The organism is Sphaerisporangium sp. NPDC051011, from assembly GCF_040653595.1.
GTDB lineage: Bacteria > Actinomycetota > Actinomycetes > Streptosporangiales > Streptosporangiaceae > Sphaerisporangium.
Window position 1 is genome coordinate 114,350 of sequence record NZ_JBFAGG010000003.1, and the last position, 115,019, is coordinate 229,368.

General features: G+C 70.7%; 99 protein-coding genes, 1 pseudogene and 1 riboswitch (2 of these 101 running past the window's edge). Of the genes and pseudogenes, 53 read left to right on the forward strand and 47 right to left on the reverse strand.

The window, feature by feature from the left end:
- On the reverse strand, positions 1–73 hold the start of the coding sequence (gene glnA, locus AB0H21_RS07795) for a type I glutamate--ammonia ligase (RefSeq protein ID WP_358513234.1). The gene continues 1,352 nt to the left of window position 1, outside the view; only the first 73 of its 1,425 coding nucleotides appear in the window; it begins with the start codon at positions 71–73; the stop codon falls past the left edge of the window.
- A gap of 143 nt (positions 74–216) precedes the next feature.
- Here glnA and AB0H21_RS07800 point away from each other — a divergent pair, with 143 nt between their 5' ends.
- Positions 217–678 (forward strand): RDD family protein, encoded by a 462-nt coding sequence (locus AB0H21_RS07800; protein WP_358513236.1) that lies wholly within the window; start codon positions 217–219, stop codon positions 676–678.
- Positions 679–778: 100 nt separating this feature from the next.
- On the opposite strand, the gene AB0H21_RS07805 is transcribed toward AB0H21_RS07800, so the two are convergent.
- The 11 genes from AB0H21_RS07805 to AB0H21_RS07855 all read right to left on the reverse strand — a co-directional run bounded on the left by AB0H21_RS07805 (position 779) and on the right by AB0H21_RS07855 (position 12,884).
- Positions 779–1,591, reverse strand: coding sequence for a class I SAM-dependent methyltransferase (locus tag AB0H21_RS07805; RefSeq protein WP_358513238.1), 813 nt, complete (start codon positions 1,589–1,591; stop codon positions 779–781).
- Positions 1,591–2,271 carry a DUF4191 domain-containing protein gene (locus AB0H21_RS07810; protein ID WP_358513240.1) on the reverse strand — a complete coding sequence of 227 codons (681 nt, stop codon included), beginning with the start codon at positions 2,269–2,271 and terminating at the stop codon, positions 1,591–1,593. Before AB0H21_RS07810 ends, AB0H21_RS07805 begins: the two co-directional genes overlap by 1 nt.
- Positions 2,272–2,499: 228 nt before the next feature.
- Positions 2,500–3,429 carry a lipoyl synthase gene (gene lipA / locus AB0H21_RS07815; protein WP_358513242.1) on the reverse strand — a complete coding sequence of 310 codons (930 nt, stop codon included), beginning with the start codon at positions 3,427–3,429 and terminating at the stop codon, positions 2,500–2,502.
- A 97-nt stretch (positions 3,430–3,526) separates the two neighbouring features.
- A complete protein-coding gene (gene lipB / locus AB0H21_RS07820; RefSeq protein ID WP_358514198.1) occupies positions 3,527–4,195 on the reverse strand; it encodes a lipoyl(octanoyl) transferase LipB in 669 nt (222 codons plus the stop codon).
- Positions 4,196–4,281: 86 nt separating this feature from the next.
- The gene (locus AB0H21_RS07825; protein WP_358513244.1) at positions 4,282–5,019 is read right to left on the reverse strand and encodes a peptidase E; all 738 of its coding nucleotides are present in this window, start codon (positions 5,017–5,019) and stop codon (positions 4,282–4,284) included.
- 94 nt (positions 5,020–5,113) lie between these two features.
- Positions 5,114–6,061, reverse strand: coding sequence for a DUF1731 domain-containing protein (locus tag AB0H21_RS07830; RefSeq protein ID WP_358513246.1), 948 nt, complete (start codon positions 6,059–6,061; stop codon positions 5,114–5,116).
- Between the two features lie 64 nt (positions 6,062–6,125).
- Complete coding sequence (gene sucB / locus AB0H21_RS07835; protein WP_358513248.1) at positions 6,126–7,589, reverse strand: 2-oxoglutarate dehydrogenase, E2 component, dihydrolipoamide succinyltransferase; 1,464 nt, start codon at positions 7,587–7,589, stop codon at positions 6,126–6,128.
- Positions 7,590–7,623: 34 nt separating this feature from the next.
- Positions 7,624–9,003, reverse strand: coding sequence for a dihydrolipoyl dehydrogenase (gene lpdA, locus AB0H21_RS07840; protein ID WP_358513250.1), 1,380 nt, complete (start codon positions 9,001–9,003; stop codon positions 7,624–7,626).
- 147 nt (positions 9,004–9,150) lie between these two features.
- Positions 9,151–10,689: a leucyl aminopeptidase gene (locus AB0H21_RS07845; protein ID WP_358513252.1), complete on the reverse strand. Its 1,539-nt coding sequence runs from the start codon at positions 10,687–10,689 to the stop codon at positions 9,151–9,153.
- Positions 10,690–10,845: 156 nt separating this feature from the next.
- On the reverse strand, positions 10,846–11,613 hold the full coding sequence (locus tag AB0H21_RS07850) for an adenosylcobinamide-GDP ribazoletransferase (RefSeq protein WP_358513254.1): 768 nt from the start codon (positions 11,611–11,613) through the stop codon (positions 10,846–10,848).
- 164 nt (positions 11,614–11,777) lie between these two features.
- A complete protein-coding gene (locus AB0H21_RS07855; protein ID WP_358513256.1) occupies positions 11,778–12,884 on the reverse strand; it encodes a bifunctional adenosylcobinamide kinase/adenosylcobinamide-phosphate guanylyltransferase in 1,107 nt (368 codons plus the stop codon).
- A 246-nt stretch (positions 12,885–13,130) separates the two neighbouring features.
- Between AB0H21_RS07855 and AB0H21_RS07860 the strand changes: the two genes are divergently transcribed.
- Positions 13,131–13,337, forward strand: a complete 207-nt coding sequence (locus AB0H21_RS07860) for a hypothetical protein (protein WP_358513258.1) — start codon at positions 13,131–13,133, stop codon at positions 13,335–13,337.
- Between the two features lie 96 nt (positions 13,338–13,433).
- On the opposite strand, the gene AB0H21_RS07865 is transcribed toward AB0H21_RS07860, so the two are convergent.
- Positions 13,434–14,432, reverse strand: coding sequence for an aldo/keto reductase family protein (locus AB0H21_RS07865; RefSeq protein WP_358513260.1), 999 nt, complete (start codon positions 14,430–14,432; stop codon positions 13,434–13,436).
- Positions 14,433–14,476: 44 nt separating this feature from the next.
- Positions 14,477–15,100 carry a DUF3043 domain-containing protein gene (locus AB0H21_RS07870; RefSeq protein ID WP_358513262.1) on the reverse strand — a complete coding sequence of 208 codons (624 nt, stop codon included), beginning with the start codon at positions 15,098–15,100 and terminating at the stop codon, positions 14,477–14,479.
- Positions 15,101–15,331: 231 nt separating this feature from the next.
- On the opposite strand from AB0H21_RS07870, the gene AB0H21_RS07875 reads away from it, so the two are divergent.
- From AB0H21_RS07875 to AB0H21_RS07900, 6 genes are all read left to right on the forward strand, one after another.
- A complete protein-coding gene (locus AB0H21_RS07875; RefSeq protein WP_358513264.1) occupies positions 15,332–16,153 on the forward strand; it encodes a PspA/IM30 family protein in 822 nt (273 codons plus the stop codon).
- Positions 16,150–16,428 (forward strand): hypothetical protein, encoded by a 279-nt coding sequence (locus tag AB0H21_RS07880; RefSeq protein WP_358513266.1) that lies wholly within the window; start codon positions 16,150–16,152, stop codon positions 16,426–16,428. The genes AB0H21_RS07875 and AB0H21_RS07880 overlap by 4 nt, the downstream gene beginning before the upstream one ends.
- Positions 16,429–16,437: 9 nt before the next feature.
- The gene (gene htpX, locus AB0H21_RS07885; RefSeq protein ID WP_358513268.1) at positions 16,438–17,349 is read left to right on the forward strand and encodes a zinc metalloprotease HtpX; all 912 of its coding nucleotides are present in this window, start codon (positions 16,438–16,440) and stop codon (positions 17,347–17,349) included.
- Between the two features lie 4 nt (positions 17,350–17,353).
- Positions 17,354–17,944 carry a hypothetical protein gene (locus AB0H21_RS07890; protein WP_358514200.1) on the forward strand — a complete coding sequence of 197 codons (591 nt, stop codon included), beginning with the start codon at positions 17,354–17,356 and terminating at the stop codon, positions 17,942–17,944.
- Between the two features lie 84 nt (positions 17,945–18,028).
- On the forward strand, positions 18,029–19,804 hold the full coding sequence (locus tag AB0H21_RS07895; RefSeq protein WP_358513270.1) for a phosphatidylglycerol lysyltransferase domain-containing protein: 1,776 nt from the start codon (positions 18,029–18,031) through the stop codon (positions 19,802–19,804).
- Positions 19,805–19,962: 158 nt separating this feature from the next.
- Positions 19,963–20,688: an SIMPL domain-containing protein gene (locus AB0H21_RS07900; protein ID WP_358513272.1), complete on the forward strand. Its 726-nt coding sequence runs from the start codon at positions 19,963–19,965 to the stop codon at positions 20,686–20,688.
- An 18-nt stretch (positions 20,689–20,706) separates the two neighbouring features.
- Here AB0H21_RS07900 and nadA read toward each other — a convergent pair whose 3' ends face one another.
- Positions 20,707–21,861: a quinolinate synthase NadA gene (nadA, locus tag AB0H21_RS07905; RefSeq protein WP_358513274.1), complete on the reverse strand. Its 1,155-nt coding sequence runs from the start codon at positions 21,859–21,861 to the stop codon at positions 20,707–20,709.
- A 207-nt stretch (positions 21,862–22,068) separates the two neighbouring features.
- Here nadA and erpA point away from each other — a divergent pair, with 207 nt between their 5' ends.
- On the forward strand, positions 22,069–22,422 hold the full coding sequence (erpA, locus tag AB0H21_RS07910; RefSeq protein ID WP_358513276.1) for an iron-sulfur cluster insertion protein ErpA: 354 nt from the start codon (positions 22,069–22,071) through the stop codon (positions 22,420–22,422).
- Between the two features lie 348 nt (positions 22,423–22,770).
- Positions 22,771–23,757 (forward strand): carbohydrate kinase family protein, encoded by a 987-nt coding sequence (locus AB0H21_RS07915; RefSeq protein WP_358513278.1) that lies wholly within the window; start codon positions 22,771–22,773, stop codon positions 23,755–23,757.
- Between the two features lie 166 nt (positions 23,758–23,923).
- On the opposite strand, the gene AB0H21_RS07920 is transcribed toward AB0H21_RS07915, so the two are convergent.
- Both AB0H21_RS07920 and AB0H21_RS07925 read right to left on the reverse strand, forming a co-directional pair.
- On the reverse strand, positions 23,924–24,211 hold the full coding sequence (locus AB0H21_RS07920) for a sulfurtransferase TusA family protein (RefSeq protein WP_358514202.1): 288 nt from the start codon (positions 24,209–24,211) through the stop codon (positions 23,924–23,926).
- A gap of 40 nt (positions 24,212–24,251) precedes the next feature.
- Positions 24,252–25,385 carry an aminotransferase class V-fold PLP-dependent enzyme gene (locus AB0H21_RS07925; protein WP_358513280.1) on the reverse strand — a complete coding sequence of 378 codons (1,134 nt, stop codon included), beginning with the start codon at positions 25,383–25,385 and terminating at the stop codon, positions 24,252–24,254.
- A gap of 284 nt (positions 25,386–25,669) precedes the next feature.
- Between AB0H21_RS07925 and coxB the strand changes: the two genes are divergently transcribed.
- The 4 genes from coxB (at position 25,670) to AB0H21_RS07945 (ending at position 29,953) form a co-directional block, all read left to right on the forward strand.
- Positions 25,670–26,422: a cytochrome c oxidase subunit II gene (gene coxB, locus AB0H21_RS07930; RefSeq protein ID WP_358513282.1), complete on the forward strand. Its 753-nt coding sequence runs from the start codon at positions 25,670–25,672 to the stop codon at positions 26,420–26,422.
- The gene (gene ctaD, locus AB0H21_RS07935; RefSeq protein ID WP_358513284.1) at positions 26,419–28,089 is read left to right on the forward strand and encodes a cytochrome c oxidase subunit I; all 1,671 of its coding nucleotides are present in this window, start codon (positions 26,419–26,421) and stop codon (positions 28,087–28,089) included. The genes coxB and ctaD overlap by 4 nt, the downstream gene beginning before the upstream one ends.
- Entirely contained in the window at positions 28,086–28,481 is a 396-nt protein-coding gene (locus tag AB0H21_RS07940) for a cytochrome c oxidase subunit 4 (protein WP_358513286.1), read from the forward strand. Before ctaD ends, AB0H21_RS07940 begins: the two co-directional genes overlap by 4 nt.
- Before the next feature lie 326 nt (positions 28,482–28,807).
- Complete coding sequence (locus AB0H21_RS07945; RefSeq protein ID WP_358513288.1) at positions 28,808–29,953, forward strand: Ig-like domain-containing protein; 1,146 nt, start codon at positions 28,808–28,810, stop codon at positions 29,951–29,953.
- 96 nt (positions 29,954–30,049) lie between these two features.
- Here AB0H21_RS07945 and AB0H21_RS07950 read toward each other — a convergent pair whose 3' ends face one another.
- From AB0H21_RS07950 to AB0H21_RS07965, 4 genes are read right to left on the reverse strand one after another with little or no spacing between them, the layout of a single operon-like run.
- Positions 30,050–31,696, reverse strand: coding sequence for a ubiquinol-cytochrome c reductase cytochrome b subunit (locus AB0H21_RS07950; protein WP_358513289.1), 1,647 nt, complete (start codon positions 31,694–31,696; stop codon positions 30,050–30,052).
- On the reverse strand, positions 31,693–32,853 hold the full coding sequence (locus AB0H21_RS07955) for a Rieske 2Fe-2S domain-containing protein (RefSeq protein WP_358513291.1): 1,161 nt from the start codon (positions 32,851–32,853) through the stop codon (positions 31,693–31,695). Before AB0H21_RS07955 ends, AB0H21_RS07950 begins: the two co-directional genes overlap by 4 nt.
- Complete coding sequence (locus tag AB0H21_RS07960) at positions 32,846–33,676, reverse strand: c-type cytochrome (protein ID WP_358513293.1); 831 nt, start codon at positions 33,674–33,676, stop codon at positions 32,846–32,848. Before AB0H21_RS07960 ends, AB0H21_RS07955 begins: the two co-directional genes overlap by 8 nt.
- A 17-nt stretch (positions 33,677–33,693) precedes the next feature.
- Positions 33,694–34,320, reverse strand: a complete 627-nt coding sequence (locus tag AB0H21_RS07965; RefSeq protein ID WP_358513295.1) for a heme-copper oxidase subunit III — start codon at positions 34,318–34,320, stop codon at positions 33,694–33,696.
- 181 nt (positions 34,321–34,501) lie between these two features.
- On the opposite strand from AB0H21_RS07965, the gene AB0H21_RS07970 reads away from it, so the two are divergent.
- From AB0H21_RS07970 to AB0H21_RS07995, 6 genes are all read left to right on the forward strand, one after another.
- Entirely contained in the window at positions 34,502–34,900 is a 399-nt protein-coding gene (locus AB0H21_RS07970; RefSeq protein ID WP_358514204.1) for a hypothetical protein, read from the forward strand.
- Between the two features lie 22 nt (positions 34,901–34,922).
- The gene (gene trpD / locus AB0H21_RS07975) at positions 34,923–35,996 is read left to right on the forward strand and encodes an anthranilate phosphoribosyltransferase (RefSeq protein WP_358513297.1); all 1,074 of its coding nucleotides are present in this window, start codon (positions 34,923–34,925) and stop codon (positions 35,994–35,996) included.
- Positions 35,997–36,822: 826 nt separating this feature from the next.
- Positions 36,823–46,377: an amino acid adenylation domain-containing protein gene (locus AB0H21_RS07980; protein ID WP_358513299.1), complete on the forward strand. Its 9,555-nt coding sequence runs from the start codon at positions 36,823–36,825 to the stop codon at positions 46,375–46,377.
- Positions 46,374–57,848, forward strand: a complete 11,475-nt coding sequence (locus tag AB0H21_RS07985) for an amino acid adenylation domain-containing protein (protein WP_358513301.1) — start codon at positions 46,374–46,376, stop codon at positions 57,846–57,848. Before AB0H21_RS07980 ends, AB0H21_RS07985 begins: the two co-directional genes overlap by 4 nt.
- A complete protein-coding gene (locus AB0H21_RS07990) occupies positions 57,845–59,182 on the forward strand; it encodes a serine hydrolase domain-containing protein (protein ID WP_358513303.1) in 1,338 nt (445 codons plus the stop codon). Before AB0H21_RS07985 ends, AB0H21_RS07990 begins: the two co-directional genes overlap by 4 nt.
- Complete coding sequence (locus AB0H21_RS07995) at positions 59,160–60,482, forward strand: MFS transporter (protein ID WP_358513305.1); 1,323 nt, start codon at positions 59,160–59,162, stop codon at positions 60,480–60,482. The genes AB0H21_RS07990 and AB0H21_RS07995 overlap by 23 nt, the downstream gene beginning before the upstream one ends.
- Positions 60,483–60,560: 78 nt before the next feature.
- On the opposite strand, the gene AB0H21_RS08000 is transcribed toward AB0H21_RS07995, so the two are convergent.
- From AB0H21_RS08000 to AB0H21_RS08015, 4 genes are read right to left on the reverse strand one after another with little or no spacing between them, the layout of a single operon-like run.
- Positions 60,561–60,737 (reverse strand): hypothetical protein, encoded by a 177-nt coding sequence (locus AB0H21_RS08000; protein ID WP_358513307.1) that lies wholly within the window; start codon positions 60,735–60,737, stop codon positions 60,561–60,563.
- A 48-nt stretch (positions 60,738–60,785) separates the two neighbouring features.
- The gene (locus AB0H21_RS08005) at positions 60,786–62,399 is read right to left on the reverse strand and encodes a hypothetical protein (RefSeq protein ID WP_358513309.1); all 1,614 of its coding nucleotides are present in this window, start codon (positions 62,397–62,399) and stop codon (positions 60,786–60,788) included.
- Positions 62,399–63,301 (reverse strand): ABC transporter ATP-binding protein, encoded by a 903-nt coding sequence (locus AB0H21_RS08010; protein WP_358513311.1) that lies wholly within the window; start codon positions 63,299–63,301, stop codon positions 62,399–62,401. Before AB0H21_RS08010 ends, AB0H21_RS08005 begins: the two co-directional genes overlap by 1 nt.
- A gap of 8 nt (positions 63,302–63,309) precedes the next feature.
- Positions 63,310–64,068, reverse strand: coding sequence for a hypothetical protein (locus AB0H21_RS08015; protein WP_358513313.1), 759 nt, complete (start codon positions 64,066–64,068; stop codon positions 63,310–63,312).
- Between the two features lie 425 nt (positions 64,069–64,493).
- Here AB0H21_RS08015 and gntD point away from each other — a divergent pair, with 425 nt between their 5' ends.
- The 7 genes from gntD to AB0H21_RS08050 all read left to right on the forward strand — a co-directional run bounded on the left by gntD (position 64,494) and on the right by AB0H21_RS08050 (position 72,139).
- On the forward strand, positions 64,494–65,525 hold the full coding sequence (gene gntD / locus AB0H21_RS08020) for a guanitoxin biosynthesis L-enduracididine beta-hydroxylase GntD (protein ID WP_358513315.1): 1,032 nt from the start codon (positions 64,494–64,496) through the stop codon (positions 65,523–65,525).
- A 77-nt stretch (positions 65,526–65,602) separates the two neighbouring features.
- Positions 65,603–66,754 (forward strand): enduracididine biosynthesis enzyme MppP, encoded by a 1,152-nt coding sequence (mppP, locus tag AB0H21_RS08025; RefSeq protein ID WP_358513317.1) that lies wholly within the window; start codon positions 65,603–65,605, stop codon positions 66,752–66,754.
- Positions 66,754–67,983, forward strand: a complete 1,230-nt coding sequence (mppQ, locus tag AB0H21_RS08030) for an enduracididine biosynthesis enzyme MppQ (protein ID WP_358513319.1) — start codon at positions 66,754–66,756, stop codon at positions 67,981–67,983. Before mppP ends, mppQ begins: the two co-directional genes overlap by 1 nt.
- On the forward strand, positions 67,964–68,779 hold the full coding sequence (mppR, locus tag AB0H21_RS08035) for an enduracididine biosynthesis enzyme MppR (RefSeq protein WP_358513321.1): 816 nt from the start codon (positions 67,964–67,966) through the stop codon (positions 68,777–68,779). Before mppQ ends, mppR begins: the two co-directional genes overlap by 20 nt.
- Positions 68,780–69,741: 962 nt before the next feature.
- Entirely contained in the window at positions 69,742–69,957 is a 216-nt protein-coding gene (locus AB0H21_RS08040; RefSeq protein ID WP_358514206.1) for an MbtH family protein, read from the forward strand.
- A 157-nt stretch (positions 69,958–70,114) separates the two neighbouring features.
- Positions 70,115–70,774 (forward strand): response regulator transcription factor, encoded by a 660-nt coding sequence (locus tag AB0H21_RS08045; protein ID WP_358513323.1) that lies wholly within the window; start codon positions 70,115–70,117, stop codon positions 70,772–70,774.
- 186 nt (positions 70,775–70,960) lie between these two features.
- Positions 70,961–72,139 carry a histidine kinase gene (locus AB0H21_RS08050; RefSeq protein ID WP_358513325.1) on the forward strand — a complete coding sequence of 393 codons (1,179 nt, stop codon included), beginning with the start codon at positions 70,961–70,963 and terminating at the stop codon, positions 72,137–72,139.
- Between the two features lie 19 nt (positions 72,140–72,158).
- On the opposite strand, the pseudogene AB0H21_RS08055 reads toward AB0H21_RS08050, so the two are convergent.
- The 7 genes and pseudogenes from AB0H21_RS08055 to AB0H21_RS08085 all read right to left on the reverse strand — a co-directional run.
- Positions 72,159–72,616, reverse strand: a pseudogene (locus AB0H21_RS08055) (IS5 family transposase); the annotation flags it as partial.
- Between the two features lie 227 nt (positions 72,617–72,843).
- Positions 72,844–73,578 carry an SDR family oxidoreductase gene (locus AB0H21_RS08060; protein WP_358513327.1) on the reverse strand — a complete coding sequence of 245 codons (735 nt, stop codon included), beginning with the start codon at positions 73,576–73,578 and terminating at the stop codon, positions 72,844–72,846.
- A 159-nt stretch (positions 73,579–73,737) separates the two neighbouring features.
- Entirely contained in the window at positions 73,738–74,334 is a 597-nt protein-coding gene (locus AB0H21_RS08065) for a TetR/AcrR family transcriptional regulator (protein WP_358513329.1), read from the reverse strand.
- Positions 74,335–74,849: 515 nt separating this feature from the next.
- Positions 74,850–75,632: an ABC transporter ATP-binding protein gene (locus AB0H21_RS08070; protein WP_358513331.1), complete on the reverse strand. Its 783-nt coding sequence runs from the start codon at positions 75,630–75,632 to the stop codon at positions 74,850–74,852.
- Positions 75,629–76,636, reverse strand: a complete 1,008-nt coding sequence (locus tag AB0H21_RS08075; RefSeq protein ID WP_358513332.1) for an iron ABC transporter permease — start codon at positions 76,634–76,636, stop codon at positions 75,629–75,631. The genes AB0H21_RS08070 and AB0H21_RS08075 overlap by 4 nt, the downstream gene beginning before the upstream one ends.
- A 68-nt stretch (positions 76,637–76,704) precedes the next feature.
- A complete protein-coding gene (locus AB0H21_RS08080) occupies positions 76,705–77,736 on the reverse strand; it encodes an ABC transporter substrate-binding protein (protein WP_358513334.1) in 1,032 nt (343 codons plus the stop codon).
- A complete protein-coding gene (locus tag AB0H21_RS08085) occupies positions 77,733–78,365 on the reverse strand; it encodes a DJ-1/PfpI family protein (protein WP_358513336.1) in 633 nt (210 codons plus the stop codon). The genes AB0H21_RS08080 and AB0H21_RS08085 overlap by 4 nt, the downstream gene beginning before the upstream one ends.
- Positions 78,366–78,485: 120 nt before the next feature.
- On the opposite strand from AB0H21_RS08085, the gene AB0H21_RS08090 reads away from it, so the two are divergent.
- Positions 78,486–79,454: a helix-turn-helix domain-containing protein gene (locus AB0H21_RS08090; RefSeq protein WP_358513338.1), complete on the forward strand. Its 969-nt coding sequence runs from the start codon at positions 78,486–78,488 to the stop codon at positions 79,452–79,454.
- Between the two features lie 133 nt (positions 79,455–79,587).
- On the opposite strand, the gene AB0H21_RS08095 is transcribed toward AB0H21_RS08090, so the two are convergent.
- Positions 79,588–79,875, reverse strand: a complete 288-nt coding sequence (locus AB0H21_RS08095) for an Lrp/AsnC ligand binding domain-containing protein (RefSeq protein ID WP_358513340.1) — start codon at positions 79,873–79,875, stop codon at positions 79,588–79,590.
- A 383-nt stretch (positions 79,876–80,258) separates the two neighbouring features.
- Here AB0H21_RS08095 and AB0H21_RS08100 point away from each other — a divergent pair, with 383 nt between their 5' ends.
- Together AB0H21_RS08100 and AB0H21_RS08105 are read left to right on the forward strand one after the other, a co-directional pair.
- Positions 80,259–80,537, forward strand: coding sequence for a ribbon-helix-helix domain-containing protein (locus AB0H21_RS08100; RefSeq protein WP_358513342.1), 279 nt, complete (start codon positions 80,259–80,261; stop codon positions 80,535–80,537).
- A complete protein-coding gene (locus AB0H21_RS08105) occupies positions 80,534–80,935 on the forward strand; it encodes a PIN domain-containing protein (RefSeq protein ID WP_358513344.1) in 402 nt (133 codons plus the stop codon). Before AB0H21_RS08100 ends, AB0H21_RS08105 begins: the two co-directional genes overlap by 4 nt.
- 40 nt (positions 80,936–80,975) lie before the next feature.
- Here the strand turns inward: AB0H21_RS08105 and AB0H21_RS08110 are convergent, their stop codons facing one another.
- From AB0H21_RS08110 to AB0H21_RS08125, 4 genes are all read right to left on the reverse strand, one after another.
- A complete protein-coding gene (locus AB0H21_RS08110) occupies positions 80,976–81,143 on the reverse strand; it encodes a hypothetical protein (protein WP_358513346.1) in 168 nt (55 codons plus the stop codon).
- A gap of 124 nt (positions 81,144–81,267) precedes the next feature.
- Positions 81,268–81,417 carry a hypothetical protein gene (locus tag AB0H21_RS08115; protein ID WP_358513348.1) on the reverse strand — a complete coding sequence of 50 codons (150 nt, stop codon included), beginning with the start codon at positions 81,415–81,417 and terminating at the stop codon, positions 81,268–81,270.
- On the reverse strand, positions 81,414–81,665 hold the full coding sequence (locus AB0H21_RS08120) for a type II toxin-antitoxin system prevent-host-death family antitoxin (protein ID WP_358513350.1): 252 nt from the start codon (positions 81,663–81,665) through the stop codon (positions 81,414–81,416). Before AB0H21_RS08120 ends, AB0H21_RS08115 begins: the two co-directional genes overlap by 4 nt.
- Positions 81,666–81,858: 193 nt before the next feature.
- Positions 81,859–83,592 (reverse strand): DEDD exonuclease domain-containing protein, encoded by a 1,734-nt coding sequence (locus AB0H21_RS08125; protein WP_358513352.1) that lies wholly within the window; start codon positions 83,590–83,592, stop codon positions 81,859–81,861.
- Between the two features lie 221 nt (positions 83,593–83,813).
- On the opposite strand from AB0H21_RS08125, the gene AB0H21_RS08130 reads away from it, so the two are divergent.
- From AB0H21_RS08130 to AB0H21_RS08145, 4 genes are all read left to right on the forward strand, one after another.
- Entirely contained in the window at positions 83,814–84,365 is a 552-nt protein-coding gene (locus AB0H21_RS08130) for a hypothetical protein (RefSeq protein ID WP_358513354.1), read from the forward strand.
- A gap of 241 nt (positions 84,366–84,606) precedes the next feature.
- Positions 84,607–85,929 carry an NYN domain-containing protein gene (locus tag AB0H21_RS08135; RefSeq protein ID WP_358513356.1) on the forward strand — a complete coding sequence of 441 codons (1,323 nt, stop codon included), beginning with the start codon at positions 84,607–84,609 and terminating at the stop codon, positions 85,927–85,929.
- A 223-nt stretch (positions 85,930–86,152) separates the two neighbouring features.
- On the forward strand, positions 86,153–87,100 hold the full coding sequence (locus AB0H21_RS08140; RefSeq protein ID WP_358513358.1) for an NlpC/P60 family protein: 948 nt from the start codon (positions 86,153–86,155) through the stop codon (positions 87,098–87,100).
- A 208-nt stretch (positions 87,101–87,308) separates the two neighbouring features.
- The gene (locus AB0H21_RS08145) at positions 87,309–87,785 is read left to right on the forward strand and encodes a hypothetical protein (RefSeq protein WP_358513360.1); all 477 of its coding nucleotides are present in this window, start codon (positions 87,309–87,311) and stop codon (positions 87,783–87,785) included.
- Between the two features lie 298 nt (positions 87,786–88,083).
- On the opposite strand, the gene AB0H21_RS08150 is transcribed toward AB0H21_RS08145, so the two are convergent.
- Together AB0H21_RS08150 and AB0H21_RS08155 are read right to left on the reverse strand one after the other, a co-directional pair.
- Positions 88,084–88,545 (reverse strand): hypothetical protein, encoded by a 462-nt coding sequence (locus AB0H21_RS08150; protein ID WP_358513362.1) that lies wholly within the window; start codon positions 88,543–88,545, stop codon positions 88,084–88,086.
- Positions 88,542–89,117: a metalloregulator ArsR/SmtB family transcription factor gene (locus AB0H21_RS08155; protein ID WP_358513364.1), complete on the reverse strand. Its 576-nt coding sequence runs from the start codon at positions 89,115–89,117 to the stop codon at positions 88,542–88,544. Before AB0H21_RS08155 ends, AB0H21_RS08150 begins: the two co-directional genes overlap by 4 nt.
- 418 nt (positions 89,118–89,535) lie before the next feature.
- A riboswitch (cyclic di-AMP (ydaO/yuaA leader) is annotated at positions 89,536–89,694 on the forward strand.
- An 82-nt stretch (positions 89,695–89,776) separates the two neighbouring features.
- Between AB0H21_RS08155 and AB0H21_RS08160 the strand changes: the two genes are divergently transcribed.
- The 4 genes from AB0H21_RS08160 to AB0H21_RS08175 all read left to right on the forward strand — a co-directional run bounded on the left by AB0H21_RS08160 (position 89,777) and on the right by AB0H21_RS08175 (position 93,909).
- On the forward strand, positions 89,777–90,307 hold the full coding sequence (locus AB0H21_RS08160) for a C40 family peptidase (RefSeq protein ID WP_358513366.1): 531 nt from the start codon (positions 89,777–89,779) through the stop codon (positions 90,305–90,307).
- Between the two features lie 235 nt (positions 90,308–90,542).
- Positions 90,543–91,469 (forward strand): hypothetical protein, encoded by a 927-nt coding sequence (locus AB0H21_RS08165; protein WP_358513368.1) that lies wholly within the window; start codon positions 90,543–90,545, stop codon positions 91,467–91,469.
- 23 nt (positions 91,470–91,492) lie between these two features.
- A complete protein-coding gene (locus AB0H21_RS08170) occupies positions 91,493–92,788 on the forward strand; it encodes a M48 family metallopeptidase (protein WP_358513370.1) in 1,296 nt (431 codons plus the stop codon).
- The gene (locus AB0H21_RS08175) at positions 92,785–93,909 is read left to right on the forward strand and encodes a glycosyltransferase family 4 protein (RefSeq protein ID WP_358513372.1); all 1,125 of its coding nucleotides are present in this window, start codon (positions 92,785–92,787) and stop codon (positions 93,907–93,909) included. Before AB0H21_RS08170 ends, AB0H21_RS08175 begins: the two co-directional genes overlap by 4 nt.
- Before the next feature lie 261 nt (positions 93,910–94,170).
- On the opposite strand, the gene AB0H21_RS08180 is transcribed toward AB0H21_RS08175, so the two are convergent.
- Positions 94,171–94,986 (reverse strand): IclR family transcriptional regulator, encoded by an 816-nt coding sequence (locus AB0H21_RS08180; protein ID WP_358513374.1) that lies wholly within the window; start codon positions 94,984–94,986, stop codon positions 94,171–94,173.
- 189 nt (positions 94,987–95,175) lie between these two features.
- Here AB0H21_RS08180 and AB0H21_RS08185 point away from each other — a divergent pair, with 189 nt between their 5' ends.
- From AB0H21_RS08185 to AB0H21_RS08195, 3 genes are all read left to right on the forward strand, one after another.
- Positions 95,176–96,432, forward strand: a complete 1,257-nt coding sequence (locus AB0H21_RS08185) for an extracellular solute-binding protein (RefSeq protein ID WP_358514208.1) — start codon at positions 95,176–95,178, stop codon at positions 96,430–96,432.
- Positions 96,429–97,340, forward strand: coding sequence for a sugar ABC transporter permease (locus tag AB0H21_RS08190; protein WP_358513376.1), 912 nt, complete (start codon positions 96,429–96,431; stop codon positions 97,338–97,340). Before AB0H21_RS08185 ends, AB0H21_RS08190 begins: the two co-directional genes overlap by 4 nt.
- A gap of 91 nt (positions 97,341–97,431) precedes the next feature.
- Positions 97,432–98,277, forward strand: a complete 846-nt coding sequence (locus tag AB0H21_RS08195; protein WP_358513378.1) for a carbohydrate ABC transporter permease — start codon at positions 97,432–97,434, stop codon at positions 98,275–98,277.
- 173 nt (positions 98,278–98,450) lie between these two features.
- On the opposite strand, the gene AB0H21_RS08200 is transcribed toward AB0H21_RS08195, so the two are convergent.
- Both AB0H21_RS08200 and AB0H21_RS08205 read right to left on the reverse strand, forming a co-directional pair.
- The gene (locus AB0H21_RS08200; protein WP_358513380.1) at positions 98,451–98,696 is read right to left on the reverse strand and encodes a hypothetical protein; all 246 of its coding nucleotides are present in this window, start codon (positions 98,694–98,696) and stop codon (positions 98,451–98,453) included.
- Complete coding sequence (locus AB0H21_RS08205) at positions 98,697–99,029, reverse strand: DUF6247 family protein (protein ID WP_358513382.1); 333 nt, start codon at positions 99,027–99,029, stop codon at positions 98,697–98,699. It abuts the gene before it with no gap.
- A gap of 186 nt (positions 99,030–99,215) precedes the next feature.
- On the opposite strand from AB0H21_RS08205, the gene AB0H21_RS08210 reads away from it, so the two are divergent.
- From AB0H21_RS08210 to AB0H21_RS08225, 4 genes are all read left to right on the forward strand, one after another.
- Positions 99,216–100,397 (forward strand): hypothetical protein, encoded by a 1,182-nt coding sequence (locus tag AB0H21_RS08210; RefSeq protein ID WP_358513384.1) that lies wholly within the window; start codon positions 99,216–99,218, stop codon positions 100,395–100,397.
- A 131-nt stretch (positions 100,398–100,528) separates the two neighbouring features.
- Positions 100,529–101,533 carry an alpha/beta hydrolase gene (locus tag AB0H21_RS08215; RefSeq protein ID WP_358513386.1) on the forward strand — a complete coding sequence of 335 codons (1,005 nt, stop codon included), beginning with the start codon at positions 100,529–100,531 and terminating at the stop codon, positions 101,531–101,533.
- A 218-nt stretch (positions 101,534–101,751) separates the two neighbouring features.
- On the forward strand, positions 101,752–101,982 hold the full coding sequence (locus tag AB0H21_RS08220; RefSeq protein WP_358513388.1) for a hypothetical protein: 231 nt from the start codon (positions 101,752–101,754) through the stop codon (positions 101,980–101,982).
- A 2-nt stretch (positions 101,983–101,984) separates the two neighbouring features.
- On the forward strand, positions 101,985–102,371 hold the full coding sequence (locus tag AB0H21_RS08225; protein ID WP_358513390.1) for a type II toxin-antitoxin system VapC family toxin: 387 nt from the start codon (positions 101,985–101,987) through the stop codon (positions 102,369–102,371).
- Between the two features lie 283 nt (positions 102,372–102,654).
- On the opposite strand, the gene AB0H21_RS08230 is transcribed toward AB0H21_RS08225, so the two are convergent.
- The 3 genes from AB0H21_RS08230 to AB0H21_RS08240 all read right to left on the reverse strand — a co-directional run bounded on the left by AB0H21_RS08230 (position 102,655) and on the right by AB0H21_RS08240 (position 105,149).
- Positions 102,655–103,188, reverse strand: coding sequence for a GNAT family N-acetyltransferase (locus AB0H21_RS08230; RefSeq protein ID WP_358513392.1), 534 nt, complete (start codon positions 103,186–103,188; stop codon positions 102,655–102,657).
- Positions 103,188–104,285: a hypothetical protein gene (locus AB0H21_RS08235; RefSeq protein WP_358513394.1), complete on the reverse strand. Its 1,098-nt coding sequence runs from the start codon at positions 104,283–104,285 to the stop codon at positions 103,188–103,190. The genes AB0H21_RS08230 and AB0H21_RS08235 overlap by 1 nt, the downstream gene beginning before the upstream one ends.
- Positions 104,286–104,675: 390 nt before the next feature.
- Positions 104,676–105,149 (reverse strand): hypothetical protein, encoded by a 474-nt coding sequence (locus AB0H21_RS08240; protein ID WP_358513396.1) that lies wholly within the window; start codon positions 105,147–105,149, stop codon positions 104,676–104,678.
- A 383-nt stretch (positions 105,150–105,532) separates the two neighbouring features.
- On the opposite strand from AB0H21_RS08240, the gene AB0H21_RS08245 reads away from it, so the two are divergent.
- Positions 105,533–106,531 (forward strand): helix-turn-helix domain-containing protein, encoded by a 999-nt coding sequence (locus AB0H21_RS08245; protein WP_358513398.1) that lies wholly within the window; start codon positions 105,533–105,535, stop codon positions 106,529–106,531.
- A gap of 102 nt (positions 106,532–106,633) precedes the next feature.
- On the opposite strand, the gene AB0H21_RS08250 is transcribed toward AB0H21_RS08245, so the two are convergent.
- Both AB0H21_RS08250 and AB0H21_RS08255 read right to left on the reverse strand, forming a co-directional pair.
- Complete coding sequence (locus AB0H21_RS08250; protein ID WP_358513400.1) at positions 106,634–107,374, reverse strand: 3-keto-5-aminohexanoate cleavage protein; 741 nt, start codon at positions 107,372–107,374, stop codon at positions 106,634–106,636.
- A gap of 79 nt (positions 107,375–107,453) precedes the next feature.
- Complete coding sequence (locus AB0H21_RS08255; protein ID WP_358513402.1) at positions 107,454–109,268, reverse strand: AMP-dependent synthetase/ligase; 1,815 nt, start codon at positions 109,266–109,268, stop codon at positions 107,454–107,456.
- Between the two features lie 176 nt (positions 109,269–109,444).
- Here AB0H21_RS08255 and AB0H21_RS08260 point away from each other — a divergent pair, with 176 nt between their 5' ends.
- The 7 genes from AB0H21_RS08260 to AB0H21_RS08290 all read left to right on the forward strand — a co-directional run.
- On the forward strand, positions 109,445–110,212 hold the full coding sequence (locus AB0H21_RS08260; RefSeq protein WP_358513404.1) for a metallophosphoesterase: 768 nt from the start codon (positions 109,445–109,447) through the stop codon (positions 110,210–110,212).
- A gap of 72 nt (positions 110,213–110,284) precedes the next feature.
- A complete protein-coding gene (locus AB0H21_RS08265; protein WP_358513406.1) occupies positions 110,285–110,719 on the forward strand; it encodes an SRPBCC family protein in 435 nt (144 codons plus the stop codon).
- Positions 110,716–111,903: an ArsA family ATPase gene (locus AB0H21_RS08270; protein ID WP_358513408.1), complete on the forward strand. Its 1,188-nt coding sequence runs from the start codon at positions 110,716–110,718 to the stop codon at positions 111,901–111,903. Before AB0H21_RS08265 ends, AB0H21_RS08270 begins: the two co-directional genes overlap by 4 nt.
- On the forward strand, positions 111,900–112,451 hold the full coding sequence (locus AB0H21_RS08275; RefSeq protein WP_358513410.1) for a hypothetical protein: 552 nt from the start codon (positions 111,900–111,902) through the stop codon (positions 112,449–112,451). Before AB0H21_RS08270 ends, AB0H21_RS08275 begins: the two co-directional genes overlap by 4 nt.
- A 36-nt stretch (positions 112,452–112,487) precedes the next feature.
- Positions 112,488–113,432 (forward strand): ROK family glucokinase, encoded by a 945-nt coding sequence (locus tag AB0H21_RS08280; RefSeq protein ID WP_358513412.1) that lies wholly within the window; start codon positions 112,488–112,490, stop codon positions 113,430–113,432.
- 34 nt (positions 113,433–113,466) lie between these two features.
- Positions 113,467–114,201 (forward strand): endonuclease/exonuclease/phosphatase family protein, encoded by a 735-nt coding sequence (locus AB0H21_RS08285; RefSeq protein WP_358513414.1) that lies wholly within the window; start codon positions 113,467–113,469, stop codon positions 114,199–114,201.
- Positions 114,202–114,273: 72 nt separating this feature from the next.
- Positions 114,274–115,019, forward strand: the 5' portion of a protein-coding gene (locus tag AB0H21_RS08290; RefSeq protein WP_358513416.1) for a hypothetical protein. The gene runs 463 nt beyond the window's last position; only the first 746 of its 1,209 coding nucleotides appear in the window; it begins with the start codon at positions 114,274–114,276; its stop codon lies beyond the right edge, outside the window.

The window sequence follows — 115,019 nt, forward strand, 5'->3', positions numbered from 1 at the left end:
TGAACCTGACATCGACGAACTGCACCCCTTCATCCCTGATGTACTTCAGGACATCGTCAGCGGAGCTGAACATCCAACCTCCCAAGGGCACGGGCTTACAGACTCGAACGTAGGCCTGTGCCGTTTCCACCCCGTGTCTCGTCTGTTTCACTGGTGTTAAGCGGAGGGGGGTGTACCGCCGAACGGACCATGGCGGTTCGCGGTTATCTTACCTGCATGGACAAGCAGCCCAGGTGGACCCAGACGTGGATCGGCGGGACCCGCGCGGCCGGTGTCGATCTCGGGTATCCGGGCGAGCGGCTCGGCCTGCCTCCCGAGGGCAGTGGCTCGGTCGCCAGGTTCGGCAGGCGCATCGGCGCGGTCCTGGTCGACTGGCTGATCTGCACCTGGGCCATCGCCCAGGGCCTGCTCCGCGCCGACCCGCGCACGGCCGGGTGGGTCGGACTCGGCGTTTTCGCCCTGGAGTACGTCGTGCTCGTCGGGTTCATGGGGATGACCTTCGGCATGAGGCTGTTCGGCATCCGCGTCGCCACCCTGGACGGAGGCGGCCGTCCGCCCTTCGGCGCCGTCCTGCTGCGCACGCTGCTGCTCTGCCTGGCCGTCCCCGCCCTGATCTGGGACCGCGACCAGCGCGGGCTGCACGACCGCGCCTCCCGGACCGTCGTCGTCCGCATCTGAGGACGGACTCCGGGGGACGGACGCCCCGCCCGGAAGGACCCCGGACGCCCCGCCCGCCGTAAGCGGGTACAGGGACCTGCCGGGGGCCTCCGGCGCGCTCTCAGCCCGCGCCGGGCCTCACACACGTGAAGATCGCGGTGCCGGGGAGGTGACGGCCGCGCAGCGGGCTCCAGCCACCCCACGTGCGGTCGTGGCCCGGCGGCCACTCCGGCTCCACCAGCGAGGTCAGCACCAGCCCCGCGCCGGTGATCGCCAACACCCAGTCGCCCAGCGTGCGGTGGTGCTCGACGTAGGACGCATCGCCGTGCGCGTCGCGCTCGACGTACGGCGCGCGGTCGAAGTAGGAGCGGTCGGCGGTCAGCCCGCGCGGCCCCGGATCGTCCGGGAACGCCCAGCGGATCGGGTGGGAGACCGAGAAGACCAGCCGCCCGCCGGGACGCAGCACCCTGCGCACCTCGGCCAGCACCGCTCCGGCGTCCGCCACGAACGGCAGCGCGCCGTACGCCGAGCAGGCGAGGTCGAAGGAGGCGCCGGCGAACGGGATCCGGCCCGCGTCGGCCTGCACGACCGGCAGGCGCACGCCGAACTCCTCGTCGATGCGGCGGGAGTGCTGGAGCTGGCGGCGGGACACGTCGAACGCGGCGACCTCGGCGCCCTGGCCGGCGAGCCACCGGCCGCACTGGCCCGCGCCGCACCCGATCTCCAGGACGCGACTGCCCCGGACGTCGCCGAGCAGGCGGGCGTCCGCCTCGTCCAGCCCCTCGGGGCACCAGACGAAGCCCGCGTCGCGCAGGAACTCGCCGTGCTCGGCCTGGTACTCGTCCGCCGCCGAATCCCACCAGCGGCGGCTGGCCAGCACACTGGACGGCTGGTCCAGCGGGCCGCGCGACACCGCCGAGAGGATCTCGGGCATCAGCGCATCTTGCCGCGCGGCATGCGCGCGCCCTTGGGCATGGGGCCCTTGGGCACGGGAAGCGTCTGCGGCAGCGCCCGGAGCCGGTAGTTGACCTCCGACACCGCCTGCTTCTTCAGGTTGCGCGGCAGCTTCATCAGGTGGCGCTGGAGCTTGTTGAGGGGCACCTGGCCCTCGCCCTCGCCGCACTGGATGTCGTACACCGGGACGTCGATCGCCACGCGCTGGACGCGCTTCTTCTCGGCGACCAGCATCTTCTGCACCCGGGCGCCGGGCCCCTCGGACACCAGCACGATGCCGGGGTAGCCGACGGCGCGGTGCACGACGTCCTGGTCGCGGGTGACGGCGACGGCCGGGGTGACCTCCCAGTTGCCGCGCATGCTCTGCAGGATCGCCGCGGCGGCGCCGGGCTGCCCGTCGAGCATGGAGTACTGGGCGCGCTGGGCGAGCTGGCCGAAGACCACCATGCCGACCGTCACGGCGACCATGACGCCGAGGACGATGAGCTGCCACACCAGACCCGTCACGAGCCCGAGGACGACGAATACGGCCAGCGTGGCGAGCGCCGACGCGTAGACGATCGGCATCCCCTTGGGGTTGGCCTTCTTGATGATCTGAGCGACCATGCGGAGCTGCTTGACGCGCCCCGGGCGGTCTGGGTCTGCGGGCTTGTTGGCCATGGTTAAAGGATACAAATGCTGGGCTGAAGAAAGGAAAACGTGATCTGACGCAGGTCGGACCGTGACCGTCCGCGTGGCGGTGAGTGCCCGACTGGATACGCCGCGTCCGGCGGGGGGGGGCGGTGATCGGCGGCCACGTTCCGGAGCCCGTGGGCGGGCGGACCTAGAGGTCCGGCCCGCGGACGGGTTCCTCGACGCCCAGGGAAGACGCCGCGGCGGCGGGAGCCGTCAGGCGGTCTGCCGGGCCTCGACGGCCTGCCGGTACAGGCGACCGGCGCGGTAGGACGAGCGGACCAGCGGGCCGGACATGACCCCGGCGAAGCCGATCGCCTCGGCCTCTTTCTGCAGCTCGGCGAACTCCTGCGGCTTGACCCAGCGGTCCACGGGGTGGTGGCGCGGCGTCGGGCGCAGGTACTGGGTGATCGTCAGCAGGTCGCATCCGGCGGCGCGCAGGTCGCGCATCGCCTCGACGATCTCTTCGCGCTCCTCGCCCATGCCGAGGATGAGGTTGGACTTGGTGACCAGCCCCGCCTCGTGCGCCATCGTGATGACCTGGAGCGAGCGGTCGTAGCGGAAGGCCGGGCGGATGCGCTTGAAGATGCGCGGCACGGTCTCGATGTTGTGGGCGAAGACCTCGGGACGGCTGGAGAACACCTCGTCGAGCTGGTCGCGGTGGCCGTTGAAGTCGGGCACCAGCAGCTCGACGCCGCAGCCGGGGACCTGCGCGTGGATCTGCCGCGCGGTCTCGGCGTACAGCCAGGCGCCGCCGTCGGGGAGGTCGTCACGGGCGACGCCGGTGACGGTGGCGTACCGCAGGCCCATCTGCACGACGGACTCGGCCACGCGGCGCGGCTCGTCCTTGTCGTACTCTTTGGGCTTGCCGGTGTCGATCTGGCAGAAGTCACAGCGCCGCGTGCACTGGTCGCCGCCGATGAGGAAGGTGGCCTCGCGGTCCTCCCAGCACTCGGAGATGTTCGGGCAGCCGGCCTCCTGGCAGACCGTGTGAAGACCCTGGTCCTTCACGAGGTTCTTGATCTCGTTGAAGTTCGGCCCGTTCCTGAGCCGGGTCTTGATCCACGGGGGCTTGCGCTCGATAGGGGTCTGGCTGTTGCGCACCTCCAGGCGGAGGAGCTTTCGGCCTTCAGGAGCAACGGTCACGCGTTCAAGCTTACGTCTCCGTTCCCGCTGGACCGCCCCCGGGACCGCCCCCGTGAACGCGCCCGCCGCGCCCGGCCGCCCCCTCGAAAGCGGCCGGTCAGAAGCGCCCGGACAGCAGGTCCTCCTCCTGGACGTCGAGGCCCTCGGCGCCGAGCGCCTCGGCCAGCCGCTTCTCGGCGAACGGCAGGACCTCGTCGACCGTGACGCGCCGGCCCGTCTCGGCCGACAGCGAGGTCACCCCGGCATCGCGGATGCCGCAGGGGACGATGCGATCGAACCAGGTGGGGTCGTTGGCGCAGTTGAGCGCGTAGCCGTGCATGGTGACGCCCCGGGCCACGCGGATGCCGATCGCGCCGAGCTTGCGGTCGGGCAGGCCGCGCGCCGGATCGCGCGCGACCCACACGCCGCTGCGGCCCTCGACCCGCCCCGCGGCCACGCCGAAGTCGGCGCAGACCTGGATCAGCGACTCCTCCAGCAGGCGGACGTAGGCGATCACGTCGAGCGACCCGGCGAGCCGGACGATCGGGTAGGCGACGAGCTGACCCGGACCGTGCCAGGTGATCTTGCCGCCGCGGTCGACGTCGATGACCGGAGTGCCGTCGGCGGGACGTTCCTCCGCGCTGGTGCGCTTGCCCGCGGTGTAGACCGGGGCGTGCTCCAGCAGGAGGCAGGTGTCGGGGAGAGTCCCCGCGACCCGCTGGGCATGCACGGCACGCTGGAGCTCCCACGCCTGCTCGTAGGGCACGTCGACCCCGAGGCGGACCAGCGCGAGCCTGCCGGCCCCGCTGACCGTCGCGCCCGGCTGGTTGGGCTGGTTGGCACGCTCGCTCACGGGGCCAGCCTAACGCGAGGTCACGTCGTCAGAAGGCGGGGTTCGATCCGGAACTCCTTCACATCGCCGTCGTCGCCGCGCTCGATCTTGTACGCGTACCCCTTCGGGTCGATCGTGACGGCCTGGATGAACTCGCCCTGGACGTAGTGCAGCGCGACGCCCTCGTCGGCGGCGTAACCGGTCGGCAGCTCGCCCGAGGCGATCGACTCGTGCAGCAGGGCCCGCCGCTGCGGGTCGGAGTTGTAGTGGACGCCGCACGAGTAGGGCAGGAGGGCGAGCCCTTCGGCCCACGGCCGCAGCACGGGCCCGAAGGAGTCGGTGTTCCCGCCCACGTGCCAGCACAGGGCCCCGGCGCTCTGCCCCGACAGCACCACGCCGGCCCGCCAGGCCTCCTCGAACGCATCGTCCAGGCCGTGCAGCCGCCACAGGGCCATCAGGTTCGCCACGCTCCCCCCGGAGACGTAGACGAGGTCCTGCTCGAGGATCCAGTCCTTGGGGCTCTCGACGTTGGGCATCGGGAACAGCGTGAGATGGCTCAACTCGACGTCCCACGCCCGGAACCCGCCGTACATCTTCAGCAGCCAGTCGGCGTCGTCACCGGTGGCCGTGGCGACCAGGCCGACCTTCGGGCGATCCTGCCCGGTCAGGTCCAGCGCGTAGCGGAGCAGCCCGGTGGCCTCGATGCAGCCGTAGCGCGGCGTCACCCGGAACGAGCCTCCGCCGATGGCGAGAATGTGGGACTGGCCGAGCCTGCTCATGTCGTCTCCTGTGCCTGTTGGGGGGTGGCGGCCTCAAGGCGGACGGCCTCGGGGCCGCGTCACGGCTTCCTTTCGCATTTACCGGGACGACACCCTAGGTTATGGCGGCCAACGCCTCGTCGAGGCGAGGATGCCGGAACCGGTAGCCCATCTCCAGCAGGCGTCGCGGCATCACCCGCTGGCCGATGAGCACCCCCTCGTCCGCCAGGCCGCCGAGCGCGGCCCGCAGCGCGAACGCGGGCACGGCGACCGGCATGGTGGGACGGCGCAGCGCGCGGCCGAGGGCCTTGGTGAACTCGGCGTTGGTGACCGGTGTGGGAGCGGTCAGGTTCACCGGCCCCGACACCGCGGGCTCGGCCATCAGATGCCTCGCCGCGCCGATCCAGTCGGCCATGGAGATCCACGAGGTGTACTGCCGCCCGGAGCCGAGGGGCGCCCCCAGCCCCGCCCGGAAAAGCGGGAGGATCCTGCCGAGGAACCCGCCCTCACGCGCCAGGACGTGCCCGGTGCGCAGGTGGACGACCCGGACGCCGGCCTCCTCGGCGGGCCCGGTCTCGGCCTCCCACGACCGGACCAGCCCGGCCAGCCACTGCCCCGCAGGGCCGTCGCCCGGCTCGCCCGGCGGCTCGGGGCGCGTCCCGGGACGGGACCTGGGCTCGGCGGACTCGTCCACGGGGTGGTCGCCTGTGTCCCCGTAGACGCCGATGGCCGACCCGGACAGCAGGACCGCGGGCGGCCGGTCCAGGGACGCGATCGCGGTGGCCAGCGTGCGCGTGCCGTCGACGCGGCTGGCGATCAGTTCGCGCCGGTAGGCGGGCGTCCACCGCTTGTCGGCGACCCCGGCCCCGGCCAGGTGGACGACGGCGTCCGCCGCCTCCAGCACCGCGGGGTCGAGCACCCCTTCCCGGGGGTTCCAGAACGCCTCGCCGGGGGCCGCGGGCGGGCGGCGCACGAGCCTGACGACGGAAAGGCCCTCGTCGCTCAGTGCGCGGACGAGGGCCTTCCCTATGAGCCCGGACGAGCCGGTGATCACGACTGCCATGCCGATCAGCCTATGCGGCGACCGCCCGGCGGACGCGGATCACCGGCGCGCCGTGCCGGACGCGTCAGGCCAGGCCGAGCTGGGCCTCGAAGCGGCCCTCCTCCAGACGGCGCTTGATCGTCGTCAGGAAGCGGGCGGCGTCGGCGCCGTCGACCAGGCGGTGGTCGTAGGTCAGCGCGAGGTACACCATCGAGCGGACCGCGATGACCTCGCCCTCGGGCGTGTCCACGACGACCGGGCGCTTGACGACCGCGCCGGTGCCGAGGATCGCGACCTGCGGCTGGTTGATGATCGGCGTGTCGAACAGCGCGCCGCGGCTGCCGGTGTTGGTCAGCGTGAACGTGCCGCCCGACAACTCGTCCGGGCTGACCTTGTTGGTGCGGGTGCGCTCGGCCAGGTCCGCGATCTTACGGGCGAGGCCGGCCAGGTTGAGGTCGCCGGCGTCCTTGATGACCGCGGAGGCGAGCCCGCGCTCGGCGTCGACGGCGAAGGCCAGGTGCTCGTGGTCGAAGTAGGTGACCTCGTTGGTCTCGCTGTTGATCACCGCGTTGAGCTTGGGGTGCTGCTTGAGCGCCTCGACCGTGGCCAGGGCGAAGAACGGCGTGAAGCTGAGCTTGACGCCCTCCCGCCGCTGGAAGTCGGCCTTGGCGCGATCGCGCAGCCGGGCGATCTTGGTGACGTCGACCTCGACGACCGAGGTCAGCTGCGCGGAGGTCTGCAGCGACTCCATCGTGCGCTTGGCGATGGTCTGCCGCATGCGCGACATCTTCTCGGTGCGCCCGCGCAGCGTCGTGTCGGCCTGGACCGGCTCGGGGGCCGGGGCGGCGGCCTGCGGTGCGACCGGGGCCGGGGCCTGCGCCGGGGCGGCCTGGGCCTGCTGCTGCGCGGCCTGGGCCTGGGCGGCCTGCTCGCGCTGCAGGCGCGCGGCCTCCAGGACGTCCTGCTTGCGGATGCGGCCGCCGACGCCGGTGCCGCCCAGCGAGTCCAGGTCGACGCCGTGCTCGGCGGCGAGCTTGCGCACCAGCGGCGTGACGTACGGGCTCTCGCCGGAGACCGGTGGCGCGGCCGGCGCGATCGGCGACGGGGCGGCGGTCGCCGGGGCCTGCTGGACCTGCGGCTTCGGCGCCTGCGGCGCGGGCTGCGGCGGCTGCGGGATCGAGGACGCCGGGGCGGGCGCCGGGGCCGGGGCGGGAGCGGGCTCGGGAGCCGCCGCCTGCACGGGCACGGGCTCCGGCTCGGGACGCGCCTCGGGCTCGGCCTGGGCGGGAGCCGCCGCGACGCCCGCCGCGCCGTTCTCGTCGATGACGGCCAGTTCGGCGCCGACCTCGACGGTCTCGTCCTCGGCTACGACGATCTTGGTCAGGACGCCCGCGGACGGGGAGGGGATCTCGGTGTCGACCTTGTCGGTGGAGACCTCGAGCAGCGGCTCGTCGGTCTCGACGTGGTCTCCCTCCTTCTTCAACCAGCGGGTGACGGTGCCCTCGGTCACGCTCTCGCCGAGCTGGGGCATGGTTACGGAAACCGGCATGGTGTCGTCTTCTCTCGCGTTCCCTGTGAGGGGCTTAGTTGTGTACGTGAAGGGGCTTGCCGGCCAGGGCGAGCATCGCCTCGCCGACAGCCTCGGACTGGGTCGGGTGCGCGTGGATGAGCTGCGCCACCTCGGAGGGCAGCGCCTCCCAGTTGTAGATGAGCTGCCCCTCGGTGACGAGCTCACCCATGCGCTTGCCCACCATGTGGACGCCGAGCACGGGGCCGTCCTTCTGGGATATGACCTTGACGGCGCCCTGCGTGCCGATGATCTGGCTCTTGGGGTTGCCGCCGAGGTCGTAGACCAGCTCGGTGATCTCGTAGCCGCGCTCCTTGGCGACGGCCGACGTGATGCCGACGGAGGCCACCTCGGGGTCGGAGTAGGTGATGCGGGGCACGCCTGCGTAGTCGATGGGCATCGGGGACAGGCCGGCGATGTGCTCGGCGACGAGGATGCCCTCGGCGAAGCCGGCGTGCGCGAGCTGGAGGGTCGGGATCAGGTCGCCGACCGCGTAGACGCCGGGCACGCTGGTGCGGCAGAACTCGTCGACGACGACGGTGCCGCGCTCGATGGCCACCCCGGACTCCTCGTACCCCAGGCCCGTGGCGACGGCGCCGCGCCCGACGGCGACGAGCAGCAGCTCGGCGTCCAGGGTCTTGCCGCCCTCCAGGGTGACGACCACGCCGGTGCCGGTGGTCTTGACGCTCTCGAAGCGCACGCCGAGCTCGTACTTGATGCCCCGGCGGCGGAAGGCGCGCTCCAGGAGCTTGGAGCTGGACTCCTCCTCCAGCGGGAGCAGGTGGGGCAGGGCCTCGACGATCGTGACCTCGGCGCCGAAGGAGCGCCAGACGGAGGCGAACTCGACGCCGATCACGCCACCGCCGAGGACGACCACCGACGACGGGACGCGGTCGAGCTTGAGCGCGTGGTCGCTGGTGATCACCCGGTCGCCGTCGATGTCGAGGCCGGGCAGCGACTTCGGCACCGAGCCGGTGGCCAGGACGATGTTGCGGCCCTCGACGGCCTGGCCGCCCACGATGACCCGGCCGGGGCCGGCGAGGCGGCCCTCGCCCTCGATGATCGTGATGCCCCGGCTCTTGAGCAGCCCCTGGACGCCCTTCCAGGCGCGGTTGACGATCTTGTCCTTGAAGGCGTGGACGCCGGGCATGTCGATGCCCTCGAACCTCGCCTTGACGCCCACGGTCGTGGCCTCGCGCGTCTCGTCGGCGACCTCGGCGGCGTGCAGCAGCGCCTTGGTCGGGATGCACCCCCGGTGCAGGCACGTGCCGCCGATCTTGTCCTTCTCGATCAGCGCGACGGACTTGCCGAGCTCGGCCGCCCGCAGGGCACAGGCGTAGCCGCCGCTACCGCCCCCCAGGACAACGATGTCGAAGGGGCCGCTGCCATCAGCCACTGGAAAGCTCCTTGTCGGATCGGTGGGCCCTCACGGCCGGGCCATGCCGCATCGACGGCGCGCCCCGGCCTGCCCAACAGCATCTTTTCACTTGTCCCGCGTGTTCGTGACGCCGCCGGTCTCCGTCGGCCGGTGCGCCCGCGTTCATCATGCCTCCCGCGCCGCCTGGTGACGCTCGGCCAGCGCGACGAGGGTGCGGGTCAGTATCCCCGTGCCGCCCTTGGGCGTGTACCCGTAGGGGGCTTCCTTGTTGAAGGCGGGCCCGGCGATGTCGACGTGCGCCCACCGCACGCCCTCGGGGACGAACTCGCGGAGGAAGATGCCGGCGGCGAGCATGCTGCCCGAACGCTCGGGGTTGAGGTTGGCGATGTCGGCGATCGGCGAGTCGAGGCCCTTGCGCAGGTCCTCGGGGAGGGGCATGCCCCAGGCGGCCTCGCCCTGGCCGACGGCGAGCTCGACGAGCTCCTCGCGCAGCGCGTCGTCGGAGGCCATGACGCCGGAGGTGCGCCAGCCCAGCGCGACGATCTGCCCGCCGGTCAGGGTGGCGACGTCGACGATGATGTCCGGGCCGTCCTCGCCGGCGCGGGCGATGCCGTCCACGAGGACCAGCCGCCCCTCGGCGTCGGTGTCGAGGACCTCGACGGTCTTGCCGGAGTAGGTGGTGAGCACGTCCGAGGGGCGCTGGGCGCTTCCGCTCGGCATGTTCTCGGCCAGGCACAGGTAGCCGACGGCGTTGACGCGCAGGCCGAGCCTGGCGATGGCGAGCAGCGCGCCGAGGACCGCCCCCGCGCCGCCCATGTCGGACTTCATCAAGGTCATGGAGGCGGACGGCTTGAGCGACAGGCCGCCGGAGTCGAAGGTGATGCCCTTGCCGACGAACGCCAGCGTGGTGGCCGCCTCGGGGTGGGTGTAGCCCAGGCGCACCAGGCGCGGGGGGTTCACCGAGCCCTGGCCGACGCCGACGATGCCGCCGTAGCCGCCTTCCTTCAGCGCGGTCTCGTCCAGCACCTCGACCGTGAGCCCGGCCTTGGCACCGGTCTGCTCGGCGATCTCGGCGAAGCGGGCGGGCGAGAGGTCGGACGGCGGGGTGTTGACCAGGTCACGGACGAGCGTGACGGACTCGGCCAGCGTCGCCGCCCTGGCGACGGCGTCCTCGCCGCCGGGCGCGCCGGTCAGGACGGTGATCTCGCCGACGGGCGGCTTGAGCTCCTCCGCGGTGCGGTACCTGGCGAAGTCGTAGGCGCCGAGCAGGCCACCGAGGGCCACGGCCTCGGCCTGCTCGGGCGTGGTGGCGGGCAGCGCGAGGGCGGCGCGGGGCGTCCCGGCCAGCGAGCGGACGGCCGCGCCGGCGGCGCGCCGCAGCACCTCGAGGTCGTAGTCGCCCTCGGCCCGGGGGGCCTCGCCCAGACCGGCGGCGACGACCACGGTCGCGGGCAGCGCGCCGAAGGTCGGGATCTTGGCGATCTCGCCGGGCTTGCCGGAGAAGCCGAGGGCGCCGAGCGTCGCGGCGAGGCCGCCGGAGAGCGCGGCGTCCACGTCGTGCGCGCCCGGTGCGGGGCGGGGACCTTCGGGGGAGGCGTTGATGCCGACTACGAGGGCTTCGGTCTCCACCGACCCCGAGTCAAGGGCGTTAAGTCGCACTGTCGTCACGAAGGCCGATGCTAGCCCTGGATGCCCCATACGCATAAACGAGGGTTCGTCCTATGAATTGGTTGACCTGCGCGGCGCCGACCGGCACGACGCCGGCTCCCTCGGCCGGCGTGTCCTTCTCGTCCCGGGCGCGGCGGTCGTACGGATCGGCTCCGTCACGCGCGTCGCGGCCGCCCCTGCCTCCGGCCGTGGTCAGGGGGAGGCGGCGCAGACGACGAGCGTGGCCGTGGCGGCGATCTCGACCAGTGCGCCGAGGACGTCGCCGGTGATCCCGCCGAGGCGCCGGGTCGCGTGCGCCCGGACCGCCCAGGCCGCGCCCAGCCCCGCCGCGGCGGCGACCGGGAAGACGACCGGGTGCCCCGCGATCAGGCCGCACACCAGGGCCACGACGCCGACGGCGGCCGTCACGTAGATCGCCGAGCTCTGCCGCACCGTGCCGGCGACCATCGCGCCGAGCCCGTCCGGGCGCGCGGAGGGCACGCCCGCCACGCAGGCCCACGTCAGCGCCGCCCGACCGGTCGCGCAGGCGAGGACCAGCGCCGCCGGGCCCGCCTCCGACGCCGCGGCCACCTGTGCCAGCAGGGTGAAGATCAACGTGACGACGCCGAACGGCCCGATGTCCGACTTTTTCATGATGTCCAGCGCCTGCGCGGCGGGCCTGCCGCTGCCGAGGCCGTCGGCGAGGTCGGCGAGGCCGTCCAGATGCAGCCCGCGCGTCAGCACCGCCGCCACGGCGAGGCCGGCCACGGCCGCGAGCAGCGGAGACACCAGGAACTGCGCGCCCGCCATCACGGCGCCCGCCGCGAGGCCGAGGAGCAGCCCGACCAGCGGCGCGAGCGTCATCGCCCACCCGGCCGTCTCGCGGTCGGCGCGCGGGAGCCCGACGGGCCAGACGCTCAGCGTGCCGACGGCCAGGCGCAGGCCCGCGACGACCGGCTCGGGAACGGTGGGTGCGGACATGACGACCAATCCTCCACGGGCGGGACGGGCGGGGACGGGGGGAAGCCGGTACGGCGGCGCCGCTCGGCGAAGGCCTGGTGCAGAGTATCCGGCGGCGGCCCGGATCGGATCGGGCCTCGGATGGGGCCTCAAACCGGGCCTCCGACCGGGCCTCGGATCGGCCTTCAGATCGGGAGGGGGACGACGCGGCCGGCGACGACCAGCGTGGCCTCCTCCGATTCGGCGGCCAGGTTCTGGTTGAGCCGGCCGAGCGCGTCGCGGAACACCCGCCCGCTGGCCGTCGCCGGGACCACGCTCAGCCCCACCTCGTCGCTGACCGCCACCACCTGGGCCCGGGTCTGCCGCCACGCCGCCACCAGGTCGTCGCACCGGGCCGCCACCGCGTCCAGGGCCGTGCCGAAACGGCCGGGGTTGCGCCCGCGCGGCCGGTCGTGCGCCGGGTCGTCCCAGGCGCCGCACGCGTCGAACACCGAGGCCAGCCAGGTGCCGATGCCGTCGATGAGCAGCGGCCCCGTCTCCGACCTGAGCAGCGCCTCCAGCTCGGTCGTCTCGATCGTCGTCCAGTACGGAGGCCGTCGCAGCTGGTGGGCGCGCACGCGGGCCAGCCAGTCGGCGTCGAGCCTGCCCGTCGGCCCGGTGGCCACGTAGGTGACGTCCGGCTCGGTGATCAGGCGCAGTTCGGCCTCCGCCGACTTGCCCGAGCGCGCGCCGCCGAGCAGCAGCACCCGCTTCGGCGCGGGCGGGCGGGCCGGAGCGGGCCGCCGCGTGTCGAGGACGGTGCCGTCGTCCACCGCCTCCGCGCCCCAGAACGCCAGCCGCCTCGCCAGCTCGGTCTCGGAGGGCACGCGGTGGTCAAGGTTCACCGCGACGACGCGCGTCCTGGCCGTGACCAGGCCGCGGCGGCGCAGGTCGCCGAGGCGCTGCGGCCGGTCGAGCAGGTCGATGAGCACCAGGTCGTAGTCGTCCTCGGCCCAGCACGGCGAGGGCGTGCCGCCCCGCTCGCCCGGCGGCACGGCGTGCAGGACGCGGCCGCGGTCGGGGCCGCTGACCGCGTAGCCGTCCGGCGTGACGGTCATGCGGTACCCCTTGGGAAGGGTGGCCGGGGGAGTGACGGGCAGCCCGGCGGGCGGCGCGAGCCGCAGCACGTCGTCCAGCACCACGGCCGTGGGCAGGCGGTGTCCGGCGGGGAGGCGGCCGCAGGAGGCGCAGCCGCAGGTGGGCTCGGGCCAGCCGTACGGGCCCGCCGTGCCGGACAGGAGGACCTTCACCACGCCCCGGCCGGGGACGAGGGGCCCGCCGCCGTCGCGAGTCCGGGTCCGGCCGGGTGCGCCGGGAGACGGAGCGTGGGCGGCATGGGATGGCCTCCATCCTCGAAGGGGCTCGGGTCCGGTCGGTTCCCGCGGTCCTCTTGGCCCGTCCCGGCGCCCGTCGGCAAGATCTGCGGCACACTCCAGGAGATAAGGTCTGCACAGCCGTCGTGAGGGCGTTGGGCGAACCCGCGAAAAGGAGCGTATGGCATGACTTGGCGCTGGCGATATGAAAACGCAAATGGTGGTGAGGTTACGGACGGCCCGCTTCCGCGCGAGATCTTTCCAAGCCAGGCCGACGCCGAGTCATGGCTCGGGGAAAATTGGCGGACGCTCCTGAGCGCGGGAGTCGAGCAGGTCACGCTGCTGGAGGACGACAAGGTGGAGTACGGCGGGATGTCCCTGCGCGCCGAGTGATACCGGTGGCCCGGCATTGTGCCCCTTGTCCATCCCCGGTACCGGTGTGACCGAAAATATTCCGGGCGACCGATAGGACAAGGGGCCCGAAATGCCTTACGGACGGGTTGCCGGGCTTTGCGTCAGGGCCGGATCCCGCTGCACCACGGAGCCGAGCACGTCGTCGATACGCGCCAGGACGTCCTCGCCGAGGCGCACCCCGGCCGCCTTGACGTTGTCGCGCACCTGCTCCGGCCGCGCCGCCCCGACGATGGCCGAGGAGACGTTGGGGTTCTGCAGCACCCACGCCACCGCGAGCTGCGCCATGGACAGGCCGAGGTCGGCGGCGATCGGCTTGAGCCCCTGCACGCGGGTCAGCAGGTCGTCGTTCATCATGCGGCCGATGAAGCTCCCGCCGGTCGGGTCGGTGGCCCGCGAGCCCTCGGGCGGGGGCTGCCCGGGCAGGTACTTGCCGGTCAGCACGCCCTGCGCGATGGGCGACCAGACGATCTGGCCGACCCCCTCCTTCTCGCACAGCGGCACGACCTCGGCCTCGATCACGCGCCACAGCATCGAGTACTGCGGCTGGTTGGAGATCAGCCGGTCGAAGCCCATCTCGTCGGCGACGCGCAGCGCGTCGGCGATCTGCGCGGCGTTCCACTCGCTGACGCCGACATAGAGCACCTTGCCCTGGCGCACCAGGTCGTCGAAGGTCTTCAACGTCTCTTCGATCGGGGTCGAGTGGTCGTACCGGTGCGCCTGGTAGAGGTCGACGTAGTCGGTGCCGAGCCGCCGCAGCGAGCCGTTGATGCTCTGGGTGATGTGCTTGCGGGACAGGCCGCGGTCGTTCTGCCCCGGGCCGGTCGGCCAGTAGACCTTCGTGAAGATCTCCAGCGATTCGCGGCGCGCGCCCTTGAGCGCGCGGCCGAGGACCTCCTCGGCCCGGGTGCCCGCGTAGACGTCGGCGGTGTCGAACGTGGTGATCCCCTCGTCCAGGGCCGCGTGGACGCACGCCTTGGCGGCGTCCTCCTCGACCTGGGAACCGTGGGTGATCCAGTTGCCGTAGCTGATCTCACTGACCTTCAGACCGCTGCGGCCGAGATGGCGAAAATGCATGTTCCGACCTTAACGATCCGGTGCCGGACCGCCGCCCCGCCAGGTCACTTCTTGGGCGGGGCCGGCTTGCCCCCGGGCAGCAGCATCGGCGGTGGGAAGCGCAGCCTGCGGATCTGCATGGCGCGCATCGCCGCGTAGAAGCCGACGCCCCGGAGGTTCTCGTCCGGATGCTTCTCGGCGACCTCCTTCTTCACCCGCCGCGCCACCCAGAACCCGCTGAACGCGACGACGACGATCATCGCCGGCCACAGGATGGTGATGGCGTAGGAGTACAGGAGCATGCCGGTCTGCCCGCCGAACATCGGGATCGTCCACAGGATGACGAGGAGGATCAGCGAGACGGGCAGGAAGTACTGGCTGATCGTGCGCCGCGAGTCGACCCAGTCGCGGGCGAACCTGCGCGCGGCGCCGCGGTCGCGGGCCTGAAGATAGCGGTCGTCACCGCGTAGCATGCCCTCGCGGGCGCGGGTGCGCTCGGCGGCCTGGCGTTCGCGGGCCTGCTTGTAGGCCTCTTTGCGGTTGCTGGGGGCGGTCACCGGCTGGCGGCGCCTGCCTTCGGCCTCGCGGCGCTTGGGAGTGGGGCGGCCCTTGCCCGCGGTCTTCGCGCCCGTCTCGGAAGACGGGGCGGGGGACTCGTCCACGGGAGCCTCAGTACGACGTCGGAACACGACGTCAGCCTACCGGCGGTGCAACTTAATGACGCCCTCGTGCGTTATGCGTAGGGTGGACCTAGGCGACTTTGCCGCGATAATCGGGGGCTGACGATGAGTAGGCAGCCCATGGATGCGAGTCGGCGCGAGGAAGCATGGATGCCTGCGCAGCGAGCATACGGCCGGCGAGCGTCGCAGCGAGCGGGAGCATAGGGCACAGCACAACCTAGAAGGGGACGGCCAACGCGCATGAGCGTGATGAAGAGACTTTCGATGATCTTCAAGTCCAAGGCCAACAAGGCCTTGGACAAGATGGAGGATCCGCGCGAGACCCTCGACTACTCCTATCAGCGGCAGCTTGAGCTTCTGCAGAAGGTGCGCCGGGGTGTGGCCGACGTCGCCACCTCGCGCAAGCGGGTGGAGTTGCAGATCAACCAGATCCAGCAGCAGGCGAACAAGCTGGAGGACCAGGGTCGCAAGGCCCTCAGCGTCGGCCGGGAGGACCTCGCGCGCGAGGCGCTGAGCCGCCGGTCCGCGCTGCAGGGCCAGATCGCCGACCTGCAGGTGCAGCACAACAACCTCCAGGGCGAGGAGGAGAAGCTCACCCTCGCCAGCCAGCGCCTGCAGACCAAGGTCGACTCCTTCCGCCACCGCAAGGAGACCATCAAGGCCACCTACACGGCGGCCGAGGCGCAGACGCGCATCAACGAGGCGTTCTCCGGCATCTCCGAAGAGATGGGCGACGTGGGTCTGGCGATCCAGCGCGCCGAGGACAAGACCGCCCAGATGCAGGCGCGCGCCGGCGCGATCGACGAGCTGCTCGCCAGCGGCGCGCTGGACGACTTCAGCGGCCAGCGCGGCGACGACATCCAGGCCGAGCTGGACCGCATGGGCGGCGGCCGCGACGTCGAGCTGGAGCTCGCCCGCATGAAGGCCGAGCTGGGCCAGGGCCCCGCGCCGCGTGACGCGATCGAGGCCGGTCAGCAGGGGCAGCAGCAGGCTCCCCAGCAACAGGCGCACCCCACCCAGCAGTCGACCCAGCAGTACCGCCAGCAGGGGGAGGGCCTGTGATCGTCCGCATCATGGGGGAGGGGCAGGTCCAGATCGCCGAGGGCGACATCGACGTGCTCAACTCCCTGGACAGCGAGCTCGAGGCGGCCATCGAGACCGGCGACGAGCCGCAGTTCCGGACCAGACTGCACGCGCTGCTCGACAAGGTGCGCCAGCTCGGCAAGCCGCTGCCGGATGACGCGCTGGAGCCGTCCGAGTTGATTTTGCCGCCGTCCGACGCTTCGATCGACGAAGTGAGGGGCATGCTTGGGGATTCTGGGCTTATTCCAGGATAGTTTGGACATATGACACAAACCCGGTACGCCCCCGACCGGGGCCTTACCGTGCGCATGGTCGTCACCATGTTCCTGCTCGGCCTGCTCTACGTCGCCTTCGTGGGTGTCCTGATCGCCTTGGGGGTCCAGGCGATCGTCGTGCTCGTCGTCGCCGGTGGCCTCCTGCTGGTGCAGTACTTCCTGTCCGACAAGATCGCGCTGTTCGCGATGCACGGCAGAGAGGTCTCCCCGCAGGAGGCGCCGGAGCTGCACGGGCTGATCGACCGGCTCAGCGCGATCTCCAACACCCCTAAGCCCAGGGTGGCCATCGCCGACAGCGACGTGCCCAACGCCTTCGCCACCGGCCGCGACCAGAAGCACTCCGTCGTCTGCGTCACCACCGGCCTGCTGCGACGGCTGGACCCGATCGAGCTCGAAGGCGTCGTCGCGCACGAGATGTCGCACGTCGCCCACCGCGACGTCGCGGTCATGACCATCGCCTCGTTCCTCGGCATCGTCGCCGGGCTGATGACGCGGTTCGCCCTGTACACCGGGCTCGGCCGCGACCGCGGCAACAACAACGGCCCGCCCATCGGGCTCATCATCATGCTGGTCTCGCTGGTGGTGTACGCGATCAGCTTCCTGCTCACCCGCGCGCTGTCGCGCTACCGCGAGCTGTCGGCCGACCGCGCCGGCGCGCTGCTCACCCAGCGTCCCTCGGCGCTCGCCAGCGCCCTGATCAAGGTCACCGGCGAGATGTCGCGCATCCCGACCCGCGACCTGCGCGAGGCGCAGCCGTTCAACGCCTTCTTCTTCGCCCCCGCCCTGTCGGCAAGGAACGCCGGGGCGAGCCTCGCCGCGCTGTTTGCCACGCACCCGCCGCTGGAGCGCCGGCTGGAGCAGCTCAGCGCCATCGCCGCCCAGCTCGGCCGGGGTGCCTGATCCGATGGGCTGGCTGGACGCGCTGCTCGGGCGCAGCAAGCCCGTCAAACCCGACCTCGACGCGCTGTTCGCCCTGCCCTCCGCGGCCGTGACGCTCCAGGCCGCCACCGGGGCCACGCCCACCGGCCTCGGCTCGGTCTGCTTCCGCGCGGCCGAGGGCGGGGCCTTCGCCACCCTCGAGCAGGACATCAGTGCGCTGCTCGGCGAGTCCGAGGTCGAGCGGTCCCAGGACTCCTACGGCTACACCTGGTTGCTCGCGCGCAGGCCGCCCGACGACCTCGCCGCCCTGGTGACCGACCTGCACGGCATCAACTCCTCGCTGGAGTCCGCCGGCTTCGGCCCCTCGCTGCTGTGCTCGATGGTCACCTTCACCATGCCCGACGGTCAGGGCTCCGACGGTCGGCGCCCCGACGGTCACGGCCTCGCGCTCGTCTACCTGTACAAGCAGGGCACCTTCTATCCCTTCGCCCCGCTCCCCGGCGAGCGCAGGGACAACGCCCTCGAACTCCAGGTCCGCGGCGCAATCTCCGGCGACCTCAAGATCGAGCCCGACCTGTCCCGCTGGTTCCCCCTCTGGGGCGCCCCCGGGTTCTAGCGGATCAGTCGATCCTTCTCGGCCTTAGATAGGCGGATCAAGGGGTATACCTGCGGCGATTCAGCCGTCGCCGGGAGGATACAGGTGGCAGTGACCGAGCAGGGCCGCGTCGGCGCGGCGGCAGATGCGAGTGCAAGGGGCGGGTTCCGGGGGCTGGTGCCACGGGTGCTGTCGGTGTGCATGGGCGTCGCCGCCCTGTACTCCGCGGCCATCGCGATCGCCGCCCCGTTGCGCAGCATGCTCGGGCCGGTCACCGGCCTCATCGAGACCGCGGTCTTCCCCGTGGAACCGAACCTCGGGTACGCGGTGTTCCTGGGGATCCTGGCCGGGGCCCTGGCCCGCCGCAAACGCGCCGCGTACGGCGTCGTCACCGTCATCTTCGTGCTGCTGGTGCTGGGCAACCTCGTGGTCGTGCTGTCCTCGTCGCTGACGCCCGACCTGGTCGACGAGTACTCCCTCACCGGCCAGGTCGTCGCCGCCGACGTCAACCTCGTGATCTCGGCCCTCGTCCTCGGCGTGCTCGCCGCGGCGCACGACGAGTTCTTCGCCCCCACCCGGCGCGCGTCCTTCAGGAAGGCCCTGCTCACGCTGGGGTCGCTGCTCGGCGTCTCTTTCGCGGTCGGGTACACGCTGGTCACGCTCTTCCCCGGCACGCTCAAGCCGGGCGACCACCTTCCCTGGACGGTGGAACACACCCTCGGCGGGGTCGTCACCCTCGACTTCTACCGCGCCGGGCGCCCGCCGTCGTGGGTCAACCTCGTGATCGGCCTGCTCAGCGCGGTCGCGGTGCTGGTCGCGTTCGCCGTGCTGTTCCGGTCCCAGCGGGCCCGCGCCGAGCTGCCCGCCGAGAGCGAGGAGCGCGTCAGGGCGCTGCTGCGGGCGTACGGCGCGCGCGACTCGCTCGGCTACTTCGCCACCCGCCGCGACCGCGCCGTCATCTTCTCGCCCAGCGGCAAGGCGGCGGTCTCCTACCGGGTGGTCGCCGGGGTGTGCCTGGCCGGGGGAGACCCGATCGGCGACGTCGAGGCATGGGGGCACGCGATCCGGGCCTGGATGGACGAGGCCCGCCGCTACGGCTGGGCGCCCGCGGCGATCGGCCCCAGCGAGGCCGCCGCCCACGCCTACGCCCGCGCCGGGCTGCGGGTGCTGGAAGTCGGCGACGAGGCCGTCATCGAGGTCGCGGCGTTCGGCCTGGAGGGCCGCGAGATGCGCGGGGTGCGCCAGGCTGTCAACCGGGTGCGGCGCGCGGGCTTCACGCTGCGGGTCCGCCGGCACGCCGACCTGACGCCCGAGGAGATGCGCCACGTCATCGACCGCGCCGCCGCCTGGCGCGACACCCGCGCCGAGCGGGGGTTCTCGATGGCCCTCGGACGGCTCGGCGACCCGGCGGACGGCGCGTGCGTGCTGGTGGAGGCCAGGGACGCCGAGGGAGGGCTCGCCGCGATCCTGTCGTTCGTGCCGTGGGGCGAGGACGGGCTGTCGCTGGACCTGATGCGCCGCGACCGCGGCTCCGACAACGGGCTCATGGAGTTCATGGTCGCCGGGCTGGTGGCCGAGGCCGGGTCGCTCGGCGTCAAGCAGATCTCCCTCAACTTCGCCATGTTCCGGTCGGTGTTCGAGGGCGGGGCGCGGCTCGGCGCCGGGCCGGTGCTGCGGCTGTGGCGGTGCACCCTGCTGTTCCTGTCACGGTGGTGGCAGCTCGAATCGCTCTACCGGGCCAACGCCAAGTACCGCCCGGTGTGGACGCCGCGGTTCATCGCCTTCGAGGACACCCGCGACCTGCCCAAGGTGGGGCTCGCCTCGGTGATCGCCGAGGGCTTCCTGGCCGTCCCGCGCGTCTTCGGCCCACGCCGCTCCTGAGGTCGGCGCCGCTCCTGAGATCCGCCGCTGTTGGGACCGGACGCGCGCGTCCCCCCGGCCCGTCCTGGGGCTGCGGCCGTCCTGGGATTGGTCAAGTTCCCGCCGCGTGCGGAGGCGGCTCGCCGGAGCGGCGCGCGCCCGGTGGTGGCATGTGCTTCATGACTGTGCTCATGATGCGCGTGACCGGATTGAGTGTCGTGCTGGCGGCCGCCGGCGTCGTCTTCGCGGGACCGCAGGCGGCGCACGCGTCTCCGGGGCCCGCCGATCCGACGGCCCCCGCGGTCTCGGCCGGTGAACCGGCGGAGCTCGGCGTAGTGGGCCGGGGGAGCGTCCGGGCCACGCCGGACGTGATGCGGCTCAGCGTCGGCGTGGAGGTGCGCAGGGACAAGGCAGGCGCGGCGTTCGCGGCCGTGAAGGAGGGCGCCGCCAGGCTGACCGACGCCCTCATCGCCGCCGGGGTGGCCCGGCAGGACCTGCGGACCAACGACCTGTCCCTCGGCACGGAGTACGAGAAGTACCCGAAGGTCGTCGGGTACCGCGCCTCGCAGGGCGTCGAGGCGCTGGTCCGTGACCTGTCGAAGGCCGACGCCGTCATCGACGCGGTGGCCGCGGCGGGCGACGAGGTGCGGCTGAGCGGCCTCTCCTTCGAGATCTCCCGGACCCACGCCCTGCTGAAGGAGGCCCGCGCGGCGGCGTACCGCGACGCGCGGGCCAAGGCCGAGCAGTACGCCGCCCTGGCCGGCCGGCAGGTCGGCCGGGTCATGAAGCTGGAGGAGGAGGGCGACAGCGCCCCTCCTCGCTTCGCGATGGCCGAGAAGGCCTCGGTCAGCCCGGGTCAGGGCACGATCACCATCATCGTGCGGGCGATCTACGAGCTGGTGTGACGGGGGCGCCCGCCCGGGTCAGGGGAGGGCGAGCATGCGGTCGAGGGCGAGCTTGGCCCAGGAGGTGGTCTCCGGGTCCACGGTGATCTGGTTGACGACCTGGCCCTCGACCAGGGACTCCAGCGCCCAGACCAGGTGCGGCAGGTCGATGCGGTTCATCGTCGAGCAGTAGCAGACCGTGCGGTCCAGGAAGGTCACGGTCTTGTCAGGGTGCGCGGCCGCGAGCCGCTTGACCAGGTTGAGCTCGGTGCCGACCGCCCACGCCGACCCGGCCGGGGCCGCTTCCAGCGTCTTGATGATGTACTCGGTCGACCCGACCTGGTCGGCCTTGGTGACCACGTCGTGCCGGCACTCGGGGTGGACCAGCACGTTGACCCCGGGGATGCGCGCCCGCACCTCGTCCACGCAGTCGGCGGTGAAGCGGCCGTGCACCGAGCAGTGGCCGCGCCACAGGATCATCTTGGCGTCCCTGAGCTGCTGGTCGGTGAGGCCGCCGTTCGGGCGGTGCGGGTTGTAGACCACGCAGTCGTCCAGGGAGAAGCCCATCTCCAGGACGGCCGTGTTGCGCCCGAGGTGCTGGTCGGGCAGGAAGAGCACCTTCTCGCCCTGCTCGAACGCCCAGGTCAGCGCGCGCCTGGCGTTGGAGGACGTGCAGACCGCGCCGCCGCCCCGCCCGCAGAACGCCTTGATGTCGGCCGAGGAGTTCATGTACGTGATCGGGACGGTGACGTCGGCGAGGCCGAGGTCGGTCAGGACGTCCCAGGCCTCTTCGACCTGGTCGAACGTCGCCATATCGGCCATGGAGCACCCGGCGGCCATGTCGGGGAGGATCACCCGCTGGTCATCGCCGGTCAGGATGTCGGCCGACTCGGCCATGAAGTGGACGCCGCAGAAGACGATGTACTCGGCCTCGGGACGGGCGGCCGCGTCCCTGGCCAGCTTGAAGGAGTCGCCGGTCACGTCGGCGAACTGGATGACCTCGTCGCGCTGGTAGTGGTGGCCGAGCACGAACAGCCTGTCGCCGAGGGTGGCCTTGGCCTTCACCGCGCGCGCCACGAGATCCGGATCGGACGCCGGGGGCAGTTCCCCGGGACAGTCGACGCCGCGCTCGCTGTGCGGGTCGGTGCCCTGGCCGAGGACGAAGAGAGGGATCCCGGTGTCGAGAGTGGTCACGGCTGTACACCTCTTGTGGGGACTTATCGTCTAGTTGACGACTAATCATGACACATGGCGGCGGCTCGATATTCCCGAGGGTGCGGAGTTCGGAGCGTGAGACAGGAATGTGTAGTGGTCCCCAGGTGTTGGTAGCGTCTAAGTGAGACCTCAGAACAAGGCCACCGTCCCCTCGTGGGGGCGTTGGGGCAGACGGGGAGTCAACAGATGACGGTTGAGAGCAGCGAGACCACGCAGCAGGGCTTGATGCTGACCGACGCGGCCGCGGCCAAGGTGCGCAGCCTGCTCGAGCAGCAGGGTGAGGAGGGCCTCCAGCTCCGTGTCGCGGTGCAGCCCGGCGGCTGCTCCGGCCTGCGCTACCAGCTCTTCTTCGACGACCGCTCGATGGACGGGGACGTCGTCTCCGACTTCGGCGGCGTCAGTGTCGTCACCGACCGCATGAGCGCTCCGTACCTCACGGGCGCCACGGTCGACTTCGTCGACACGATCGAGAAGCAGGGCTTCACGATCGACAACCCGAACGCCACGGGTTCCTGCGCCTGCGGCGACTCGTTCAACTAAAGAACGGGTCGCCACCGCCCCGCCCGGAGGGAGATCGCCGGGCGGGGTTCAGGCATGCCCGGAGGCGGTTCGGGTCTCGCCGGGCATGCCCGCCGGCCGGCCACCCCACCCGGGACGGTCCCGAGGTCGCTCCGCGCTCCTGGGAGCTCTAGGGGGTCTCCGCGTCCCCGCAGGTGACGAAAGCCACAATTTTGGCGCGAGCCGCCCGGACGGGCCGATCAAGATCGTCGGCGGCGCGGTCGTATCGCTATGGCCGGTGTTTCCGTGTCATATTCTTGGCGAGCTCAACGAGGCTGACCGACGCCGACCGTGGCCGACGGCCGTGGCTGAAAACGAGGAGAGCGACCCGTGCGCATCGCCGTCACCGGCTCCATCGCGACCGACAATCTGATGACGTTCCCGGGCAGCTTCGGGGAACAGCTCATCGCCGAGCAGCTCGACCGCGTCTCACTGTCCTTCCTCGTCGACGATCTGCAGATCCGGCGCGGGGGCGTGGCCGCCAACATCGCGTTCGGCATGGGCTGCCTGGGCTTGAAGCCGCTCCTGGTGGGCGCGGTCGGCGACGACTTCGCCGACTACCGCTCCTGGCTGGAGCGCCACGGCGTCGACTGCGACTCGGTGCACGTCTCCCGGACACGCCACACGGCCCGATTCCTGTGCACCACCGACGAGCACCACAACCAGATCGCGTCCTTCTACACCGGCGCGATGGCCGAGGCGCGCGAGATCGAGCTGCAGCCCGTCGCCGACCGCGTGAACGGCCTCGACCTGGTGCTGATCAGCCCGAACGACCCTGACGCGATGTTCCGCCACACCGACGAGTGCCGCCAGCGCGGCATCCCCTTCGCGGCCGACCCCTCCCAGCAGCTCGCCCGCATGGGCGGCGACGAGATCAAGTCGCTGGTCGAGGGCGCGGCCTACCTCTTCACCAACGACTACGAGAAGGCCCTGGTCGAGCAGAAGACCGGCTGGTCGGACGAAGAGGTTCTGGAGCGCGTCGGCGTGCGGGTGACCACCCTCGGCCCGAAGGGCGCGCGCATCGACCGCAAGGGCGAGCCGTCCATCCACGTCCCCCCGGCCCCCGAGCTGGGCAAGGTCGACCCGACCGGCGTCGGCGACGCCTTCCGCGCGGGCTTCCTGTCGGCCCTCGCCTGGGGCGCGTCGCTGGAGCGCTGCGGCCAGGTCGGCAACCTCATCGCCACCCACGTGCTCGAAGAGGTCGGCGGCCAGGAGTACAAGCTCGGCAAGCAGGGCTTCCTGGACCGTTTCTCGGCCTCGTACGGCCCCGAGGCCGCCGCCGAGATCGCCTCGCACCTGTCCTGCCACTACGCCTGACCCGCTGGGGCCTCCAAAGCGCCCCGAACCCGCCGTGCCGAAGGCGCGGCCATGAACAGAGTTCGGGGCGCGGCGGTGTTCTGGAGTCCTTGTCGGCAAGGGCGGATGAACGCCGCCAAAAGGGGAGCCCCGAACCGCCGCGCCGGAGGCGCGGCAACAGGCACAGTCAGTAGTTGCGCCGCACGTGGATGGCCCAGCCTCCCTGGGGCAGGTCGTAGCTGCCCATATGGTGGTGGGACTTCAGACGGCACCACGCCGGCACGTCGGTGAACGCCGCGGGATCGTCGGCGAGCACGGCGACGGTCGCGTTCATCGGCACGTCGTTGATCTGCTGCGCCAGCATGATGATCGGGATCGGGCACTTGCGCCCGAGCGCGTCGATCGTCAGCGCCACCTCGGGCGGCGCGGCCGCCTCCTGACGCGGAGCCTCCTCGGCGTCCCGCCGCCTGGCCATCACGACCGCGTCCTTTTCCCGGCGCGGGACACGTGGCCGCTCATGGCGACTCGACCCCGACGGCGGCGCGGACGCGCCGGACGATGTCCGGGAGGACGGCCAGGAAGCGGTCGACGTCCGCCTCGGACGCGTCCCGGGGCAGGGACACCCGGACGTTCCCGTGCGTGAGCACTCCCATGGCCTCCAATACGTGTGATGGTCGTAGCGTACTCGCCGTGCACGAACTACCGGACGATACGGCGAATCCGGACCTATCCAACTCTGTCAGTATCGCCTCACCGGCCACGTAAAGACACGAAAAGGTGACGATGTGCGGCGCCCGCTCGACCGGGTCGCCGACCACCTCGACGTCGGACACCAGCCGGGGCACGGCCTCGCGGATGCGGTCGACCAGCGCCGACAGCCGGGCGTTGTCCCGCTCGGCCTCGGCCACGCGCGCCTTGAGCGCCGCCACCGCCGCCACGACGGCCGGGACGTTCTCGAAGCCCGGCACCCGGCGCCGCTCCCGCTCGTCCTCCGGCAGCGGCGAGCGCCACCGCGTGCCCTTGCGCACCGCCAGCACTCCCACCCCGGCCGGGCCGCCCCACTTGTGCGCGCTGGCCGCCAGCACCGACCACCCGGGCGGGACGGGCAGCCGCCCGAGCGTCTGCGCCGCGTCCACGAGCAGCGGCACCCCGGCCGCCCGGCACGCCTCCGCCACCCGCGCCACCGGCTGGAGCGTGCCGACCTCATGGTTGGCCGTCTGCAGGCAGGCCAGAGCGGTGCCCTCCCGCGCCACGGCCGCCGCGAACTCCTCCGGGTCGACCCGGCCCGTCAGCCCGACCCCGACGACGTCCAGCTCGCCGCCCTCGCGCTGGTGGACGGCCCCCGCATGCAGCACGCTGGAATGCTCCACGGCGCCGGTGACCATGCGGCGGCCCGCGCGGCGGCGGCCGAGCAGCGTCCCGAGCACCCCGAGGTGGATCGCCTGGGTGCCGGATGAGGTGAAGGACACCTCGTCCGGCCGCGCGCCGATCACCTCGGCGGCCTCCTCACGCGCCCGCTCCAGCAGCATGCGCGAGCGCCGCGCCGCGCCGTATAGCCGGGCGGGGTCGGCCGCGTCGAGGGCGCCGATCAGCGCCTCGCGCGCGGCGGGATGCAGGGGTTCGGTGGAGGCCGCGTCGAAGTACGCCACGCGTTCATGGTCGCACCGGCGCCGGGTACGGGCGTCGGCGGGCCGGGGGAGCGGGGGCCGCGAGCGGGCAGGTCGCGACGTGCCCGGCACGTTCACGGGGGCTGAGAAGGAGGGCGGGCCCAGTGCGCGCTAATGTGTCCCCCAGCGTGACGTGAGACAACTTAGAACGCGAATCCCGTTTGAGATCGTGAATCTGGAAACGACCGCCCAGGAGGGGGACTCTTGGGCTTTAACTGTGGAGTAGGCGATCCGTGAGTCCGACCCGCCGTTCTACACGGCGCCCGTTGGCACGCAGGGTGCCGCGCGCCGCCGCTCTGGCGGTGCTGCTGGTGTCCCTGACGGCGTGTGGAGGGCCTGGCACGTGGTCTCGTGCCGGCATGCCCGAGGGTGTCACCAAGGAGGCCGACATTGCCCAGAATCTCTGGAACGGTGCCTGGATCGCCTCCCTCGCCGTAGGTGTCGTCGTCTGGGGCCTGATCATCTGGGCCTGCGTGTTCCACCGCAAGCGGAAGAACTCGCCCGACGCGCTGCCGCCCCAGGTGCGCTACAACCTGCCGATCGAGATCCTCTACACGACGGTCCCGATCATCATGGTGGCGGTGTTCTTCTACTTCACCGCGCGTGACGAGAACGCGATCGTCGCGGTGTCGAAGAATCCCGACGTCAAGGTCAAGGTCGAGGGCTTCCAGTGGAGCTGGCGCTTCACCAGCGAGTACAACGGCAAGACCGTCAGCGTCGTCGGCACACCCGCCAAGAAGCCCGAGCTGGTGCTCCCGGTGAACAAGAAGGTCCAGTTCGACCTCGTCTCGCCGGACGTGAACCACTCGTTCTGGGTTCCCGCGTTCCTGTTCAAGCGTGACGTCATTCCCGGGGTCAAGAACGTCTTCGAGATCCAGACGCTCGACAAGACCGGCACCTTCGCCGGGCGCTGCGCCGAGCTCTGTGGCGTCGACCACAGCCGCATGCTCTTCTCGGTGAAGCTCGTGCCCCAGGAGCAATACGACACGTACGTCAACCAGGCTGGGAGTGCCCAGTGACCGCCGCTAGCGAACCGCTCCACGGAGGCGTCCCCGCGAGGCGCGCCCGCAAGGGGAACGTCATCGTCCGGTGGATGTCCTCCACCGACCACAAGGTGATCGGGCACCTGTACCTGATCACGTCTTTCGTGTTCTTCCTGATCGGCGGCGTCATGGCGCTGATCATGCGCGCCGAGCTCGCGCAGCCGGGCCTCGAGTTCGTGAGCAACGAGCAGTTCAACCAGTTGTTCACGATGCACGGCACGATCATGCTGCTGATGTTCGCGACCCCGCTGTTCGCGGGCTTCGCCAACGAGCTGATGCCGCTGCAGATCGGCGCCCCCGACGTCGCGTTCCCGCGCCTCAACATGGTGAGCTACTGGCTCTACCTGTTCGGCAGCACGATCGCCGTCTCGGGCTTCTTCACCCCCGACGGCGCCGCCTCCTTCGGCTGGACGGCCTACACGCCGCTGTCGGACGCCGTGTCCTCGCCCGGCCTCGGCGGCGACCTGTGGATCATGGGTCTGTCGATGTCCGGCATCGGAACCATCCTCGGCGCGGTGAACTTCATCACGACGATCGTCACCATGCGCGCGCCCGGCATGACGATGTTCCGCATGCCGATCTTCACCTGGAACATCCTGCTCACCAGCATCCTGGTGCTGCTGGCCTTCCCGGTGCTGGCCGCCGCCCTGCTCGCCCTCGAGGCGGACCGTCATCTCGGGGCGCACATCTTCGACTCGACGACCGGCGGTGCGATGCTCTTTCAGCACCTGTTCTGGTTCTTCGGTCACCCCGAGGTGTACATCATCGCGCTGCCGTTCTTCGGCATCATCACCGAAGTGCTCCCGGTCTTCAGCCGCAAGCCGGTCTTCGGCTACATCAGCCTCATCGGCGCGACCATCTCCATCGCGGGCCTGTCCGTGGCGGTGTGGGCGCACCACATGTTCGTGACCGGCCAGGTCCTGCTGCCGTTCTTCTCGTTCATGACCTTCCTCATCGCCGTCCCGACCGGGGTGAAGTTCTTCAACTGGATCGGCACGATGTGGCGGGGCCACCTGTCGTTCGAGTCGCCGATGCTCTTCGCGGTCGGCTTCCTGGTGACGTTCCTGTTCGGCGGCCTGACCGGTGTCATCCTGGCCTCGCCCCCGCTGGACTTCCAGGTCAGCGACTCCTACTTCGTCGTCGCGCACTTCCACTACGTGGTCTTCGGCACCGTCGTGTTCGCGATGTTCTCCGGGTTCTACTTCTGGTGGCCGAAGTTCACCGGCAAGATGCTCAACGACACGCTCGGCAAGTTCCACTTCTGGACGTTGTTCATCGGCTTCCACACGACGTTCCTGGTGCAGCACTGGCTCGGCGCCGAAGGCTTCCCGCGCCGCTACGCCGACTACTCGGCGGCGGACGGCTTCACCGACCTGAACGTCGTGTCCTCGGTCGGCGCGTTCATCCTGGGCGCCTCGACGCTGCCGTTCCTGTACAACGTGTGGCGCACCGCGCGCACGGCGCCCAAGGTGCTCGTCGACGACCCGTGGGGCTTCGGCAACTCCCTGGAGTGGGCCACGTCCTGCCCGCCGCCCCGGCACAACTTCACGTCGCTGCCGCGGATCCGGTCGGAGCGCCCCGCCTTCGACCTGCACAACCCGCCCGCGCCCGTCCCTGACAAGGAACTGGAGGAGGCCCGATGAAGGTTCAGGGGTGGATGTTCGTCCTGTGCGGCATCTTCTTCGCCGCCGTGGACCTCGTGTACTGGTTCTGGTCCAAGGAGCCGACGGGCACGACCGCGCTGGCCATCTCGGTCGGCCTGGCGCTCATGATCGGCTACTACCTGCTCTACACGGCCCGCCGTATCGGCGCCCAGCCCGAGGACAGGAAGGACGCCGAGATCAGCGACGGCGCCGGCGAGCTCGGGTTCTTCAGCCCGTCGAGCTGGTGGCCGCTGTTCGTCTGCCTCGCCGCCGCCCTGATGACCGTCGGGTTCATCATCGGCTGGTGGATGTTCATCATCGGCGCGTTCGCGGTGATCATGACCAGCATCGGCTTCGTCTTCCAGTACTACCGGGGCCACTTCTCGCACTGATCGCCCTCTGATCTACGCGCCCGCCCCGGCGCCAGGCCACATGTCGCGGGCGGCGGGCGGTTCCCCCAAGGGACCGCCCGCCGCCCGCGATTCTTTTTTGGCGTGTCGTACCCGCCTTTCTCCCATCGGGCGCGGTACGCGACCGGGTGTAACCGGGTAATAACTCCCAAGGAGTGATCCATCGGAGACGGGGGAGACGTCACGTGGGACACGTCGAAATCCGGGTGGTCGCCCTTGGCACGGGGGCGCTGGCCCTGCTTCTGGCAAGTGCTTGTGCGAGTTCCGGCACCCAGAAGGGCGCCGAAGGTTCACGTCAGGACGTGGCTGTGAGCGTCTCTCCGGGCAACGGGGCCACCCAGGTGGCCCCTGAGCTGCCCGTCACGGTCGGAGCCGTCAACGGCGCGCTCAGGAGCGTCAGCGTGCGCACGGCGTCGGGGAACACGCCGGTCGAGGGCGTGCTGAGCGCGGACCGCACCCAGTGGCGCAGCAAGCGCGCCATGTCCCCGGGCGAGACCTACAAGATCACGGCTGTGGCCGTGGGGCCCGGCGGCACCAAGGAGGTGACCAGCGAGTTCTCCACGCTCAAGGCCACCAAGGTGTTCGCCGTCCACAAGATCCTTCCCAACAAGGACATCACCGGCCTCACCGTCGGCATCGGCATGCCGATCATGCTGACCTTCGACCAGCCCATCACCGACCGCGTGTCGGTCGAGCGCAACCTCATGGTGCAGGCGTCCAAGCCGGTCGAGGGGGCGTGGCACTGGTTCGACGACAAGTCGGTGTCCTTCCGTCCCAAGCAGTGGTGGCCGGCGCACACCAAGGTCAAGCTCATCGCCCACCTGGCCGGCGTCCGCGGCGGGCCCGGGATGTACGGCGGGCAGGACTACGTCCGCGAGTTCGAGATCGGGCGCGCGCAGATCAGCCATGCCGACACCACGAGCCACCAGATGACGATCAGGCGCGACGGCAATGTCGTCAGGTCGGTGCCCCTCAGCGCCGGTCAGGGCGGCTCCTGGAAGTACTACACGACCAACGGCGTCCACCTGGCGATGTCGCGGGAGGACGTCACCACGATGACCTCCCCGGACGCCGGTCCCGGCCAGCCGGGGTACTACAGCCAGACCGTGTACGACACCGTGCGGATCTCCGACACCGGCGAGTACGTCCACGGCGCGCCCTGGTCGGTGGGCTCCCAGGGCAACTCCAACGTCAGCCACGGCTGCATCAACATCAGCCCGTCCAACGCCAAGTGGTTCAAGGAGACGACGCTCATCGGCGACCCGATCATCGTGAGCGGCTCCCCGCGCCAGCTCGACCCGGGCAACGGATGGGGGCACTGGCAGGAGCCCTGGCAGCAGTGGCTCCGGTGGAGCGGCCTGCGCTCCGGTTTCACCACCGAGGCCCTGACCGCCCACCACGAACCCAGCACCGGCATCCCCGCGAGCGAGTCGAAGAAGAAGGTGACGTCCTGACGGCCGCTCCTCGGCACGGCGCACACAGAAAGAGGGGGCCTGGGCGATGCCGCCCGGGCCCCCTCTGTACGTCCAGCTCTGCAGGTCCCAGCGACCTCAGTGGCCGATGGACTTGGACTCGTTCCCCGCGCCCACGCCGGCGTGGCCGTGGCCCTCGCCGTGGTGACCGTCGGTCTCCAGCGAGATCGACTCGGCGTCGGCCGAGTAGGTCTGGCTGAGCTTGGCCCTGAGCCGCCCGAGCGGGTTGCGCATGCCCTTGGGGGGCACGCCCTCGCCGTCCGGGGACGCCTCGACGGAGGGGATGTGCTTCTTGCCCTGGACGTGGGCCGCCAGGTCCGCGGCCGGGGGAACGTGCACCTCGATGTACTCGCCGTGGGGCAGGCGCTTGATGACGCCGGACTCCACGCCGTGCAGCAGCGTCTCCTGGTCCCTGCGCTGCAGGCCGATGCAGAAGCGGTACGTCACGAAGTACGCGATGGCCGGCCCGACGAAGATGGCGATGCGGCCGACCTCGGTCGTGGTGTACAGCGGGATGTGGAACGTCGAGGAGATCTCGTCGTTGGCGCCCAGCAGCCACAGGATGCCGTAGAACGCGATCGCCGAGATGCCGATCGAGGTGCGGTGCGGGTTGTTGCGCGGCCGGTCGGCGATGTGGTGCTCACGGTCGTCCCCGGTGATCCACCGTTCGGCGAACGGGTAGAGCGCCAGGCCGGTCATGATGATGCCCATGGGCACCAGGGCCGGGATGAGCACGCTCAGCGGCAGCGTGTGCCCGAGGAAGTTGATCTCCCAGGCGGGCATCAACCGCAGCGCGCCCTCCAGGAAGCCCATGTAGAAGTCGGGCTGCGACCCCGCCGAGATGTCCGCCGGGGTGTACGGGCCGAACAGCCAGATCGGGTTGATCTGGGCGAACGTTCCGAGCAGCGCCAGGGCGCCGAACGTGAACAGGAAGTACGCGCCCGCCTTGATCATGAAGGTCGGGTAGAACGGCGCGCCGACCACGTTGGTCTCGGCGCGGCCCTTGCCCGGCATCTGCGTGTGCTTCTGCACCCACATGAGGATCATGTGCGCGGAGATCAGCGCCAGCAGGATGCCCGGGATCAGCAGGATGTGCAGGCTGTAGAACCGGGAGATCACGTCCTCGCCGGGGTACTCCCCGCCGAACAGGAAGAACGTGATGTAGGTGCCCACCAGCGGGATCGAGATCGCGACGCCCTCGGTGATCCGCAGGCCCGCGCCGGACAGCAGGTCGTCCGGCAGGGAGTAGCCGGTGAGGCCCTCCGCGAGCGCCAGCGTGAGCAGCAGCACGCCGATGATCCAGTTGAGCTCACGCGGCTTGCGGTACGCCCCGGTGAAGAACACGCGGAGCATGTGCACCATCATGCCCGCCACGAACAGCAGCGCCGCCCAGTGGTGGATCTGACGGATCAGCAGGCCGCCGCGCACGTCGAAGCTGATGTGCAGCGCCGACGCGTAGGCCTCGGACATGTGGACGCCCACGAGCTGCTCGTACGCGCCGTTGTAGACGACCTCGCCCATGCTCGGCTTGAACCAGAACGTCAGGAACGTACCGGTCAGGAGCAGGATGATGAACGAGTAGAGCGCGATCTCACCGAGCAGGAACGACCAGTGGTCCGGGAAGACCTTGCGAAGGTTGCGCTTGAGGAAGTTCCCGGCGCCGAGGCGATCGTCGAGGAAGGTCGACGCGCCGGCGATGGGCTTCGGAACGGTGTCCAGGCTCATGCCTGCCCCCTAGCTTCCGCCTCCGCGTCCCCGCGCTCCCAGAAGCTCGGGCCCACCGGGACGTTGAAGTCGCTCTGTGCGATCAGGTACCCCTCGTTGTCGACACCGATCGGCAACTGGGGCAGAGGACGGGCCGCAGGGCCGAAAATGACCTTGGCACCGTCGGCCGCGTCGAAGGTGGACTGGTGGCACGGGCAGAGGATGTGGTGCGTCGTCTGCTCGTACAACGCCGCCGGACAACCCACGTGGGTGCAGATCTTGGAGTAGGCGACGATGCTGTCATGCGTCCAGTTCAGGTTGACGCCGGGCTTGAGGTCCTCGGGCCTGAACTTGATGAGGATCAGCGTGGCCTTCGCCAGGGCGTTGAGGTCGTCCTCGTGCCCTTCCGGCACCACCGACAGGATGCCGCCGGGGGAGTTGAAGTCCGCCGCGCGGATCGGCTGGCGGGTCCCCTCGACCATCAGGCGAAGGCCCTTCTTCCACACCGTGTGCCGCAGCGAGGTGCCGGGCAGCGGGCCGAGGTCCTTGAGCAGCACCAGCGGCAGCAGGCCGAGCGGCGCCGACGCCAGCAGGAGCGTGCGGCGCAGCATCTTGTGCCGCAGCAGCCCGCTCTCGTTCGCGCCCTCGAGGAAGGTCTTGGCGACCTCCTCGCGCGTCGCGGAGCCGGAGGCCATCGGGTGGCGCTGCTGGACCAGCGTGTACTTCGGCATGATCTGACGGGCCCAGACCACCAGCCCCGCCGCCAGCGACAGCAGCGCGACGGCCAGCGAGCCGCCGAGCGCGAGGTTGGAGGTCGCCGTCTTCTCGACCGAGCCGACCTGGAAGATCACGTAGGACGCCACGAAGCCGACCGCGGCGACGAACGTCAGCAGGAACAGCAGCGAGGCCCGGCGCTCGCCCTTGCGGGCGTCCGCCGGGTCGGGGTACTTGACCTCGCCTACCACCGGCTCGTCGGCCGTGTGCTCGTCGTGCTCGTCGTGCTCGCCGTGCGCGACGGCCGCGGCGTGCCCGTTGCCCTGGGGACGCGCGCCCGCGTCGGGGCCGAGCAGGGAGTCGCCGCCGCGCGGCGGGGGCGTGCCGATGACGCGCCGCGGAACCCGCGGGCTCTCGCCCGGCTCGATCCCACCCGGCTCGATCTCATTCGGATTGTCAGTCATGGTTGACCTGCCGCTTCTTCGCGGTGATCCAGATGGCGGCGATGATCAGCAGGCTCAGGCCGCCGACCCACGCCACGAGGCCCTCGGTGACCGGGCCGATGCGGCCGAGGCCGTTACCGCCCGGGTTCGGCTCGTGACGGACGCCCACGATGTAGGCGATCATGTCGCGCTTCTGCTCGGGGGTGATCGTGCTGTCGTTGAACACCGGCATCGCCTGCGGGCCCGTGGCCATCGCCTCGTAGATCTGCGTCGGCGAGGCGGGCTCCAGGGACGGCGCGTACTTGCCGTAGGTCAGCGCGCCGCCGGCGCCCACGAAGTTGTGGCACTGGATGCAGTTCGCCCGGAACAGCTCGCCGCCCTTGGCCGGGTCGCCCTTGGAGGGGTCGACGGCCTCCAGGGAGGGCTTGGTGGGGCCGCCGCCCAGCGACTGCACGTACGCCGCGAGTTGCCTGACGGTGTCGGGGTTCACCCACTCCGGGGGACGCTTGCGCGGGGCCTGGGGGCCGGGGTTCGCGAACGGCATGCGGCCGCTGGAGACCTGGAAGTCCACCGCGGCGGCGCCGACGCCGATGAGGCTCGGGCCCGAGGCACCGCCGGGCGCGTAGGAGCCCTCGGCGTTGAGGCCGTGGCAGCTCGCGCAGTGCGCCGCGAACAGCTCCTTGCCCGCGGCCACGTCGTCCGCCCTGCCGGAGGCGATCGCCGCGTCAGCCCGGTCGCCTCCGGGCATCAGCAGGGCGTACACCCCTCCGAGGAGGCTCAGGGCCAGAAGGAGGACGGCATATCGCGCGAGTGGATGCCGCCTCCGTGCGGTGATCGAGTTCACCGATATCCTCGTTCCGATCATTTGATGATGTAGATGGTCGCGAAGAGGCCGATCCAGACGACGTCGACGAAGTGCCAGTAGTAGGACACGACGATCGCGCTGGTGGCCTGCTCATGGGTGAAGCGCTTCGCGGCGTACGTGCGTCCCAGCATGAACAGGAACGCGATCAGGCCACCGGTCACGTGCAGGCCGTGGAAGCCCGTGGTCAGGTAGAAGACCGAGCCATAGGCGTTGGACGACAGGGTCAGGCCCTCTTCCACAAGGTTGTGGTACTCGTACAGCTGACCCCCGACGAACCACGCGCCCATGAGGAAGCTGACGACGTACCAGAACCGGAGCTTCCTGACCTGCCCCTTCTCGGCGGCCCACACGCCCAGCTGGCACGTCACACTCGACAGGACCAGAACGATCGTGTTGACAAGCGCGTACGGGACGTCCAGGTGGACGCCCTCGGGAAGAGTGGGCCATGGCCTGTCCAGGCCGAGGCTGACCGACCGGATCGTGAAGTACATCGCGAACAGCGCCGCGAAGAACATGAGCTCAGAGGACAGCCAGACGATCGTGCCGACGCTGACCAGGTTCGGCCTGCGGGACGATGGGGCTGTCGTCGTCGTGATTGCGGATGCTGTCGCCACGCGCAGCATTATTGCGGCTGTGATGGCCGGGTCGCCGCACGACCCCCCGCTAAGGGGCACTTCACTCGAATAAACCGGACATACGCCCGGATCCACGCCAAGTGTGACTCGTCTGGGATTCCGTCGGCGGGGACCGGTAGCATCCTTGGTGACCATACCTCGTCAATCGATAGTGAGCGCGACCGTGAGCATGAGGGTTCTCGTCTACAGCGACGACGCGGGCACCCGCGAGAAGGTGCGGCTGGCGATCGGACGGCGTCCGGCCGCAGACGTGCCCCTCGTCGAGATCATCGAGTGCGCCACCCAGCCCGCCGTCCTCAAGCGGCTCGACTCCGGCGAGATCGACGTCGCCGTGCTGGACGGCGCGGCCGTCCCCGCCGGCGGCATGGGCGTCTGCCGCCAGGCGAAGGACGAGGTGTACGACTGCCCGCCGATCTGCGTGATCGTCGAGCGCCGCGACGACCGCTGGCTCGCCGACTGGTCGCGCGCCGACGCCGTCGTGGCCCAGCCGATCGACCCCATCGCGCTCGCCGAGGCCGTCGCCGGCCTCATGCGGCGCCGCTCGGAAACCCGCATCTCCTCTCACTGACCTCTCACTGACGGAGACCCCCATGGACGCGCGCACCACGTGGCCCGCGCTGCTCACCGCCCTGCTGTCCCGCGAGCACCTCAGCGCCGACGAGACCGCCTGGGCCATGAGCGAGATCATGTCCGGGTCCGCGACGTCCGCCCAGATCGCGGGCTTCGTCACGGCTCTGCGCGCCAAGGGGGAGACGGTCGCGGAGGTGGCCGGCATCGCGCGCGCCATGCTCGACTACTCCACCCCCCTGAAGATCGACGGCCCGACGGTCGACATCGTCGGCACCGGCGGCGACCGCGCCCACACGGTCAACGTCTCGACGATGGCCGCCATCGTCGCGGCGGCGGCCGGGGCGCGCGTGGTCAAGCACGGCAACCGCGCGGCCTCCTCGTCCTGCGGGGCCGCCGACGTGCTCGAACACCTCGGCGTCGTCCTGGAGTTGTCGCCGGAGGCCGCCGCGCGCACCGCCGCCGACGCCGGCATCACGTTCCTCTTCGCGCCGGTCTACCACCCCGCGTTCCGCCACGCCGGGCCCACCCGCAAGGATCTCGGCGTGCCCACGGTCTTCAACTTCCTCGGCCCGCTCACCAACCCCGCCCGCCCGACGGCCCAGGCGATCGGCGTGTTCGACGCGCGCATGCTGCCGGTCGTCGCCGGTGTCTTCGCCGAGCGGGGCGTGTCCGCGCTGGTCTTCCGGGGCGACGACGGGCTGGACGAGCTGTCCACCGCCACGACCTCGACGGTCTGGGTGGTCGGGGACGGCACGGCCGTGGAGACGGGCTTCGACCCGCTGGACATCGGCGTCCCGCGCTCGGAGCCGGACGCGCTGCGCGGCGGCGACCGCGAGTTCAACGCCCAGGCGGTCCGCGACCTGGTCGGGGGCAAGACCGGGCCGGTGCGCGACGCCGTGCTGCTCAACGCGGCCGCCGCCCTGGTCGGTCTCGACTCACTCACCCCCGGCGTCGCCCAGTCCGGCGCCCCGGGCGAGGCCCTTGTCGCGGCCATGGGTTCGGCGTACGCGCGTGCCGCCGAGGCCGTCGACTCCGGGCGCGCGGCCGACACGCTGGCACGCTGGGTCGACATCAGCCGCTCCCACAAGTCCTGACCCTCCGCAGGACGCCGGCCGGGCTGCGCGACCGCGCCGCCCGCCCTGGTGCTCGGCTTCGCCCAGATGGCTGCCGCAAAGCCAGTGGTCCTTTCCTCCGCGGCTCCCACTGGCCGTGATCCCTCCTCCGGGAGGAGGCGTCTCCTTCACGGACGGCGCGAGATCCTCCCTGGAGGAGATGTCGCGATTTCGTGACATTTCTGCGTGCCCCGCTAGGGCACGCGTGGTGGTCCGTCGTCTCGCCCATCGCCGCCGTGCACGACGGCGCCGTCACCGCCGTCCCGCGTCCGGACGAGGTCCGCACGTCACGTCATGGCCCCCGCGGCGAGGCCGGTCCGGGTGAGCGACCTCGGACCGGGAACCGCGCATATAGCGGTAGCCGATCGCATGGATCCCTTCACTTGCGAAGAGCGTGTTTAGCCGACAGGTCAAACAGTGGAGCTCCCGAGGCGAGCGGTAAAGACTTGGCGGGTGCACCCATTGGATTCCAACGGCTTTGCCCCGCGCAGTGCCGAGGAGGTACGGACATGCCGTCGGTCTCCTCAATGGTGAATACCGGCATCGGCCGGGTTATTCGAGTGGTCCGCAGGTACAGGCCGGTCGGGACGGATGGAACCGCATTTCCGTCGATGGCCGTCGCTGGAGCGCCATTCTCGGGCCCGTGACCGTCTCCGTCGAGGAGACCGGCCGTCGCAGGCTCGCCGCAAACCGATGTTCCGCAGGCGCGGCAGTGTGATCACCAATCCTTCGGATCGCCTCTGCGATTTCCATTGTCCGGGCGTGGAGTGAGATATCGCCGCCGCCGTTTTTCCGCGAAGGAGTAGTGATGATGGTCGATTGGCGTGGACGTCGTCTGGAGGAGTTGTTCGCCGATCAGGTCGCCAGAACGCCCGGCAATACGGCGGTGTCGTTCGGGGACCGGTCGCTGAGTTACCGGGAACTCGACGCCGCCGCGGAGCGCTTGGCCGCATGGCTGATCGCCAAGGGCGCCGGCCCCGAGCGGTTCGTCGCCGTCATGCTGCCCCGCTCGATCGATTTGATCGTCGCCGTGCTCGCGGTGCTCAAGTCGGGCGCGGGATACGTGCCGATCGAGCCGGACACCCCGGCTGAGCGCGTCGCGTACGTGCTGGACGACGCGCGTCCCGTCCTCATGGTCACCGATTCCGAGACCGCCGGCCGGCTCCCCGGAGGCCGGGTGCCGAGGCTGCTGCTGGACGATCCGGAGACCGTGGCCGAACTCGCCGCCCCAGCCGGGGCGGCGGGTCGCGCCGGGCACCGGACGGCGGACGACCCCGCGTACATCATCTACACCTCGGGCTCGACCGGCCGCCCGAAGGGTGTGGTGATCCCGCACGGCAACGTGACCCGTCTCCTCAGCGCCACCGCCCACTGGTACGGCTTCGGCGAGCGGGACGTGTGGCCGCTGTTCCACTCGATCGCGTTCGACGTGTCGGTGTGGGAGTTGTGGGGCGCGCTGCTGCACGGCGGGCGCCTTGTGGTGGTCCCGCAGGCCGTGACCCGGTCACCGGCGGACTTCCTGCGGCTGCTGGTGGACGAACGGGTGACCGTGCTGAATCAGACACCTTCCGCCTTCTACCAGCTGCTGGCGGCGGACCGGGAGAACCCCGAGCTGGGACGGCGGCTGTGCCTGCGTTACACGGTCTTCGCCGGTGAGGCATTGGACTTCCGGATGCTGGCCGACTGGTACGCGCGTCACGCCGACGACGCGCCGACGCTCGTCAACATGTACGGGATCACCGAGACCACGGTCCACGCCTCCTACTTCACCATCGACCACGTGAGCGCGGCCGAGGCGACCGGCAGCCCCATCGGGGAGCCCATCCCGGACCTCGATTTCCACGTGCTGGACGAACACCTGCGCCCGGTGCCGCCCGGCGCCGACGGTGAGCTGTACGTCAGCGGCCCTGGCCTGGCCCGCGGCTACGTCAACCGGCCCGGCCTGACCGCGGAGCGGTTCGTGGCGTGTCCCTTCGGCAAGCCGGGAACCCGGATGTACCGCTCGGGAGACCTTGTCCGCCGGACCGAGGACGGCGGCCTTGAGTACCTGCGCCGCAACGACCAGCAGGTCAAGATCCGAGGGTTCCGCGTCGAGCTCGGCGAGATCGAGAACGCCCTCGTCCGTGAACCCTCCGTCGACCAGGCCGTGGTGGTCGTCCGCGAGGACCAGCCGGGTGACCGGAGGCTGGTGGCCTACATCGTGCCGTCCGGGACGGCCCGCCGGAGGCCCGCGCCCTCCCGGCTGCGGACCGCGCTCTCCTCCCGCCTGCCCGGATACATGATCCCCGCCGCGTTCCACGTCATGGACCGGTTCCCGCTGACGGTGAACGGCAAGCTGGACCGCGCCGTGCTCCCCGCTCCCACGCGGGAGGACAGCGTCGACGCCGATTTCGTCGCGCCGCGCGACGAGGCCGAGGCCGCGCTCGCGGAGATCTGGAAGCAGGTGCTCGGTCTGGAGCAGGTCGGTGTCCTCGACGGGTTCTTCGACCTCGGCGGCGATTCCCTCTCGGCGACCCGGGTGCTCTCCCGCATCCGGGCGGTGATGGGCGTACACCTGCCCTCTCGGACCCTTTTCGAGACACCGACCGTGGCCGGACTGGCGACCCGGCCGGAGATGACGGTGCGCGCTCCGGCGGCGCCCATCCCGGCCGTTCCCCGCACCGGGCGGCTGCCGGTCTCCTTGACCCAGCGGCGGTTCTGGCTCTACCACCAGCTCAATCCCGGCGAGGTCGAGTACAACGTCCACTCCGCCGTCCGGTTACGGGGTCCGCTGGACAGGGCCGCCCTGGACCGGGCGCTGCGCGATCTCGTCGCCCGGCACGAGGCGCTGCGGACCACCGTCGTCCTGTCCGGCGACCAGCCGACCGCGGTCGTCGGCCCGGTCGACGGCGTCGAGGTGCCGGTGACCTTCGCGGACCTGTCGGCACGGACGGACGGGACACGGCAGGCCGAGCAGGACCGACTGATCCGCCAGGAGGTCGCCGCACCGTTCGACCTGGAGCGGGGTCCGTTGGTGCGTGCCCTGCTGATCCGGTGTGCGCAGCACGAGCACGTCCTGGTGCTGGGCATCCACCACATGGCCGTCGACGGCTGGTCGCTCAACACGATCCGCGGCGAACTGCCGGTGCTCTACGAGGCGGCCAGGCAGGGGCGCGCCGCCGAGTTGGAGGCACCCGGCGTCGGCTATCTCGACTACGCCGCCTGGCAGCGCCAGGAGTTCGACGACTCCCGGCTGGATCCCCAGATCCGGTACTGGCGCGAGCGCCTGGCGGACCTGCCACCGCTGGATCTGCCCACCGACCGGCCGCGTCCCCCGGTCAGGACCTCCGCCGGCGCCGCCCACCGGTTCACCATCGACCGGGATCTCCTCGCCGATCTCAAGGAGTTCAGCCAGGTCAACGGGGTCACGCTGTTCATGACGCTGGTCGCGGCCGGCCAGGTGCTGCTGGCCCGCTACTCCGGCGGGCATGACGTGGCGGTGGGCACGGCCGTGTCCGGGCGGGACCGGGCGGAGCTGGAGAAGCTCGTCGGCGCCTTCATCAACACCGTCGTGCTGCGTTCGACGGTGGACGGCCGGCTGTCCTTCACCGGCTTCCTCGCCCAGGTGCGCGAGACGGTGCTGGGCGCCCTCGCCCATCAGGACGTTCCGTTCGACCGGCTCGTGGACGAACTGTGCGATGAGCGGGACGCCAGCCGCACCCCGCTCGTGCAGGCGATGATCGTGCTGCAGAACGCGCCGGAGGCCGAGACCGGAGAGTTCGCCGGCCTGCGTGCGGAACGGCTGGACCTGCCGCGTCCCGCCGCCGTCTTCGATCTCACCATGGAGTTCACCGAGCGGCTCGACGCGCTCGACGTCATGATCGAGTACGGCACCGACCTGTTCGAGGCGGACACCATCGAGCGGTTCTCCGGTCACCTGCGGACGCTGCTCCGGAACCTGGTGGCGGAGCCGGAGCTCCCGCTCGCCCGGACCGCGTTGCTGGACACCGACGAGCGGGAGCGGCTGCTCATCGGATTGAACGGCGCGGCGGCGAGCCCCCAGCCGCGGCAGTGCGTGCATCAGCGGGTCACCCAGACGGCGCTGATCAGGCCGGACGCGGTGGCCGTCGCGTCCGCGCGGACGAGCCTCACCTACGCCCAGCTCAACGAGCGGGCCAACCGGCTGGCCAACCACCTGCGAGACCTCGGGGTCGGCCCGGGGACGCCCGTCGTGCTCAGCCTGGGACGTGAGCCGGAGCTCGCCGTCGGCATGCTCGGCGTGCTCAAGGCGGGCGGGGCCTTCGTGCAGACCGCACCCGGCATGCCCGCGGCCCGGCTGGCGCACGTCGTGCAGGAGACCGCCGCCCCCGTCATCGTGACGGGAGGCGAGGCCGCCCATGGCCTGCCCGACACGCGGGCCGTGGTCGTCGACCTGGTCGCCGACCAGCCACTGCTGGCGGTGTCCCCTGCCACCGACCCGCTCGTGGAGGTCGACCTCGACGACCTCGCCTACATCGTGTACACCTCCGGCTCCACCGGGCGGCCCAAGGGCGTCATGATCTCCCACCGCGGCCTGGCCAACCTGTGTCAGTGGCACCTGCGCGAGTTCGGGGTCGAGCCGGAGGACCGGGCCAGCCACCTGGCCGGCCTGGGGTTCGACGCGACGGTGTGGGAACTGTGGCCCTACCTGTACGCGGGCGCCCGAGTGGACCAGCCCGACCAGGAGGTCCTGGACGATCCCGAGCTGCTCGTCGAATGGTTCACCCGGATGGGGACCACGACCGCCTTCGTGCCGACGCCCAGGATCGAGTCCCTGCTCGATGAGCCGGCCATCGCCGGCACCCGCCTTCGCACGGTGCTGACCGGAGGAGACGTGCTGCGCCGCAGGCCTCGGCCGGGGCTCCCGTTCACTCTCGTCAACGCCTACGGCCCGAGCGAGAACTCTGTCGTCGCCACCGCCGGGCCCGTCGACCCGGGGACGGGCCTGCCGTCGATCGGCGGACCGATCGACGGGACCGCCGGCTACGTGCTGGACCATTACGGCGCTCCCGTCCCCGTCGGGGTGCCGGGCGAGCTCTACCTGCACGGCACCGGCCTGGCCCGAGGGTACGCCGGACGACCGGACCTGACCGCCGAACGGTTCGTGGCCTGCCCGTTCGGTCCTCCCGGTTCCCGCATGTACCGCACCGGTGACCTCGTGCGCTGGAAGCCCGACGGGACCCTCGAATTCCTCGGCCGGGCCGACGACCAGGTCAAGCTCCGCGGATACCGGATCGAGCTCGGCGAGATCGAGAGCGTGCTCTTCGACCACCCGGCCGTGGCGCAGGCGATCGTCGTACTCCGGGAGGTCCGGCCCGGGACGCCGCGGTTGGTCGCCTACGTCATGCTGGAGAAGGACGCGGAGATCCGCTCCACCGACCTGGCCGAGCACGTCGCGCTGCTCCTGCCGGACTACATGGTGCCGTCGGAGTTCATGACGCTCGACGGCGTGCCGCTGTCCGCCAACGGCAAGATCGACCGCAGGGCGCTGCCCATGCCCGCCGCGTCAGTGGAGGAAACGGCGTACGTCGCCCCGTCCACTCCCGTCGAGCAGGTGCTCGCCGATATCTGGGCCGAGGTCCTCGGCGTCGACCGGGTGGGGATCGAGGACAACTTCTTCACCCTGGGCGGGGACTCGATCCTCAGCCTCCAGGTGGTGGCCCGCGCACGCCGCGCCGGTCTCCGGCTGAACTCCAAGGACCTGTTCCGCCGGCCGACGATCGCCGGGCTGGCCCCGAGGGTCACGCCCTGGCAGGAGGCTTCCGGGCACGGCCCCCAGCCGTCGACGGGCCGGGCTCCTCTGACTCCCATCCAGAACTGGTTCTTCGCCCACCGCGGCGCCACCGCCCGGTTCGATCAGTTCGTGGTGGTCGAACTCGTGGACGGGGTGGACACCTCGGCCCTGGGTGTGGCGGTGGCGGCGTTGACCGGCCACCATGACGCCCTGCGCGCCCGCTTCGTCTCGATGGACGGGCGCTGGTCGCAGGACACCACGGCGGCGGAGAACGCGGCGGTCTTCCACACGGTGGACCTGTCCGGAGTGCCGGACGACGAGATCGACACGGCCGTCGAACGGGAGTCCTCCCGGATCACCGCCGCCATCGACCCCGTCGAGGGCCCGGTGTTCACGGCCGTGCTGTTCACCGCCGGGAACCGGCCCTCGCGGCTCTCCCTCACCGCCCACCACCTTGTCGTGGACGGGGTGTCATGGCGCATCCTCATCGAGGACCTGGAGATCGCCTACCACCAGGCCCGCACCGGCCGGTCGGTCGACCTCGGCTCCAGAACCTCCCCCATGACCGAGTGGGGCCGCAGGCTTGCCGCGTACACCGCGGGCGGCGGGCTGGACGATCAGCGTCCGTTCTGGACCGAGGTCATGCGCGGGGACGACGAGGCCCTCCCGCTGGACGGCCACGGTTCCACCACGGTGGCGGCCGCCCGCGAGGTCCGCGTCCGGCTGGACGCGGAGACGACCGCCACCCTGCTGCGGGACGTGCCGGGCATGTACCGCACGGAGATCAACGATGTGCTGCTGACCGCGCTCGGGCGGGTGCTGTCCGGCTGGACCGGGCGGGATCGCGTGGTGATCGCCCTGGAGGGGCATGGCCGCGAGGAGTTCTTCGACGACCTCGACCTCAGCCGCACGGTCGGGTGGTTCACCTCGTACTTCCCGGTCGCGCTCGTGCACCGGGACGGCGGCCACTGGGGCGACGCCCTGAAGTCGGTCAAGGAGCAGGTGCGGAGCATTCCGCTGCGCGGGCTGGGGTACGGCGCGCTGCGCTACTACGGCGCCGCCGCGGGAGAACTCGCCGGTGACCCGCTTCCGCAGCTGAGCTTCAACTATCTGGGCCGCTTCGACGGTTCGATCCGGGGCAGCGGCCTGTACTCGGCCATGTCGGGGATCAGGTTGCGGGAGAACCCGGACGCCACCCGGCTCCACCTGATCGACGTCGTGGGCCAGGTCGTCGACGGGGAGATGGAGTTCACCTGGTCGTACTCCCCGGATCTCCACGAGGAGGCGACCATCCGCCGACTGGGGGAGCAGTTCGCCGAGAACCTGGCCGCCATCGTCGCGCACTGCGCCGAATCGGGCGCGGGCGGCCGTACCCCCTCGGACTTCCCCATGGTCCGGCTCGGTCAGGCCGAGATCGACCGGCTGGTGGGGGACGGCCGGTCGGTGCAGGACGTCTATCCGCTGACGCAGATGCAGAGCGGGCTGCTGTTCCACTCCCTCATGGACCCTGAGCAGGCGACCTACCAGGAGCAGCTCGACTTCCGGCTGCGCGATGTCCGCCGCCCCGAACTGTTCGACGCGGCCTGGCAGCGGGTCGTGGACCGGCACCCGGTGCTGCGTACCTCCCTGGCCTGGGACGGTCTTCCCGAACCGGTCCAGCTCGTCCACACCGCCGCCCGATGCCCGGTGACCCACCTGGACTGGAGCGAGCTCGACGAGGAGGGGCAGCGGCGCGCCGCCGAGCGGTACCTCCGTGAGGACAGGGCGCGGAGGCTCGGCATCGGCGCGCCCCCGCTGATGAGGGTCGCCGTGGCCGCCCTGGGCGGCGCCCGGGTCCATGTGTTCTGGACCTTTCACCACATCCTGCTGGATGGGTGGAGCGCCATGCAGGTGCTCGCCGAGGTGATCGGCGAATACACCGCGCTCCTCGGCGAGAAGGCGCCCGCCGCGCCGGCACGGCGCCCGTTCGCCGACTACGTGAGCCGGCTCGCGAACCAGGACACCGCCGAGGCCGAGCGGTACTGGCGCGCCGCGCTGGCGGGCGTGGAGGCGCGGACCCCGCTGCCCTACGACCGGCCGCGTACGGACGACCGGCGGGCGGTGGTCCCCGCCGAGCTGGGGGTGAAGCTGCCCGCGGACCTCTCCCGGCGGCTGTACACCGCCGCCAGGCACAGCAAGGTCACGCTCAACACGCTGATCCAGGCGGCCTGGGCGCTGGCGCTCTCCCGCTACAGCGGCGAGCGCACCGTCTGCTTCGGCGCGACCGTGACCTCCCGTCCTGAGGGCCTCGACAGGGCGGACACCATGGTCGGCCTCATGATCAATACACTGCCCGTGCTCGTGAGGATCGACCCGGACGAGACCGTGCGGAACTGGCTGCGCCGGCTGCAGGAGGAGCAGGCCGAGGCCCGCAGGCACGACCTGGTGTCGCTCACCCAGGTGCAGGGCTGGGCGCCGCCGCGCGACGACACGACCATGTTCGACAGCATCGTCGCCTTCGACAACTATCCCGCCGACCTGCGGATCGGCGAGCGGTTCGGCCTGCGGTTCACGGACATCACCGCGAGCAACAGCTCCAGCTATCCGATGAACGTGATCGCCCATGCCGGTGACCACCTGTCGCTGCTGCTGCACTACGACACCGGGCTGTTCGAGGCGGCCACCGTCGAGCGGATCATGGGTCACCTGCAAGTGCTTCTCGAAGGGATCGCCGGCGACCCGGAGCGGAAGGTCGGCGACCTCTCCATGCTCACCGAGGAGGAGCACCACACCATCGTCCACGAGTGGACCGACACCGCCTCCGACGCCGACATCGACCGGCGGCTGGAGCAGGTGATCGCCGGGCACGCGCGGCTCCGGCCGGACGCGGTCGCCGTGATCCACGGCGAGCGGACCCTCAGCTACGCCGAGCTGGACAAGCGGGCCAACCGGTTCGGCCACTACCTCATGGCCGCCGGCGTCGGCAGGGAGACCCTGGTGGGTGTCTCGGTCGAGCGGAGCATCGAGGCCGTGGTCGCCATCCTGGGCGTGCTGAAGGCGGGCGGCGCCTATCTGCCGCTCGACCCGGACTTCCCGGTGGAGCGGACGCGGACGATGCTCGATGACGCGAAGCCGCCGCTGGTGCTCACCCAGGAGCACCTTCTCGACAGGATTCCGGAGACGGAGGCGACCGTGGTCCCGCTGGACCGGGTCTGGCCCGCCGTGGCGGACCACCTGGACACCGCGCCGGACATTCCGGGCGGCGCGGGGGACAGGGCCTATGTCATCTACACCTCCGGGTCCACCGGACGCCCCAAGGGCGCGGTCGTCGAACACCGCGCGCTGTGCAACATCACCACGGTCGGTCACCGGTGGTACGGCCTCGAACCGGGTTCCCGCGTCATGCAGCTGTACACGATGAGCTTCGACGGAAGCGTATGGGAGATCTTCAAGACGCTCACGGCCGGAGCCACCCTCGTGATCCCCGACCCGGAGGTGCAGCGCAGCCCCATGGCGCTGGCCAGGCGGTTGCACGAGGACGGGATCACCGCGATGACGATGCCGCCCGCGGCGGTGGTCGCCGTGGACCCGCGATCCGTGCCCGGACTGACCTATCTCGGCCTGGGCGGAGACGTCCTGCCCCCGGAGCTCGCGCGAGAGTGGTCGCGGGACCGCAAGCTGATGAACGTCTACGGGCCGACCGAGACGGCCGTGGCGGTCTGCCGCTTCGACGTCGAGCCCGGAGTGGACTACCGCACCGTGCCGATCGGGACGCCGGCCGACAACATCCGGCTCTACGTCCTGGACGACCGGCTGTCGGTCGTCCCGGTCGGCGTCACCGGCGAGCTGTACATCGGCGGCGCGGGCCTGGCCCGCGGCTACCTGAACCGGCCGGACCTGACCGCCCTGGCCTTCGTCGCCGACCCGTTCGGCCCGCCCGGCTCGCGGCTGTACCGGACCGGGGACCTGGTCCGGTGGAACGCCGGCGGCCAACTGGAGTTCGGCGGGCGGGTGGACCACCAGATCAAGCTCCGAGGATACCGGATCGAGCTGGGCGAGATCGAGAACGCCCTGCTGGGGCGGCCCGAGGTCGCCGACGCGGTCGTGACCGCCGCGCAGGACGAGTCCGGGCACAAGCGGCTGGTGGGTTACGTGGTTCCCGCCGACGTGGCCGCACCGCCACGGAGCGAGGCCCTGCGCGAGGCCCTCGCCGCGTCCCTGCCGGCCTACATGGTGCCCTCGGCGTTCGTGGTGCTGCCGAGCCTGCCGCTGAGCCCCACCGGGAAGGTGGACCGCCGGGCACTGCCGGCGCCGACACGCGAGGACATCACCGAGGTCGGTTACCTGCCGCCGCGCAATCCGACCGAGGAGGCGCTCGTGCGCATCTGGGCGGAACTGCTCGACGAGGAGCGGATCGGCGTCGAGGACAACTTCTTCGAGCTGGGCGGTGACTCGGTCACCAGCCTCCGGCTGATGGCCAGGATGGGCAAGGCGTTCGGCGTCGAGGTCTCACCTCGTGACTTCTTCGAGGCTCCGACGATCGCCTCACTGAGCGAGCTCGTCCAGATGAAGATCCTGGCCGGTTGGGAGCAGGCGGCCATGTCCGGTACCGAGATCGGGGAGCAGGCATGACCAACCCCACATCGCCCACATCGTCGGCATCGCACCAGGACCGCATGGCCGCCCTGCCGCCGCAGGTACAGGAGATGCTGCGGCGGCGGCTCGCCGGGGAGGCGCCGGACGACCCGGCCGAGGAGGACGTCATCCCCCGTGTGCCCGGCGACGGGCCGCTTCCGCTGTCCGCGGCGCAGGAGCGCCTGTGGTACATGCACGAGGTCAACCCCGAGAGCACCGAGTACAACACCGCCCATGTGCTGCGCCTGCTCGGTGAGCTGGACGAGCCCGCCCTGATCGGCGCGCTCCGGAGGCTCGCGGAGCGTCACGAGTCGTTGCGCACCACCTTCGTCTCCCTGGAGGGACGCGGGACACAGGTGGTGAACGCCTCCGTGGAGATCCCGCTGGTGGTCACCGACCTGTCCGCGCCGCCGGAGGCCGCTCCGGTGGAGGACGGTCTGGTCGAGGACGGCCTGGTGGAGGACGGTCTGGCGGAGGCCGTCGACCGGTGCCTGCTGGAGGAGATGACCCGGCCGTTCGACCTCCACCATGGCCCGGTGCTCCGGGTACGCCTGCTCCGGCTGGCCGCCCGGGAGCACGTGCTGGTCATGGCCATGCATCACATCGTCACCGACGGCTGGTCCATGCAGGTGCTCACCCGCGAGCTGGGTTCCCTGTACGCGGCCGCCGTCCATGGCGGGCAGGCGGAGCCGCCCCCGCTGCCGATCCGGTACGGCGACTTCGCCGTATGGCAGCGGGGCCGGCTTCCCGGTGCGGAGATCCAGGGGCACCTCGCCTACTGGCGGGATCGGCTCCACGGGCTGGAGCCGCTGGACCTGCCCACAGATCACCCCCGGCCCCCGATGAGGAGCGGGGCCGGTGAGCGGTACAGGTTCGAGGTTCCCGCTTCGGTGGTCTCCCGGCTGAGGGAGCTGAGCGCCGAGAACGGCGCCACCCTGTTCATGGCGCTCGCCGCCGCGGTGAAGATCCTGCTGGCCCGCTGGTCGGGCCGGGAGGACATCGCCGTGGCCACCCCGCTCTCCGGTCGTGACCGGGTCGAAGTCGACGACCTCGTCGGTTTCTTCGTCAACACCGTGGTGCTGCGGACGTCGGTCGATGAGACGCGGTCGTTCACCGAGACGCTGCGCGCGGTCCGATCGACCGTGCTGGACGCGATGGCCCACGGCGGCGTGCCGTTCCAGAACGTCGTGGAGACGCTGCGGCCCGATCGCGATCCCAGCCGCCCCGTGCTGGCCGAGGCGACCGTGAGCCTGCTGGGTGCGCGGCGCCGGCCGGTCGAGCTGCCCGGGCTGCGGGTCGAGGAGATCGACCCTCCGGTGGTGACGGCGGACGCGGACGTCTCGTTCGAGTTCGCCGAGCGGGACGGGGGGCTCGTCGCGCATCTCGGATACACCACCGACCTGTTCGTGCGGGCCACCGCCGAGCGGATGGCCGCGCATCTGGTGACCCTGCTCCAGGGGGTCGCGGAGGATCCGGACGCCGCCCTGATCAAGGTGCCCATGACGGGCACGGAGGAGACGCACCGGCTCCTCGCGGAGTGGTCGGGGTCCTTGGACCACCCGGCTCCCCGTACGGTGCCGGAGCTCTTCGCCGCCCAGGTCGCCCGCGCGCCCGACGCGGTCGCGCTCGTCTCGGAGGAGGACCGGCTCAGCTACGCGGACCTGGACGCGCGCGCCGACCGGCTCGCGCGGCTGCTCGTCGAGCGGGGAGCGGGTCCGGAGAAGATCGTGGCGGTGGCCCTGCCCGCGTCGGCGGACACGATCGTCGCGGCGCTGGCGGTGCTCAAGAGCGGTGCGGCCTATCTGCCCCTGGACGCGAGCAACCCTCCCGAGCGGCTTCGGCTGATGCTGGACGACGCCGCCCCGGTCCTGGTGGTCACCTCGCCCGGCTTCGGTCACTCGATTCCCGCGGGGCCGCAGGTCGTGGACCTGTCCGTGCCGACCCTCCCCGACGGCCCCGGCGAGGAGGACCGAAAGGACGCTCCCCGGCTCCTCCCGTCCCACCCGGCGTACGTGATCTACACCTCCGGTTCCACCGGCCGGCCCAAGGGCGTCGTGGTGACCCACGCGGGTGTGCACGGTCTCGCCGCCGGGCAGTCGGCACACTTCGGCGTCGGCCCGGGTTCGCGGGTCCTGCAGTTCGCGCCGTTCGGGTTCGACGCGGCGTTCTGGGAGCTGTGCATGGCCCTGCTGACCGGTGGCACGCTGGTCTGCACCTCCCGGGAGCGGAAACTGCCCGGCGATCCTCTCGCCGAGACGCTGATCCGCTACGGCATCACCCACGTCACCCTGCCTCCGAGCGCGCTCGCGGAACTGCCCGAGGGCGCGCTGCCCGCGACCCTGACCCTGGTCGTGGCCGGCGAGGCGTGCCCGCCGCGGCTCGCCCGCGCCTGGAGCGGCGGCCATCGCATGGTCAACGCCTACGGTCCGACCGAGTCGACGGTCTGCGCGAGCATGAGCGACCCCCTGGTCCCGGAGGAGATCACCGGCGCGGTGCCCATCGGACGGCCTTTCCCGGGCATCCGGAACTACGTCCTCGACGATCGGCTGCGCCCGGTACCCGCCGGAGTCCCCGGCGAGCTGTACCTGGCCGGGGCCGCGCTGGCTCGCGGATACCTCGGCCGTCCCGGACTGACCTCCGAACGCTTCGTCGCCGACCCGTTCGGCCCTGCGGGAAGCCGGATGTACCGCACCGGCGACCGGGTCCGGTGGCTGCCGAACGGCGTGCTGGACTATCTCGGCCGCACCGACGACCAGGTCAAGATCCGCGGTTTCCGCATCGAGCTCGCCGAGGTCGAATCGGTGCTGGCCCGGCAGCCGGGGGTGCGGGGCGTCGCCGTCGCGGTCCGGCAGGACGACCACGGCACACGGCGGCTCGTGGCCTACGTCGTCGCCGACGGCGCGGCCCTCGCCGAGCTGCGCTCGTTCGCGCGCGAGCGGCTTCCCGAGCACATGGTGCCCTCCATCGTGGTCCCGCTGGACCGGTTGCCGCTGAACGTCAACGGCAAGGTGGACCGGCGGGCGCTCCCCGAACCCGAACTCCGCCGGGACCTGGCCCGCGCCCGCGTGGCACCGCGCACTCCGGCCGAGGAGACGCTGGCGCGGATCTGGGCGGAACTGCTCGGCGTGGCGGAGGTCGGCGTCGAGGACAACTTCTTCGACCTGGGCGGCGACTCCATCCTGAGCCTGCGGGTGGTGGCCCGCGCGAGGGAACGCGGACTGCGCCTGACGGCCCGGCAGGCGTTCCTGCGGCACACCATCGCGGAGCTCGCGGCCGAGGCGAGCACCGAGCACACGATCGGGACCGATCGCGGCCCGGTCACCGGCGAGGTGCCTCTCACCCCCATCCAGCACTGGTTCTTCGACGCCCTGACCGACAGCCGTGACCGGTTCAACCAGACGGTGCTGCTGGAGCTCGCCGACGAACCGGACGAGGACGCCCTGGCGGCCGCCGTCGCGGCGCTCCTGGACCAGCACGACGCCCTCCGCCTGCGTGCCACGTCTTCCGGGGACGGCCGGCGACTGCACAACGCGGAAGCCGAGCACGGTGAGGTCCTGCGGCGTTTCGACCTCTCCCACCTGGGTCCCGGCCCGCAGGACGAAGAGATGCGGGAAATCGGCCTTCAGGCGCAGACCGGCTTCTCCCTGGAGAGCGGGCCTCTACTGCGGGCCCGGCTGTTCCTGCTCGGCCCGGGACGGCGGCCCCGGCTCCTGCTCGCCGCCCATCACCTGGTGGTCGACGGCATCTCCTGGCGGATCCTGCTCTCCGATCTCGAGACGGCCTACGAGCGGGCCAGGAACGGCCTGCCGATCGATCTCGGGCCGAAGACCACCTCGTTCCGCGACTGGTCCATCCGGCTCAGCCGCCACACCGAGTCCGGTGGGTTCGCGGCCGAGGCGGACTACTGGACGGGCGTGGCGGAGGCCGCGGAGAAGGTGGCACGGCTGCCCCTGGAGGGCGCCGGCGACAACACCGCCGGCGACAACACCGTCGGCGGTTCACGCACGGTGTGCGCGTCGCTGAGCGCCGAGGCCACCGAGGCGCTCCTGCGCGACGTGCCGAAGGCCTACCGGACGCAGATCAACGACGTGCTCCTCACCGCCCTCGGCCGGGTCGTGCGCGATTGGACCGGCTCCGGCACGATGCTCGTCGCCCTTGAGGGCCACGGCCGGGAGGAGTTGTTCGACGACGTCGACCTTTCCCGTACGGTCGGCTGGTTCACCTCGCTGTTCCCCGTCGTGCTGAGCACGCCGTGGGACGAGGGGTGGGGCGCCGCTCTGAAGAGCGTCAAGGAACAACTGCGGTCGGTGCCGCGCAACGGCATCGGCTACGGCGCCCTGCGCTACCTGGGCGGTGACCGGGACGTGCGCAACGGCGGCAGGGAACCCGAGATCAGCTTCAACTACCTCGGCCGCCTCGACGCCGAGACCGGGAATGAGGGTCTGGTCCGCGGCTGGGTCGACAACGAGGGCGCCGAACGGAGCCCGGAGCAGGTCAGGCAGCACCTGCTGGAGGTCAACGGGCTGGTCCGTGAGGGGAGGTTACGGTTCCACTGGACGTACTCGGCCGATCTGCACCGTGAAGAGACGGTCATGCGGCTCGCCGAGGGGTTCATCGCGGCCCTGCGGCAGATCATCGAGCACTGTTCCGCGCCGGACGCCGGCGGGTTCACCCCCTCGGACTTCCCTCTCGCCTCCCTCGACCAGGCGGCGGTGGACCGTATCACGGCCGGGTCCACGCCGGTGGAGGACATCTACCCGCTCACGTTCACCCAGGCCGGCATGTTGTTCCACGCCCTCTCGGAGCCGGGCCGGGACCTGTACACGGGGTACTTCGGGGCGACGCTCGACGGCGTCACCGATCCCGAGGCGCTCGCGCAGGCGTGGCAGCGGGTCGCCGACCGGACGCCGGTGCTGCGCACCGCGGTGCTCTGGGAGGACCTTCCCGCTCCCGTCCAGGTGGTGTACTCCACCGTGAGCGTTCCCGTCACCCACCATGACTACCGGGCCATGCCGGAGGACGACCGGCGGACCGAGCTCGAGGAGCTGTGGGACACCTGGACGCGGGGAAGGCTCCCCCTCGACCGGGCGCCGCTGCTGCGCCTTTCCATCGTGCGGCTCTCCGACGCCGCCGTGCGGCTGCTGTGGTCGACCCACCACATGATGGTGGACGGGTGGAGCTTCGCCGAGGTGCTCTCGGACGTCCTGGCGGAGTACGCGGCGATGACCGGAGGCCCGGCGAGCCCGCCCGAGGCCCGGCGCCCCTACCGGGACTACGTGGCCTGGCTCGACGGCCAGGACCAGGACGACGCGCTGCGATACTGGAGCGCCGTCATGAACGGCTTCACCGCGCCGACGCGGCTGCCGTTCGACCGTCCACCCGTCCGGGCCCACGACACGCGGTCCTCGCGCGAGATCCGGGTGAACCTGTCACCCGAGCGGTCGCGGATGTTGTACCAGGCCGCGAGGGACGCCCGGATCACCATGAACACCCTGATCCAGGGGGCGTGGGCCATCCTGCTGTCGCGCCACGGCGGTGACAGGGAGGTGTGCTTCGGCACCACGGTCTCCGGCCGGCCGCCGGGGCTGCCCGGAGTGGAGTCGATCGTCGGGCTGTTCATCAACACCATCCCCGTGCGGATCGAGGTCGACGGAGAGAGCCCCGCGTCGGACTGGATGCGGCGGCTGCAGGACTCCCAGGCCGAAGGCCGGGACTACGAGTATCTGCCGCTGGCGCACGTCCAGCGGGCCGCGGGCGTGTCCAGCGGGATCAGGCTCTTCGACAGCATCGTCGTCTTCGAGAACTACCCCTACGACGAGCAGGCGGCGGCGAGGTACGGACTGCGCCTGACCGAGCTACGCGGTGACGAGCACACCAACTACGCGCTGACCCTCACGGCGTACGCCGGTGAGGAACTCGCCCTCGCCCTCGGGTACGACCCCGACCTGTTCGACGAGACGACCGCCGAGCGCCTGGTGGGGCAGTTGGACACGCTGCTCCAGGCGATCGGCGCCGCACCCGGGACACCCGTGGCGGGGCTTCCCGTGCTCCCCGATCGGGAGTCGCGGCAGGTGCTGACCGAGTGGAACGACACCGCGACCCGGTTCCCGCCCCCCGCGTGCATCCACGAGTTGTTCACCGAGCGCGCGAGGATCGCTCCGGACGACCCCGCCGTGAGCTGCGGTTCCGAGACCCTCACCTTCGCCGCACTGGAGACCCGCGCCAACCGGCTCGCACATCACCTGGTCCGGCTCGGGGTGCGGCGGGAGGTGCTCGTCGGCGTTTGCGTCGAGCGCGGTGTGGACGCGGTGGTCGCCCTGCTCGCCGTACTGAAGGCCGGGGGCGCCTTCGTCCCCCTGGATCCGGCCTATCCGGCCGAGTGGCTGGCCTTGATGCTGGGGGACGCGAACGCCCCCGTCGTGATCACCCAGGAGGCGTTGCTCGACCGGGTGGCCGGGCACCAGGCCGTGGCCGTCTGCGTCGACCGCGACCGGGCCACGCTCGACGATCTGCCCGCCACACCGCCCGAGGTCGCCGCGACGCCTGACGACCTCGCCTACGTGGCCTACACCTCGGGCACCACCGGCCGTCCCAAGGGCGTCATGGTCGCCCATCGCCACGTGCACCATATGGTGCGGGCCTGGGACGCGCGTTACGGTCTCACCGCTCTGAAAGCACGAGCCCTGTCGGTGTCGAGCCTGTCCGTCGACCTGTTCTTCGGCGACTTCCTGTTGTCGGCCCTTTTCGGCGGTGAGATGGTGATCTGCCCGCCGGAGGCCATGGCCGACCCGGTCGCGATCGCCGACCTGATGCTGGAGACCGGCACCGAGCTCATGGTCACCGTTCCGGTGCTGGCCAGAGCGCTGGCCGCGGAGTTCACCTGGCGCGGCATCCGTCCGAAGACGCTGCGGGTGCTGATGGTCGGCTCGGAGGGCTGGCCCGCGGACGCCGCCGCCGAGGTGCTGGAGGTGTTCGGCGGCGACGGCGTGGTCGTGGTCAACGCCTATGGCTCGACCGAGACCACCGTGGACTCAACGGTGTTCCAGCTCGGCGGCGACCCCGTGGGCGAGGCGGCGTTCGTCCCCATCGGACGGCCGCTCGCCAACACCCGGATATACGTGCTGGACGCCGAGATGCGCCCCGTCCCGATCGGGGCCGTGGGGGAGTGCTACATCGCCGGAGACGGGGTGTCCCGCGGATACCTGAACCGCCCCGAGATCACCACGCGACGCTTCCTGCGCGATCCGTTCGCGGGCGAGGAGGACGCACGGATGTACCGGACGGGAGACCTCGTCCGGTGGCGTCCCGACGGCAACCTGGAATGCCTCGGCAGGGCCGACGACCAGGTGAAGATCAGAGGATTCCGCGTCGAACTCGGCGACGTCGAGGCGGCCCTGGCCCGCCATCCCCGGGTCGCGGGCGCCGCGGCGGCCGTCAGGAAGGACGAGGCGGGGCACAACCGGCTGGTGGGTTACGTGGTGCCGCGTCCCGGAGCCGGGCCCGACCTCGCGGACCTGCGCGCCTTCGTGTCCCGGTCCCTTCCCGCTCCGGCGGTGCCCGCCGCCTTCGTGCTCATCCCGGAGCTGCCGCTGAACCCGAGCGGCACCGTCGACCGAAAGGCGCTGCCCCGACCCGACCAAGCAGGGCCCGGCGACGCGGTGGCGGACGCCGGTGCGCTCCACGCCCTGCCACGCGCCGAGCACGTCCCGCCGCGCACCGAGACCGAGCGCGTCCTTGCGGGGATCTGGGCCGAGGTGCTGGACCTGACCCGCGTCGGCGTCACGGACGACTTCTTCGAGCTGGGCGGGGACTCGATCCTCAGCATCCGAGTGATCTCCCGGATACGGTCCCTCTTCGGCGTCGCCCCGTCGCCGCGGCAGTTGTTCGACACCCCGACCGTGGCGCGGCTGGCGGCGGCGGTCGACGCGGAGACGGCCACCACGGACGCGGCTCCGCTGGTCGCCACCGCCGCCGGCGGTCCGGCCCCGCTGTCGTACGCGCAGCAGCGGCTGTGGTTCCTGCACGATTTCGATCCCGGCAGCACCGAGTACACCGTCGTCACCGCGTTGCGGCTGCGCGGCACGCTGGACGTCGAGGCGCTGGGCGCCGCGCTGAGCCGGATCGTCGCCCGGCACGAGCCGCTGCGCACGACCTTCAGCACCGTGGAGGGGAACCCGGTGCAGGTCGTCCGTCCCGCCGAACCGGTCGTCCTGGTCATCGAGGACCTGACGGGCGTCGCGGCGGACGAGCGGGAGGCCGCGATGGAGGAGTGCCTGCGCCGGGAGACGGCGCGGCCGTTCGACCTGGGCTGGGGGCCGGTGTTCCGCACCACGCTCATCCGGCTCGGCGCGCGGGACCACGCGCTGGCGTTCCTCGCTCACCACATCGCGGTCGACGGATGGTCGTTGGACCTGCTGATGAGGGAACTGGACACCGAGTACGGGGCGGCGCTCGAAGGGGAGCAGGTGGAGCGGACTCCGCTGCCGATCCGTTACGCGGACTACGCGGCCTGGCAGCGGAGCACGGCCAACGACCGGGCGATGGAGGAGCACCTCGCGTACTGGAGCGACCGGCTGGCCGGCGTGCGCCCGTTGGACCTGCCGATCGACCACCCGCGCCCGGTCGTGCGGGAGGCCGCGGGGGCGATGCGGCTGCTGACGGTCGACCCCGAGGTCGTGGCCGGGCTCAGGCGGGTCGCCGGGCGAGGGGACGCCACGCTGTTCATGGCGCTGGTGGCCGTGGTCCAGGTGCTGCTCGCGCGGTACACCGGTCAGGACGACATCGTCGTCGGAACCCCCACCTCCGGCAGGAACCGGCACGAACTGGAAGGGCTGATCGGCTGCTTCATCAACACGGTGGCACTGCGCTCGACGGTGGACGAGTCGCTCACCTTCGAGGAGTTCCTCTCCCAGGTGCGTGACACGGTGCTGGAGGCGTTCGTCCACGAGGAGGCGCCGTTCGACCGGCTGGTCGAGGTCCTCAAGCCCGAACGGGACCCCAGCCGCAACGCCGTGGTCGAGGTCATGGTCGGGTTGGAGAGCGACAGAGGGGCGGGCGTCCGCCTGCCCGGGCTGGAGGTCGAAGAGCTGCCCTACGTCAGCGACGAGCTCAGCCACGACCTGAGCTTCGACTTCGTCGAACGTCAGGGAGAGCTGATGGTGGCGGTCGGCTTCAGTACGTCCCTGTTCCTGCCGGAGACGATCGACCGGATCACCGCCGACCTGAGCGACCTCCTCGCCGCCGTCGCGGACGCCCGGCGCCGGTTGGCAGACCTTCCCCTGCGGTCCGAGGCCGAGTTCCGCCGGCTCGTCGCCGGCGCGCCCGCCGAGATCACCGTCGCCTACGTCCTCGACCGGTGGCTGCGCCCGGTGCCCCCCGGGGTGCGCGGCGAGCTGTACCTGTACGGCGCCCAGGTCGAGCGCGGCCACACCGGCCAGGCGGGGCTCACCCCCGAGCGGTTCGTCGCCGATCCGTTCGGCGTGCCCGGCGCGCGCATGTACCGCACCGGAGACCTGGCGAGAACGACCGCGGACGGCGCGCTCGAGTATCTCGGCGGGATCGAGGAGCAGATCACGCTCCGCGGCTTCAGGATCGAGACGGGACAGGTCGAGTCGGTGCTCCGCGGCCACCCGGACGTCGCGCAGGCGGCGGTCGCGGTGAAGAGGAGCGCCACCGGAACGCCCCGGCTCGTCGCCTACGTCGCGCCCGGGGCTCCGGCCGGCGAGCTGCGGGATCTCGCCCGGCTCTCCCTGCCGGAGTACATGGTCCCCGCCGCCTACGTCACACTGGACCGGCTGCCGGTCACGGCCGGCGGAAAGGTCGACCGGGACGCGCTGCCGGATCCGGAGCCGGACACCGGGGAGCAGCGGTACGTCGCTCCCAGCAATGACGTCGAGGCGACGCTCGCGGCCATCTGGGCCGATCTTCTCGGACTGGAGCGGGTCGGCGTCGACGACGACTTCTTCGAGCTGGGCGGCGACTCCATCCTGAGCATCCAGGCGGCCTACCGGATCCGCCAGGCCGGGCTGACCGTGACCTCCAGGGACCTGTTCCTCGCCCCCACCGTGAGCCGGCTGGCCACCGTGGCCCGGCCGGCCGGCCGCGAGGAAGGCGGGCCGGAGGAGGCGCAGGAGACGGCGACCGGCCCGGTGCCGCTCACTCCCGCGCAACGCGAGTTCTTCCTGAGCGACCCGGTGGCACCGCACCACTTCACCCAGTCGGTCCTGGTCGAACTGGTGGCCGAGGTGGACGAGACCGCGCTGCGGTCGGCGCTGGCCGTGCTCCCCGCCCGGCACGACGCCCTCCGGATGCGGTACGAGCGCGACGGCGAGGGCTGGCGGCAGCGGGTGACACCGGCGGGCGACGAGCCGGAACCACGCCGGTACGACCTGTCCGGCGTGCCCGCGGCCGAGCGCAGGGCGGCCATGGACCAGGCGGCGACCGAAGCGGACGCGAGCCTGAATCTGACCGGCGGGCCGCTGCTGCGCGCCGTCCTGTTCGACCTCGGCCCAGGCGAGCGTCCGTGGCTGTTCGTCACCGTTCACCACCTGGTCGTGGACGCCGTCTCCTGGCACATCCTCCTCGACGACCTGGAGACCGCCTACCGGCAGGCGGTGGCGGGCGAGGACATCCGGCCCAAACCCGCCACCACCCCGTTCGCGAGGTGGGCCGGACGGCTGGCGCGCCATGCCGCCGAAGGAGGGTTCGACGACGAGCTGGACCACTGGGCCTCCCCGCCGGAGAGCCCGCCCCTGCCCGCGGACGGGGAGGGGCCGGGCGTGGTCTCCTCCGTCAGGGCGGTCACGGTCGAACTCGACGAGCAGAGAAGCGAACTCCTGGTACGCGGCGCCGTGCGGGCCTTCCGCACGGGGACCCGGGAAGTGCTGCTGGCCGGACTCGCACGGACCCTGAGCCGCTGGACCGGCCAGAGCCAGGTTCTCGTCGACGTGGAGGGACACGGCAGGGAAGACCTCTTCCCCGACATTGACCTCTCCCGCACGGTCGGGTGGTTCACCACCGTCTTTCCCCTCGCCCTGGAGGTGCCCGGGGACGGCGGCGACTGGGCGGAACTGGTCGCCTCCGTCCGGCGGCGGATGCGCTCGGTGCCGGGCAAGGGCCTCGGATACGGCGCGCTGCGGCATCTGAGTCCCTCGGGCGCGGCGCTCGCGGCGCGCACGACCGCCCCCGTCACGTTCAACTACCACGGACAGGCAGGGGACCTGACGATAACCCCCGGAAGCCCGCTCTACCACGCGTTCCACCCCTCGATCGGCAGGGACAGGGACCCCGCCGAACACCTCGACCACCCACTGGAGGTGGTGGGCATGGTGCAGGACGGAAGGCTGCGCCTCACCCTGTACCACTCGGAGAACGTGCACAGCCCGGCCACCGTCCAGCGGCTGGCGGACGACCTGCTCGACGGGTTGCAGGCCATCGCCCGGTATGTGGCGGAAAGGCTGGGCGCGTGAACGCCGACGACCTGCCCCCATTGCTGGCCGAGCTCACCCGGCGGTACGAGGTGCCGGGAGCCCAGCTCGCCATCCGCTGGAAAGGGCGGACCCTCACCGCGGTGACCGGGGAGCACGTGCTCGGCGCCGGTCCGCCCGTCACGCCTCGATCGTGCTTCCCGCTCGGATCGATCACCAAGCCCTTCACCGCCGCTGTGGCGATGGAGCTCGTCGCCGCCGGTGACGTCGACCTCGACGCGCCCCTGGTGAAGTACCTGCCGGCGTTCGGCGCGGGTCGCGTGGCGACCTTCCGGCAGGTGCTCAGTCACACCGCCGGCCTCCCGGCCAACGTCCGCGAGGACACCTGCGGCGATGGCAACCGGCTGCGCTGGGTGGCCCGGCACTGCCGTGAGGCGGACCTGGCGTACCCGCCGGGGACGGTGTTCTCCTACTCCAATGTCGGTTACATCGTCGCCGGGCTCCTCATCGAGGAGATCACCGGGCTGAGCTGGGAAGAGGCCGTCGACGCCTTCGTCCTCGACCCTCTCGGCGTCAAGGCGTGCCCCGACGAGGAGGCGGGGCCGAGGCTCGTCGGCGGGCACGCCGTCAACGCGGCACGCGGCACGGTGTTCCCGATCGCCGCGCAGAACCTTCCCGCGCTGGAGGCGCCGAACGGAGCCCTGGCTCTCAGCGCCGAAGACCTGGTCACGTTCGCCCGCCTCTTCCTGACCGAGGACGGGCTCACGGGCCCGCTCGGCAGGGAGACGACCGGGCTGATGTGCCGGGACCAGCTCCACACGACCACGGCCGGGCCGTTCGGCCTCGCCGACGGATGGGGCCTGGGCTGGGCGCTGTACGGCGACGCCGGTACGGCCGGTCACGACGGCACCGGTGAGGGCACCTCGTGCCATCTGAGGTTCGAACCGGCAGGCGGGACGGTGGTGGCGCTGACGACGAACGCCAACACCGGGCAGGCCATGTGGACGGCGCTGCTCGAACGCCTCCGTGCCGCCGGAGTGGCCGTGGAGGACCACTTCCCGGCTCTCGGCCTCGGAAGTCCGGTCCCGGCGCGGGACGACCTCCTCGGAACGTTCGTCAACGACGACTCGGCGTTCGAGATCGGCCGGGCGGCCGACGGCAAGGTCCATCTGTCGCTCGGGGACCGGCCGTACGGCGAGCTCACGTGTTACGAGGACCTGCGCTTCATCATGCGTGAGCTGAGCGGCGCGGCACAGACCCACACGGGCAGGTTCGTACGCGACCCTGCGACCAAGCGCATCGAATTCCTGCAGATTTCCGGCCGATTGGCCCGACGACGAGACGGAGTGGGCAGTGGCCACGGTTCTATCGGGTGAAGGCGAGCAGAACAGAAGCGCGACGCGGCCCCTGTCCCGCAACCGGAACTACTCGATCTTATGGTCCAGCCAGCTTCTCTCCGAGCTCACGGTCGAGGTCATCGCGGTCGCCATACCGCTGCTGATCATGGCTCGGTCCGGGTCGGCGCTGGAGGTGGGGCTCGCCTCTTCGGTGATGGCGGCGATCCACATGGTCTCGGTGGTGCCCGCCGGCGTGCTGGCCGACCGGATGGACCACCGGAAGATCATGCTGGTGTGCCAGGCCGGACGGGTGGTGGGACTGGTCAGCCTCGCGGCGGCACTGATCATGGACGTGTACTTCTTCCCGCACGTCCTGCTGGTCGTCGCCTTGGAAGGGTTCTTCGGGTCGGTGTTCGATCCGGTGGAACACGCCGCGCTGCCCACCGTGGTGCCCGAGTCGCAGTTCCAGACGGCGGTGGCCCGCAACGCGGCGCGGCCGTATGTCGCCGCCATGTTCGGCCCGTTCGCCGCCGGGCTGCTGTTCACCCTGAACCCGGCGGGCCCGTTCGTCACCCAGGGGGCCATGCTCGCGATCTCTTTCGCGGCACTGCTGTTCCTGCGGCTTCCCCGGCTCACCGCCGCGGCCGGACCCGGGGCCGAGCGGAAGGAGGACGAGGAGCAACAGGAGGCGGAGGAGGAAGGCCGCAGCGCCCGCGCCGACGCCGCCGATGGGTTCCGGTGGGTGCTGGGACACGGCGTGATCCGGATGACGCTGCTGTGGATCACGCTCACCAACCTCACCTTCAGCGCGCTGGTCATCATCGTCCTTGTCAGGTCAGGTGAGGAGAACGTCGCCGGCTATGAGATCGGCCTGATGATGACGTGCTTCGGCGTCGGCGGGCTGCTCGGCGCGGCGGTCGCCGCCCGCCTGACCACCGCCCTGCGGCCGGCCGTGATCGTCATGGGGTTCTCCTGGGTCGTGACCGCCGTCGCCGCGGTGATGGCGTACATCCCCAGCGGGCTGCCGCTCGGACTGCTGTTCGGTCTCGCGGCGTTCTTGGCGCCCGCGGCGAACACCACGGTGCTGACCTACCAGATGATGGCCACTCCGGCCGGGATGCGTGGCCGGTTGAGCGGGATCAGCGGTCTCAGCGCGGGCATCGCCGGGGTGCTCGGCCCGGCGGCCGGTAGTGCCGTGGTGTCCGCCACAGACGGACCCACCGCCTTCCTGGTGTGCGCGGGCGGTTTCGCGGTGGTCGCGCTCGTCACGGTGCTCAGCCCCTCCCTGCGCCGCTTCCCCTCCATCGAGCCCGGTGCGTCCCTGGAGTCGCCTTCCTGAGCCGACCGGCTCCGCGCCGGATTCCCCTGGCCGAGGTGATCGGCCAGGGGAATCCGGCGTACGCATGGACGTCAACGGTCAATCCGTCTTCCGGCAGTTCGCCGCGCCGCCGTCCCGGGGGGCGAAGAAGGACGCTATCGACTGGAGGATCTCGTTCGCCTCACGGAGCTCTCCCACCTCCTCCTCGAGCCGCTCTATCCGCTGGCTGAGGTGTTCGTCCCGGTCCTGGCTCTTCTCGTGCTGTTCCGATGACATGTTTTCTCCCCCAAGCGAACGATTGTGTGAACTGGCGGCAGGCACCGCTCAGCTTCGAACGTCTCGCCGAACCGAGCCGACCAGGAACACCATGCCGAACAGCGCCGCGGCGACACCTGCGACGGCGAAAGAGGACGGGCCGGCCCGATGGCCCGACTCCCAGTGAAGGCCCATGTAATCGAGTAAGGAGATGCCGTTCACGGCGGTGTACCAGATCACCAGGTAGACGACCTGGAAGAGCCGGTGCGTGCGGCTGAGCACGCCCAGCGCCAGAGCGAGCGAGGGGACGAACAGGACGGCGGCGATCCATGCGCCGATGGCCGCCACGCCGGAGGTGACGACCGTCGACGCCAGCGGCGCCGCCCCGATCACGATCGTGAGGATCACCCCGGCCGTCCACTCCGCGAGGAGCCGCAGACCCGTCGCCGGGTAGGCCCCCATCAGCGTGTCCACGCCGTACTCGTGCCGCTGGGTACCCAGGCGGGACCAGATCAGGATCGGCCAGATCCAGGCCGCCGAGATCGCGGACGAGGCGGACAGCCCCGCGGGCGAGGCGAAGGTGAGGAGAAGGACGGCGAGGGAGATCGCGAGCGTGCCGAGCCACCACCACAGCGGCACACCCTGCAAGAGGATCCGCACCTCTCCGGCGACCAACCGTCCTGTGGTGCTTCCCGTCCGTACCTCTGCTCTGGGCAGGGTCACGGTGGTACGCATCCGTCCGGCCGTCACGGGTGGCTCGGGCGACGGTCCGGGGGAGGCGGTGACCTTCGGGTCCTGCGACGGCGCCGAGGCCCGGAACGTGCCCCGGGCGGGGTCGAACCGGGTGAACCAGAGAGCGGGCAGCAAGGCCAGGAGTACCGCCACGGCGACCAGGACGAGCCTGTCGAGCACAAAGCCGGAGGTGATGTCGAATCCGCTCCAATCGAACGTCTTCAGCGGGCGGTCGAGATAGGTCAGACCGAGACTGAACTCCTGCCCCTCGTGCTCGATCCCCTGCGTGGCCATCTCCGCGCGCATGGACGTCACGACGGCGTGTGTCCCCATCCCACCGAACGGCGCCTGTGGCGCCTGGCCGCCGAGCACGATCACCAGCCATATGAAGAACCAGGCGATGTTGCCCATGCCCGAGCGCAGCAACGGGATCGTCTCGAACACCAGCGCGGCGGCGGCGGTCAGCATGACCATGGGGAGGGCGATCAGCACGAACGGGGCCACCAGGGCGATCGGGTCGATGACCGTCGACTCGCCGCGGGCGATCTGGACGACCAGCGCCGTGACGATGAGCACGCCGAGCATCGAGGCCAGAACCAGGACGCTGCTGAGGAACTTGGCGGCGAAATAGAGTGCCGTCCGTAGCGGGGTGACGGCGAGAAGCTCGCCCACTCCGACGTCCCTGTCATGGCCGACGGAGTTGCGCACGACGTAGAAACCGCCGAGGGTGAGCCACAGCGCGCCGGCCAGCGCGGTCGCCATGCCGATGTAGGCGCTGTTGTAGACGCCGCGGTAGTGCCCGATGTTCATGATGACCCACTGGGTGTCCCGGGCCGGCGTGGCCAGGTAGCCCAGGCCGACCGCCGACAGCAGGATCACCGCGTACACCGGGCGGCGGACCCTTTCCCGGAAGTCGCCGGCCACGAGACCGGCAAGCGTGCCGGCCGTCATCACACGACCGTCCGATCTCCGGTGACCGTCTGCCGGCCCCACCCGTTGATGATGGCGAGGTAGGCATCCTCGAGGTCGGGCGTCACCATGACCGCCTCCCCATAGGGCCGTTCGGGGGACAACACCCGCAACCTGACGCCCGCGGCCGTCCGCACCATGCGGCTGACCAGGTGCCGCGCCTGGAACGAGGTCACGTGGGCGGAGTCGACCATGACCTCCCACACGTGTCCGTCCACCTCGCGCAGGAGTTCCTCGGGGCTGCCGCGCCGGTGGAGCCGACCGGCCGCCACCACCGCGATGTCGGAGGCCACCGACTCGATGTCGGAGACGATGTGGGTGGACAGCATCACCACCCGATCGGCGGCCAGGTCGCTGAGGAGGTTACGGAAGCGCACCCGCTCCTCGGGATCGAGTCCGGCCGTGGGCTCGTCCACGATGATCACCTGGGGGTCGGCCAGGAGGGCCTGGGCGATCCCCACGCGCCGGAGCATGCCGCCGGAGTACTTGCCGAGGGGGCGCTTCGCCGCTTCGGTCAGGTTGACCAGCGCCAGCAGCTCATCGATGCGCTCCCGTGCGGAACGGGCCGACACGCCCTTCGCCGCGGCGAGGTAGGAGAGGAACTCCCGTGCGGTCAGGTTGGGGTAGACCCCGAAGTCCTGCGGAAGGTAGCCCAGCACCCGGCGGAGTGTGTCCGGCCTGGCCAGCATGTCCTCCCCGTTGAACACGAGGTTCCCGCTGGTCGGACGGGTGACGGTGGCGGCGATGCGCATCAGCGACGACTTGCCCGCACCGTTCGGTCCGAGGAGTCCGAGTATGCCGGTGCCCAGGCGCATCGTCATGCCGTCGACGGCGCGTTTCCCGCCTCTGTAGACCTTGGTGACATCCACGATCTCGAGCATCATGCCGGTTCCTATCCTGCTTTCCGCAGATTGATCCCGTCGGCTGCCCGCACGACGATGGAGCGGTCGCTGTTCGGTGTGTTGGTGAGGTTCTCTGGGTTCCGCACCCCGTCGATGCGGTATGTTTCGGGCCCCTTGGGGAGAACGATCGTCGCGATCTCCGCGGCGTGGACCTCGACCCGCCGTGGGGCGGCGGCGAAGGTCAGGTTGACGTTCCCGTCCGAAAGGGTCCGGGCCTCGACCTCCGGCGACTTGGCACCGGTGATCTTTATGTGGCCCCCGTCGTTGCGCAGGTGCAGCTTGCCGTCAGGGTCGGCGATGTTCAGGGTGCAGTCGCTCAGCGTCGCGGTCGTGTCCCCCTTCAGGCTCTTGAGCCGCACCGTCGTCCCGGATCCGGTGACGGTGAGCGCGGTGCCCGCGGGGACCCGCACGGTGTGCCGGCTGTCACAGGAGACGACGATGCCGCTGCACTGCACGTGCAGCTTCAGCGTCCCGCCGTCCAGCGACCATGTGGCGTTGCCGTTGTTCCCGGCCGCCCCTTCCAGGGAACGCTCGACGTTGACGCCCCCGCTGGAGCCGTCGACGACGGTGAGGCTCGTGTCATGGACGTCGATGGTCAGAGCGTTGCCGGAGAAGGCGAAGTCACGCCGGTCCCCGCTCCCGCCGTCGCTGTTCGCGGTGCCGCCGGCCGCTCGGCAGCCGATGAGGCTCGCCAGAACCGCGATGGCTCCGGCTGCCGCGGCACATGTTCTTATCACGGGCGATGCCATGAGATCCTCCAGGGCGCCAATACGGTATCCCCTCAAGAATCCGGTCCGACGGCGTCCGCCACATCTGCCGTTCGGCAGATATGGCGGGCCGGTTTCCCCGCCGGTGCCCTCCGCCAAGGCGGCGCGGGCCGCGGCGTATCCGGATGTCCGAAATTCCGTGACGGCACCGCGCATTCGCGTCGGCCGTCGCTCGCCATGCGAGCTCCGTTCTAGATCGCGAAGCGGCATGCCCTGGTGACGGCTAGTGATGCCATGGGCCGGCCCGCCCGTTATGTACTAACTGAAATGTCCGAGACTGCTAGTCCGTAATGTGTTCCGTTAACTTGGGAGTCAATGTCTAGAACCGCCCGTTCGGCATCGGAAAGGCTCCTGTGGGAACGGGGATTCGCTCCGGAAGCCATCTTCCACGGGAACGGTGAATAGCCATGTACGGGATATCCCTGGCTGAAGAAGACGTCGCTGCGGTCAACGCGCTCGTCGACGATCTGGCACGACGACATCACAGTGTGGAGTCCGCCGAATTCCAGCAGGAGAGCAGGGCATACGCCGAAGAGCTGCCGCGGCGGCTGCGTCAGGCCATCAACGAGTACAGGCTCACCGAACGGTCTGGGACTCTGGTGATCTCCGGGCTCCCCGTCGACGACGAGTCACTCGGCCCGACGCCCCCCGACCGGAGGGACACGCGGACCTCCTCCGCCTCACACCGCCACGACATCGCCTTCTACCTCGTGGCGGCCCTGCTGGGAGAGCCCATCGGCTGGGCGACCCAGCAGGACGGGCTCATCATGCACGACATCTTCCCGATCAAGAAGTACGAGCACGACCAGATCGGCTGGGGGAGCGCCGAAGACCTCACATGGCACACAGAGGACGCGTTCCACCCCCTGCGCACGGATTATCTCGGGCTCATGTGCCTGCGCAATCCCGACGGGGTGGAGACCACCATCGCCGAAATCGCCGATGTCGAACTCGATTCGGAAGTACGGGCATTGTTGTCCGAGAAACGGTTCTTCATCCTTCCCGACGACTCGCACCGTCCGCAGAACAGCGGGGCGCACGGGCACGAGCGCGACAGCCGGGTGGCCGAACTGCGTATGCGCAGCCGGCGCGTCGTAGAGAAGGCGCTCAGTGAACCCGAGCCGATCGCCGTGCTTTTCGGCGATCCCCGGTCACCCTACGTGAGGGTGGACCCGCACTACATGCAAGGCGCGCAGGGGGACATCGAGCAGACCGCCCTGGAGAAGTTCTGCGCGGCCATCGACTCCGTCCTCGCCGGAGTCGTGCTCAAACCCGGAGATATGTGCTTCCTCGACAACTATCGGGTAGTACATGGCCGTAAGCCGTTCCGTGCCCGTTTTGACGGCACCGACAGATGGCTGCGCAGGCTCAACGTCACCAGAGACCTGCGCAAGTCGCGAGAGTTCAGGATCGACGCCGGGTCCCGTGTCATCTACTAGCGGTTTCCGCAGCGTGATCGGGTGGTTCGACGAACGAGAACGGCAGTTCCCATACCTTAAGGACGATCATGACGCAAATGGCGCAAAGTAGGGTAGCCAAGGTCTACGCCGGAAACCAGGAGAACAACCTCACCGAATGGGAGTTCCTGGCTCTGAACAGTGAACTGAACATCGCCGACGGGCACGCCCGCCAGGAACTCACCCCGGGGCAAAGCAAGATCATCGACGAGCTGCCGCTGCTGTTCGGTGAGGGAGAGCGGCGTCGGGTCGAGGAGATCGAGCGCGAGTGCCACAGGGCCTACTTACAGCTCCTCGGTCAGCATTCCTATCCCTCCGCTCCGGGGCGCGTGCTCAGCTGCTACTCCTCTTCGGTCGCCATGGAGATCCTCTCCCGGGCCCTGGCCACGAGGATGGAGTCGGTGGCGCTGCTCCACCCGACATTCGACAACATCGCCGACCTGCTGCGCGGCAACTCCCTGCGGCTGGTTCCCATCGCGGAGGACCCGCTGCACGGGGGCGACCTGGACGACGAACTGCTCCGGTCGGTGGGCTGCGTGTTCATCACCACACCGAACAACCCCACGGGCAAGGTCGTCCCCGAGGAACGCCTGCGGCGGCTCGCCGAGCAGTGCGCCGAGCACGACGTCATCCTGGCGCTGGACACCTCCTTCCGAGGGTTCGACACCCGCGCCCACTACGACCACTACGCGGTGCTCCAGTCCGTCGGCTGCCGGTGGGCGGTGATCGAGGACACCGGGAAGCTCTGGCCGACGCTCGACCTCAAACTCGGCATGCTCGTCTTCTCCGAGGACATCGGCCTTCCGGTGTCCAAGATCTACTCCGACATCCTCCTCGGCGTCTCGCCGATGATCCTCGTACTCGCCCGCCGGTTCGCCGAGGACGCGGCCAACGGCGGCCTGGACGAACTGCACCGCTTCATCGGCGGCAACCGCGAACTCGTCCGTGCCCAGCTCGCCGACCTTCCGGGCCTCACCTTCCCCGACGCGGACAGCAAGGTGAGCGTGGAACGGGTGCATCTGGGGGACCGGCCCGGCACCGAGGTCTGGGCGGCGCTCCGTGAGAGCAACGTGTACGCGCTGCCGTGCAGGGCCTTCCACTGGGACAAGCCCAACGAAGGGTCGAACATGCTCCGAATCGCACTAGCGCGCTCCAGCGAACCGCTGGCCCGCTCCGTGCAGACCTTGCGTTTGGTGCTGGAGCGCTTCTGATGAGCGACTCGGGCGTCACCGGAGTGCCGTCTGACGACCTCGGCCACCTACGGCAATGGCGTTCCGGCGTGGTCCAGGAGGTCTCTCCCCCGGGAGTGCACGACCTCGGACCGGGGTACCTCGAACCCGGCCTGCTCCCGGTGGGGCTTCTCCGGTACGCCTACGATCGGGCGCTGACCGAGTACGGTGCGGCGGCGCTCAGCTACGGGCACAATCCCGGCGTGTCCCTCCTGAGGGAGTCCCTGGCGGCGAGGGCCGGCGCGAGCCGGTGCGAGGCGGCCAACGTGGTGCTCACATCCGGTACCTCGCAGGCGCTCTACTTGGTGAGCACCGCCCTCGCCAAAGCGGGGAACGTGGTGCTGGTCGAGGACACCTCCTACGACCTGGGACGGCGAATCTTCACCGACTGCGGGTTAAGCGTGCACAGAGTGCCGTGCGACGAGGACGGCATGGACCCGCATGCCCTGGAAGCCGCTCTCGCCGAGCACGCCGGGAAAGTGGCGTTCATCTATCTCATCCCCACATTCCACAACCCGACCGGCCGGGTCGTCCCCATTTCCCGCAGGCACGAACTGCTCGACACCGCATCCAGGTACGGCGTGCTGGTCGTCGAAGATGACGCCTACGCCGACCTGGCGTTCGACCCCGGAGCCGTGCCGCCGTCGCTGGCGGACATCGCGGGCCATCGGGGAGTGCTGCGACTGTGCTCCTTCGCCAAGACGCTCGGCCCGGGCCTGCGCCTGGGCTGGATGCTGACGGACCCCGAACTGGCCCGCCGGCTCGTCTCACACGGCCTGTTCGTCAGCGGTGGCTCCCTCAACCACACCACCTCGCTCGCCGTGGCGATCTTGCTCAGGGACGGGGACTACGATCGGCATCTCGCGCGGCTACGGGGCCGGCTGCGCGAACGTCGCGACGCTCTGGCCGGACGGTTGCGGGCGAGCCTTCCGGACGACGTCGAGATCGCGCGGCCCCGGGGAGGGTTCTTCCTGTGGCTGAGCCACCGGAACGGGTGGAGCGAGGCCGAACTGCTGGCCACGGCCGACCGCGCCGGCGTCCGGGTCGGCGCCGGATCCCGGTTCGGGACCACGCCCTGGCCCAGCGTGCGCCTGGCCTACAGCTTCAACCCGCCCTCCGTCCTCGCGGCCGCCGCACAACGTCTGGCCGGCGCCTGGAACAGGCGACCTCTCATCACATTGGAGTCAGATCGTGCTCTTCACCGATCATGATCGGAAGACGGCGCCCTCCACGGGGCCCGTCGGGTACAGCCTGCCCATATCACCCTCCGGGCAGGCATCCATGCTCACGCCTCCGCCATGGCACTTCTCGGGTGAAGTGATCATGGTCGAGTACCGCGTCGACCCCGCCGCCGCCGAGAGGTTCCTCCCTCCGGGCCTGACCCTCGGAGCGGATCCGGGCGCCGCCGCCGCGGTGTTCGCCGAGTGGCAGTGGTGTTCCGGCTCGGAGGACGAGCTCGCCGAACCGGCGCTCAACCAGTTCGCCGAGTTCCTGATCCTGCTCGGCTGCGAGTACCGGGGCGCCCCGATGGCGCGGTGCCCCTTCGCCTGGGTCGACCAGCCAGTCCCGATGGTCAGGGGCTGGGTCCAGGGCATGCCGAAACAGTTCGGGGTGGTCCACCAGTCAAGGCCCACCGCGGTCGGCCGTGGCGGGCCCCGTCTGGCACCGGGCGGGCGGTTCCACGGCACCCTGTCGGTGAACGGACGCCGAGCGGTGGAGACGGCCGTCACGCTGCACGGGCGGACGGAGCATGAACCGCTCCTGCACACCGTGCCGCTCGCGCACACCCTCATGTTCCCGGACTGGGCCTCGACAGGCGCAGGACGACCCACGCTGGTCGCCTCGGAGGTCACCGACGTGGAGTTCTCCGGCATCTGGAAGGGAGCGGCCGAATTGAAGTTCGTTGACGTCGTGGGGGCCGACTTCAACGAGCTGTCACCCATCGAGACCGGCGAGGGCTACGTCTTCTCCTACGCCGAGACGCTGTGCAACGGGCGTGCCTTATAGGCCGATGAACCTAAGTACGGGGGCTCTTAGTGCTGAGAATCAACTTCACAGTGACTGATCTATCCCGTTGCCGGATGGTGGCGGGTCTGGGGCCGCTGGTGGAGAGCGCATTCGCGCTCAAAGCCTTCGGAGGGGGCACCAATGTTCCGATCCAGGGATGGAGGAGCCGGGTAAGGAAAGAACTCGGAGAGCAGATATTCGAGGTCGAGCTGATCAACAGGCGGTACTGGCTGTCGGAACTCCTGAACGTGCTCGCCCATCCGCTCAGCGAACCCGACGACGGCCATATCGACGGCGGGAGCCGGGAACAGATCGTGTCGGTGCTGGCGAACTTCTGCCAGGTCGCCGTGCTGCCGTACTGGAACCAGATCCAGAACCGGCTGAAGGAATTGTGCGACGCCCAGGGCCGGATCGTGATCACCGGAGGCATCGAGCGCCTGCTCGGCACGATTCATCCGCAGATACGGTGGAGCTCACCGACCCTGGAGCTCCCACATTCCACGGACCAGGAAATCCACCTCAACGAGGGCGGGATGTTACTGAGTCCATCGTTCTTTCTCCGCGACCAGCCGTGCGTGTTCCTTCCCGCCGTACGGGACACCGAGGCTCCCGCGGTCGTTTTCTCGCTCAACGAGGCCATGGAGGTTCAGCCCCGCGACTCGGAGGATTGGAGCGAACAGGCTCTGGGCGCGCTGATCGGGCACACCCGCGCGGCGGCGCTTCAGGAACTCGCCGAGGGCCGCACCACGGGCGAACTGGCCGGCCGGCTCGGCATCTCGATGGCCGGCGCCAGCAAGCACACCACCATACTCCGCAAATCCGGCCTGGTAATCACCTTGAGAAACCGCAACACGGCCATGCACACCCTCACTCCGCTGGGCATGGCACTGCTTCGGAGTCACCCGCACGGTGCCTCCCTGCCCGATGTCGAATCCGTAGGTTCGTCTGAAAAGGAGTACGTCATGAACAAGAACCCGTTCGACGACCCGGACGGTCGTTTTTACGTGCTGGTCAACAACGAGGGGCAGTACTCCTTGTGGCCGTCCTTCGCCGAAATACCCCGGGGCTGGGGGATCGTCCTGGAGGAAAAGGACCGGCAGACGGTCCTCGACTACATCAACGAACACTGGACCGACATGCGGCCCAAGAGCCTGCGTGAGGTGGCGGACAAGGTGTGAGGAGGCCGCAGCCGCCCGTACGTCCCCTGATGCCGGTGACCGCCGCCGAGGTCGCCGGCCCGGTGCGACACACCATCGGTGACCGGCGGGCGGCGATCATCGGTCACCGACCACGTACGGCGCGCGATCGGTGACCGATGAGGGAGAATCATCGGTCATGACGATCCGTTTGCTGATCGCGGACGACCAGGAAATGGTCCGCCGTGGCATGCGCCGAATCTTGGAGCAGCAGCCGGACATGGAGGTGGTGGCCGAGGCCGGTGACGGCAAGAGCGCGGTGGAGTTGGCACAGCGCACACGTCCACACGTGGCTTTGGTGGACGTCCGCATGCCTCGGATGGACGGGCTGGAGGTCACCCGCCAACTGGCCGGCCCGGGGGCGGTCGTTCCCGTCAAGGTCGTCGTGGTGACGACCTTCGACCTCGACGAGTACGTCTATCCGGCCCTGCGCAACGGCGCGTCCGGCTTCCTGCTCAAGCGCAGCGGCCCCACGCTCCTGGTGGAGGCCGTCAGGGCGGCGATGGCGGGAGACAGCCTGATCAGTCCCTCCATCACCGTCCGGCTGCTCAAGCACGTCACCGGCCGGGGGCAGGACCGTCAGCCGGCGCTCGAACCCCTCACCGACCGCGAGGTCGAGATCGCCGGCAAGGTCGCCGAGGGCAAGACCAACTCCGACATCGCGACGGAGTTGTTCATCTCGCCGGGAACCGTCAAGACCCACGTCGCCAGCATCCAGCGCAAGCTCGGCGTCCGTAACCGCGTCGGCATCGCGGTGAAGGCGTGGGAAATGGGGTACGCCACCGGAGACCCGACCTGACGCCGAAGCCCCCGGGCCCCGGACGTCCCGAGGACTCCGGGCCCTACCGGCTCCAAGCGACCGGTCGGGCGCCCCCGCCGCTGCGGGGGTCGGTGCGACGGCGAATATCTGCTGAACGGTAGATGCGAAAAATTCTCCAGAATGCCATGCGCCGCCGCTTTTAATGGAACTGCATAGACTTCCCCCATGCAGGGAATGGTCGCATCGACTCAACTCCGCCGGCTCACGTACGGGGCGGCGCTCGTCATAATGCTCTCTCCCGCGCTCCTCGCCGGGCCCGGCGACCTCGTCGTCGCCATCCCGGCGGTGGCGGCGCTGACCGCCGCCATCCTCCCGTGGCCGATCGGGCGCGTTTCTCTCGCCATGGTCGCCGGCTTTCTCGCGACGCTTTCCATCATTCTCGATTTCGCTTACTTCGGCCGGCCTCACGCCGCGTTGTTATGGCTCCCCGTCGAGGTGCTCGGCCTGACGATCCTCCTGGGACGGGTCGTCCGCGAGGTGCGGGGCCGCCTGCTCCTCCTGGCCGCGGGAGTGACGGGGATCGCGCCTTTCGCGGCACCTCTTCGGTTCACCCTCCGGGCCCCCTCACCCGACTGGGAACTCTTGGTCGCCGCCGTCTTCATGGTGACGTTCGCCGTGGGCTTGGCGGCCGGAGTGGGGCTCTACCTGCGGTCACTGGACAATCAGCGGCGGCGTGCCGTGACGGAGGCACGCCGGGACCAGCGACTGGAACTGGCCCGCGATCTGCACGATTTCGTCGCACACGAGATGACGGGAATCCTCCTGGAAGTGCAGGCCGCACGCGTACGCGAATACGACCCCGTGGAGAACCGCGCGCTGCTCGCCCGGTTGGAGGACGCCGGCCAGCGCGCGCTCGACTCCATGGACGAGACATTGCGGCTGATGCGCGGTTCCGACCGTCACCCGGGCGAGGGAGAGGCGGAACCGCTACGCCCGCACGGCCTCAGCGAACTCCCCGGCCTGGCCCGCCGCTTCCGCGAGAGCACCGCCACCCATACCCTGCTGCATATGGAGGAGGACCTGGTCGACCTCCTCTCCCGTCAGGTACAGCGGGCGATCTTCCACGTGGTCCTGGAAGGGCTGACCAACGTGCGCAGACACGCCGGGAAGGTCACCGAGGTGTCGGTGACGGTCAGACGCATCGCCGACGACCAGGTGGAGGCCGCGGTCACCGACAACGGCAACCGGAACTCCCTTCCGAAGGACGACCGCCGCGGCGGCGCCGGCCTCATCGGACTCAACGAGCGCATCGCGGCCGTCGGCGGCACCCTGACCGCCGGCCCCCAGGAAAGGGGCTGGCGCATCAGCGCACACATCCCCATCCCCGAAGAGCCCGCCCTCTAGGGCGCGTATTCGGTTGTGATCAACAGATGCTCCGGGCGAGGTCCTTGAGCCAGATCATCGAGGCGCGAAGGTAGAGGCCGGCGAGGTAGCTCGCGGGTGTCTTGTCGTACCGCGTAGCGATACCTCGCCACGCCTTCAACTTGTTGATCAGCCGCTCAACGGTGTCCCGCGCCTTGTAAAGATCGGCGTCGTGGCTGACGGGCCTACCGCCCTTGCTGCCCCTCTTCTTCCGGTGGCGGCCTGGTCATTCTTCTCCGGGATGACCGTCTTGATACGACGTTTGCGCAGGTGGGCGCAATTACCGCGCGACGAGTACGCCTTGTCTCCGGCGACTGCGTCAGGCCGGGTCCGGGGACGGCCGACGGGCCCGCGCACCCGCACCTTCTTCAGGACGGGGATGAACTGCGGGCTGTCCGCTGCCTGGCCCGCGGTCAGGATGAACGCCAGCGGGCGGCACCTCCGGTCGCCGGCGACGTGGGAGGCGGGGCTGCGACAGTTCATCACCACGCATCAGCGTATGGTGCGGCTGAAGCGCCAGTGGTTCGTGCCGGCCAACCGTGCGCTGGGCACGATGCGCGCCCTCGCCATGCACGTGGGTGTCCGCGCGCGCCCTCAGGTTACCGGGACACGCCTCCTCCAAGCCGCCGCGCCAGCCCCGGACCGTGCGTGAACGCCACACCCTGAATCGGCGTTTGCGAGAGCGCTCAAGCCTGCGCGGATCCACCGTCGGCGTAGAATTCGGCACCGTTGACGTAGCTCGACGCGTCCGAGGCGAGGAACGTCGTCACGGCGGCGATCTCCTCGGGCTCGGCGAGGCGGCCAAGGGGGATGCGGCCTTCGGCCTGCTTGAGCATCTCGGGTGGGATCAGTTCGAGCAGGCCGGGGGTGCGTACACCGCCCGGGGATACGACGTTGACCCGAAAGCCATGTGCGCGCGAGCTGAGGGCCCAGCCGCGGGCGAGGCTGCGGACCGCGGCCTTCGACGCTGCGTAGACCTCGAGCCCCTGGTTGGGCCGTGTCGCGGCGGTCGAACCCGTAAGGATCACCGATGCGTTTGTGCTGAGGTGTGGCAGCGCTTGCTGCAGGGTGAAGATCGTCCCCTTGACGTTGGTGGCGAACACTGAGTCGATCAGCTCCTCCGTCACCTCGCCGAACGGAGCTGCGATGCCGATGCCGGCGTTGGCGACGAGCACGTCGATGCGTCCGGCCTGGTCGCGCACAGTCCCGTAGAACGCGTCGAGCTCTGCGGGCACCGAAGAATCGCAGACCGCGCCGGTCACGTCGGGGCCGAGCTCGGCGACCGCGGCGTCGAGCACCTCCTTGCGGCGACCGGTGATGAACACCTTGGCGCCCTCGTCGCGGAACGCGCGTGCGGTCGCGAACCCGATGCCGGTGCTGCCCCCGGTGACTACAGCGACCTTGTCTGCCAAGACGGCCATGCCGTTCTCCTTCGAGGTTATGGACTGTTACGTCCACAACCTTCCCAGATATGGACCGAGTAGTCAAGAATGGTCGTAGCGTGCAGCTTGAGGGCGCACCCCCGAGGGCTCGGGGCAGGTGGCAGGCTGCGGCGGTACAGTTCGGCGGCTGAGCTGTTGCTACTGCGTCGGGGTGGGCAGGAGCCGCGCCAGGGCGGACTGGGCCGCCGTGGTGAGCACGTCGATGTCCGTGCCGGTGCGCCCGAGCGCGATGAGGCCGAGTTGGGCAACGAGGACCGCGCGGGCGGTCCCGGCGGGGTCGGTGTCGGGGTCGAGGTCTCCTTCGCGCTGGGCGCGCTCCAGTGCCGCGGTGAGCGTGGCGGTGATCGCGTCGTAAGTGCGGCGGGCTTCAGCGGCCACGTCCGGAGTGCTGGTGGCGAGTTCGGCGTTGCTGTTCGCCAGCAGGCAACCCCGGCGCGCAACTGCTCCGGTCGGGTCGCCGGTCGGGCTGAGCACGAACTCGCGCACCAGGTCGATCCCCCGCGCCGCGGATGCCAGACGCTCGCGCAGCATCAGCAGGTTCGCGTCGTCGTAGTGGCGCAGCACCCGCAGGAACAGGCTGCGCTTGTCCCCGAACGCCCCGTAGAGGCTGCCTTTGCCCAACCCGCTCACGCTCAGCAGGTCGTCCATCGATGTCGCCGCGTAGCCCTTGTCCCAGAACTCGTCGCGGATAGCGAGAATCACGCGATCTTCATCGAACTCACGAGGTCGGGGCATGCCCGCACAATACAAGTTCTGGACCGTATGGGCCACAATGGACTCGGGGCCGCTATGTGCCCGGCTTAGCTCGGGAAAGTCCAGCCGAAAACCGGTGCTGGAGTGCTAGGGCGCGTATTACGTCGTGAACAATCTGCGAGATTCGCCTTCGCGGCAGCCGGCGGTCCTGTGGTCGTCACGTCGCCGCTGCCCATGATTCGCTTCATTCGCCCGCCACCGCGAACCACCGTCCGGCCCGCCGCGTCGTCCCTCCAGCCCCAGGCCTCGGACAGTTCCCTTACGAGCCGCAGCCCCCGGCCGCTCTCGGCCAGCAGGCGATTCAGAACCGTACGGCCGTCAGTACGCTCTGGCAGCGATGGTTCGTATGCCCGCTGTCCCGAGATGCGCGCGGAGACCAGGATCGACTTGACCGTGGTGGTCGCGTGCCACAGCCACCGTGTTCGACGCCGCGACACCGGAGGACGGCGGTCAGGAATGGTCGAGCGAGGCGGTTCATGCGGTTTCTCCGGTCTTGCTCATGACTGGGCGGTGGTTGTCGTTCTCCCGATCGGCTCCAGCAGGAGATGCGGCGCTGCGTGGTCGGTGAACGTGCCATGCACACCGAATACCTGTGCGAGCAGTGCCGGTGTGAGCACGGTGGTGGGTGACCCCGCGGCGGCGATGCGGCCGTGGTCGAGCACGATCACGTGGTCTGCGTAGCGGACGGCGAGGTCGAGGGTGTGCAGTGCGGCGATGACGGTGAGCCCGCTGGACGCGGCCAGTCCGAGCACGTCGAACTGATGGCCGGGATCGAGGTGGTTCGTTGGCTCGTCCAGCGCGAGCACTTCGGGATCGCCGATGAGGGCACGGGCGAGGAGAACCCGCTGTCGTTCACCCCCGGACAGGAGCGAAACCGGACGTTCGGCGAGTTCGAGCACCCCGACTCGCGACATTGCGTCGTCGACCAGCGAGCGGGGGTTGCGGCCGGCGCGATCCGATCGGCTTCGGCGCGGAATCCCGAGCTCCACCAGTTCGGCTACCGTCAGTTCGAGAGCGGTGGTCTGTTCCTGGGGGAGCACGCCGATCCGGGCCGAACGCTCGGCCGGACGCATCCGCAGGACGTCCTCGCCGCCCAGCAGCACGCGTCCCGACACGCGTGCGGAACCGCCGGACAGGGTTCCGAGCAGCGTCGATTTGCCGCTGCCGTTCGGACCGAGGAGCGCCGTGAACGTGCCGCCGGGGATCGCGGTGGTGATGCCGTGCAGGACGGTCCGCCTGCCGTGCGATGCCGCCACGCTGTCGAACACGATGCCGCTCACCCGCGCGCTCCGCTGCGCCGGAGCACGGCGACGAACACCGGGACGCCGAGGAGCGCGGTGATGATCCCGACCGGGAGCTCGGTAGGTGCGAGCAGGGTGCGGGCGCCGGTGTCGGCGAGCAGCATGAGGAGCGCGCCGAGCAGGGCGGACACGGGCAGCAGGCGCCGGTGCAGCCCGCCAACGAGGATGCGGGCGAGGTTCGGGACGACGAGTCCGACGAACCCGATCGTTCCGGAGATGGCGACGACGCTCCCTGTGATGACCGCGGCGACCGCGAAGACGCCGATACGTGACCGGCCGGGGTGGATGCCAAGTGCCGCTGCGGTCGCATCGCCGAGGGACAGCAGGTCGAGCCGACGCAGCAGCACGAGGACCACGGCGAACGCCACGAGCACCGGTGGGGTGGCGATGCCGAGCAACTGCCAGTTCGCGCCCGACAGGCTGCCGAGCAGCCAGTACATGACCTGCTGTGTGGCCTCGCCGCTGCCGGCGCGAAGGATCAGGAACGAGGTGATGCCCGACAGGAGGTGTCCGATCGCGATGCCGACCATCACCAGCCTGGAGGCGCTGACGCCGGCCAGCGATGTCGCGAAGACGAAGACGGTGACCCCGGCCGCGGCAGCGCCGACGAACGCACCGAGCGGGAGGACCAGGCCGCCTGCGACGCCGATGCCGAGCGTCGTGATGACGGCGACCGCGCCGAGGGATGCACCCGAGGAGAGACCGAGCGTGAACGGGTCGGCGATGGGATTGTGGACCAGGACCTGCACGAGCGCTCCGGCCACGGCGAGTCCCGCGCCGACAAGCACGGCCTCGAGGACACGAGGGACCCGCAGCTGCCAGATGATGAAGTTCGTGCCGGTGGACTCCTGTCCCCTGATGCCGTCCCAGACGGCATGGAGGACCCGCCCGGGAGGGATCGACGCGGCGCCGACCCCGACGGCGAGGACCGCCACGGCGACGAGCACTACCAGGAGGGTGAGCGCGATGACGGGCGCGGGCACACCACCGAGGATCCCGGACGTCCTTCGCCGGGCGTGCCCGCTCACCGCTGCGCCCGGGGCCTGGGTGATCAGCTCGCCGCCTTGATGGCATCGGCGATGGTCGTGATCGCGTCGGCGTTCAGCAGGCTCGGCGAACACAGGATGCCCTGCGAGACGACCACGATGTGGTTGTTCTTCACCGCGTCCGCGTCGGCCAGGAGCGGACTCTTCTTGATCGAAGCGACCAGCTCGTCGGGGGTCTGAGTGGAGAGCCCGGAGATGGCGACGATGACCTTCGGGTTCGCGGTGGCGACCTGCTCGGAGGAGAGGGTGGCGAAGTCACTGTGAGTGCTCGCGGCGATGTTCTTCCCGCCGGCGAGGGTGATGACGGCGCTGCCGAACTGTGACCCCCCGATGGTGTTGATACCAGCGCCTCCGCTGGGAACCTCGGACAGGGCCAGAACCGGCACGTTCGCGTCGGTCGTCGGGGCCGCGGCGGCGATCTGCTTCTTCATCGACGCTACCAGCTCCTCGCCCTTCGCCTGCACGTGGAACGTCTCGGCGAGATTCGTGATGTACCGGTAGGTGGCGTCGATGTCCGTCGCTTCGCCTTTCGCGGTGTCGCACGCGATCATCGCCGCGATCCCGTTCTTCTCCAGCTCCGCCTGCGTGGGGGTGCCCGGGAAGGCGCCGAGTGCGTAGATCGTGACGCCGGTGACCAGGTCCGATTTGGCGGCGATCACCTTCTCCTTGTTGGCGGAGTCGCTGCCCTGCGCGATGGCGGGGATCTTGTCGATCTCCTCCCGGAGCGAGCCGGTGAAGTCCTTGCTGAAGCCTGCGTCGGCGGTGGCGACGATGCGATCACCGAGGCCGAGTTGGATCAGGAACGAGGCGGCCGCGGTGTCCAACGTGACGACCCGCTTCGGCACGGTGGACAGGTTCGCCGTAGCCGGGCAGTCGGTCGCCCCGTCAGCGCCCGACCCTGCCGCGGCCGTGCTGCTGGAGGCCGGGGGCTTTCCCGCGGACGACGTGGGGGCCGCGGACGGTGACGAGCATCCTGCGAGTGCGATCGCGATGGCCGTCACGGCTGTCAAGGCCGCCACGGTTCGATTCCTGGTCATGCTTTCATATCCATTACCGGGGTGGTGATGGGGGCCTCGGGTGGCCACGGGTACTCCATCACGCGAGCCACCGACCGGGCCATCTCGGCACCCTCGAGGCGGTCGACGAGATGAAGCGCCATGTCGATCCCGGCGGCCACGCCCGCGCTGGTCACGATGTGTCCGGCATCAACCCATCGCTGCCCGGTGCGAACATCGACGCCCGGGTACCGCGACGCAAGGTCATCGAGAACACTCCAATGAGAGGTCGCGCGGACCCCCGCGAGTAGCCCCGCCGCCGCGAAGACCAGGGAACCGTTGCAGACCGACGCCAAGAGCGTGCCCTCGGCCGCGAGGGACCGCAGCCGCGACAAGTGCGTCTGGTCGGTCTGGAGGAGATCGGTTCCAGCACCGCCAGGATGAACAAGAAGGTCCGGCCTCGGCTCATCATCGATGGCGCCATCGGGCGTGAGCATCAAACCCAGGCCGCAACGCACCGGTCTCCCATCGATGCTCGCGGTGCGGACGACCACGTCACGCTCGGTCAACTGCTGCCACCACCGGAGCGTCTCCCAGGGGCCGACTGCGTCCAACTCCTCGACGCCCTCGAACAACAGCACGGTGACTCGATACGGAAGTGCCTCGTTCATGAATTTTCGATGTCTCCTGGCAGAGCAAGCGAGGTGGTTGTACAAGGACCACTCGATCGTCCGGGGGTCGCCGTTACGCCCACAAGTGGCAGAAGACGCTGATAACGATAGATTTCTGCCATGACCGTTTCGATGGCATCAGGACACCCCGTCCGGCGGCATCGCATCGCCGTGCTCGCACTTGACCGGGTACTGCCGATGGAAGTAGGCATGCCGTTCCACATCCTCGACCGGCCAGGGTTGCTCTACGACCTGATGCTCTGCGGCCGCACCCCGGGACCCGTCGAAACGGACAACGGATGGCCTCTGATCGCCACGCACGGTCTCGACGCGGTCGGGGCTGCAGACACCGTGATCGTGCCCGCCTTCCGCGGATACCTCGACGGCGCGCCGGACGACGTGGCGGTCGCACTGCGCCAGGCACACCGGAACGGCGCTCGCATCGCCTCGATCTGCGCCGGAGCGTTCGCGCTCGCCTCTGCGGGGCTGCTCGACGGGAGGCGCGCAACGACACATTGGCGCTACGCTGACGACCTCGCCCGCCTTTATCCGAAGGTCGAGGTCGACCCCGACGTGCTCTACGTCGACGCCGGGGGCGTCCTCACCTCTGCGGGTGTGGCCAGCGGCATCGACCTCTGCCTGCACCTCCTGCGCCGCGACCACGGGTCGGCCACCGCGAACGCGGTAGCTCGAGAGATCGTCGCCGCACCACATCGGGAAGGCGGACAGGCGCAGTTCATCAGGAGGCCGCCGGCACCGCCGAACAAGACGGGCCTCGGCGCGACTCTGGCATGGGCGCTGACCCGTCTCGACAAGCCACTGACGGTCGCCGATCTGGCCGCACACGCCCAACTCTCGACCCGAACCTTCGTGCGCAGCTTCGCGGACGAAACCGGCACCACCCCGATCAAATGGCTCAACGCGGCACGCGTCGACCGGGCACGCGAACTCCTCGAAACCACCGACGCCACCATCGGCCACATCAGTCAGGTCTGCGGCCTCGGCACCCCAGCGAACTTCCGGCAGCACTTCCGCCGCACCACAGGGACCACACCGAGCGAGTACCGCCAGACCTTCGCCGCGATCTGACCCCTGACCGTCGGCCGTGCTCCCGGTGGCAATCAGGCTGGGAGACTACGAGAAGACCGCAACCAGCTACCTGGCAGGACTCCACATCGCGGGCATCTTCATCCGGTCCGCAAGGTGATCCAAACGAAACGGCCTAGTCGGCCTCGGTGAAGCCGATGCTGAACGCGGCGTCGAGGTCGTGCTTGCTGTAGGTGCGGAAGGCGAGGTGGGTCTCGGTCGCGAGGACGCCCGCCACCTTGTTGATGCGCCCGGGGATGACCTCGGCGATCTCGTCATAGTGCGGGACGCGGACCATCGCCACCAGGTCGTAGTCACCGGTGATCGAATAGACCTCGCTCACCCCGTCGAGCTCGGCGATCGTCTCGGCTACCTCGGGAATCCGGTCGACCTCCGCCTTGATGTGCACGATCGCGGTGATCATCAGCGCTCTCTCCTTCAAGTACGGCCTGCGCCCGACTCTAGCGCCGCCACCACCCACCCACAGCCACCGGCTCTCACCAGCCGGCCCACCGCCACCGGCGCCGATCGGCGAAGCGGCCCCCGGCCGCCTCACCCGCAGGCTGTCCTTCCGGTTCGCGCCCCGCGCGGTGAAAGCGGCGCATCGGACATCTGATCTGCGGATCCGGTTCGGCCGGTTGAGATGCCAGGCTGAGAGCCCTGGTCGAGGGCTCTCAGCCCCGCACGCTGCCCGCCCTTTTCGTCTGGGGGGCAGCCGCTCGTTCTTTCACTGAACGTAATGATTCATTTGCGAAGCGTGAAAAAATCGGCTGGGGCTCCGGTAGGATCGCCGGTATGATTCTTAGTATGGCCACCACGAAGATCACGGTTACCATTCCCGAGGAGCTTGCCGCTTACATCCGGGAGCAGGTGGAGTCCCGCCATTTCGACTCGGTTTCCGCGTTCATGACGCGAGCCGCCGAGAGCCTTCGAGACTTCGATCCCCTGGACCTTCTGATCGCCAGCATGGTGGCGGAGACGGGGGAGCCGGATGATGACGCCAAGGCCTGGGCGAACGAAGCTTTGGCGAAGGCTCGTGAGGCGAAGCGCGGTGGTGCTTCCGGTGCGGTGGGTGACGCGGCGTGAGCTCCCTTCCCGAATACGTTCTCGACTCCGGAGCCTTGATCGCTCTTGAAAGGGCGGATCCGCGGATGACGGATCTGCTGATGCAGGTACGGCGGGGCCAGGCCCGCCTGGTGCTGCCCGATGCGGTTCTCGCGCAGGTGTGGCGGGGCGGTCGCGGGCGTCAGGCCCGTACGGCCGCATTGCTCGGTCTCAAGCCTGAGCAGTGCGTGAAGGTGCCTCTGGACACCGAGTCCGCCAAGCGGATCGGCGTGAGAATCGGCGAATCGGGTCACGCGGATGTCGTGGACGTCCAGGTGGCGACGCTGGGAGAAGAGTTGCGCGCAGCGGTGATCACCTCTGACCGGGAGGACATCCTCCGCGTCAGTCCAGAGCTCAAGGAACGCGTGATCCAGATTTGACCGGCTATTCCATCGCTGGGGAGGGTGGTGCCTGGCTGTTTCACATGTCGTCGGGCAGTAACCGGAAGGACTCATGGCTGGTGAGGGGACGAACGGCGCGGAAATGTCCGCGGTCCAAGGAGAAGATCGCGTCGGTACGGAACTCCGCGGCAAGGGCGCAGTTCATGGCGTCGGTGAGTCCGATCTCCATCGTCTTGTAGCGAGCCATGAGAGCACGCGCGGTACGCAGGTGCGGAGAAAACCTCGGGCACCTCGTATCGCTTGATGTCGACCTTGTCCATGATGTGATCGAGAGCCTTGATCGCTGTCTGCGAGCCGGCGGCGCTTGTGAGCTAGTAGTCCAGTTCGGCCAGCACCAGTGGAGAGATCACCAGGTGTCCGACGCTCCCACGGGCCTTCACGCAGGCGGCGTGCTCGGCGTCCGCTCCGTTGAACATGGCGAGAAGGGCGGAGGTGTCAGCGATGGCGACGGGCACCGTCACAGTCCGAAACCCTCCGCGAGCATCTCGTCGGCCCGCGCCGAGAGATCGCCCGGGCCGAAGAACAAGGGCAGATCGTCATCGTCGCCCATGGGGTCGGTCGGGTACGGAAGCGGCGGCTCGGCCTTGTCGGCGGGCACCAGAGTGGCGATGTGCCGCCCGTTCTTGGTCACGGCTGTGGTCTCCCCGTGTTCCGCGGCCGCGAGAATGCGTGCGAACTGCTGATTGAATTCACGCGCGGTGGTCTCCACGCCTTCCAAGGTACTACTTATGTACTACGTGGCTGCTCGATGAGGCCTCCGCTCTGGCGTGGCGTCGGCCCGCCCTTCGGAGACGTGACGGGAAAGATCTTACCATTGCTTGGTGTGCCTGCTCGGGTGCGTTGCGTGACGCAGTGCCGGTGGCCGGCCTTGTCGCTCGCCCGAATGGGCCATGTCGTTCACGTCAGCGGAGCGGTCTGCCCTCGCGGGGCTGGGTGGCCTCCAGGCCCTGGTACGCGCGGTCGATGCGTTCCTTGAGGCGGCCCGCGCCTCTGGCGGGGAGGCTCCAGGTGCCGTCCACGCGCACCAGGCGCACGCCGGGGGAGTCCAGCCAGCGCAGGATGCACTCGGTCTCCTCGGCTCCGGCGGCGGGCAGGGGACCGGGGCCGGGGATCACGGTCTCGGCGGTCGCGACCAGCGCGTCGACGTAGGGTGTCGGGTGGGCGCCCTTCGGCATCACGCCCGCCGCGGCCAGCCTGCCGTGCCGGACGACGTGGATGTCCCACCCGCCGCCGAAGGCCGGGCTCGCGGCGATCATCTCGGGGATGCCGGTCAGCGACCGCAGGCGCTGCATGCGCGCGGCCGTGCGCACGTACACGGCGAGCCGGTCGCGGTCGACGGCGGCCTCCTCGTAGCGCTGCTCGGCGGCGAGCCGTTCCATGCGGGCCTGGAGCGCCGCGAACACCGGGCCCGGATCCTGCTCCATGGCGGACTTGGCGATGTCGACGTGGCGGTGGTAGTCGTCGACGGTCTGCCGGCCCTCGCAGGGCGCGCCGCAGCGGCCCATCTCGGCCAGCGCGCAGGCGGACCGGCGGGTGCGCGGGGTGATGCGCTCGGTGCACTGGCGTAAGGGCACGGCCTCGTGCAGCGCCGTCCTGGCGTCCTCGGCGCCGCGGGTGGAGGTGAAGGGGCCGAGGTAGGTGGCCGCGTCGCCCTTGACCTCGCGGACGATCGACAGGCGCGGGAACGGCTCGTCGGTGAGCTTGAGCCAGAAGACCTTCTCGGGGAAGCGTGAGCGCCGGTTGTAGCGCGGTTTGGTGGAGCCGATGAGGCGCAGCTCTCTGACCTCGGCCTCCAGCCCGGTGGCGCAGATGATCGGCCGGACGCGCTGGGCGATGCCGATCATCTCGCGGATGCGGGGCCGGGTCTCGCTCGCGGTGAAGTAGGACCGCACGCGCTGGCGCAGGTCGCCGCTCTTGCCGACGTACAGCGCCTCGCCGCGGTCGTCCTCGAAGACGTAGACGCCCGGGGCGCTCGGGATCGCGGCTGCGAGGTGGCGTTTGCGCTTCTGCTCGGGCGTGGGGGCCCGTACGAAGCCCTTGAGCTCCTCCAGGGTGTGCACCCCGTACGCCCCGACGCGCTCGATCAGGACGTGGAGGACGTCGACGGTGGCCTTGGCGTCGGCCAGGGCGCGGTGGCAGGGCTCGGTGGAGCTTCTGAAGACCCGGGCCAGCGTGGAGAGCTTGCAGTTGGGCACCTCGTCGCGGGTGAGGACGCGGCGGGCGAGATCGGCGGTGTCGACGACCGGGTTGGCGGGGGGAGGGTAGCCGCCGGCCTGGCAGACGGCCTTGACGAAGCCGACGTCGAACGGGGCGTTGTGCGCGACGAGCGTGGACCCGCGGATGAACTCCAGGAAGGACGGCAGGACCTGCTCGACGCGGGGGGCGGCCATCACCATGACGTCGGTGATGCCGGTCAGGACGGTGATGAACGGGGGGATGGGACGGCCGGGATCGACCAGGGTGGCGAACTCGCCGAGCACCTCGCCCCCGCGCACCTTGACCGCGCCGATCTCGGTGATGGCGTGCTCGGAGGGGGAGCCGCCGGTCGTCTCCAGGTCGAACACGACGAAGGTCACCTGGTCGAGGGGCGTGCCCAGCTCGTCCAGCGTTCCTTGAACCCCGATCTCCACGTCCATGACCATACGATCGCGGACCGACAGTTCCGAGGGGGCACGGGAAACGCGTCCCGAATCCGTATGACTCGGGAACGCAACCCGGCATACGGACGGTCGTTATACGGCTTGTGTTCGATGTGCCCCTGGCGCACCGGACGCGGTGCCGGTGCCATTACCGGTGGCGAAAAAGTGTCCTTTTTCGCCATTTGTCCTTTTTGATCCCCTAGTTATCGGAGGTACGCATGCGCAAGACGTCCGCCTTGCTGGCATCCCTCGCCCTGGCGGCGGGCTCCCTGGTGTTACCCGCCGCCCCCGCCCAGGCCGGGACGGCGCCCGCCGCCGGCAAGGCGTCGGCCCAGGCGAGCGCCGGCGCCCAGAACGCCCGCCCCGCCCGGGTCAACGTGAGCTACCCGCGGGGCATGCGGCGCGGCGGCTACGCGACCTACACCTACAAGGTCACCGACGCGGGCAGGTTGCAGGACGACGCCCTCGTGCTCGCGACGATCCTGCCCGCCAAGGTGGTGTCCAAGGTCCAGTTCGTGAAGAAGCCGTCGAACGCCTCCTGCGGCTACCGCAACCTCCGCGTCTACTGCGTCGTCCGCCTCGGGAGCGCGAACACGCTGAGCATGCAGTTCCGCGTCTACGTGAAGTACAAGTACGCGGGCAACTTCAAGGCCGACCACTACTGGACCCCGGTGAGCTACGAGCCGGGGCTCAGCGCCTGGGACTACGTCCGGCAGGTGGGCAGGGAAGACCGCATCGGCCGGTCGACGACGAAGATCTCGCTGCGCTGAGCGCCCGCGCCCGGTCCCGCGCGAGCGCCGCGGGCCCGGGCGCGGTCCGTACACCTGGGATCACATCTTCGTCCCCGCCCCGTTCGCCCCTGCTTCACCAGGCGGGTCGGCGCCGCGGATGACCGCACGCAGCACGCGCGGCGTGGGGAACCGGGTACTGAGCGCTCTGACCACGGACGCGACAGCCGTACCCTTATCGGATAGGGAGATTCTGAACGGCCAGTCAGCTAGGGGAAGTCGGATGAGTTCAGCCGGTGAAGGTCTGTCTCGCCCGCTGCCCGAGCAGGTCCGCTTACACGTCGTCGAGCTCGCGGCCCAGGTGCTCGGCTCGATGCAGCCCGCGGCGATCCCGCCGCCGCTGCGCGGCATCGCCAGGTTCGACCCGCGCAAGCGCGCCCGCCTGGGCAGCGCGCCAATCGCCGCCCAGCTGGAGACGGACAAGGAGTTCCGCGAGATCGTCGCCGAGGCGCTCAACGACGCCTGGCCCGAGCTGGTAGCCAGCCTGGAGGAAGGCAACGTGCCCCCCGCCGCCGAGCCGGTGCTCGTGGCGGCCGCGGCCTACCTGACCCGCCCGCCCGGCTGGCCGGACCTGGTGGAGACCGCCCGCGCCGACCTGGAGCAGGTGGCGGCCGCCGCCGAGGGCAACGCGCAGGAGCAGACGCTGACACGGCTGCGCGAGCAGCTCGCCGCCCAGAAGACCGCGGCCAAGGAGGAGGCCGACCGCCTGCGCGAGCAGCTCAAGGCGTCCCGCGCCGAGGTCGCGGACCTGCGCCGCCGGCTGCACGACGCCCGCGAGCGCGGCAGGGTCGCCGAGGAGCGCGCCGCCGAGCTGGAGACGCTCGCCCAGGAGGCCAGGGCGGCGGTCAGCTCGGCCGCCAGCGCGGGCGAGACCGAGCTGCGCAAGCTGCGCGAGCGCCTCACCGACGCCGAGCGGCAGCTCGAGGCCAGCCGCCGCGCGGCGCGCGAGGGGCGCAGCATCGAGGACGCGCGCATCCGCGTCCTGCTGGACAGCCTGCAGGACGCCGCGGCCGGGCTGCGCAGCGAGCTCGGGCTGCCCGTCGCCATCAGCAGGCCGGCCGACTCGGTGAGCGCGGTCGCCCCCGGTCGCCCGTCGGTCAGGGCCGTGCCCGCCCGTGCGCTCGCCGACGACGACCCGGCGCTGCTCGACCAGCTCCTGGCGCTCCCGCAGCTCCACCTGATCGTCGACGGGTACAACGTCACCAAGACCGGCTACCCCTCGCTGACGTTGCTCGACCAGCGCTCGCGCCTGCTCACGGGGCTGGGCGGCCTGGCGGCGCAGACGCGCGTCGAGCTCACCTGCGCGTTCGACGGCGCCGAGCTGAACGGGCCCGTGCAGGTGTCCGCGCCGCGTGGCGTCCGCGTGCTGTTCAGCGCGCCCGGAGAGATCGCCGACGACCTGATACGGCAGCTCGTCCGGGCCGAGCCGCCGGGACGCGCGGTGGCGGTCGTGTCCTCCGACCGCGAGGTGGCCGATTCGGTGCGCCGCATGGGCGCCCGTCCCGTGCCCTCCACGCTCCTGCTGCGCCGCCTCGGCCGCGCCTGACCGACCCTCGTACGGACCCCGCCCCGGCCGCGGCTGAAGGCTCCCCTGAACCGCGGGTGTCCGGGCGGCCAGGTGGCGGCAGGCGGCAGACGAATTCGTGGGGAAAAGGTGCAGGTGTCTTTGCCTTTTCTGTAGGATCACGCCCCAGGTTGTCTAACTTGTCTCACTCGAGGGGGCTGTCGTCCCAGTGCGTGCGCGTGTCCGGGGAGTCGGGCGGATACCAGTGGTCACCGGCCTCATCGCCGCCGTCCTGGTGACGCAGGCGGTGGGGGCCGAGGCGAAGCCGAAGCCCACCATCGCCCAGACCAAGGCCAGGCTCGCCAAGCTCAACGACCAGGCCGACCATGTGGTCGAGAAGTACAACCAGGCCAGCGAGCAGTGGAAGAAGGCCCGCAAGGACTACAACGCGCTGAACGGCAAGTTCAAGCAGCAGCTGGAGCGCATGGACAGCCTGCGCGCCGGCCTGGTGTCGGTCGCGGTGAGCACCTACCAGTCGGGTGACATGCTGGCGCTGCCCAACCTGGTCACCCAGGGGGACCCCGAGGCGCTGCTCAGCGGGCTCGCCTCGGTCGACCAGCTCGCGACGGACCGGGCGCACAAGGTGGCCGAGTACGAGGAGGCCACCCGCTCCATCAGGGGCCAGCGCGACGGCGCCAAGGACGCCTACGACGAGGCGGTCAAGCTGCTGAACGAGCTGCGCACGCAGAAGAAGGACGTCGAGAAGCTGGTCGGCGAGCAGGAGCGCCTCCTGCGCCGGCTGAACGCCTACAACCCCGGCAATCCCAACAGCCCCGGCATCAAGTACACCGGCCCGGCGTCGGGCAACGCCCGCGCGGCGCTGCAGTACGCCTTCGCGCAGGTGGGCAAGCCCTACCGCTACGGCGGCACCGGTCCCGGCTCCTTCGACTGCTCGGGGCTCACGCAGATGTCCTGGCGCGCGGCCGGCGTCAGCCTTCCCCGGACCGCCGCCGGGCAGTACTCCTGGGGCGCCTCGCGCAGGGTCTCCCTGAACGCCCTGCAGCCCGGCGACCTGCTGTTCGCCTCGGGGCTCGGCCACGTCGGCATGTACGCGGGCGGCGGCAAGATGGTGCACGCCCCGCGTACGGGGGACGTCGTGAAGGTCGTCCCGCTGTCGTCCTACCGTGGCATCTTCGCGGCCGTACGGCCCTGACGCTCTGGCGGGCCGCGTGAGCGGCGGGGAAACCCGCGCGTAACCCCGCGCGTTCGCCGGTGTGCCGGTCTAGGGTGAGGGACGGCCCGGATCGTCGCGGCCGGGTCCCGAAGGGGGAGCGGAGCATAACGGTCCTGGTGCCGCCAACAGGCTCGCCGCCCGCCACGCTCGGCGGGCGTCACTTGATGACGGCCGAGGACGGGCAGGCATGACCGTCGTCGGGATCACCGGGCACCAGTCGATGCCGCCGCGGGCCCGGGCCCACGCAGAACGGGAGCTGAGCGCGCTGCTGGCCGCTCTGGAGGCGCCGCTCGTCGGCTGGAGCAGCCTCGCCGCGGGCGCCGATCAGCTCTTCGCCGAGATCCTTCTGCGCCTCGGAGGCGAGTTGCGCGTCGTCGTGCCGTCCCGGGGGTACGAGGCGACCTTCCGGGGCCCGGACCTGGACGCCTACCACCGGCTGCTCGCCGCCGCCGGCGTCGTGACGGTGCTGGACTTCGCGGAGCCGGGGGCGGCCGCCTACCACGCCGCCGGGTGCTTCGTCGTCGAGAACTCCGAGATCGTCGCGGCCGTCTGGGACGGCAGGCCCGCGCGCGGGCTCGGGGGGACGGCCGACGCCGTCCGGCACGCCCGCGACCACGGGCGCGAGGTCGTGGTCATCTGGCCGGAGGGCGTCGAGCGCTTCTGAGCCGGTCTCCGGCCGGCCGCCCGCCCGGGCCGTTCTGTACGGAGCCGTTCCGCTGCGGCCGATGGCTCCAGGGTAATACTGTGCTATCGAGATATATGACGAATTGACTTCTGCGAAAAGCTCGGAACATGGGGGAATGGTTTGCTTTCCGAGAGATTCCCGGTCTGGCGTGCGGCCGGGGGGTGCGGTTCTCGGCGCCATTCGTGGGGATAATTGATGACAATTCCGCAAAACCGAGTATTGACTTCGGCTCGCTTTCCTGGATGCAAGAGCGACTTAGCCCATATCGCTGTCCAATTCAGGACACGGCGGGAGCCTCGGGAAGGTCGCGGTCACGCTTGAGAGGCCCCGCGAGCAGGATGAGGCCCGTCAAGGTCATCCCGCCGGTCATGATCCACATGGCGGGCCGCACGCCGAGGGAGTCGCCCAGCGCGCCGCCGAGCAGAGCGCCGAGCGGGACCGTGCCGAGCAGGCCGATCAGCACCCAGGGCACCCAGGACGCGGCCGCCAGCACGCCCACGACCAGCGCGTTCGCCTGCAGGACGGTGATGGCCACGAGCGGCAGGGCCACAGTGGTGACCGAGCTTCCGAACGCGCTGGCCGTCTCGCCGACCCACAGCAGCCGGAAGTCGCGCTCGCGCAGCGGCCCGCCGCGCCTCCGAAGCCCGGGGGGACGGGCGTCCGCGCTCGGGGTTTCGGGGGGCCGGGTACCGGTGCCGGCGGGGCGCGCCCACGCGGGCCGGGCGCGGCGGGCCTTCACGGGCGCCCCGGGACGCCGAAGGTGAACACGAACACCGGGTCGCGGCGCTGGCCGTCGTCCGGGATCTCCCGCGTGGCCCAGCGCTCGTAGAGGCCGATGACCTCGTGGGACAGCTCGGACAGCTCCGAGGGCGTCAGCCGCAGCCACTTGTCGGTGGAGAAGGGCGCGCCGTGCCACGCCTCGCGCTCCTCCTCGGAGGAGGCGTAGTAGGCGCGCACGAGGTTGACGTGGTGTTCGAGGTTGAGCGACTCGGCCGCGCCGGCGATGGCCGCGGAGGCGGGGTCGCCCTCGAAGTCGCGCGTGGACCAGCGGATCGCGTTCGCGACCAGGCGCCACCAGCGTTCCCGCCGGTCGCGGGCCAGCTCGGGTGCCTCCTCGATCAGCTCTCCCGAGGCCAGGACGCGCAGGTGGTGGCTGACGTTCGCGACCGCCTGGCCGGTGTGGTCGGCCAGCATGCTGACCGTGCAGGGCCCGTAGACCCGCAGGGCGTCCATGAGCCGCCTGCGTAGGGGGTGGGCAAGGGCCGCCAGGACGCGGGAGTCGGTGATCTGCCGGACGTTCTCGTTCTCCATGACCCCACGCTGGCATGCGCAACGATTACTGTGCAAGATGAATTGCTAAACACCTCTTGCATACTTGCATCTCTAGAGAGACCGCGCGGTCGGTCCCGGGCGACCAAGATCGCTAACTCGTGTGACTCCCGTGGCCGGTGGGACTTCTATCGGGCCAAGTTTCGGGATATGTGAGGGGAATCACATTCGGGTAACAGGCGTCATTGATATGCAGGCGTTATCTGGCGAAGATCGCGTTATTTGATCTACGTTCACCCGGCTGACCCTTTGCCGTAAATTGGCAAATCTTGTACCTTCTGGGCCGCGGCGAGCACGCCATGCCGTCGCGCCGTAGGCCGGACCGTCGCGGGGGCCGGCTTATGCAAGACCATCCATTCGGCCGCCGCCGTGAACACATAGGGAAACCGAGAAAACCACAGGCGGTGGTCTGCCGAATCCGTGCGGCAAGGAGCACGGAGCCGGGGAACCAATTGACCCCTACCCCAGGGGTCGGGGGTGAATCGGCGCCATTGCGCCGTAGGGCTACTTCCATGCCCGAATCCGTCAGCTAACCCGGTAGGCGTAAGTGGAAGAACCAAGGAGCGATCCTGTCCAGCACTACCCCTAGCCCCAGCCTGTCCAGATTCGCCCGGCTCTCCCTCAGCGGTGCCGCCCTCACCATGACGGCATCCGTCGCCGTGGTGTCGGTGCAGGCACCCTCGGCGGACGCGGCCGTCACGGCCATGGCGCAGAGCTCGGTCAAGGTCGGCAAGGTCATCAAGCCCGGCAAGACCGGGAAGACCTCCAAGACGACCAAGACCACCAAGCTCACCAGGGCCGCCAGACAGCGGATCAAGGCGCACACCGCGGTGGAAGTGGCCAAGAAGCAGATCGGAGACCCGTACCGGTGGGGTGCCAGCGGCCCCGGTGCGTTCGACTGCTCAGGCCTGGTCGTGTACGCCTGGCGCAAGGCCGGTGTGAAGCTGCCGCGCATCGCGGCCAGCCAGTTCCGCTCCGTGCGGAAGAAGGTCTCCTGGAAGCACCTCAAGCCGGGCGACCTGATGTTCTTCTACGGACTGGGCCACGTCGGCATGTACGTCGGTCACGGCAAGATGATCCACTCTCCGCACAGCGGAACCCGGGTGCGGATCGACAAGCTGAACGGCTATCGCAAGAGCAGTTTCGTCGGAGCCGTTCGCCCCGGAGCGTGACCGGAGCGCGGGGGAACTTCCAAGGAGCCCTTTCCCCGGAAGCCTTCGCTCGCGCCCACCGGCCACGCGACGGCCCCTCAGGGGCCCCGCCCGCCTCCACTCCCCTCGGAGGCGGGCGGGGCCTTCGGCGTTCCGGTCCGGAACACCCGCGGAGACGGCGAAGCACCGGGCCGGGCAGCGGGTCGTGCCGCGCGGGGAGCGCGCCGGCGGGGGAGCGGCCAGGTAGATTGCCCGCATGCGCGTCGTGTGGCTGGGGACCGTGCTGGCGGGCCTGCTGGCCGCGCTGACCGTCCCCCCGTCCCCCTCTGTGCCCCCACCGGCGCCCCCGTTCGTATCCCCGCACCTGCCCCCTGCGCCCCCGGGCATGTCCGCGGCCACGCCCCTGACCGCGCCGACCGTGCCCCCGACGCCCCCGGCGCCGGACGCCGTGACCGGCGAGCATCCGGAGATCTGGGGCCACGCGCGCGTCGTCCGCGGAACCCGCTCCCTGGTGATCGGCACGGCCACCGCGAGCGAAGCGGACCTAGCCGACCTCGCCCGCAGGGCCGACCGCGCGAGCCTCGTCGTCGCGCGGGTCGCCGGGCCGGTGCGCCCGCTGGTCCTGGTGCCCGCCACCACCGCGCAGGCGGCCACGCTCGCGGCCCCCGCCTCGGTGGACGGCCTCGCCGCCGTCGCCGCCACCGACCGCGTGATCATCGAGCCGGGCTCGTTCGCCCGCCTCAGCGACGCCGGCCGTGACGTCGTCCTCGCCCACGAGCTGACGCACGTCGCCACCGGGGCCGCGACGGACGCGCGCACCCCGAAATGGCTGGTCGAGGGCTTCGCCGACTACGTGGGCTACCTGCGCTCGGGCATCCCCGTCCGCGAGGCCGCCGCCGAGCTGGCCGCCGAGGTGCGCGCGGGCCGCACGCCGTCCGCGCTGCCCGGCCCGGACGATTTCGCCCCCGGATCACCGCGCCTGGCCCAGGCGTACGAGGAGGCGTGGCTCGCCTGCCGGTATGTCGCGGCCCGTTACGGCGAACCCGCCCTGGTCGCCCTCTACCGTGAGTTCAGGAGGGGAGACAGGGCAGACGCGGCGGGGGCCCTCCCGCGCGCGCTCGGGGTGCCGGCCGGGCGGTTCACCGGCGCCTGGCGCGCATACGTGAAGGCGGAGCTGTCCTGACGACGGCGGAAAGGCTGATAACGGTGGCGGAGCTGATCGAGGAGACCCGCCCGGGGCGGCGCATGGACGGGGGAATGCGCGCGGCCGGCATCGCCCTGGTCGTGCTCGGCGCGGCGGTGGCGGGGGTCGTCGCGGTGACCACGCCGTGGCAGGCCATAAGCGGTGCAGACAAGGTGCGGCCGGACCCCGCGCGCGACTTCACCACCGCGCAGATCGACCGGGCCGCCGCGTTCGACTCGGCCGTCAGCCTGCCCGCCTACCTGTCGCTCGCGGTCACGCTGGTCGTGGCGGGCGTGTTCATCCTCACCCCGTTCGGCGCGTGGGCCGTCGACCGCCTCAGGGGGCCGTGGTGGCTGCGCGTCCCGCTCGGCGTGCTCGTCCTCTCGGCGGTGAGCCTGCTGCTGAAGTGGCCGCTCGGCATGTGGTACGAGACCCGCCTGCGTGCGTACGGCCTCTCCACCCAGGACTGGGCGGCGTGGTCCGCCGACCGGCTGAAGGGCTTCGCCGTCCAGGTCGTGACGACCGCCATCATGATCTTCGCCGTGGTCTGGCTGGCGCGCCGGTTCCGCGCCCGCTGGTGGATCCCGGCGTCGATCGGCGCCTTCGTGTTCACCGTCGCGGTCTCCTTTGCCTACCCGATCGTCGTGGAACCGCTGTTCAACGAATTCCGGCCGATGCCCGCCGGGCCGCTGCGCGCGGACCTGATCGCCATGGCCGCCCGCGACGGCGTCCCGGTCAAGGACGTCCTGGTCGCCGACGCCTCGCGCAGGACCACCGCCCTCAACGCCTATGTCTCCGGCTTCGGGGCGACGCGGCGCATCGTCGTCTACGACACGCTCCTGCGCGCCCCCGAGAAGGAGGTCGAGCTGGTCGTCGCGCACGAACTCGGCCACGCCAAGCGGGGCGATGTCCTGTACGGCACGCTGGTCGGCGCGCTCGGGGCCGCGGCCGGGGCGTGCCTGCTGTTCCTCGTGGCCGGCGCTCCCAGCCTCCGGCGCCGCGCCCGGGTGCCCTCCGCGGGTGACCCGCGCGCCGTGGGGCTGCTGCTCGGGCTGATGACCCTCGCCACCGTCCTGTCCGGCCCCGCCGAGAACGTCGTCAGCCGCGCGGTGGAGGCCAGGGCCGACCTGCACTCGCTCGACCTCACCCGCGACCCGGCGACGTTCGTCGCGATGCAGCGGCGGCTGGCCGTCACGAACCTCTCCGATCTGTCGCCGGACGCCCTCGAGTACATCCTGTACGCCTCCCACCCCACGCCCCCGCAGCGCATCGCCCTGGCGCGTTTCTGGGCCCGCCAGAACGGGCTGCCGGAGCCGTGACCCCGCAGGGCCGCACGCTGATCGTCACCAACGACTTCCCGCCGCGCCCGGGAGGCATCCAGGCGTTCGTCCACGCCCTCGCCGAGCGCCGCCCGCCGGGCTCCACCGTCGTGTACGCCTCGCGCTGGCCCGGCTGGGAGGAGTTCGACGCCCGCCGCCCGTACCGCGTGGTGCGCCACCCCACGTCGCTCATGCTGCCCCTGCCCGGGGTCGCCCGGCGGGCGGCGGCCCTGGTGCGCGAGCAGAAGTGCGAGACCGTCGTCTTCGGCGCCGCCGCGCCGCTCGGCCTGCTCGCCCCGGCGTTGCGCGCGGCCGGGGCACGGCGGGTGGTCATGCTGACCCACGGCCACGAGGCCGCCTGGGCCGGGGTGCCGGGGGCGCGCGGCCTGCTCGCCAGGATCGGCGCGCACGCCGACGCCATCACCTACCTCGGCGAGTACACCAGAGAACGGCTGGCGCGGGTCGTCCCGCCGTCGCGCCTGGTCCGGCTGACGCCGGGCGTGGACACGAGCGTGTTCCGCCCGGGGGCCGGGGGTGCGGCGGTGCGGGAGGCGCTCGGGCTCGGCGACCGGCCGGTCGTGGTGTGCGTGTCGCGGCTGGTGCCGCGCAAGGGCCAGGACACGCTGGTGCGCTGCTGGCCGGCCGTCCTGCGGGCCGTCCCGGACGCGGTGCTGCTGCTGGTCGGCGGCGGCCCGTCCCGGCGGGCCCTGGTGCGGACGGTCGGGGCGCGCGGCCTCGCCGGATCGGTGATCATCACCGGGCCGGTGCCCTGGGGCAGCCTGCCCGCCTACTACGACGCCGGGGACGTGTTCGCCATGCCCTGCCGCACGCGCCTGCGCGGCCTGGACGTCGAGGGGCTCGGCATCGTCTACCTGGAGGCATCCGCGACAGGGCTGCCGGTCGTCGCGGGCTCCTCGGGCGGCGCGCCCGACGCCGTCCGCGACGGCGAGACCGGCCTGCTGGTGGACGGCGAGCGGCCCGAGCAGGTCGCCGGCGCGCTCGCCTCGCTGCTGGCGGACCCCGGGCGGGCGCGGCGGATGGGGGAGCGCGGGCGCGCGTGGATCGAGCGCGAGTGGCGCTGGGACCTGGTCGCCGACCGCTTCTCCGAGCTTCTGGACTGACCGTGCCTATGGCCGCGCCCCGAACAGGCCCGGCACGATCCACCACTTTCCCGCACGAAGTACGACACGTTCCCCCACATTTGCACGCGACTCCACATCTGCGAGCGTTTCCCGAGTATTTCCGCACGTCAAGGCCGGTATCGGGGTCGGTGTCCGTGTACGTGGCCGTCAGGACGCCGTGGAAAGACGCCCCGGAAAGACGCCCCGGAAGGGCGCCTCGGAAGGACACCGACCGGGGTCGGCCCCCTCTGCGGGCCCCGGTCAGCGTGCGTGCGGCCCCGCCGGGCGGACGGGCGGCTCGCCCCCCAGCTTCCTGGAGACGCGCGAGGCGGCCTCCGCCACCAGCGGCCCGAGATGACGGACCCGCGCCGCCGTGATCCGCGACGACAGCCCCGAGACGGAGATCGCCGCGCCCACCACGTCCCCGTGCCCGAATATCGGGGCCGCCACGCAACGGACCTCGGGCTCGTTCTCGCGGTCGTCCACCGCGTAGCCGCGCCGCCGGATCCGGGCCAGTTCCACGCGCAGACGCGCGGCGTCCGTGATCGTGTGCCGGGTGACGGCCGGCATGCCCGCGGCGACGACCTCGCGCAGGTCGTCCTCGGGCCGCCAGGCGAGAATCGCCTTGCCCACGGCCGTGCGGTACGCCGGGGTCCGGCTGCCGACGCGCGAGGCCATGCGGACGGTCGCCGTGTTCTCCACCTTGTCGAGGTAGACCACGTCCGGCGGGTCGTAGACCACCAGGTGCACCGTCTCGCGGACCTCGGTCATCAGCCGGTGTGACTCCTCGGCCGCGACCGTCCGCAGGTCCAGGGTGGCGAGGTAGGCCTGCCCGAGCACCAGGGCGCCGTGGCCGAGCCGGTAGGCGCCGGTCCTGCGGTCGCGTTCCAGCAGCCTGGCCTCGATCAGCGGCGTCGTCAGCCGCAGGACGGTGCTCTTGGACACGCCGAGGTCCTCGGCCAGCCGGGTGAGCGTCAGCCCGTGCCCGGTGCCGCCGTGGTCGCGTACGCGGTCGAGCACGGCGAGCGCGCGCCGCAGCGAGAGCGACTGGTTGCGTCCGGGGGCGGGTCCGTTCACGGGGGTCTTCTCACGGAGATCCGGCGGTTCTCTGAGGGGGTCGGGAGCTTGACGGCGTAGGCGGTCATCGAGCGATTCGCCACTGTGCACCACGAGATTCCGCGATGCACAACAATTCAACCGGACTCTTCCCGTGATCGTCAGGAGATTCGTAAGGTCTGCCGCCAACGGGAGGAGACAGCCGTGAAGATGCTGAACCGGGCGATCGCGGGCGCGGCCCTGCTGGCCCTGGCCGCCTGCGCACCGTCCACCGCCCCGGCGGCGAGCGGCGGCGACGACAAGTCCGGAACATTGCGCGTGTGGCTCTTCGACGAGCCCGACCGCGCCCCCAAGGAGAAGGTCGTCGGCGAGGCGATCAAGGAGTTCACCGCCGCCAACCCGGGCGTGACGGTCGAGGTGTCCTACATCCCCACCACCCCCGCCCGTCACGAGAAGTTCAAGGGCGCGTTCAACGACCCCGCGAGCGCCCCCGACGTCGCCGAGTACGGCAACACCGACCTCGCCGAGTACTCCGTCGCCGGCGGGTTCGCCGACCTGAACGAGGACCTGCGCGCCTGGCCGGAGAGCCGGGACATCGGCACGGACCTGCTGCGATCGGCCACGGTGGACGGCAAGGTGTACGGGCTGCCCTGGTACATCGGCATCCGCGCGCTGTACTACCGCACCGACGTGTTCGGGGAGCTCGGGCTGAAGCCGCCGACCAGCATCAAGGAGCTGACCTCCACCGCGCGGAAGATCCGGGAGAAGAGGCCTGACCTGTACGGCGTCGCGGTCGGCGGCGAGTACACCTTCGGCGCGCTGCCCTTCGTCTGGAGCTCCGGCGGCGACATCGAGAAGCTCGACAGCGCCGCGTCGCGCGAGGGCGTCCGCGCGTACACCGCCCTGCTCGCCGACGACAACTGCCCGCCGCAGGCGTGCGCCGGGCTCACCGGCGGGAAGACCGTCGAGCTGTTCGCGAGCGGCAAGGCGGCCATGGGCATCCTCGGCAACTTCAACCGGTCGGCGGTCGACGCGGGGGCCGCGGCGGGCAAGTACGCCGTCGTCCCGCTGCCCGGCGTCGAGCCCGGCTCGATCGCCCCGGCGTTCTCGGGCGGCAACAACCTCGGCGTCATGAAGAACAGCAAGCACCGCTCGCTCGCGGTGAAGTTCCTGGAGTTGCTGGGCGGCAACGTCTACCAGACCAAGATGTACCAGGCTATGGGCAACCTGCCGACCCTCACCACGGCGCGTGAGGAACTGGCGGCGAGCGAGGCGTTCCTCAAGCCGTTCCTCGACACCGTCGCCGCGGGCACCAGGTTCGTGCCCCTCGACCCCGCCTGGGTGAAGATCGACAATCAGAAGGTCATCCCGACCATGCTGCAGAAGGTCGCCACCAAGCAGGCCACCGTCGAGCAGGCCACGACCGAGGCCGCCGCGGCGGTGAAGGCGGCGTTCGGCGGCTCATGACGGCGGCCACCACGACGTCCGCGACCCCGGCCCGCCGGGGAGGGCCGCGGCCCTGGCTGTACCTGCTGCCCTCCGCCGCCGTCCTCGCGCCCCTGCTCGGCTACCCGGTCTACATGCTCGGGCTGCTGTCGGTGTTCGACTACCGGCAGGCGCAGGTCAGCGGTGGTGAGCCCACCCGGTTCATCGGCCTGGCCAACTACGCGGCGCTGGCCGGGGACGACCGGTTCTGGTCGGTGCTCGGGCAGACCGTGGCGTTCGCCGCCGCGCTGGTGGCCGCCACCCTGGCCGTCGGCGCGGCGCTCGCCGTCGTGCTGACCAAGGCCGCGCGGGTGCCCCGGCTGCTGCTGTCGCTGGCGGCCATGGCGGCCTGGGCGGCCCCGGCCGTCACCGGCTCGACCGTCTGGATGTTCCTCTTCGACGCCGACCTCGGCCTGGTCAACCAGGTCCTCGGCATCGAGGGGTACAACTGGTTCTACGACAAATGGGTCGCCTTCGGGATCGTCGGCGCGACCGTCGTCTGGCACTCCTTCCCCTTCGTCATGGTCACGCTGTACGCGGGCATCCGGGCGATGCCGGTCTCGGTCCTGGAGGCGGCGGCGCTGGACGGGGCGTCGGCCTGGCGCGCGTTCTGGCGGGTCATCGTGCCGATGCTGCGCCCCCTGATCACGATCGTGGTCATCCAGTCGATCATCTGGGACTTCAAGATCTTCACCCAGGTGTACGTGATGACGAGCGGCGGCGGCATCGCCGGGCAGAACACCGTCCTCAACGTGTACGCCTACCAGACCGCCTTCGGCTCCTCGGAGTACGGGCTCGGCTCGGCGATCGGCGTCGTCATGACCCTGATCCTGCTCGCCGTCACTCTCCTCTACATCCGGGCCCTCTACCGGGGCGGCGAGAAGTTGTGAGACGCCTCGGCTCGTCCGGACGGAGGACCCGCGGGTCGCCGGTCCCGCGGCCGGGGCGGCCCGATGACGTGTGCGCAGGACCATCCGGAGGATGAACGTGAACCGATCTCGCCTCGTCGCGAGCACGATCGCCGTGGCCGCGGCCGTCGTCACCCTCTTCCCGATCTACTGGATGGTGCTCTCGGCGTTCAAGCCGCCGGGTGAGATCCAGTCGCTGGAGGTCCACCCGTGGACCCTGCACCCCACCCTCGACCACTTCCGCCGCGTCCTCGGCGGCGAGAACTTCGCCCGCTACTTCCTCAACAGCCTCGGCGTCGCGCTCACCGTCGTCGTGCTGTCCGGCGTCGTGGCCTTCCTCGCCGCCGTGGCCGTGACTCGCTTCCGGTTCCGCCTCCGCACCACCGTGCTGATCATGTTCCTGATCGCCCAGATGGTGCCGGTCGAGGCGCTCACCATCCCGCTGTTCTTCCTGGTCCGCGACCTCGGCGCCGTCGTCCCCGCCGCCGGGCTCAACACGCTCGGCTCCCTCGTCCTGGTGCATCTGGCCTTCTCGCTGCCGTTCGCGATCTGGATGATGCGCGGCTTCGTCGCGGCGGTCCCCGAGGCGCTGGAGGAGGCCGCCACGATCGACGGCGCCAGCCGGGCCGTCGTCCTGTGGCGGATCGTGTTCCCACTGGTGGCCCCCGGGCTGGTCGCGACCAGCGTGTTCTCGTTCATCACCGCCTGGAACGACTTCATCTTCGCCCGGACCTTCATCATTTCGGCCAAGGAGAACCAGACGCTGCCCGCCGCCCTGCTCGTCTTCTTCAAGCCCGACGAGAACGACTGGGGCGGCATCATGGCCGCCTCGACCCTCATGACCGTCCCCGTCCTGATCTTCTTCATCGCCGTCCAGCGCAGACTCGTCACCGGCCTCGGCGGCGCCATAAAGGACTGATCCACCGTGATCGCGGGACTGACATCGGTCGGCCTCGCGGATCGCGCGCAGCCGTCCCTGCGGGTCGGGAATGTTGTGGATGGCAAGGCTCGACACGATCAGCGCGCCCGCACCCGAGGACGCGGCACCGGCCATGACGCCCTATCCCGAATCTTGCCCCAACCCCACGGCCCTCACGGCCATTCGAGACGGATGACGTAGACCTCGCGTTGCTCCTCCAACACCAGGTAGGTGGCGAGGCCACGCTCGCCGAAGGTGTGGGTCAGCATGTTGGCCTTGGGGTTCGCCGGGTCGTAGGGCGAACCGCTCCAGGGAGCCGCCTCCAGTAGCGCGAAAAGCTCGGCCAGCGGATACAACGCCTGCTCGGGGACAGCGGAGATCTGTTCCTCGACGATCGGGTCCAGCGCGATCTCGTACACCTACAGCTCGACTCCACGCGCGGCCAGCACGTCCCGCCACGGCCTGCCCGAAGACGTCGGCTCCCCGGCGAGAACCTGCTCGGCTTTGACATGCATGCGGCGGCGACCTTCCGGGTCTTTCACCGAGTCGCACGCTGAGATCCACCAGCGGTGGACGAAGTCGTTCAACGCGCTGAGATCCAGGCTCACCCGAACCTCGTCGAGGACCGCCTTGAGACCGGAGTCGAAAGCGGCACGATCCTGTGGCACCACCAGAGCGGCGCGGATCGCTCGTAGGTTCTTCTCGGGCATGGAGACCCCGATGGGGGCGAAGTCCGGCGGTTGTGCCGTCATGATCGCGGCTCCTCTCCTGGCTCTTAGAGCCTATCGAGCGGATTGGGAACGGCAGACATCTTTGAGGGGATCGGTGGGCTCGGGCGAGGGGGCGAGTCGCCGCCAGGGTGGAGGGGATGGTTCGCGTCGGCGGACGGGGTTGGGGCGGGTTTAGGGTGATGAGTCCGAGAGAGGTGGGAGCCGCTGATGGAGGAGCTTCGTGGACGTCTTACCGCCCTCGATCCCGTCGCCGGCGAGGGGTTGAAGATCATTACCTACTTCGACGCGCTCGTTCAGCGTCAGGCGGGGCTGGAGGCGTTGATCCGGGGCGCTGCGGTCCTCGCCGGGAGCCCGGCGGCGTTCATCGCGGGCGGGCGGCGCATGCGCGTCACGTCCGCCGGCGCGCGGACGCGCGAGCCGGTCCCGTCCGACTTCGCGGGCCGGCCGAGCCATGCGGTCGGCGCCGACGGGGTGGTCTGGCTCGAACGCGAGGGCGAGGCGCACGCGAACGACGAGATGATCCTCGAACGCGCCGCGATCGCGCTCGGCGTCACGCTGGACCGCCTCAACGGCGTCGCGACGACGAGCCAGGCCGTCGAAATCCTCCTCGACCCGTCATCCGGCGCCGACGCGCGCAAGCTCGCCGCCGTCCACCTGCGCCTCGGCGCCGCCCACGAGTACCGCGTCCTCGCCACTCCCGTCGGCCAAGCCCTCGCCCCCGGCGGCCACGCCCCCGCCATCCGGCCACTTGCCCCCGCCGTCCGTCCCACCCCTGGCGGGCGCACGCCCGCGGCCCGGAGCCTTGCCGCGGACGGCCCCCACGCGCTCGTCGAGACGACGGTGGGGATCCTGCGTGCGACCATCCTGGACGCCGGCGCCGCTACCGGCACCGGCAGCGCGTCTCGCACCGGCATCCCGCCCGGCACCATCACCGCGTCCAATGCCTCCTCCGGCCCGGGCGCCGCTGATCGGCTCGGGGTCGGCGAGGCGCGGGTGCCCGCCCTCCTGCACGAATCGTGGGCGCACGCCGTGATCGCCCTCCGGCTCACCAACGCGCGGTGGCCCGTCATCCGTGCGGACGATCTGGGCGTGCTGGCCGACATCGCCCGCCTGGCGGACGCCGCCGACGTCGCCGGCATACCGGACGTCAAGACGGTCGGGTCCGTCATCGCCTCCTCGCGGCACGCCCATGACCTGCTGGAATCCATCGCGATCACCGGAAGCCTGCGATCGGCGGCGGCCGACGCCGGGCTGCACCACTCGACGGTGCAGGCGAGGGCGGCCGAGTACTCGGCGGCCCTCGGCTACGACCTGCGCACCTCGCCCGGCCGGGTACGCCTGACCCTCGCCCTCACCCTGTGGCAGCTCGCGACGAACCGCTTCGACTGACATTCGCGGGACCGCCGGGTGGCGGGCGGGCCGGGCGGAAGCCGGGTCAGGTGGCGGTTGCCGGGCGGGCAGGTCCAGGACCAGCATGATCGTACGGCCCGTAGCGGCTGGGACACGACTTGAGGAGTGCGATGACGACCATACCCCGACCCCCGTACGACAGCGAGCTGGAGGCCGCGCTCGCGGTCATCATGCAGCAGTTCGCCGCGGTCCAAGGCGCGGAGCCTGGGGCGCAGGTCTCCCTGACACTCGCCGAAGACCTCATCCAGTCGAGCAGGGCCGGCGTGGCGAGTCCGCCCATCGAGCCGATCCTGGACCAGTACGGGATCACCCACGTCGAGCACGTGGTGCCCGGTCCCGAGGGCGACCCCGACATTACGCTGTCGGTGTTCAAGCGGCGCGACCTGCCGCCGGGCGCGCCGTGCGTCTACAACATCCACGGCGGCGGCATGGTGATGGGCGACCGCTTCATGGGCCTGGACCGCATGCTGGTCGAATGGGCAGTCGAGCTGGGCGCCGTGGTCGTCTCGGTCGAGTATCGGCTCGCCCCCGAGAACCCCGACCCCGCGCCGGTCGAGGACTGCTACGCGGGCCTGCTGTGGACGGCCGCGCACGCCCGGGAGCTCGGCGCCGACCCGGAGCGCATCCTGGTCGCCGGGATCAGCGCCGGGGGAGGACTCGCGGCCGGGGTGGCCCTGCTCGCCCGCGACCGCGGGGGCCCGCGCCTGATCGGCCAGCTCCTGCTCTGCCCCATGCTCGACGACCGCAACGAGACCCTCTCCAGTCACCAGTACGACGGCATCGGCATCTGGGACCGGGGCAGCAACGAGACCGGCTGGACCGCGCTGCTCGGCGACCGGCGCGGCACCGACAAGGTGTCGATCTACGCCGCGCCCGCCCGCGCCACGGACCTGTCGGGCCTGCCGCCCGCGTTCATCGACGTCGGCTCCGCCGAGGTCTTCCGCGACGAGGACGTCGCGTACGCGATGGGCATCTGGGCGGCCGGCGGCGTGGCCGACCTGCACGTCTGGGCCGGCGGCCTCCACGGCTTCTTCAGCATGGCCCCCCACGCGGCGGTATCCGCGGCCGCCAACGAAACCCGCACCAACTGGACCCGCCGCATCCTCGGCACCTGACCCCCACCCGGCCGGGGGAGCAGGGCATCGGGACCTCCTCGATTTGGCCGTGATCGGCCGATCCCTCCGGCCAAGTCATAGCTGTAGGAAGCATTGTTCGAGTAGGGGCGAATCTCTGGATCCCTGTCTAGGGCCGCCGACCACCGAGGCGTCTTATGAGGGAGGGTTTCACCGCGGGTGGTAGCGCTTATTCCGCGCTTTCGCGCTATTATAGCGCTATGGCGACGATACAAATCAGGAACATTCCGGACGAGGTCTATCTCACCTACAAGGAACGGGCGATGCGCGCTCGGCAGTCTCTGCAGGAGTACCTGCTCGGTAAGCTGATCGCCGATGCACGTCAGCCCAGCCTGGAGGAGATCCTCGATCGCAGCCGAGCGAACGCCGTCGACACCGTATCGACGTCGGACATCCTCGATGCGCTGGATCGTGGACGGGCCGATCTTTGATCGTGATCGATGCCAGTGCCCTGGTCAAGGTCCTCGCAGAGGAGGGCCCCTCCGCCGAGGCCGTGCGAAAGAGGCTGGTCGGAGAGGCTCTCGTGGCACCCGCGCACGTCGACGCCGAGGTACTGTCGGTGCTCCGTGCCCTCGCTATGGCGGGAAAGTTGCCGGTTGACCGGGCCGAGACCGCCGTCGGACTGCTGGAGGTCATGCCTCTCAAGCGGGCCTCGCTGCCTTCGTACCTTGCGCGTGCGTGGCAGCTCAGGGGTAATCACAGCGCTTACGACGCCCTTTATCTGGCACTGGCCGAGTCGCTCGCGTGCCCCCTTGTCACCGGCGACGCGAGAATGGCCAGGGGCAACGCCGCTCGATGCCAGGTCGAGGTTTTCTCCTGATCCTTTCCATCACCTGATCCACGTCGGCGCGAGTACCCCTACGTTCACGCGGGGGTCGCGCGGTGCCTCCTCGGGGGCCTGCACCAGCGGCACCCGCGCCAACTGGACCCGCCGAGTCCTGGGCACCTGAACGAACCCCGCCCGGCCCACGAGCCCCCTCCGGCGCACGGCCGGAATCGACCGCGCGATCCCACCGGGCCCCGCGCGGTCGGTACTTTTCGGCAGCGGTCTGTCCTCTTTCGGCAAGGGGCGGCTGCCTCCTGCATTCCGGACGGCCGGCCGGTCAGTGCGGGGTCGGGCGCGCCATCACATCGGACAGGTCCGCGTCCGGGAAGGGACGGACGGTGCCCACCACCTGCCAGCCCCAGTGTTCGTACATCGCGTGCGCCGGGGCGGCGGGGAGGGACAGGAGCATGGCCCAGGGTTCGGGGCGGTCCTGGAGGAGTTCGGAGAGAAGCCGTCTGCCGTGGCCCTGACCTCGGTATTCGCGGCGAAGGTTGAGTTCGATGACCGCGAACTTCTCCTCGGCGAGCACCTCGGCGGGAGGTGGTGTGACATCCCCACCCCACCACCGATCCGCCGGAAACGTCAGCCCGAACGCGAACCCCGCCAGAACGTCACCGTCCCGCGCCGCCACGAGATGGAATCCCTTGCCTTCCAGTTGACGGCGCGTGCGGTCCAGATACCGGTGTCGCTGGAAGTTCGGCCCGGAGTTGTACGGAGGCTCGGCCCGGATATCGAGGTAGACGTCGGCGTACTCGTCACTGACGACTTCGGCCGCGTCCAAGCCGTCCTTGTGGATGAATCGCAGTTCCATCAGACCCCTTCCGGGATGGGAAGGCCGAGGCGGCGCCGGTATTCGGCCACCTGTGGGTTCGATCTGTCCCGCGCCGGTCCGGCGTCGGCCACATCGGCGGCGGATCGTTGGACGAAGGCGGAGCGATCTCCTGATGGGAGCCCTTCGACCACCGTGATCGCATGGTCCAGGCCGCCCGCGAGGTCTCCCGACCTGACCTGCATCAGCGCCTGATGTAGCTGGATCTGAGCGATGGGCCGCAGACGAGCGGCGGGGTAGGACTTCAACGCCTCTTCGTGAGCATGCCAGGCCCGGTTGTTCTTCGAGTATGTGAGCACGTAGCTGCGGGTGTGCAGCAGCCGGGCCTCCGGCCAACCGCCCAGCGCCATACGGTTCCCGGTGACCGCGTCGGGCAGGCGCTCGAACACCTCTGCCTGCGCGGCGAGCGCCCCCTCCGCGGTCTTCATGTCACCTAGACGGGCGTGTACCTGGGCGACGGCTCCATGCGCCTCGGCCACCCCTGCGGACGGCCGGCCCGCTGCTGCCGTCCTCGCGGCCTCCGCGAGTCTGACGATCACGGCGGCGGGACGTTGTTCGCACAAGGCCTGCATCGCCTCGTATCCGCAGGCGACGGCCACAAGTTCATGGTCGCCGGACTGCTGTGCGGCGCGACGAGCCGTGTTCCACCACTGGCGCGACTCGTGCTTCTGCCCGTCGGCGCCGAGACAATGCGCCATGATGAACGTCAGGCGGGCGTTGACGCGGAGCCAGCCGGTCTGCTCGGGGCCGGGAACCGCCGTCCGCATGGCCTTCTGAAGAACCAGAAGATCGAGCGCGACGTCGGTGACGACCTGCGCGCGCGGCCGGGTTACGACGGCCTGCGCGTACTCCTCGGCGGTTTCCTCCCAGTCTGTCAGGCTTTCCGAGCCGACTCCCGAGTTCACCAAGGCACGCAGATGCTCCAACCCTTGCGAAGGCGGCAGGGCGGCGGCCGCGCCTGCCGCTGCCAGGCCGGTGAGTAGTTGACGGCGTAGTTGGTCCATGGCGTCAGGATTCCACTCGGGCATCGCTTTGTTAGCTGGCTCGGAGGTTGGTATGGCGGTCGCGAACGCGTGCAAAGCGACCAGGAAGCCGCCTGCTTCGAACAGGTAGTCCAGGCGCTCGACCGCGTCTCGCGGAGGCTTTCGCTCGCCCCGTTCCCATCTGGCCAGCACGGACCAGTCGAAGATGATCTTTTGCCGCCGTCGTCCCGTGTTCTCCGTCACCAGGCCTGAGGGGACGCGGTCGTCGACCGTGAAAGCGGAACACCTGTTCGGTGAGCTGTGCGCGGACGCGAGCCGACCAGACCCGGACTGACGCGTTCGGCTCCTTCGAGCGTCCCGGCATGCTTTGGGCCGGCAGCCGGGGCCGGCGCCGCAGCGGGGCCCCGGCGCTGCGTGTTCGGGCCGGGGCCGGGCACCCATCGCCTTGCGGCTTCGGGTATTCGTTCGTGGTGGTCTGCGCCTGAGTCACTGGGCCGTCTTGCAGGTGTCGCTTCCCCAGTCGTCGACGCACACGCGGAAGATCAGATCCTTGATCGGCAGATGCCAGTCCTTGATGTAGGAACTCCAACTCACGTAACCGGCGTGGCAGCCCAGGTTGTTATAGCGCTTTTTCAGCCAGACCATTCCCGACGGGTAGGTTCCGTCCACGACACCGGCCTGGATGTACACGGGATGCTTGTCGCATCCGGTGTCCTTGACGGACATGTTGACGGGTTTGTAGGAATTACTACTGGTCCTCTTGTAGGTCGCGCTCCCGCAGGCTCCGCGAAAGCACGCGTCGCGCCGTATCAACCGTGCCGACGTCGAGTCGGACCGCTGTACGGACCCCGCCTGGGAAGCCGGGTGTTGTGCGGTGGTGTTCGCGCTGGCCGACCCCGTGGTGGCGAGACCGGCCGCCAACATCGCCACGCTGACCACCAGTCGCATGCGTGTGAACACTGGATGTTCCTCCTTGAGATCGAGTAAGGGTGGGCTGTTGAGGTGCTACGTCTCCGGCGAGGTGTTGATTTCCTGTACTACTTTCCCATTCCTCCATTTCTGGGAGGGATTTTCGCGCCTTGTTGGCGTATCGTATTTGTAAGGCCGCGCAGCCGACGCTCGGCAGGGCCGAGGAGGTCCGTCGCCGGCGCGGGGGCCGCCATTCCGCCCCTCATCATTTGGGGCCGATATCACGTTCCCGGCATCGTATCGTGGGAATGACCGGCCCTTACCGGAAAAGCCTGACCCTGGTCAGAGGCGGACTGGTAAACCCGTCCGCCTGAGTGCAAACTCACTGGTCGGGGATGTGCGGGCATGCAGTGATCGCTTAGATCGGGGTGTCCATGGCGCTCAGAATCCATTTCACGGGTGAGGATCTGGCCCGGACGTGGATCGCGCCGGAGCCGGACGCGATGTGGGAGACCATGCTCAGCCTCTACCGGCTGCGGCGCCGGGAGCGGACCGTCGTCTTCGGCGAGTGGAAGACGAGCGCGTTGGCCCGGATGCCGGCGGCCACGCGCATGCTGGCCACGCTGGTCCCGGCACGCGGCTACTCCGTCGACTTCCTCACCCCGCGGGCGGAGTCGGGCTCGGTGGAGGCAGGCACCGAAGCCCTGCGCCGCACCACGGGCGAGCGGTTGCGCGTGGACCTGACCGAGCTGGCCTGGCGGCACCCGGGCACGCGGCTGCCCGGGTGGGCCGGTCGCCTGGCGGAGGGCCGGCCGGAAGAGTTGAACGCCATCGTGAGCACGGTCGAGGACTACTATCGCGCTTGCCTGGCCCCGCACTGGTCGCGGATCCGCGCCCAGATCGACCAGGAGCGCGGGCGGCGGGCTCGCCTGCTGACGGCCGGCGGTTGGCAGGCGGTGTTCTCCACCCTGCATCCCTCGGCCCGCTGGAGCTTCCCGACGCTGGAGTTGGCCTACCCGGCCGAGCACGACATCCACCTGAGCGGCCGGGGCCTGGTGCTGCAGCCGTCGTTCTTCTGCCGCCAGACCCCCATCACGTTCCGCGACCCCGGTCTGCCCCCGATCCTGGTCTATCCGATCGAGCACGACCTCGGCTGGGCCCACCGCCCGGCCACCGACCGGCGCCGGCCGCTGGCCGACCTGCTCGGCACGACCCGCGCCCAGGTCCTGGAGACGCTTGGGCGGGGCGACTTCACCACCACCGAGCTCGCCCGGCTTCTGGCCATCCCCCGCTCCACCGCCAGTCGGCAGGTCACTACGCTGCGCGAGGCCGGCCTGGTGAACAGCCACCGTCTGGGCCAGGCCGTGCTGCACACCATCAGCGAGCTCGGCGTCGCCCTCCTCAACGGCCGCCGCTCCGGCCTGATCGCTTAGCTTGAGCGTCACACGGCATCGCCCCCAGAAACGACAGAGCCACGGGGGCCGGGGGCTCTGTCTCCATCGGTGGCTGATCGGCTCGCTTCGCCTGTCTCGGCTCTAGCCGCGCGAGGAGATCCCCAGGGCGAGCCGGACCAGTTCGGCGTTCCCCGACACCGGCTCGCCGGACGGGCCGCACAGCACGTCCTCCAGCCCGACCCGGCCGGGCAGGCCCAGGCGCGCGGCCTCCTCCAGCAGCGGCCAGGTGGCCGTGCCCCCGCCGTGCAGCAGCCGCGCCGCCGTGACGCCGAGGGCGTCCAGCCGGTGCAGGACGCGGGCCGCCGCGGGGACGGCCTCGTCGGCCGGCACGTCGATGATCTCGACCAGGACGCGCACCACCCGCCCGGCCACACCCGAGGCGGCCAGCGCGTCGGCGTCCTGCGGTGACCAGACCCCGGCCTCGACGCCGATCCCGCCGTCCAGCAGCGTCACGGCGAGGTCCGCGAAGCCGGGCTCGGACAGGTTGCACGACGCGAAGTCCGGGCGCTCGGCGTCGGGCAGGGACGCCCACCGCCGCACGGCGGCCAGGCGTGCGTCCACGTCCCCGCCGGTGATCCACAGGCCCGTGGAGACGCCGGTGGGCAGCATCGGGACGGCGGCGCGGATCGCGGCGACGGCGGCCCCGATGTCGGAGGCGTCCAGCGACTCGCGTCCGGCCGCGTCGCGGGGATGGGCGTGGACGGCCGACGCCCCCTGCCCGGCCACGGCCCGGGCGTCGGCGGCCAGCTCGTCAGGGGTGAGCGGCAGCGCCGGGTGATCGCCGGGCGCGCGGCCGCCGTTGAGACATGCCTTCAACCACATCCGGCCACCGTACTCGGCGGGCGCCGGGACGCCCGCCAGATCCGCGCGGGCACGCCCGCAGGACTCACCGGAACGCCCGTCAGACCCGCGTGTCGACCGAGTACAGGTCCTCGATCTGCTTGCCGAAGTCGCGCACGACCAGGTTGCGCTTGACCTTCAGCGACGGGGTCAGGTGGCCGCTGTCTTCGGTGAAGTCGGTGTCGAGGATCACGAACTTCTTGACCTGCTCGGCCTTGGAGACCAGCGTGTTGGCGTCGTCCACGGCGGTCTGCACCGCGGCGATGACGGCCGGGTCGGCGCCCAGCTCCGCCAGGGAGGCACCGGTCCTGCCGTTGGCGGCCTTCCACTGCTCCATCGCCTCGGGGTCCAGCGTGACCAGCGCGGCGATGAAGGGACGGTCGTCGCCGACCACCATGGCCTGGCTGACCAGCGGGTGGGCCCGGATGCGGTCCTCCAGGGGGGCCGGCGCGACGTTCTTGCCCCCGGCGGTGACGATCAGCTCCTTCTTCCTGCCGGTGATGCGCAGGTAGCCGTCCTTGTCCAGTTCGCCGACGTCGCCGGTGTGGAACCAGCCGTCGGGGTCGATCGCCTCTGCCGTGGCCTCGGGGTTGTTCCAGTACCCCTCGAAGACGTGACGGCCCTTGACCAGCACCTCGCCGTCCTCGGCCACGCCGATCGTGACGCCGGGGAACGGCTTGCCCACCGTGCCGATCTTGTTGGCGCCCGGGATGTTCACCGTCGAGGGCGCGGAGGTCTCGGTGAGCCCCCAGCCCTCGAAGACCTCGATGCCCGCGCCCCTGAAGAAGTTGCCGAGCCGCTCGCCGAGGGCCGAGCCGCCCGACACCGCCGCGTTCAGCCGCCCGCCGGTCGCCGCGCGCAGCTTGGAGTACACCAGCCGGTCGTACAGCGAGCGCTTGAGCCGCAGCCCCGCGCCCGCCCCGCCGGAGCTCTCGGCCCTGCTCCACTCGATCGCGACGGCCGCCGCGCGGTGGAAGATCTTGCTCTTGAGGCCGCCCCCGGCCGACGCCTTCTGCTCGGCCGCGTTGTAGACCTTCTCGAAGACGCGCGGGACGCCGAGCAGGAACGTGGGCTTGAACGCCTGCAGGTCCGGCCCGACGTTCTTCATGTTCGGGGTGTGCGCGAGCACGGTGCCGGTCTCGATGAGGACGATCTGGATGAGCCGGGCGAAGCTGTGCGCCAGCGGCAGGAACAGCAGCGCGGCGCGCCCGTCCACCTCGAACAGCGCCTCCAGCGGGCCGCGCGCGACGTTGTGCGCGGTGAACAGCAGGTTGTCGTGGGTGAGGCGGCAGCCCTTGGGACGGCCGGTCGTGCCGGAGGTGTAGATGATCGTGGCGAGGTCGTGGCCGCCGCGCGCGAGGCGGCGTTCCTTCAGCGTCTCCTCGGGGACGTCGGCGCCGCCCGCGGTCAGCCGGGCGAACCCGCCGTCGTCGATGCGCCAGATCGACGGCGGCTCGGCCATCGCGGCGGTGGCCTGCCGGACGACCTCCTCGTGCCCTTCGGACTCGACGATCACGCACGTGGCGCCGCTGTCGGCGATGATCCAGTTCACCTGGTCGGCCGAGGACGTCTCGTAGATCGGCACGCCGACGCCGCCCGCCGCCCAGATGGCGTAGTCGGCGACCGTCCACTCGTAGCGGGTGCGCGACATCAGGGCCACGCGGTCGCCGGGCCCGACGCCGGCGTCGATCAGCCCCTTGGCGACCCCGGCGACCTGGTCGCGGAACTCGGCGGCCATAACCGGAACCCAGGCGTCGCCGCTCTTGCGGCTGATCACCACGGCGGCGGGCTCCTGCTCGCCGCGCGTGAAGACGGCGTCGGCGCAGTTGGCGGACGCAGGGACATCCACCAGCACGGGAACGGTGTACTCGCGCACGATCAACTCCTCGGGGCGCACCCGCCGGTGGTTTCGTCACAGGGCCTGTATCCAGGGCGTTCCACGCTATCAGTGTCCTTATGCTGTGCGGCCGGTCATGAAGGGCGGTTTCTTCTCACCGGCCAAGCGATAGGTTAACCGCGCCGGCCGCCCCTCCGCGATTTACGATGTCGGTCATGCGGGTCCATGTCGTCAGTGACGTCCACGGGCGCGCCGACGCCCTCGCCCGCGCCGCCGATGGCGCCGACGCGCTGGTCTGCCTCGGCGACCTGCTGCTGTTCATCGACTACGCCGACCACTCCCAGGGCATCTTCCCCGACCTGTTCGGCGCCGAGCGGGCCACCGAATACGTCCGGCTGCGCTCCGCCGGCCTCATGGAGGAGTCGCGGCGGATGTCGGCCGCGCTGTGGGCGGCCCTCGGCGGCGACCCGCGCGAGCACATCGAGCGCGCCGCCCGCGAGCAGTACGCCCGCCTGTTCGCCGCCATGCCCGTCCCCGCCTACCTCACCTACGGCAACGTCGACGTGCCCGCCCTCTGGGGCGACTACCTCAGGGACGGCCACCACGTGCTCGACGGCCAGACCGCCGAGATCGGCGGGGTCACGTTCGGCTTCGTCGGTGGCGGCCTGCGCACCCGCTACCGCACGCCCTACGAGATCGACGACCAGGAGTACGCCCGCAAGGTGGAGGCCGTCGGCGCCGTCGACGTGCTGTGCTGCCACATCCCGCCCGCCGTCCCCGGCCTGCTGTACGACGTGGTGGCGCGGCGGTTCGAGCGGGGCAGCGAGGCCACGCTGGAGGCGATCCGGCGCACCCAGCCGCGGTACGCGCTGTTCGGCCATGTCCACCAGCCCCTGGCCGCCCGCACCCGCATCGGCCGCACCGAGTGCGTCAACGTCGGCCACTTCCGCGGGCGCGGCCGTCCGTTCGCCCTCGACCTGTGATCCGGCGGCGCGGCGCGAAGACCGGCCCCGCGCGCGTATGCCCGCGGACGGTGAACGAGTACGGTATGGCACATGGCTGATCGCACCATCTCCAGCATCACGATCGGGGCCGAGCCCCCGGCCGTCGTGGCGGTCATCGCCGACTTCCCGTCCTACCCGCAGTGGGCGGGCCAGGTGAAGTCGGCGGAGGTCCTGTCGACGGGCGAGGACGGCCGTCCGGCGGCCGTCCGGTTCGTCCTGGACGCCGGGGTGATCAGCGACGAGTACACCCTGGGCTACCAGTGGCACGGCGACGTCGTCGACTGGCGGATCGTCGAGCCCGGGAAGATGGTCTCGGGGCTCACCGGCAGCTACCGCCTCGCCGGGGTCGGCGGCCGGACCGAGGTGACCTACGAGCTCGCCGTGGACCTGAAGGTCCCGATGATCGGCATGATCAAGCGCAAGGCCGAGAAGGTCATCGTCGACACCGCGCTCAAAGGGCTCAAGAAGCGCGTCGAGGGCCGATGAGCGAGCCCGGTCCAAGGGTCCTGCTGTTCACCGGCAAGGGGGGAGTCGGCAAGACCACCGTCGCGGCGGCCACCGCCACGCTCGCCGCCCGCCGGGGGCGCAAGACGCTCGTGGTCTCGACCGACACCGCCCACTCCCTGGCCGACGCCCTCGGCGTGCCCGGGTCCGGGGAGCCGTCCGAGATCGCTCCGGCCCTCTACCTGCAGCAGGTCGACACCCAGAAGGCGCTCGAACGCCACTGGGGCGACCTGCGCGACTACGCCAAGGGCGTGCTCGCCGAGCTGGGCCTGGACGAGATCACCTCCGAGGAGCTCACGGTGCTGCCCGGCGCCGAGGAGGTCATGGCCCTGCTGGAGCTGCGCGAGCAGGTCCGCACCGGCCGCTGGGACGTCGTCGTGGTCGACTGCGCCCCGACGGCCGAGACGCTGCGCCTGCTCGCCCTGCCCGAGGCCCTCGACTGGCACGTCAACCGTCTGCTGCCCGCGGGCCGCAGGCTGCTGCGCGTCCTCGCCCCGGTGATCCGCCACGTCGCCCGGCTCGACCTGCCCGAGGACGCCGTGGTCGGCTCGGGCGAGCGGCTGCACACCGGGCTCATGGGCGTGCGCGACCTGCTGACCGGCCCGGACGCCTCCGTGCGGCTCGTGCTCACCCCCGAGGCGGTCGTGGTGGCCGAGGCCCGCCGCACGTTCACCTCCCTCAGCCTGTACGGCTACCGCGTCGACGGCGTCGTCGCCAACCGCGTGTTCCCGGCCGACGGGTCCGACGCCTGGCGGCGCGGGTGGGCGGAGGCCCAGGCCCGCCACCTCGCCGCCGTCCACGAGTCGTTCGCGCCGCTGCCCGTCCACACGGTCCCCTACCTGCCCGCAGAGCCGGTCGGCGCCGAGGCCCTCGCCGCGCTGGCGGGCGAGCTGTACGGCGAGTCCGACCCGTTCGCGCCGCCCGCGGGCGAGCCGCCGCTGGCCGTCCGCGCCGAGGGCGGCGTGCACGAGCTGACGCTCGCCCTCCCGCTCGCGGACAAGTCCGACGTCGGCCTGGCGAGAAAGGGCGACGAGCTGATCGTCACCGCTGGGTCCTACCGCCGCGTGATCACCCTCCCCGCCGCCCTGGCCAGAAGATCGGTTCAGGAGGCGGCGCTCCGCGACGGCCGCCTCCGGGTACGGTTCGAGGCAGGAGGGGCCTCATGACCGAAATGAACGAGAAGACCAGCGGCGCCCAGCCCGCCGACCGGCGGCAGGACGACCGTGACGAATGGTTCAGAAGCCGGGACGAGCTCCGGCAGGACGAGAGTCGGCAGGACGATCCCGTCCGCGACATCCCCGACGCGCTCGGGTCTGTCGCGGGCGAGGCGCGCAGGCTCTTCGACTCGCTGCAGGAGCGGGTCGGCCGCGAGATCGGCAAGGGCTTTGTGAAAGGCAGCGTGAGCGGCCTCGGCCAAGGGCTGGGGCAGGCGCTCGGCGGCGGTGGCGGTGGCGGCGGCCGTACGAGCGGCGACGTGTGGAGTGAGGCGGTGGCCGGGCATGACGATGACGAGTACATCTGCCGTGCCTGTCCCGTGTGCCGTCTCAAGGCCGCGCGGCGCGAGGGCGGCGGAGACGTCGGCGACCACCTGATCACGGCGGCCGGCGAGCTGTTCGCCGCGTTCCGCCAGGCGGTGGACGCCGTCTCACGGCCCGCCCGGCCGGGACGCCCCGGCGGCACGGACACCCGAGTACAGCACATCGACCTGGGCTGAGGGCCCGGTGGTTATCTCGGGGGGAAGGGATGAGACATGGCGCTGACGATCGGCGTTGACGTCGGTGGTACGAAGATCGCCGCCGGGGTCGTGGACGAGGACGGCCGCATTGTGGAGGACCTGCTGCGGCATACACCCGCGGACAGCCCCGACCAGGTGGCGGACACGATCTCCGAGGTGGTCCTCGAACTCGCCGGCCGCCACGACGTCGAGGCGGTGGGAGTCGGCGCGGCCGGCTTCGTCGACGAGACGCGGTCCATCGTCCGGTTCGCCCCGAACCTCGCCTGGCGCGAGGAGCCGCTGCAGAAGAAGGTCTCCGAACGGGTCGGCCTGCCGGTGGTCGTCGAGAACGACGCCAACGCCATGGCCTGGGGCGAGTACCGCTTCGGGGCCGGGCGCGGCGAGAGCCACGTCGTGTGCGTCACGGTCGGCACCGGCATCGGCGGCGGGCTCGTCTTCGGCGGCACCCTGTACCGCGGGCGGTGGGGCATGGGCGCCGAGATGGGCCACATGCGGGTCGTCCCGGGCGGGCGGCTGTGCGGGTGCGGCAACCTCGGCTGCTGGGAGCAGTACGCCAGCGGCAACGCGCTCGTGCACGACGCCCGGGTGATCGCCGCCGCCGACCCCGACAGGGCCGGGCGCATGCTGGAGCTCGCCGGAGGCTCGGTGTCCGACATCGAGGGCGAGCACGTCACCCAGGCCGCCCGCGAGGGCGACGAGGCCGCCCTGACGGCGTTCGCGTCCCTGGCCGAGTGGCTCGGCCAGGGCCTGGCCGACCTCGCCGCCGTGCTCGACCCCGGCTGCTTCATCATCGGCGGCGGCGTGTCCCGCGCCGCCGACCTGTGGCTGGACGACTCCCGCGCGGCGTTCCTGCGCGCGCTGACCGCCCGCGAGCACCGGCCGCACCCCGAGCTGCGCAAGGCCGAGCTCGGGCCGTCGGCCGGGCTGGTCGGCGCGGCCGACCTCGCCCGCCACCCCTGACGGGCCGCGGGGAACGGGCGGGCGCAGAACCACGATGATCCGCGCCACGATGATCCGGGTCGGCACGTACAACGTCCGGTCGATGTACGACGACACGGCCGCGCTGGCGCGGGTCATCCGGGCCATGGCACCCGACGTGCTGTGCGTCCAGGAGGCCCCGCGCCTGGTGCGGTGGCGGCGCAGGCGCGCCGAGCTCGCCCGCTCCTCGGGGCTGCGCGTGGTCACCGGCAGGCGCTTCGGGGGCGTCGCCGTGCTCGCCGCCCCCGGCACCCGGGTGATCCACGCCGAGAGTCACCTGCTGCGCCCGTTCACCGGCCTCGAACGGCGCGGCGTCGCGGTGGCCGTGGTCGAGCACGCGGGCACGCGGATCACCGCCGCCTCCGTCCACCTGGACCTGCATCCCGCCGCGCGGATCAGCCACGCGGCGGAGATCATGCGCCTGCTGCGGCCCGTCTCCCAGCGGTACGACGCCCCCATCGTGATCGCGGGCGACGTGAACGAGCAGCCCGGCGAGCCGGTGTGGCGATACTTCACCCGCGGCCTCGCCGACTGCTACGCGTGCGCGCCGGTCGGCGACGGGCTCACCTTCACCGCCCGCAGCCCGAGCAAGCGCCTGGACGCGGTGTTCGCGGGCGCGGGACTGTCGGTGCGGTCGTGCGGGGGCGTGGACGTGGACCTCGCCGATCTGCACGCCGCCACCGACCACCTGCCGGTCGTCGCCGACCTCGCCGCTGTTGGAACCCACGCCGCGGTGGGAATGGGAGCCTGAGTTCAGGTGACCTTTCGGTCAACACTGGCGTACCTTACGCGCACGGGATGACGGGACACGTACGATTTGCTCATGTCCCGCCGCCTGCCGCGGCGTGCCCTGCCCTTGTGCGTGTTGTTGACCGGCGTGCTGACCGGTGGCCTCATCCGCGCCACATCCGCAGCGCACGCCCACGCCGACCCGTCCCGGCCCCGCGCCGCCGACCGGCCCCCGTCCGCCCTGCTCCAGCAGTCCGCGAGCGCGCGGCTCAAGGCGGACGGCTCCCTGTCGGACGTCGTCGGCCTGTCCGCCACCGACATCTGGGCCGTGGGCCAGGAGGACGTCTGGGAGGCCTGGCAGAACCGCAGCGTGATCACCCACTGGGACGGATCGGCCTGGACCGAGTTCGACATCCGCAACGACGCCTCCGGCGCGGGCCACCTGCGGTCGGTCGCCGCGCCCTCGCCCCGCGAGATCTGGGCCGTCGGCGACGGGCACGACGGCCTGCCGTACGTCGTGCGCGGCGACGGCTCGGCGTTCGACCGCGTCAGCGTGCCCGAGTTCGGCTCGCGCGACTGGCTCGGCGGCGTCGCGGCCGTCCCCGGCCGCACGGTCACCGTGGGCAGCCGGGGTGGCAAGCCCCTCATCGCCACGGGCACCTCGGCGGGCTGGACCGTCACCGAGGGCGAGAACGACGGCACGCTGTACGGCGTCGCGCTCACCCGCAAGGGCGACGCGGGCTGGGCGGTCGGCGACGACGGCGGCCGGCCGGTGATCATGCGCTTCGACGGCGACACCTGGGACCCGGTCACCGCGCCGTCCATCGACGGAGGCTTCCT

Bases quoted from the DNA above. Each gene is read 5' to 3' on its own strand.
- AB0H21_RS08125 (WP_358513352.1), bottom strand. From the start codon at position 83,592: ATGGACGTGGAGATCGGGGTTCAAGGAACGCTGGACGAGCTGGGCACG.
- AB0H21_RS08100 (WP_358513342.1), top strand. From the start codon at position 80,259: ATGGCCACCACGAAGATCACGGTTACCATTCCCGAGGAGCTTGCCGCT.
- AB0H21_RS07805 (WP_358513238.1), bottom strand. From the start codon at position 1,591: ATGCCCGAGATCCTCTCGGCGGTGTCGCGCGGCCCGCTGGACCAGCCG.
- AB0H21_RS07985 (WP_358513301.1), top strand. From the start codon at position 46,374: ATGACCAACCCCACATCGCCCACATCGTCGGCATCGCACCAGGACCGC.
- AB0H21_RS08195 (WP_358513378.1), top strand. From the start codon at position 97,432: ATGAACGTGAACCGATCTCGCCTCGTCGCGAGCACGATCGCCGTGGCC.
- AB0H21_RS08155 (WP_358513364.1), bottom strand. From the start codon at position 89,117: ATGGAGAACGAGAACGTCCGGCAGATCACCGACTCCCGCGTCCTGGCG.
- AB0H21_RS08260 (WP_358513404.1), top strand. From the start codon at position 109,445: ATGCGGGTCCATGTCGTCAGTGACGTCCACGGGCGCGCCGACGCCCTC.
- AB0H21_RS07850 (WP_358513254.1), bottom strand. From the start codon at position 11,613: ATGTCCGCACCCACCGTTCCCGAGCCGGTCGTCGCGGGCCTGCGCCTG.
- AB0H21_RS08010 (WP_358513311.1), bottom strand. From the start codon at position 63,301: ATGATGCTCGAGATCGTGGATGTCACCAAGGTCTACAGAGGCGGGAAA.
- gntD (WP_358513315.1), top strand. From the start codon at position 64,494: ATGTACGGGATATCCCTGGCTGAAGAAGACGTCGCTGCGGTCAACGCG.
- AB0H21_RS07965 (WP_358513295.1), bottom strand. From the start codon at position 34,320: ATGCTGCGCGTGGCGACAGCATCCGCAATCACGACGACGACAGCCCCA.
- AB0H21_RS07845 (WP_358513252.1), bottom strand. From the start codon at position 10,689: ATGCGTATGGGGCATCCAGGGCTAGCATCGGCCTTCGTGACGACAGTG.
- sucB (WP_358513248.1), bottom strand. From the start codon at position 7,589: ATGCCGGTTTCCGTAACCATGCCCCAGCTCGGCGAGAGCGTGACCGAG.
- AB0H21_RS07920 (WP_358514202.1), bottom strand. From the start codon at position 24,211: ATGGCCAGGCGGCGGGACGCCGAGGAGGCTCCGCGTCAGGAGGCGGCC.
- AB0H21_RS08205 (WP_358513382.1), bottom strand. From the start codon at position 99,029: ATGACGGCACAACCGCCGGACTTCGCCCCCATCGGGGTCTCCATGCCC.
- AB0H21_RS08245 (WP_358513398.1), top strand. From the start codon at position 105,533: ATGGCGCTCAGAATCCATTTCACGGGTGAGGATCTGGCCCGGACGTGG.
- AB0H21_RS07900 (WP_358513272.1), top strand. From the start codon at position 19,963: ATGACTGTGCTCATGATGCGCGTGACCGGATTGAGTGTCGTGCTGGCG.
- mppQ (WP_358513319.1), top strand. From the start codon at position 66,754: ATGAGCGACTCGGGCGTCACCGGAGTGCCGTCTGACGACCTCGGCCAC.
- AB0H21_RS08265 (WP_358513406.1), top strand. From the start codon at position 110,285: ATGGCTGATCGCACCATCTCCAGCATCACGATCGGGGCCGAGCCCCCG.
- AB0H21_RS08040 (WP_358514206.1), top strand. From the start codon at position 69,742: ATGAACAAGAACCCGTTCGACGACCCGGACGGTCGTTTTTACGTGCTG.
- AB0H21_RS07860 (WP_358513258.1), top strand. From the start codon at position 13,131: ATGACTTGGCGCTGGCGATATGAAAACGCAAATGGTGGTGAGGTTACG.
- AB0H21_RS08095 (WP_358513340.1), bottom strand. From the start codon at position 79,875: ATGATCACCGCGATCGTGCACATCAAGGCGGAGGTCGACCGGATTCCC.
- AB0H21_RS08165 (WP_358513368.1), top strand. From the start codon at position 90,543: ATGCGCGTCGTGTGGCTGGGGACCGTGCTGGCGGGCCTGCTGGCCGCG.
- AB0H21_RS08110 (WP_358513346.1), bottom strand. From the start codon at position 81,143: ATGGCTCGCTACAAGACGATGGAGATCGGACTCACCGACGCCATGAAC.
- AB0H21_RS08090 (WP_358513338.1), top strand. From the start codon at position 78,486: ATGACCGTTTCGATGGCATCAGGACACCCCGTCCGGCGGCATCGCATC.
- AB0H21_RS08280 (WP_358513412.1), top strand. From the start codon at position 112,488: ATGGCGCTGACGATCGGCGTTGACGTCGGTGGTACGAAGATCGCCGCC.
- AB0H21_RS08210 (WP_358513384.1), top strand. From the start codon at position 99,216: ATGGAGGAGCTTCGTGGACGTCTTACCGCCCTCGATCCCGTCGCCGGC.
- AB0H21_RS08135 (WP_358513356.1), top strand. From the start codon at position 84,607: ATGAGTTCAGCCGGTGAAGGTCTGTCTCGCCCGCTGCCCGAGCAGGTC.
- AB0H21_RS08005 (WP_358513309.1), bottom strand. From the start codon at position 62,399: ATGACGGCCGGCACGCTTGCCGGTCTCGTGGCCGGCGACTTCCGGGAA.
- AB0H21_RS07825 (WP_358513244.1), bottom strand. From the start codon at position 5,019: ATGAGCAGGCTCGGCCAGTCCCACATTCTCGCCATCGGCGGAGGCTCG.
- AB0H21_RS08270 (WP_358513408.1), top strand. From the start codon at position 110,716: ATGAGCGAGCCCGGTCCAAGGGTCCTGCTGTTCACCGGCAAGGGGGGA.
- AB0H21_RS08080 (WP_358513334.1), bottom strand. From the start codon at position 77,736: ATGACCAGGAATCGAACCGTGGCGGCCTTGACAGCCGTGACGGCCATC.
- AB0H21_RS08215 (WP_358513386.1), top strand. From the start codon at position 100,529: ATGACGACCATACCCCGACCCCCGTACGACAGCGAGCTGGAGGCCGCG.
- AB0H21_RS07830 (WP_358513246.1), bottom strand. From the start codon at position 6,061: ATGGCAGTCGTGATCACCGGCTCGTCCGGGCTCATAGGGAAGGCCCTC.
- AB0H21_RS08185 (WP_358514208.1), top strand. From the start codon at position 95,176: ATGCTGAACCGGGCGATCGCGGGCGCGGCCCTGCTGGCCCTGGCCGCC.
- AB0H21_RS08015 (WP_358513313.1), bottom strand. From the start codon at position 64,068: ATGGCATCGCCCGTGATAAGAACATGTGCCGCGGCAGCCGGAGCCATC.
- AB0H21_RS08045 (WP_358513323.1), top strand. From the start codon at position 70,115: ATGACGATCCGTTTGCTGATCGCGGACGACCAGGAAATGGTCCGCCGT.
- AB0H21_RS07875 (WP_358513264.1), top strand. From the start codon at position 15,332: ATGAGCGTGATGAAGAGACTTTCGATGATCTTCAAGTCCAAGGCCAAC.
- htpX (WP_358513268.1), top strand. From the start codon at position 16,438: ATGACACAAACCCGGTACGCCCCCGACCGGGGCCTTACCGTGCGCATG.
- erpA (WP_358513276.1), top strand. From the start codon at position 22,069: ATGACGGTTGAGAGCAGCGAGACCACGCAGCAGGGCTTGATGCTGACC.
- AB0H21_RS08190 (WP_358513376.1), top strand. From the start codon at position 96,429: ATGACGGCGGCCACCACGACGTCCGCGACCCCGGCCCGCCGGGGAGGG.
- AB0H21_RS08145 (WP_358513360.1), top strand. From the start codon at position 87,309: ATGACCGTCGTCGGGATCACCGGGCACCAGTCGATGCCGCCGCGGGCC.
- AB0H21_RS08000 (WP_358513307.1), bottom strand. From the start codon at position 60,737: ATGTCATCGGAACAGCACGAGAAGAGCCAGGACCGGGACGAACACCTC.
- AB0H21_RS07980 (WP_358513299.1), top strand. From the start codon at position 36,823: ATGATGGTCGATTGGCGTGGACGTCGTCTGGAGGAGTTGTTCGCCGAT.
- AB0H21_RS07800 (WP_358513236.1), top strand. From the start codon at position 217: ATGGACAAGCAGCCCAGGTGGACCCAGACGTGGATCGGCGGGACCCGC.
- AB0H21_RS07940 (WP_358513286.1), top strand. From the start codon at position 28,086: ATGAAGGTTCAGGGGTGGATGTTCGTCCTGTGCGGCATCTTCTTCGCC.
- AB0H21_RS07865 (WP_358513260.1), bottom strand. From the start codon at position 14,432: ATGCATTTTCGCCATCTCGGCCGCAGCGGTCTGAAGGTCAGTGAGATC.
- AB0H21_RS07955 (WP_358513291.1), bottom strand. From the start codon at position 32,853: ATGACTGACAATCCGAATGAGATCGAGCCGGGTGGGATCGAGCCGGGC.
- AB0H21_RS08250 (WP_358513400.1), bottom strand. From the start codon at position 107,374: ATGTGGTTGAAGGCATGTCTCAACGGCGGCCGCGCGCCCGGCGATCAC.
- AB0H21_RS07810 (WP_358513240.1), bottom strand. From the start codon at position 2,271: ATGGCCAACAAGCCCGCAGACCCAGACCGCCCGGGGCGCGTCAAGCAG.
- AB0H21_RS08060 (WP_358513327.1), bottom strand. From the start codon at position 73,578: ATGGCCGTCTTGGCAGACAAGGTCGCTGTAGTCACCGGGGGCAGCACC.
- AB0H21_RS08130 (WP_358513354.1), top strand. From the start codon at position 83,814: ATGCGCAAGACGTCCGCCTTGCTGGCATCCCTCGCCCTGGCGGCGGGC.
- mppP (WP_358513317.1), top strand. From the start codon at position 65,603: ATGGCGCAAAGTAGGGTAGCCAAGGTCTACGCCGGAAACCAGGAGAAC.
- AB0H21_RS08085 (WP_358513336.1), bottom strand. From the start codon at position 78,365: ATGAACGAGGCACTTCCGTATCGAGTCACCGTGCTGTTGTTCGAGGGC.
- AB0H21_RS08050 (WP_358513325.1), top strand. From the start codon at position 70,961: ATGCAGGGAATGGTCGCATCGACTCAACTCCGCCGGCTCACGTACGGG.
- AB0H21_RS08275 (WP_358513410.1), top strand. From the start codon at position 111,900: ATGACCGAAATGAACGAGAAGACCAGCGGCGCCCAGCCCGCCGACCGG.
- AB0H21_RS08285 (WP_358513414.1), top strand. From the start codon at position 113,467: ATGATCCGCGCCACGATGATCCGGGTCGGCACGTACAACGTCCGGTCG.
- AB0H21_RS08160 (WP_358513366.1), top strand. From the start codon at position 89,777: ATGACGGCATCCGTCGCCGTGGTGTCGGTGCAGGCACCCTCGGCGGAC.
- trpD (WP_358513297.1), top strand. From the start codon at position 34,923: ATGGACGCGCGCACCACGTGGCCCGCGCTGCTCACCGCCCTGCTGTCC.
- AB0H21_RS07890 (WP_358514200.1), top strand. From the start codon at position 17,354: ATGGGCTGGCTGGACGCGCTGCTCGGGCGCAGCAAGCCCGTCAAACCC.
- AB0H21_RS07950 (WP_358513289.1), bottom strand. From the start codon at position 31,696: ATGAGCCTGGACACCGTTCCGAAGCCCATCGCCGGCGCGTCGACCTTC.
- AB0H21_RS08065 (WP_358513329.1), bottom strand. From the start codon at position 74,334: ATGCCCCGACCTCGTGAGTTCGATGAAGATCGCGTGATTCTCGCTATC.
- AB0H21_RS07970 (WP_358514204.1), top strand. From the start codon at position 34,502: ATGAGGGTTCTCGTCTACAGCGACGACGCGGGCACCCGCGAGAAGGTG.
- AB0H21_RS08230 (WP_358513392.1), bottom strand. From the start codon at position 103,188: ATGGAACTGCGATTCATCCACAAGGACGGCTTGGACGCGGCCGAAGTC.
- AB0H21_RS08220 (WP_358513388.1), top strand. From the start codon at position 101,752: ATGGCGACGATACAAATCAGGAACATTCCGGACGAGGTCTATCTCACC.